The organism is Demequina aurantiaca (assembly GCF_000975135.1).
Taxonomy (GTDB): domain Bacteria; phylum Actinomycetota; class Actinomycetes; order Actinomycetales; family Demequinaceae; genus Demequina; species Demequina aurantiaca.
The window spans coordinates 659532-774418 of record NZ_BBRF01000001.1 but is presented as its reverse complement, the minus strand read 5'-3'; the positions used below and the strand labels follow the sequence as shown (position 1 = coordinate 774418).

At 65.0% G+C, this 114887-nt stretch carries 103 protein-coding genes and 1 tRNA gene (2 of these 104 cut by a window edge); 51 read left to right on the top strand and 53 right to left on the bottom strand.

What is annotated here, in order from left to right:
* Both AOP73_RS03470 and AOP73_RS03465 read right to left on the bottom strand, forming a co-directional pair.
* Positions 1-103: the start of an FHA domain-containing protein FhaB/FipA gene (locus tag AOP73_RS03470; RefSeq protein WP_061963221.1), read on the bottom strand. It extends 416 nt beyond the left edge of the window; only the first 103 of its 519 coding nucleotides appear in the window; the start codon lies at positions 101-103; its stop codon lies beyond the left edge, outside the window.
* 3 nt (positions 104-106) lie between these two features.
* The gene (locus AOP73_RS03465) at positions 107-814 is read right to left on the bottom strand and encodes an FHA domain-containing protein (protein WP_061964796.1); all 708 of its coding nucleotides are present in this window, start codon (positions 812-814) and stop codon (positions 107-109) included.
* Between the two features lie 47 nt (positions 815-861).
* Here AOP73_RS03465 and AOP73_RS03460 point away from each other — a divergent pair.
* The 9 genes from AOP73_RS03460 (at position 862) to AOP73_RS03425 (ending at position 8475) form a co-directional block, all read left to right on the top strand.
* Positions 862-945: transfer RNA gene (locus AOP73_RS03460), tRNA-Leu, on the top strand.
* A gap of 54 nt (positions 946-999) precedes the next feature.
* Positions 1000-1155, top strand: a complete 156-nt coding sequence (locus AOP73_RS11975; RefSeq protein WP_160295423.1) for a hypothetical protein — start codon at positions 1000-1002, stop codon at positions 1153-1155.
* A 15-nt stretch (positions 1156-1170) separates the two neighbouring features.
* The gene (locus AOP73_RS03455; RefSeq protein WP_152650520.1) at positions 1171-1740 is read left to right on the top strand and encodes a P-loop nucleotide/nucleoside kinase family protein; all 570 of its coding nucleotides are present in this window, start codon (positions 1171-1173) and stop codon (positions 1738-1740) included.
* 175 nt (positions 1741-1915) lie between these two features.
* Positions 1916-3085 carry a LacI family DNA-binding transcriptional regulator gene (locus AOP73_RS03450; RefSeq protein ID WP_160295422.1) on the top strand — a complete coding sequence of 390 codons (1170 nt, stop codon included), beginning with the start codon at positions 1916-1918 and terminating at the stop codon, positions 3083-3085.
* Between the two features lie 68 nt (positions 3086-3153).
* Positions 3154-3918: an ATP-binding cassette domain-containing protein gene (locus tag AOP73_RS03445; RefSeq protein ID WP_061963218.1), complete on the top strand. Its 765-nt coding sequence runs from the start codon at positions 3154-3156 to the stop codon at positions 3916-3918.
* Positions 3915-5024: an ABC transporter permease gene (locus AOP73_RS03440; RefSeq protein WP_084626524.1), complete on the top strand. Its 1110-nt coding sequence runs from the start codon at positions 3915-3917 to the stop codon at positions 5022-5024. Before AOP73_RS03445 ends, AOP73_RS03440 begins: the two co-directional genes overlap by 4 nt.
* A gap of 2 nt (positions 5025-5026) precedes the next feature.
* Positions 5027-6052, top strand: coding sequence for an ABC transporter substrate-binding protein (locus tag AOP73_RS03435; protein WP_061963217.1), 1026 nt, complete (start codon positions 5027-5029; stop codon positions 6050-6052).
* A gap of 117 nt (positions 6053-6169) precedes the next feature.
* Positions 6170-7534, top strand: coding sequence for an FGGY family carbohydrate kinase (locus tag AOP73_RS03430; RefSeq protein ID WP_061963216.1), 1365 nt, complete (start codon positions 6170-6172; stop codon positions 7532-7534).
* A 53-nt stretch (positions 7535-7587) separates the two neighbouring features.
* On the top strand, positions 7588-8475 hold the full coding sequence (locus AOP73_RS03425) for a tagatose-bisphosphate aldolase (protein ID WP_084626523.1): 888 nt from the start codon (positions 7588-7590) through the stop codon (positions 8473-8475).
* Between the two features lie 58 nt (positions 8476-8533).
* On the opposite strand, the gene AOP73_RS03420 is transcribed toward AOP73_RS03425, so the two are convergent.
* Positions 8534-9520: a LacI family DNA-binding transcriptional regulator gene (locus AOP73_RS03420; RefSeq protein ID WP_061963215.1), complete on the bottom strand. Its 987-nt coding sequence runs from the start codon at positions 9518-9520 to the stop codon at positions 8534-8536.
* Between the two features lie 76 nt (positions 9521-9596).
* Entirely contained in the window at positions 9597-10325 is a 729-nt protein-coding gene (locus AOP73_RS03415; RefSeq protein WP_061963214.1) for an SDR family oxidoreductase, read from the bottom strand.
* A gap of 178 nt (positions 10326-10503) precedes the next feature.
* Here AOP73_RS03415 and AOP73_RS03410 point away from each other — a divergent pair, with 178 nt between their 5' ends.
* The 7 genes from AOP73_RS03410 (at position 10504) to AOP73_RS03380 (ending at position 16239) form a co-directional block, all read left to right on the top strand.
* Positions 10504-11205 carry a nucleoside/nucleotide kinase family protein gene (locus tag AOP73_RS03410; RefSeq protein WP_236683489.1) on the top strand — a complete coding sequence of 234 codons (702 nt, stop codon included), beginning with the start codon at positions 10504-10506 and terminating at the stop codon, positions 11203-11205.
* Positions 11202-12671: a mannitol dehydrogenase family protein gene (locus AOP73_RS03405; RefSeq protein ID WP_061963213.1), complete on the top strand. Its 1470-nt coding sequence runs from the start codon at positions 11202-11204 to the stop codon at positions 12669-12671. Before AOP73_RS03410 ends, AOP73_RS03405 begins: the two co-directional genes overlap by 4 nt.
* 53 nt (positions 12672-12724) lie before the next feature.
* On the top strand, positions 12725-13984 hold the full coding sequence (locus tag AOP73_RS03400) for an AGE family epimerase/isomerase (protein ID WP_236683488.1): 1260 nt from the start codon (positions 12725-12727) through the stop codon (positions 13982-13984).
* 104 nt (positions 13985-14088) lie between these two features.
* Entirely contained in the window at positions 14089-14382 is a 294-nt protein-coding gene (locus tag AOP73_RS03395) for a hypothetical protein (RefSeq protein WP_061963212.1), read from the top strand.
* Positions 14379-14669, top strand: coding sequence for a hypothetical protein (locus tag AOP73_RS03390; protein ID WP_061963211.1), 291 nt, complete (start codon positions 14379-14381; stop codon positions 14667-14669). Before AOP73_RS03395 ends, AOP73_RS03390 begins: the two co-directional genes overlap by 4 nt.
* Entirely contained in the window at positions 14666-14995 is a 330-nt protein-coding gene (locus tag AOP73_RS03385) for a hypothetical protein (protein WP_152650519.1), read from the top strand. The genes AOP73_RS03390 and AOP73_RS03385 overlap by 4 nt, the downstream gene beginning before the upstream one ends.
* Positions 14989-16239 carry a C2 family cysteine protease gene (locus AOP73_RS03380; protein WP_152650518.1) on the top strand — a complete coding sequence of 417 codons (1251 nt, stop codon included), beginning with the start codon at positions 14989-14991 and terminating at the stop codon, positions 16237-16239. The genes AOP73_RS03385 and AOP73_RS03380 overlap by 7 nt, the downstream gene beginning before the upstream one ends.
* Positions 16240-16267: 28 nt before the next feature.
* Here the strand turns inward: AOP73_RS03380 and AOP73_RS03375 are convergent, their stop codons facing one another.
* The 5 genes from AOP73_RS03375 to AOP73_RS03355 form a co-directional block, all read right to left on the bottom strand.
* Positions 16268-16801: a type 1 glutamine amidotransferase domain-containing protein gene (locus AOP73_RS03375; protein ID WP_061963208.1), complete on the bottom strand. Its 534-nt coding sequence runs from the start codon at positions 16799-16801 to the stop codon at positions 16268-16270.
* A gap of 70 nt (positions 16802-16871) precedes the next feature.
* Positions 16872-17108 carry a hypothetical protein gene (locus AOP73_RS03370; protein ID WP_061963207.1) on the bottom strand — a complete coding sequence of 79 codons (237 nt, stop codon included), beginning with the start codon at positions 17106-17108 and terminating at the stop codon, positions 16872-16874.
* Positions 17109-17116: 8 nt separating this feature from the next.
* Positions 17117-18397 (bottom strand): inorganic phosphate transporter, encoded by a 1281-nt coding sequence (locus AOP73_RS03365; protein ID WP_084626522.1) that lies wholly within the window; start codon positions 18395-18397, stop codon positions 17117-17119.
* A gap of 211 nt (positions 18398-18608) precedes the next feature.
* Positions 18609-18998, bottom strand: coding sequence for a YchJ family protein (locus AOP73_RS03360; protein WP_061963206.1), 390 nt, complete (start codon positions 18996-18998; stop codon positions 18609-18611).
* Positions 18999-19008: 10 nt separating this feature from the next.
* Positions 19009-19662, bottom strand: a complete 654-nt coding sequence (locus tag AOP73_RS03355; RefSeq protein WP_061963205.1) for a hypothetical protein — start codon at positions 19660-19662, stop codon at positions 19009-19011.
* A gap of 37 nt (positions 19663-19699) precedes the next feature.
* On the opposite strand from AOP73_RS03355, the gene AOP73_RS03350 reads away from it, so the two are divergent.
* A complete protein-coding gene (locus AOP73_RS03350) occupies positions 19700-20071 on the top strand; it encodes an RNA-binding S4 domain-containing protein (RefSeq protein WP_061963204.1) in 372 nt (123 codons plus the stop codon).
* A 260-nt stretch (positions 20072-20331) separates the two neighbouring features.
* Here AOP73_RS03350 and AOP73_RS03345 read toward each other — a convergent pair whose 3' ends face one another.
* The 5 genes from AOP73_RS03345 to AOP73_RS03325 all read right to left on the bottom strand — a co-directional run bounded on the left by AOP73_RS03345 (position 20332) and on the right by AOP73_RS03325 (position 25677).
* Entirely contained in the window at positions 20332-21582 is a 1251-nt protein-coding gene (locus tag AOP73_RS03345) for a polysaccharide pyruvyl transferase family protein (RefSeq protein WP_061963203.1), read from the bottom strand.
* Positions 21579-22610 carry a lysylphosphatidylglycerol synthase domain-containing protein gene (locus tag AOP73_RS03340; protein WP_061963202.1) on the bottom strand — a complete coding sequence of 344 codons (1032 nt, stop codon included), beginning with the start codon at positions 22608-22610 and terminating at the stop codon, positions 21579-21581. Before AOP73_RS03340 ends, AOP73_RS03345 begins: the two co-directional genes overlap by 4 nt.
* A 3-nt stretch (positions 22611-22613) precedes the next feature.
* A complete protein-coding gene (locus AOP73_RS03335) occupies positions 22614-23765 on the bottom strand; it encodes a nitroreductase family protein (RefSeq protein WP_084626521.1) in 1152 nt (383 codons plus the stop codon).
* Positions 23765-24820 (bottom strand): glycosyltransferase, encoded by a 1056-nt coding sequence (locus AOP73_RS03330; protein WP_084626520.1) that lies wholly within the window; start codon positions 24818-24820, stop codon positions 23765-23767. The genes AOP73_RS03335 and AOP73_RS03330 overlap by 1 nt, the downstream gene beginning before the upstream one ends.
* A 101-nt stretch (positions 24821-24921) precedes the next feature.
* Positions 24922-25677 (bottom strand): SDR family NAD(P)-dependent oxidoreductase, encoded by a 756-nt coding sequence (locus AOP73_RS03325; protein ID WP_061964790.1) that lies wholly within the window; start codon positions 25675-25677, stop codon positions 24922-24924.
* A gap of 218 nt (positions 25678-25895) precedes the next feature.
* On the opposite strand from AOP73_RS03325, the gene AOP73_RS03320 reads away from it, so the two are divergent.
* The 14 genes from AOP73_RS03320 to AOP73_RS03255 all read left to right on the top strand — a co-directional run bounded on the left by AOP73_RS03320 (position 25896) and on the right by AOP73_RS03255 (position 50391).
* On the top strand, positions 25896-28205 hold the full coding sequence (locus AOP73_RS03320) for a 5'-nucleotidase C-terminal domain-containing protein (protein ID WP_061963201.1): 2310 nt from the start codon (positions 25896-25898) through the stop codon (positions 28203-28205).
* A 106-nt stretch (positions 28206-28311) separates the two neighbouring features.
* On the top strand, positions 28312-31176 hold the full coding sequence (gene gcvP / locus AOP73_RS03315; protein WP_061963200.1) for an aminomethyl-transferring glycine dehydrogenase: 2865 nt from the start codon (positions 28312-28314) through the stop codon (positions 31174-31176).
* A gap of 172 nt (positions 31177-31348) precedes the next feature.
* The gene (locus AOP73_RS03310) at positions 31349-32464 is read left to right on the top strand and encodes a serine/threonine-protein kinase (protein ID WP_061963199.1); all 1116 of its coding nucleotides are present in this window, start codon (positions 31349-31351) and stop codon (positions 32462-32464) included.
* A 3-nt stretch (positions 32465-32467) separates the two neighbouring features.
* Positions 32468-38860, top strand: coding sequence for an Ig-like domain-containing protein (locus AOP73_RS03305; protein ID WP_061963198.1), 6393 nt, complete (start codon positions 32468-32470; stop codon positions 38858-38860).
* Between the two features lie 33 nt (positions 38861-38893).
* Entirely contained in the window at positions 38894-39859 is a 966-nt protein-coding gene (locus AOP73_RS03300) for an AAA family ATPase (protein WP_061963197.1), read from the top strand.
* Positions 39856-41247, top strand: a complete 1392-nt coding sequence (locus AOP73_RS03295; protein WP_061963196.1) for a DUF58 domain-containing protein — start codon at positions 39856-39858, stop codon at positions 41245-41247. The genes AOP73_RS03300 and AOP73_RS03295 overlap by 4 nt, the downstream gene beginning before the upstream one ends.
* Positions 41244-43898 (top strand): transglutaminase-like domain-containing protein, encoded by a 2655-nt coding sequence (locus tag AOP73_RS03290; RefSeq protein ID WP_061963195.1) that lies wholly within the window; start codon positions 41244-41246, stop codon positions 43896-43898. Before AOP73_RS03295 ends, AOP73_RS03290 begins: the two co-directional genes overlap by 4 nt.
* Positions 43895-45934, top strand: coding sequence for an FHA domain-containing protein (locus tag AOP73_RS03285; RefSeq protein ID WP_061963194.1), 2040 nt, complete (start codon positions 43895-43897; stop codon positions 45932-45934). The genes AOP73_RS03290 and AOP73_RS03285 overlap by 4 nt, the downstream gene beginning before the upstream one ends.
* Entirely contained in the window at positions 45931-46764 is an 834-nt protein-coding gene (locus tag AOP73_RS03280; protein ID WP_061963193.1) for a PP2C family protein-serine/threonine phosphatase, read from the top strand. Before AOP73_RS03285 ends, AOP73_RS03280 begins: the two co-directional genes overlap by 4 nt.
* Positions 46761-47501, top strand: coding sequence for a hypothetical protein (locus tag AOP73_RS03275; protein ID WP_061963192.1), 741 nt, complete (start codon positions 46761-46763; stop codon positions 47499-47501). Before AOP73_RS03280 ends, AOP73_RS03275 begins: the two co-directional genes overlap by 4 nt.
* Positions 47498-48208 (top strand): hypothetical protein, encoded by a 711-nt coding sequence (locus tag AOP73_RS03270; RefSeq protein WP_236683487.1) that lies wholly within the window; start codon positions 47498-47500, stop codon positions 48206-48208. Before AOP73_RS03275 ends, AOP73_RS03270 begins: the two co-directional genes overlap by 4 nt.
* Positions 48209-48254: 46 nt before the next feature.
* Positions 48255-49379, top strand: coding sequence for a glycine cleavage system aminomethyltransferase GcvT (gene gcvT, locus AOP73_RS03265; protein ID WP_061963191.1), 1125 nt, complete (start codon positions 48255-48257; stop codon positions 49377-49379).
* A gap of 83 nt (positions 49380-49462) precedes the next feature.
* On the top strand, positions 49463-49846 hold the full coding sequence (gene gcvH, locus AOP73_RS03260; protein ID WP_061963190.1) for a glycine cleavage system protein GcvH: 384 nt from the start codon (positions 49463-49465) through the stop codon (positions 49844-49846).
* A 26-nt stretch (positions 49847-49872) separates the two neighbouring features.
* A complete protein-coding gene (locus AOP73_RS03255) occupies positions 49873-50391 on the top strand; it encodes a (deoxy)nucleoside triphosphate pyrophosphohydrolase (protein ID WP_061963189.1) in 519 nt (172 codons plus the stop codon).
* Here the strand turns inward: AOP73_RS03255 and AOP73_RS03250 are convergent.
* Entirely contained in the window at positions 50388-50957 is a 570-nt protein-coding gene (locus AOP73_RS03250) for a DNA-3-methyladenine glycosylase I (RefSeq protein ID WP_061963188.1), read from the bottom strand. The two genes, AOP73_RS03255 and AOP73_RS03250, sit on opposite strands and share 4 nt — an antisense overlap.
* A gap of 139 nt (positions 50958-51096) precedes the next feature.
* On the opposite strand from AOP73_RS03250, the gene AOP73_RS03245 reads away from it, so the two are divergent.
* Positions 51097-51981, top strand: coding sequence for a methylenetetrahydrofolate reductase (locus AOP73_RS03245; RefSeq protein WP_061963187.1), 885 nt, complete (start codon positions 51097-51099; stop codon positions 51979-51981).
* 207 nt (positions 51982-52188) lie between these two features.
* Here AOP73_RS03245 and AOP73_RS03240 read toward each other — a convergent pair whose 3' ends face one another.
* On the bottom strand, positions 52189-52383 hold the full coding sequence (locus AOP73_RS03240) for a hypothetical protein (RefSeq protein WP_152650517.1): 195 nt from the start codon (positions 52381-52383) through the stop codon (positions 52189-52191).
* Positions 52384-52561: 178 nt separating this feature from the next.
* Between AOP73_RS03240 and AOP73_RS03235 the strand changes: the two genes are divergently transcribed.
* Positions 52562-52981 carry an OsmC family protein gene (locus AOP73_RS03235; protein WP_061963185.1) on the top strand — a complete coding sequence of 140 codons (420 nt, stop codon included), beginning with the start codon at positions 52562-52564 and terminating at the stop codon, positions 52979-52981.
* 16 nt (positions 52982-52997) lie between these two features.
* Here AOP73_RS03235 and AOP73_RS03230 read toward each other — a convergent pair whose 3' ends face one another.
* From AOP73_RS03230 to AOP73_RS03205, 6 genes are read right to left on the bottom strand one after another with little or no spacing between them, the layout of a single operon-like run.
* The gene (locus AOP73_RS03230) at positions 52998-53876 is read right to left on the bottom strand and encodes an SMP-30/gluconolactonase/LRE family protein (RefSeq protein WP_061963184.1); all 879 of its coding nucleotides are present in this window, start codon (positions 53874-53876) and stop codon (positions 52998-53000) included.
* Complete coding sequence (locus tag AOP73_RS03225; protein WP_061963183.1) at positions 53869-54660, bottom strand: SDR family NAD(P)-dependent oxidoreductase; 792 nt, start codon at positions 54658-54660, stop codon at positions 53869-53871. Before AOP73_RS03225 ends, AOP73_RS03230 begins: the two co-directional genes overlap by 8 nt.
* A gap of 27 nt (positions 54661-54687) precedes the next feature.
* Positions 54688-55980: a phosphopyruvate hydratase gene (gene eno, locus AOP73_RS03220; protein ID WP_061963182.1), complete on the bottom strand. Its 1293-nt coding sequence runs from the start codon at positions 55978-55980 to the stop codon at positions 54688-54690.
* Positions 55977-56975: a phosphotransferase family protein gene (locus tag AOP73_RS03215; protein WP_061963181.1), complete on the bottom strand. Its 999-nt coding sequence runs from the start codon at positions 56973-56975 to the stop codon at positions 55977-55979. Before AOP73_RS03215 ends, eno begins: the two co-directional genes overlap by 4 nt.
* The gene (locus AOP73_RS03210) at positions 56972-57742 is read right to left on the bottom strand and encodes an SDR family NAD(P)-dependent oxidoreductase (protein WP_061963180.1); all 771 of its coding nucleotides are present in this window, start codon (positions 57740-57742) and stop codon (positions 56972-56974) included. The genes AOP73_RS03215 and AOP73_RS03210 overlap by 4 nt, the downstream gene beginning before the upstream one ends.
* Entirely contained in the window at positions 57739-58602 is an 864-nt protein-coding gene (locus tag AOP73_RS03205; RefSeq protein WP_061963179.1) for a fumarylacetoacetate hydrolase family protein, read from the bottom strand. Before AOP73_RS03205 ends, AOP73_RS03210 begins: the two co-directional genes overlap by 4 nt.
* A 158-nt stretch (positions 58603-58760) precedes the next feature.
* On the opposite strand from AOP73_RS03205, the gene dgoD reads away from it, so the two are divergent.
* On the top strand, positions 58761-59906 hold the full coding sequence (dgoD, locus tag AOP73_RS03200) for a galactonate dehydratase (RefSeq protein WP_061963178.1): 1146 nt from the start codon (positions 58761-58763) through the stop codon (positions 59904-59906).
* A 237-nt stretch (positions 59907-60143) separates the two neighbouring features.
* On the opposite strand, the gene AOP73_RS03195 is transcribed toward dgoD, so the two are convergent.
* The 3 genes from AOP73_RS03195 to AOP73_RS03185 form a co-directional block, all read right to left on the bottom strand.
* Entirely contained in the window at positions 60144-61196 is a 1053-nt protein-coding gene (locus AOP73_RS03195; RefSeq protein WP_084626519.1) for an ABC transporter permease, read from the bottom strand.
* Complete coding sequence (locus AOP73_RS03190; protein ID WP_201774488.1) at positions 61193-62788, bottom strand: sugar ABC transporter ATP-binding protein; 1596 nt, start codon at positions 62786-62788, stop codon at positions 61193-61195. The genes AOP73_RS03195 and AOP73_RS03190 overlap by 4 nt, the downstream gene beginning before the upstream one ends.
* Positions 62789-62859: 71 nt before the next feature.
* The gene (locus AOP73_RS03185) at positions 62860-63906 is read right to left on the bottom strand and encodes a substrate-binding domain-containing protein (protein ID WP_084626518.1); all 1047 of its coding nucleotides are present in this window, start codon (positions 63904-63906) and stop codon (positions 62860-62862) included.
* A gap of 259 nt (positions 63907-64165) precedes the next feature.
* Between AOP73_RS03185 and AOP73_RS03180 the strand changes: the two genes are divergently transcribed.
* Together AOP73_RS03180 and metE are read left to right on the top strand one after the other, a co-directional pair.
* Positions 64166-64975 carry a FadR/GntR family transcriptional regulator gene (locus tag AOP73_RS03180; protein WP_061963177.1) on the top strand — a complete coding sequence of 270 codons (810 nt, stop codon included), beginning with the start codon at positions 64166-64168 and terminating at the stop codon, positions 64973-64975.
* 123 nt (positions 64976-65098) lie between these two features.
* Positions 65099-67426: a 5-methyltetrahydropteroyltriglutamate--homocysteine S-methyltransferase gene (metE, locus tag AOP73_RS03175; RefSeq protein ID WP_061963176.1), complete on the top strand. Its 2328-nt coding sequence runs from the start codon at positions 65099-65101 to the stop codon at positions 67424-67426.
* 72 nt (positions 67427-67498) lie between these two features.
* On the opposite strand, the gene AOP73_RS03170 is transcribed toward metE, so the two are convergent.
* Positions 67499-67918: a prepilin-type N-terminal cleavage/methylation domain-containing protein gene (locus AOP73_RS03170; protein WP_061963175.1), complete on the bottom strand. Its 420-nt coding sequence runs from the start codon at positions 67916-67918 to the stop codon at positions 67499-67501.
* 114 nt (positions 67919-68032) lie between these two features.
* Entirely contained in the window at positions 68033-68524 is a 492-nt protein-coding gene (locus AOP73_RS03165) for a GNAT family N-acetyltransferase (protein WP_061963174.1), read from the bottom strand.
* A gap of 56 nt (positions 68525-68580) precedes the next feature.
* On the opposite strand from AOP73_RS03165, the gene AOP73_RS03160 reads away from it, so the two are divergent.
* On the top strand, positions 68581-69123 hold the full coding sequence (locus AOP73_RS03160) for a putative periplasmic lipoprotein (protein ID WP_061963173.1): 543 nt from the start codon (positions 68581-68583) through the stop codon (positions 69121-69123).
* A 23-nt stretch (positions 69124-69146) separates the two neighbouring features.
* On the opposite strand, the gene AOP73_RS12120 is transcribed toward AOP73_RS03160, so the two are convergent.
* The 5 genes from AOP73_RS12120 to AOP73_RS11970 form a co-directional block, all read right to left on the bottom strand.
* On the bottom strand, positions 69147-71060 hold the full coding sequence (locus tag AOP73_RS12120; protein WP_084626517.1) for a fibronectin type III domain-containing protein: 1914 nt from the start codon (positions 71058-71060) through the stop codon (positions 69147-69149).
* A gap of 68 nt (positions 71061-71128) precedes the next feature.
* Entirely contained in the window at positions 71129-72373 is a 1245-nt protein-coding gene (locus AOP73_RS03150) for a cation:proton antiporter (protein ID WP_236683486.1), read from the bottom strand.
* A 4-nt stretch (positions 72374-72377) separates the two neighbouring features.
* Complete coding sequence (locus AOP73_RS03145) at positions 72378-72857, bottom strand: cation:proton antiporter regulatory subunit (protein WP_061963170.1); 480 nt, start codon at positions 72855-72857, stop codon at positions 72378-72380.
* 34 nt (positions 72858-72891) lie between these two features.
* Positions 72892-73797, bottom strand: a complete 906-nt coding sequence (locus tag AOP73_RS11835; protein WP_061963169.1) for a phosphotransferase — start codon at positions 73795-73797, stop codon at positions 72892-72894.
* 61 nt (positions 73798-73858) lie between these two features.
* On the bottom strand, positions 73859-74023 hold the full coding sequence (locus tag AOP73_RS11970) for a hypothetical protein (protein WP_160295421.1): 165 nt from the start codon (positions 74021-74023) through the stop codon (positions 73859-73861).
* Positions 74024-74113: 90 nt separating this feature from the next.
* On the opposite strand from AOP73_RS11970, the gene AOP73_RS03135 reads away from it, so the two are divergent.
* Positions 74114-74752, top strand: coding sequence for a class I SAM-dependent methyltransferase (locus AOP73_RS03135; RefSeq protein ID WP_061963168.1), 639 nt, complete (start codon positions 74114-74116; stop codon positions 74750-74752).
* A 14-nt stretch (positions 74753-74766) separates the two neighbouring features.
* Positions 74767-75852, top strand: coding sequence for a P1 family peptidase (locus AOP73_RS03130; RefSeq protein ID WP_061963167.1), 1086 nt, complete (start codon positions 74767-74769; stop codon positions 75850-75852).
* A gap of 9 nt (positions 75853-75861) precedes the next feature.
* On the opposite strand, the gene AOP73_RS03125 is transcribed toward AOP73_RS03130, so the two are convergent.
* Together AOP73_RS03125 and AOP73_RS03120 are read right to left on the bottom strand one after the other, a co-directional pair.
* Positions 75862-76413 carry a GNAT family N-acetyltransferase gene (locus tag AOP73_RS03125; RefSeq protein ID WP_061963166.1) on the bottom strand — a complete coding sequence of 184 codons (552 nt, stop codon included), beginning with the start codon at positions 76411-76413 and terminating at the stop codon, positions 75862-75864.
* 71 nt (positions 76414-76484) lie between these two features.
* On the bottom strand, positions 76485-78167 hold the full coding sequence (locus AOP73_RS03120) for an ABC-F family ATP-binding cassette domain-containing protein (protein ID WP_061963165.1): 1683 nt from the start codon (positions 78165-78167) through the stop codon (positions 76485-76487).
* A gap of 100 nt (positions 78168-78267) precedes the next feature.
* On the opposite strand from AOP73_RS03120, the gene AOP73_RS03115 reads away from it, so the two are divergent.
* Positions 78268-79290 carry a DNA topoisomerase IB gene (locus AOP73_RS03115; RefSeq protein ID WP_369345512.1) on the top strand — a complete coding sequence of 341 codons (1023 nt, stop codon included), beginning with the start codon at positions 78268-78270 and terminating at the stop codon, positions 79288-79290.
* Here the strand turns inward: AOP73_RS03115 and AOP73_RS03110 are convergent.
* From AOP73_RS03110 to AOP73_RS03095, 4 genes are all read right to left on the bottom strand, one after another.
* Positions 79287-80540 (bottom strand): Dyp-type peroxidase, encoded by a 1254-nt coding sequence (locus AOP73_RS03110; protein ID WP_061963163.1) that lies wholly within the window; start codon positions 80538-80540, stop codon positions 79287-79289. The genes AOP73_RS03115 and AOP73_RS03110 overlap by 4 nt on opposite strands.
* 3 nt (positions 80541-80543) lie before the next feature.
* Positions 80544-81125 (bottom strand): copper chaperone PCu(A)C, encoded by a 582-nt coding sequence (locus AOP73_RS03105; protein WP_061963162.1) that lies wholly within the window; start codon positions 81123-81125, stop codon positions 80544-80546.
* 150 nt (positions 81126-81275) lie between these two features.
* Positions 81276-81908, bottom strand: coding sequence for a hypothetical protein (locus tag AOP73_RS03100; RefSeq protein WP_061963161.1), 633 nt, complete (start codon positions 81906-81908; stop codon positions 81276-81278).
* A gap of 16 nt (positions 81909-81924) precedes the next feature.
* Entirely contained in the window at positions 81925-83100 is a 1176-nt protein-coding gene (locus AOP73_RS03095; RefSeq protein ID WP_061963160.1) for a MalY/PatB family protein, read from the bottom strand.
* A 118-nt stretch (positions 83101-83218) separates the two neighbouring features.
* Here AOP73_RS03095 and AOP73_RS03090 point away from each other — a divergent pair, with 118 nt between their 5' ends.
* The gene (locus tag AOP73_RS03090) at positions 83219-83482 is read left to right on the top strand and encodes a putative quinol monooxygenase (RefSeq protein WP_201774487.1); all 264 of its coding nucleotides are present in this window, start codon (positions 83219-83221) and stop codon (positions 83480-83482) included.
* A gap of 3 nt (positions 83483-83485) precedes the next feature.
* Here the strand turns inward: AOP73_RS03090 and AOP73_RS03085 are convergent, their stop codons facing one another.
* Positions 83486-83869 carry a hypothetical protein gene (locus AOP73_RS03085; protein ID WP_061963158.1) on the bottom strand — a complete coding sequence of 128 codons (384 nt, stop codon included), beginning with the start codon at positions 83867-83869 and terminating at the stop codon, positions 83486-83488.
* A 28-nt stretch (positions 83870-83897) separates the two neighbouring features.
* Positions 83898-84389: an SRPBCC domain-containing protein gene (locus AOP73_RS03080; protein WP_061963157.1), complete on the bottom strand. Its 492-nt coding sequence runs from the start codon at positions 84387-84389 to the stop codon at positions 83898-83900.
* A gap of 125 nt (positions 84390-84514) precedes the next feature.
* Between AOP73_RS03080 and AOP73_RS03075 the strand changes: the two genes are divergently transcribed.
* Complete coding sequence (locus AOP73_RS03075) at positions 84515-85156, top strand: GNAT family N-acetyltransferase (RefSeq protein ID WP_160295420.1); 642 nt, start codon at positions 84515-84517, stop codon at positions 85154-85156.
* Here the strand turns inward: AOP73_RS03075 and AOP73_RS03070 are convergent.
* The 7 genes from AOP73_RS03070 to AOP73_RS03040 form a co-directional block, all read right to left on the bottom strand.
* A complete protein-coding gene (locus AOP73_RS03070; protein ID WP_061963155.1) occupies positions 85153-86004 on the bottom strand; it encodes an ATP-grasp domain-containing protein in 852 nt (283 codons plus the stop codon). The two genes, AOP73_RS03075 and AOP73_RS03070, sit on opposite strands and share 4 nt — an antisense overlap.
* 174 nt (positions 86005-86178) lie before the next feature.
* Positions 86179-87315, bottom strand: coding sequence for a VanZ family protein (locus AOP73_RS03065; RefSeq protein WP_061963154.1), 1137 nt, complete (start codon positions 87313-87315; stop codon positions 86179-86181).
* Between the two features lie 252 nt (positions 87316-87567).
* Positions 87568-88851 carry an MFS transporter gene (locus AOP73_RS03060; protein WP_061963153.1) on the bottom strand — a complete coding sequence of 428 codons (1284 nt, stop codon included), beginning with the start codon at positions 88849-88851 and terminating at the stop codon, positions 87568-87570.
* A gap of 84 nt (positions 88852-88935) precedes the next feature.
* Positions 88936-89757 (bottom strand): RraA family protein, encoded by an 822-nt coding sequence (locus AOP73_RS03055; RefSeq protein WP_061963152.1) that lies wholly within the window; start codon positions 89755-89757, stop codon positions 88936-88938.
* Between the two features lie 79 nt (positions 89758-89836).
* Positions 89837-90814, bottom strand: coding sequence for a mannonate dehydratase (locus AOP73_RS03050; protein ID WP_061963151.1), 978 nt, complete (start codon positions 90812-90814; stop codon positions 89837-89839).
* A gap of 77 nt (positions 90815-90891) precedes the next feature.
* Entirely contained in the window at positions 90892-91638 is a 747-nt protein-coding gene (locus AOP73_RS03045; RefSeq protein WP_061963150.1) for an IclR family transcriptional regulator, read from the bottom strand.
* On the bottom strand, positions 91631-92767 hold the full coding sequence (locus AOP73_RS03040; RefSeq protein WP_061963149.1) for a glycoside hydrolase family 5 protein: 1137 nt from the start codon (positions 92765-92767) through the stop codon (positions 91631-91633). The genes AOP73_RS03045 and AOP73_RS03040 overlap by 8 nt, the downstream gene beginning before the upstream one ends.
* Positions 92768-92880: 113 nt before the next feature.
* On the opposite strand from AOP73_RS03040, the gene AOP73_RS03035 reads away from it, so the two are divergent.
* From AOP73_RS03035 to AOP73_RS03010, 6 genes are read left to right on the top strand one after another with little or no spacing between them, the layout of a single operon-like run.
* A complete protein-coding gene (locus AOP73_RS03035) occupies positions 92881-94125 on the top strand; it encodes an ABC transporter substrate-binding protein (protein ID WP_061963148.1) in 1245 nt (414 codons plus the stop codon).
* 55 nt (positions 94126-94180) lie between these two features.
* A complete protein-coding gene (locus AOP73_RS03030) occupies positions 94181-95149 on the top strand; it encodes a carbohydrate ABC transporter permease (RefSeq protein ID WP_201774486.1) in 969 nt (322 codons plus the stop codon).
* Between the two features lie 7 nt (positions 95150-95156).
* Complete coding sequence (locus AOP73_RS03025; RefSeq protein WP_236683485.1) at positions 95157-95963, top strand: carbohydrate ABC transporter permease; 807 nt, start codon at positions 95157-95159, stop codon at positions 95961-95963.
* 19 nt (positions 95964-95982) lie between these two features.
* The gene (locus AOP73_RS03020) at positions 95983-96813 is read left to right on the top strand and encodes an NAD-dependent epimerase/dehydratase family protein (RefSeq protein WP_061963145.1); all 831 of its coding nucleotides are present in this window, start codon (positions 95983-95985) and stop codon (positions 96811-96813) included.
* A complete protein-coding gene (gene eda, locus AOP73_RS03015; protein ID WP_061963144.1) occupies positions 96806-97435 on the top strand; it encodes a bifunctional 4-hydroxy-2-oxoglutarate aldolase/2-dehydro-3-deoxy-phosphogluconate aldolase in 630 nt (209 codons plus the stop codon). Before AOP73_RS03020 ends, eda begins: the two co-directional genes overlap by 8 nt.
* Positions 97432-98376 carry a sugar kinase gene (locus AOP73_RS03010; RefSeq protein WP_061963143.1) on the top strand — a complete coding sequence of 315 codons (945 nt, stop codon included), beginning with the start codon at positions 97432-97434 and terminating at the stop codon, positions 98374-98376. Before eda ends, AOP73_RS03010 begins: the two co-directional genes overlap by 4 nt.
* Positions 98377-98385: 9 nt before the next feature.
* On the opposite strand, the gene AOP73_RS03005 is transcribed toward AOP73_RS03010, so the two are convergent.
* The 4 genes from AOP73_RS03005 to AOP73_RS02990 form a co-directional block, all read right to left on the bottom strand.
* Positions 98386-99228, bottom strand: coding sequence for an LppM family (lipo)protein (locus AOP73_RS03005; protein WP_061963142.1), 843 nt, complete (start codon positions 99226-99228; stop codon positions 98386-98388).
* Positions 99225-99956: an LppM family (lipo)protein gene (locus tag AOP73_RS03000; RefSeq protein ID WP_061963141.1), complete on the bottom strand. Its 732-nt coding sequence runs from the start codon at positions 99954-99956 to the stop codon at positions 99225-99227. Before AOP73_RS03000 ends, AOP73_RS03005 begins: the two co-directional genes overlap by 4 nt.
* A gap of 47 nt (positions 99957-100003) precedes the next feature.
* Entirely contained in the window at positions 100004-100762 is a 759-nt protein-coding gene (locus AOP73_RS02995) for an LppM family (lipo)protein (protein ID WP_061963140.1), read from the bottom strand.
* Between the two features lie 108 nt (positions 100763-100870).
* Positions 100871-101593 (bottom strand): LppM family (lipo)protein, encoded by a 723-nt coding sequence (locus AOP73_RS02990; protein WP_061963139.1) that lies wholly within the window; start codon positions 101591-101593, stop codon positions 100871-100873.
* Positions 101594-101728: 135 nt separating this feature from the next.
* Here AOP73_RS02990 and AOP73_RS02985 point away from each other — a divergent pair, with 135 nt between their 5' ends.
* Entirely contained in the window at positions 101729-109750 is an 8022-nt protein-coding gene (locus AOP73_RS02985) for a DUF5979 domain-containing protein (RefSeq protein ID WP_061963138.1), read from the top strand.
* A 73-nt stretch (positions 109751-109823) separates the two neighbouring features.
* Here the strand turns inward: AOP73_RS02985 and pgm are convergent, their stop codons facing one another.
* On the bottom strand, positions 109824-111500 hold the full coding sequence (gene pgm, locus AOP73_RS02980; RefSeq protein ID WP_061963137.1) for a phosphoglucomutase (alpha-D-glucose-1,6-bisphosphate-dependent): 1677 nt from the start codon (positions 111498-111500) through the stop codon (positions 109824-109826).
* Between the two features lie 142 nt (positions 111501-111642).
* On the opposite strand from pgm, the gene AOP73_RS02975 reads away from it, so the two are divergent.
* Together AOP73_RS02975 and pheA are read left to right on the top strand one after the other, a co-directional pair.
* Positions 111643-112737 (top strand): glycosyltransferase family 2 protein, encoded by a 1095-nt coding sequence (locus AOP73_RS02975; RefSeq protein WP_236683484.1) that lies wholly within the window; start codon positions 111643-111645, stop codon positions 112735-112737.
* Complete coding sequence (pheA, locus tag AOP73_RS02970) at positions 112734-113681, top strand: prephenate dehydratase (RefSeq protein ID WP_061963136.1); 948 nt, start codon at positions 112734-112736, stop codon at positions 113679-113681. Before AOP73_RS02975 ends, pheA begins: the two co-directional genes overlap by 4 nt.
* A gap of 24 nt (positions 113682-113705) precedes the next feature.
* Here the strand turns inward: pheA and AOP73_RS02965 are convergent, their stop codons facing one another.
* On the bottom strand, positions 113706-114887 hold the 3' portion of the coding sequence (locus AOP73_RS02965; RefSeq protein ID WP_061963135.1) for a diacylglycerol/lipid kinase family protein. 126 nt of this gene lie beyond the right edge of the window; only the last 1182 of its 1308 coding nucleotides appear in the window; the start codon falls outside the window, past its right edge; it ends in the stop codon at positions 113706-113708.

Here is a 114887-nt window from a genome sequence, read left to right as displayed (position 1 = left end):
TGCCGTAGAGGTCCGAGCGAAGTACGCCAATTGCCGACAATACGAGAGCCCAAAGAAGGATCAGAAACCCCAGTCGCAGGAGCGTGATCGAGATTTGGCTCATCGCCTAGTCTTCTCCGTCCGCAGCAATCCCATCCCAGTACATGATGGTGGTTCGTCCGATTGTGATGGCGTTGCCGTCTAGCAACGTCACCTCGTTGATTCGTTGGTCTTCCACGAAGGTACCGTTTGTTGAGCCCAGATCCGTGAGGATGGTGCCATGGGGCGTCACTTCGAACCGAATGTGTTGCCGGGAGACGCCAGAATCGTCCACCACGATGTCCGACTCGGAGCCGCGGCCCACCGTGGTGTTCTCGCCGGTGAGGTTGTAGCGCATGCCATCCACGTCGAGCAGCGGGAAGCGTGACTGCGAATCGCGGCTCGTCGCCGGGGCAACCGGGCCGCGGGTAGTGCGAGATGCCACTGCGTAACGGCCGGTCGCGAGGGAGTCGTCCTTGGTGAACTCGACGTCCACCGATCCCACAAAGCTGTAGCGTTGGCGCTCCGCGTGGACCTGCAGCGCCTCCTCGAGCTCGTGCTGCATCGCGTCCTCGCCCCAGCCGGTCACGGTCTCGTAGTCCGTGGCCGACAGTGAGATGGAGTACTCGTTGGGAGTCACCGTCCTGCTGCGGTCGACGACAGCCGCGCGAGCATCGGCCTCGCGCTTGAGCGCTGCGGCGAGTTCAACTGGCTTGACACCGGACTTGAACGATTTCGCAAACGCCGTTTGAACAGCGTTCTCGACGCCCTTCTCGAATCGGTCTAGTACTCCCATGGTCACATCGTATATGGGTACCAATTCGTGTTAGAGTTTCCCGGCGCGCGCGAGTGGCGGAATAGGCAGACGCGCACGGTTCAGGTCCGTGTGTCCGAAAGGACGTGGGGGTTCAACTCCCCCCTCGCGCACAGACAGAAAGCCCCGGTCTTCGGACCGGGGCTTTCTTGCGTTTGATGCGGCCGATGCCTGGGCGAGTTTCGCTCGCGGTGACCGGAGCGATCGGGCTACTGCCGCATCGGCTGGCGCTGTTCGGCGCTCGAATGCTCACGGACTCGCGCTCCACGGAGGAGGGCACGAGCGCCATGAGCCAGCTCGGGGCTGGGTCCTGGGAACCGTGACGCTAAGGTACGAGAGTGAGTGACAACCCCTTAGCGATAGTGATGACTGGTGCCCCAGCCTCGGGAAAATCAACTACCGCGGTGGCGCTCGGACGCGAGATTGGTGCCGCGGTCCTGGACCAGGATTCGATGACGAACCCGCTGGTCGACGTGATCATGAAATCCATGGGGACGTCGGACTACGCGGACCCACGCGTCGCAACACTTACTCGAGACGCACGCTACGAATGCCTGTTACAGGTCGCGTCGGACTGTCTCCGCGGGGGAGTCTCCGTCATTCTGATTGCACCCTTCACGGCAGAGCGCGCCGATGCCGAGGCCTGGGAGCGGCTGGAATCGCGGCTGGGCGATGCCGGCGGGCAGGTTCACCTGGTGTGGATCCGGCTGGAGCCCGGGCTCCTCATCGAACGCTTGGTCGCGCGCGGTGCGACGCGCGACGCGGACAAGGTTGCCGACCCTGACGGTTACCTTGCGTCGGTTGACCTCAATCCGCCTAGCGTGCGGCACATTGAGGTCGACGGTGCCGACAATCCGCAGGACCAGGTGACCAGCATCGCTGCGGCACTCACCCGATCTACCAGGTAGTTCGCTTCCCGCACGGCGCAGATCCCGCTGATTGCTCACGCTCGCCATGGCACACGCCTAGGCGCGGCCGCCCGATTGCCCCCAAATGTCACGTCTTTGCAACAAAGATGACACCGATGTCAACTACCGCTTGACATCGGTGTCATACCGCCCCATGATGGGAATCGCTGTTCCAATGACAACGATGACATGCCTCGATGAGGAGGGTGATGGAAATGCTCGCAACTGGCTCGCAGTCGGCATCCGCACTCGTCCTCGTCCTCACGGAAGTCAAGCCGGGGTCGGCATCGTGAAGAGTCACAAGGAACCCATTCTCCGAGACGTGGCCATGATGGCTGAGGTCTCGATCAAGACCGCCTCACGGGTGCTCAACAACGACCCGAGTGTCGCCCCGGCCACGCGTGCCAAGGTGCTCGAGGCCATGCGGGAACTTGACTACCGCCCCGACCCGGCCGCCCGTTCGCTACGCGCCGGACGAGATCGCAGTGTAGGTGTGGTCGTTGAGGGGATCGGGGACGTATTCGTCGCGTCGCTGGTCGCCAGCATCGAATCCCGCCTATCTGACGCTGGCTACCAGGTACTCATCACCTCCAGCCACCGCGACGTGAGCCGCGAGCGAGCCATCGTCCAGGACTTTCAGCAGCGTCGTTGCGCTGGGGTGATCGTGATGCCGGGCTCCGAAAACAGTCTTGAGGGCTTGCGCCTAGGAGACCTGCCTGTGGTGTTCGTCGATCGGGTCGGCGAGTTTCCTGGCTCGCAGTCGGTGGTCTCGGACGACTTTGGACTTGCGCGCATTGCAGGGCAGCACCTCACGAGCCACGGGCATCGACGCATCGCAATTGTGAGTGATTCGCAGTCTGTTCCCACGACTCGAGACCGCCACGCGGGATTCCGGCAGGCCATGGCGGACGGCGGAATCACCTTTGATCCCGACCTGGTGCGCGACGACTGCCTGGACGAGAGTTACGTGAGGGACGCCATTGACCAACTGTTTGCGCTCGAGCACCCCCCTACTGCTCTGATTGCCACCAACACCCGGCTATCGCTCGGCGTCGTGCCCGCCCTGCACCTGGTGGGGCGCACTGACACGGCGTTTCTCGCCTTCGGAGACTTCCCGATGGCGGAGAGCCTCACGCCCGCCATCACAGCAATCGACCACTCGCCTCACCGACTGGGTCAGATAGCAGCGGAGACGCTGTTGGCCCGACTCGAGCCGGGAGCGATCGACGTCTCCACGGAGCCAATCGTGGTTCCGGCCGGCTTAATCGTGCGCGGTTCCGGCGAGTTGCCGCCCCGTCCTACAACTCAAAACCCAAGCGCCGCGATACCCGCAGGCGCGACCTAGAACATCTGGCGAATCGACAAGGGAGTGGAAATGACCAGTGCGGAAAGAACCTCAGGAAGGGGTCAACGATGACAACACCAATTTATGAAGCGCGAGACATTTCACGCTCGTACGGATCGGTGCGTGCGCTAGAGGGCGCCAACTTCGATGTGTATCCGGGCGAGATTTCGGCGCTCATCGGTGACAACGGTGCGGGCAAGTCCACGCTGGTGCGCATCCTGTCGGGCGCTGAGCAGCCCAATGGAGGGCAGATCCTATTCAACGGCGAGCCCATTCAACTTGAGACTCCAACTGATGCTCGAAGCCGTGGCATTGAAACGGTGTTTCAGGACCTTGCCCTGGCGAACCACCTCGACCCCATCCAGAACATGTATCTGGGTCGCGAGCTGATGAAGCCCGGCGTCATGGGCGCACTGGGATTCATGCAGCGCTCTGCCATGAAGAACGAGGGCAAGCGAGCGTTCTCCGAACTTGGCGCGACGGTGCGCAACTTCTCCGGACCGGTCGGCGGCATGTCCGGGGGACAGCGTCAGGCCATCGCCGTGGCACGTGCCGCAGCATGGGCCAGCGAAGTGATTTTCCTCGACGAGCCCACGGCCGCGCTCGGCGTAGTTCAGACCAAGGGAGTCATGGACTTGATCCGACGAATTCGCGACAAGGGCATCGCCGTCGTGCTCATCAGCCACTCCATGCCACACGTGCTCGACGTGGCGGACCGTGTGCACGTCCTACGGCATGGCAAGCGCGTAGCCGTCATGGAAGCCAAGCACACGAACGTCGAGGAGCTCGTGGGGGCCATGACCGGCGCCCTCGATGGAAAGGAAGCGGCATGAGCCTCGAAACTGAAGACGCAGTCAAGCTCCGCGACACCGAAGACAGCGTGATCCGACAGCCGTTCACCTCCCGCCTCGGTGACGCCATCAAGTCGCAGGCCATGCAGATCGTGTTGGTCTGGTTGGCGATCGTGGTGATCTTCTCGGTGCTCAGCCCGGATGCCTTCCTGTCTGTCTCCAACTTCCGCAATATCGCGATCAGCGTTTCAATCCTCGCGATCCTGGGCGTGGGCACCACATTCATCATCGTCACCGGCGGCATCGACCTCTCCATGGGTTCAGTACTCGTCTTCAGCGGCGTGGTCGCGTCCATGGTGATGGAGAACGTGGGTACGGGACAAGGGTGGGGTGTCGCCATCCTGGGCATCGTCGCGGCCCTGGCCTCGGGTCTTGCTTGGGGGCTACTGAACGGATTCCTTGTCGCCAAGGCCAAAGTGCCACCAATGATCGTGACGCTTGGTACGTTCGGTGCCGCCCTGGGTTTGTCGCAGGTGCTCACGGGCGGAATCGACCTGCGGGCGTCTCCGGATGTCCTGGTCGATACGGTCGGCTTTGGAAGCCTGTTCGGGGTTCCCAGCCTCGTCATCATCGCCACCACCGTGGTGATCATCGGCATCGTCCTGCTGAACCACACCCGCTTTGGCTTGCGGACCTCTGCCGTCGGCTCGAACGCCGAGGCGTGCCGACGCGTAGGCATCAACGTCGACCGCCAACTCATTAAGGTCTACGCCTTCGCGGGACTCCTGGCAGGTCTTGCGGGAGTGCTGAACCTGTCGTTCTTCCGCTCCACCACGATCGCTGGTCACAGCCTCACCAACCTCGACGTCATCGCCGGTGTGGTCATTGGTGGAACGAGCCTCTTCGGTGGCATCGGCACCGTGTTCGGCACGTTGGTCGGACTCTTCATCCCCGCAACCCTGCGAAATGGCTTCGTCATCTTGGGCGTCGAGCCCTACTGGCAGCAGGTCGTCGTCGGGGCGTTCCTCGTTGGCGCCGTCTACGTCGACCAGACACGAAGAGCCGCGAACTCACGAGGCACAACCAAGACCTCTCTCTATTCAAGAATTTTTCACCGCAATCGCAACACCAACCGAAGGGAAAGTTAGAAATGCGTCACAACACCACCATCAAGGTAGCCTCCGTGGCTGCCGCCATGGCGTTCACACTAGCTGCTTGCTCAACGTCGAGCGAGACTGATGCAGAGTCCACCGACTCCGCCGCGAGTAGCTCCAGCGCCGAGGCTGGATCGTCAACCGAGGACCTGAGTGTCGCCTTCATCCAGGGCGTCATCGGCGACAACTTCTACATCTCCATGGAATGTGGCGTGCGCGCCGCAGCCGAGGACCTTGGCGGCATTGACGTCAGCGTCCAGGGTGGCCAGAAGTGGGATCCTGCTCTGCAGCAGCCCATCGTGACCTCGGTCATGGCGACCAACCCCGACGCGATCCTGATCGCACCGAACGACATCTCTGCTTTGCAGCGTCCGCTCGAGGAGGCAGCTGAAGGAAGCGAAATCGTCCTGGTCGACACCACCGTCGAGGACCCGTCCTTTGCCGTCTCAGAGATTGCCTCGGACAACGTGGGTGGCGGTGCGGCAGCGTTCGAAGCCATCAAGGAAATGGTGCCGGACGGCGGCCAGGTGCTCGTCATCGACAACCAGCCTGGAATCTCGACCTCGGACGCCCGCGTCCAGGGCTTCGAGGAGGCTGTCAATGCAGACGATTCGTTCGAGTACGTGGGTGTGCAGTACGCCAAGAACGAGCCAGCAAAGGCCGCTGAGATCGTCACCTCGACGCTCCAGCGTTACCCCGACCTCAAGGCGATCTTCGCTACCAACATCTTCAGCGCGGAAGGTGCCGCCACCGGCATCGAGCAAGCTGGCGTTGCCGGTGAGGTACAGGTTGTTGGCTTTGACGCCGGCCCCGCACAGGTTGAGGCACTTGAGGACGGTACCGTCCAGGCCCTGATCGCTCAGCAGCCCTACCAGATCGGCTACCAGGGCGTCGAGCAGGCAGTCGCTGCGCTCAAGGGCGAGCCGACCGAGGCAAAGATCCAGACCGGATTCTCGATCATCACCAAGGAAACTCTCGGAACCGACGAAGGCCAGGCGGCGCTCTACGCGTCCACCTGCTAGTTCACACACGCACCACGGTGGTCCTCCTGGCAATGCGCCGGGAGGACCACCCCCGGGCGGCGAGCCCTGACCTCGCGCCTCGCTCAACCAACCCCACACACCTGAGAAGGGAGCACCATGCCCGCACAGTTCGTAGCCGGCCTCGATTTGGGTAGTACCGGCGTAAAAATTCTTGTCCTTGATCACGCGGGCACCGAGGTGCTAGTGGAGCAGCTGCCCACACCCTGGGTCACCGGACCAGGCGGCACCACCGAGCTTGAGTCGGCGGCATTGATGGCCGCCGTGGGTTCACTCCTCGAGACGGCGGCCGATGCTGTGGTCAAGCACGCACAAGACCCGGAGGCTCGCATCGCCGCCATTGCCGTCTCAGGCATGGGCGAGACGGGATACCTGGTAGACGATGCTGCCAGAGCGGTCGCGCCGGCATTTGCCTGGTTTGACCCCCGCGGCACGCAGCAGGTCGACGCAATGCCACACGACTTGCAGAAAGACTTCGCGGGACGTACGGGCTTGCCGCTTGGCGCCCAGGTGTCCGTGGCGAAGATGCTCTTCCTGCGCGATCGCGGACTTGACATTGCGAACCTTCGCTGGCTCAATCTCCCAGAGTTCGTCGCCTCCGCGTTGGGCGCCCAGCCCGCATCGGAAATGTCCCTCGCGTCGCGCACCGGGCTGCTCGATCAGGACACGGGCCGCGCCTGGCCGGAGATGCTCGCCTACCTGGGGGTCGCAGAGTCGTTTGTCCCACCCCTCGTTGCTGCGGGGGCGAGCCTCGGCCGAGCGGACCGGGACTGGCTCCCCGCCGCCATTCGTGGCGCGGTCGTGACCGTCGCTGGTCACGACCACCTTGTCGCCGCGGTGTCCGGTGGAACTATCCCCGGATCGCAATATCAAGTCTCGATGGGTACCGCTGAGGTCATTCTGCGGGTACTCGACGACCCGCCATCGCGCGAAGCTCGCGAACGACTGGCGAAGTACCTCATCAACTGTGTCCGGCACGTCGTGGACGGTCAGTTTGTGCTCGTCGCGGGAGTCAAGACCGGCTTGCTGATGCGCCGCAGCCTCCAACTCTTCGGCATTAGCGACGCGCACGGCAGGGACGAGCTTGATCGCCAAGTCTGTTCGCTGCCGCCGGGCGGCTACCTGCCTGCAGGCTCGGTGATGGTGAAGGGCGCCCGCAACGACGATGGTGTACTCGCCCTCACCATTCCTGCGGACGGGGTGACTCCCCCTGAAGTATTCCGGGCAGTGCTCCTGCACGGCAATGACGAGATCGAACTCCTGCTGGAAGCGATGAACCGCGAGGTTCCCCCCGCAACGTCAACCTTGCTTTCGGGCGGCTGGAGCGCGATGGAAAGCGTCCGCAAGGCCCGTACCCAGGTCCTGCCCAACGTGCGGGTCTCCGCGCGTTCGCAGGACACCGCCTTTGGTGCAGCGATGGCGGCGAGTGCCCTAGTGGAGACCGCCGCGGCCAACTCGCATTAAGTGCAGTTGGCAACACACCAAGACCTGACCCCACTACTAAATGGAGATACCCCATGGCTAGGAATGAACTCAACACTCGGGAGAAGCGCGCGATGGCCGCCATCTCGACGGCATCCGGCAACATGCTCATCGTTGCGGCCGACCAGCGCAATGGCATGAAGGCCGTGATGACGGATGGCCCCAACGGAGCAGTCACGCAAGAGGAACTCGCTGACGCAAAAGCCGACTTGGTCCGCTACCTCGGCAACGAGGCATCGGCGATCCTGCTCGACCCTGAAGTAGCCCTGCCTGCCATCCCCGACAACGGTGTGCTCACGCGCGATACCGCCCTGGTGGTCGGTATGGATGCCTCCGGCTTCGAAGAGGTCGATGGCCTGCGTTTCACGCGGTTTGTTGACGGGGTCACCCCTCAGACAGTGCTCGAGCTCGGCGGCGACGTCGCGAAGATGCTCTGGTACATGCGTCCAGACCGTCAGGACGCGAATTCGCGCGTGGGCCAGGAGATCAAGGATCTCGTTGCTGCGTGCGAGAGCGCCGGCCTCTTGCTCATCGTCGAGATCCTGACGTATCGACTGGAGGGCGAGAGTGAGGAAGAGTACGCCGCCAAGCTGCCTGACTTGATCGCCGAGGCGACGCGCATCTCAGTCGAGTGCGGGGCCAAGGTATTGAAGCTTCAGTACCCCGGTTCGGCCGAGGCTTGCATCGCGGTCAATGAGGCAGCGGACGGAGTGCCGTGGGCTGTGCTGTCGGCAGGAGTCGACCACAGCACCTTCATTGGGCAGGTGCGTACCGCGGTGGCGAATGGCGCCAGCGGAGCCATGGCTGGTCGTTCGTTGTGGAAGGACAGCCTGTCCGTGAGCCACGATGTTCGTGCCGAACTGCTGACGTCCCGCGCCGTCCCGCGCCTGCGGGAACTCCAGGCTGCAGTAGACCGCGCCTAAGGCACCGGAAATAGACCGTCCGCTGCCGTCGAGTATCCCCCCACTTGGCGGCAGCGGACTATTTCGCTGACGGAGCGCTACTCGACTCGCGAACAATCAGCTCAGTCGTGACCTCGACGCGGCGCGGGTACTCGCCATCGGGGTTGTCGATGCGGTCAAGCAAGCGCTGAGCGGCGAGCTCGCCAATCCTGCGAGGGTTCTGGGCCATCGCGGAAATCGCTGGTTGAAGAGCATCGGCGAGGGGAAAGTCGCCGAACGACACGATGGCTACGCGCAGGTTCCTGAGCGAGGGTGCCATCGCCATGGTGGTGCGCGGGTTGGAGGAGAAGATGGCCGTCGGAGGCTCGGGTCGCGACAGCAGTTCCGTCAGGGCCGCACCGGTGTCAACGGAATTTGAGGCGGCCACAACTTCGAGCGTGGGATCAATCACCAAGCCAGCCTCTTGTATCGCAGCGTGGTACCCCTCGAGGCGCGCACGGGTCGTGGAGACGATGGTGGTGTCACCCAGGAAGGCCACGCGCCGATGCCCCAGCCCTATCAGGTGGCTGACGGCCCGGTGTGCGCCAGCCTCGTCATCGGACTCAATCCAATCGACGCTCAAGTGCACCGGTTGACGGTCCACGAAAACGATGGGCAGTTGCGCAGTCCATGGTGCCAAGTAGGCCTGGTCATCGCTGCTGGGCGCGAGCACAAAACCCTGCAGGCGTCGACTCAACAGAGCCTCGACACGTTCCTGTTCGAGCTCCTCGTCGGCAATCGACGCCACCACGGTAATGAGCTGGTTCTTGGCGGCGACCGCATCAATGCCCTGAACCAGGGCAGCAAAGAAGGGATCGCTAATATCTGGCACCGCGATGCCAATGACGGGTGATCGTCCCTGCCGGAACGTGGAGGCTAGCCCGTTGGCCACGTAGCCCAACTCCGCGATAGCGCGCTCGACGCGCTCGCGGGTCTCAGGGGCTACCTGGGGGTCCCCGGTGTGCACGCGCGACACCGTTTTGATGGAGACGCCCGCCTCACGGGCAACGTCACGCATGCTCACCATCGGGTGCCGCCTCCTCGGATCGCTCGGCAATGGATCATTCGCGTCGGTCTCCTCCGTTGCCACAGCCGAATGATTCCTAGACGGCAGTGAAGCCGCCATCGATCGGCAGGTGCGCCCCGGAAATCATGGATGCTCCGTCGCTCAGGAGAAACACTACCGGTGCGGCGATCTCATCCTGCGTAGCCCAACGGCCCAGAGGCATCTGAGCGAGGAACGGCTCGCCGATCTCAGGGCGGCCCCAATAGAACTCCGACATCTCGGTCATCACTACGGTGGGGTGCACGCTATTGACCCTGATGCCGTACTTTCCGAGTTCAAGTGCGCTCACGCGAGTGATGTTGTCGACGGCGGCCTTGGAGGATCCGTAAGAGATGTGGTTGGCCAGGGCGACCAGCGATGCCTGACTCGAGATGTTGACGATCGCGCCGCCGCGACCCAACCGGATCATTGAACGTGATGTGTACTTGGTGACAAGAAGCGTGCCGCGAGCGTTGATGGACATCACCTTGTCGAAAACGTCGATATCGGTCTCCATGGGGGTCGCAATTTCACCGCCGAATCCGCCGCAATTCACCACACCCCACACGTCGAGGTCGCCGAGTGCGTCGGCGATTTCTTCCTCTGAGCTGAGGTCGAACGCCACCGTGCGGCAACCCGTGCTCGCAGCGATGTCCTCGAGGCTTTCGGCGGTGCGTCCGGTGGCGATCACGTCCGCGTTCGCTGCGACGAGGTGACGCACGATCGCGCCGCCGATGCCTCCAGTCGCTCCGGTCACCAGGATGGGGCGCTGTTCAAAATCAGTCATGAGTATTCCCGTTCTCAAAGGCGGCGAACTGGCCAACTGAAGTGCTGGACAGCGGTGTCTCATTCAGTAGATTAGCCAATTATGACATCGGTGTCATATGGTAAGTGACACCGATGTCATGTGGGCGTAGCCTGGCAGACAGCGACACGAATAAATCGGCGTACTCAAGGAGGCAACGGTGCCAAGTTTCAGCGGTGATGACGCTGTTGCGCTGACGCGCGAAGGGTTCGTCGCGCGCGCCCGAACCCTCGTAGAGAATCCGGGTCGGACGATGCTCGGCATTGTCGGTCCTCCTGGATCAGGGAAGTCGACCCTGACTGCAGCGCTAACTGAGGCGTTGGGCGACCAGGTGGTCGTGGTGCCTATGGATGGTTTCCACCTTGCCAATGAGCGCCTCATCGAGCTGGGGATACGCGAACGCAAGGGCGCGCCCGACACTTTTGACGTTGCCGGCTACGTCGCGTTGCTCCGCCGTATTCGGGACCGTGAGGAGCTGGTGTACGCACCCCGGTTCGACCGCGAGATTGAACAATCCATTGGCAGCGCACAACCCGTGGTGGCAGCGACCCCTCTGGTGGTTACGGAAGGAAACTACCTGTTGTCCGACACGGACGGCTGGCCCGCGGTTCGTGACCTGCTTGACGAGGTTTGGTACGTCGATGTGAGCCTCGACGAGGTGCGCCGCCGGCTCGAAGGACGCCGTATCGGTCACGGCCATAGTCCGGAAGCGGCCCGCAGCTGGGTGGCGACCGTGGATGTGCCAAACGCCCAGACCGTGATGACGACGCGAGACCGGGCTGACCTCGTTTTCCGGGTAAGTGACGCCCCATCAGCCTTAGCTCAACAGTCACAGCGCCAACCAAAGGACCTCGACCGATGACAATGCTGAGTGAAGCCACCCTTGTCGACCTTGCTCCGCACGTCCAGGTGCCGGACTACAACCGGTCGGATGTGCGCGTGGGCATCGTGCACATCGGGGTCGGGGCGTTTCATCGTTCCCATGAGGCGCTCTTTGTCGACCGCGTGCTGGCCTCAGACTCCCAGTGGGGCATTTGTGGAGTCGGGGTACGCGCTGCCGACGCGCCGACTCGCGACGCCCTCGTGCCGCAGGATGGCCTCTACACGTTGACGACAATCGACCCGCAGGGGCGTGAAAGCTCCCGCGTTGTGGGAAGCATCGTCCGGTATCTGCATGCGCCGGATGACGCCCAAGCCGTCCTGGAACAGATGTCCGATCCGGCCGTTCGGATTGTGTCCCTGACCATTACCGAGGGTGGCTACGGAGTCGATGACGCAACAGGCAAGTTCACTCCTGTCGACGACGCGACTCGGGCGGACATGGCCGGCGCCGAGGTGCCGACGAGCGCGTTCGGTCTCATCGCCGAGTCCCTATGGAGGCGTCGGCGCAGCGGTGCCGCTCCGTTCACCGTGTTGTCCTGTGACAACGTGCAGCACAACGGACGCGTCGCGCGGACGGCTCTGCTCGCGGTGGCAGAGGCGAGGGACCCCGAACATGCTCTGTGGATCGCGGAAAACGTGGCGTTCCCCAGTTCGATGGTGGATCGGATCACACCGGGAACCACCGACGAGGGGCGTCGTGCGGTTGCCGTGGACACCGGTGTTGAGGATCGCTGGCCGGTGCGCGCGGAGTCTTTCCTGCAGTGGGTTCTCGAGGACGACTTTCCCACCGGCCGGCCGACGTGGGAGTCAGCCGGCGTTCAACTGGTCGAGGACGTCCAGCCCTACGAACTGATGAAGCTCCGCCTGTTGAATGCCTCGCACCAGGTGATGAGCTATCCGGCGTTACTCGCGGGCCTGACATGGGTTGACGAGGCGTGCCGCGACCCGCAGGTAGTCGCGCTCGTCGAGGGGTGGATGCGAGAAGCACGCACTACTCTCCGACCCGTACCTGGGGTGGATCTCGACGAGTACTGCACGAATCTGATCGCCCGCTTTGGCTCCGCCGCGGTGCGTGACACGCTGGCGCGGCAAGTGGTGAGCTCGTCGGATCGGATTCCCAAGTTCGTCGTGCCGGTACTCGTCGAAGGCGCTGACGGAACGCCGAACCGCTACGGGATGTTCGCCCTCGCCGCATGGGGCGTATGGATCGCCGATGCCCAGGCCACCGATGGCCAGCACGTGACCGACGCGCGCTTGCCCGAGCTGCTCGCTGCGGCACGGCGCGAGGAGACCGGCGAAATAGCCGCGATGTTGGACATTGAGGCCATCTTTGGCCAACTGGGCCGGGATCCACACGTGCGTGAGGCGTACTGGCAGTACCGGACCGCGATTCGCGAACAGGGTGTGCGAACGGCGTTGGCCGACTTTCTGGCGGCCAGCCGATGACGACACGAGCCACCACATCTACTGAACTAGAACCACAAATCGAGGAGCCAACAATGCCTGACATGAACCCGCCCGTGTGGATTGGAGACGCTTCGCACGCTCGCTGGCTCGAGGGCCACGCAGATGGGTTGTTGAGATTCGGATCCGCCAGTGCAATCGATGTCGGATTTGGCAACCTTGACGGGGAAGGCCGGGTTTCAGAGACTCAAACACCTGGCTATTCGGAACTGTACGTCACGTGCCGCATGATTCATGCGTTTAGTCTTGGCGCGCTCCAGGGCAGGCCGGGGTGCGCGGCGTTGGTCGACCATGGTCTTGCGAGCCTGAGAGAGGGGTTTGCGGATCCCATCAACGGCGGCTGGTTTACGAGCATCGACGCGCAGGGGCCGGTGGATCGCTCCAAGCAGGCCTATAGCCACGCCTTCGTTCTGCTGGCGACTTCTTCGGCAACGGTTGCGGGCCGCCCAGGCGCCGCTGAACTGATGAACGAGGCCATGACCGTGCACCTGGAGCGATTCTGGCGAGAGGACGAAGGTATGGCGCTGGAGGGCTGGGATGAGGCTTGGACTCAGTCCGAGGACTATCGAGGAGTTAACGCCAACATGCACACGGTCGAGGCGTATCTCGCCGTCGCCGATGCCTCGGGGGACTCGGCGTGGCGCTCGCGCGCGTTGATCATCCTCAAGCGGGTCTTTGGCTACGCAGCCGACTACCGTTGGCGTATTCCTGAGCACTTCAGTGCGACGTGGGACGCGTTGCCGCAGTACAACGCCGACCACAAGTCCCACCCCTTCCGTCCTTTCGGAGCGACAGGCGGACACGCCTTCGAGTGGGCACGGTTGGCGCTGCACGCTCGCGCGGCAGCCCTGGCCACTGGGGCCGATACCGTCGACGTCGCGTGGCTGCTCGATGGGGCCACCGAGCTGTTTGATACGGCTGTCACCGATAGTTGGTCCGTGGACGGCGCCGAGGGATTTGTCTACACCGTGGACTTCGATGGCGTGCCGGTGGTTCGTGAGCGCATGCACTGGGTCGTGACGGAGGCCCTGGGTGCAGCTGCCGCGTTGTGGATGGCGACGGGCGAGGTTCGCTACGCCCACCTCTACGCGCAGTGGTGGGACCACGCGGAAACCTATTTCCTCGACGGATCGGGATCGTGGATCCACGAGCTTGGACCCGATAACTTGCCGTCGAGCACTGTATGGGACGGCAAGTCAGACATCTATCACGCGTACCAAGCCGCACTCATCCCAAGACTGCCACTGACGCCTACTCTGGCAAGTGCAGTTCGCCAAGGCCTGCTAGACGCCTAGGTCCTTGCTACTGGTGTCGACTCACCTCCCATGTCCGTTTTGCTACGATCGGCGAGTTACCTGCCGACGAAGTTAGGGCAGGGCGGGAGCTACCGGGGGCAACGATGGACATCGCGATGGATGCGGCAGACATGGATGCCGTGCGGAAGCGCCTGACTGATGCGTCGAACGCCCTCGTTGATGCTGTGCCGACCATGCTGGGCAACGCTCCCTATGGTTCCGCAGAGTTGGGCGCAGCGGCTTCCGCCTTTGAGCTAGCGCTCGGCCGTGAAGCGCGCAGTCTTGGGAAGCAGTGGACGGATCTTGCCGCCGGAGTCCAAGGGACTGTTGCTGACATGGAAGCTCAGGAGAGCGAGTCCGTTGGGAAGCTGGACGCACTTCGAGGACGACTGTCGTGAAGGATGCCCGGGAGGTCCTGCGACAGGGGACACAACGTCGAGGCAACGGCTTCACCATTGGCTTCATCCGCTCCACCATGCGCACCTCAGATGAGGGCGGCGGCATCGCAGCGAGGCTCGGAATTGCCAGCGCGAAGGGTCGCACCGCGGTAGAACTCGCAGCAGGAGAGTCGGCCCCGCTACCCGGCGGCGGCTCGGTCAAGGTCATCGAGATCCTTGTCAGCCCGGACGGCTCCCAGACGGCCGCGGCCATAGAGCTCACTGAAGGTCCTGAGGCCGCGTCATGAGTCGGAGGCGCACGGTGCTCGCAGCGGTGGCCGCCTTGATCCTGGCCATCGTGGTCGCCGCGGTGATCATCGTTGGTGTCGTGGGGGTAGGAACTACCGTGCAGGCGGGGACGCAGGCAAGCGTGTGTGGCTCCGAGTTCGGAGTGAACGCCTCTGCGGATACCGTTGAGTTACTTGGCGTCACCGATGCCCCGCTGTCCGTAGGTGACACCGTGCGCGTGAACGCCCTATGCGTCATCGAGGTAGTGGCGATTGAAGAATCCGGTCTTGCCGTGGACGCCGATGGTGCCGGATATGACATTCAACTACGGTGGCGGCTGTGGTAGGCCTGCCTGGCTCGCCTGAGCAGATCCAAGCGGTCTCCGCAGAACTGGTTCGGCATGCTGCCGCCGTCGACGAGGCTCAGTCCACCGCCAAGGGCGCCCAACCCGAGGTGTGGCGAGGTGCGGCCGCCGACGCCTACACGGAGGCCGTTCACCGAACGCTTCCCGATGCCGTCGCGCTCGCGGAGAGGATCCGTGCCGCCGGCGGGACCCTTTCGCGGTATGCCGCCGCGCTTGACGAGGCGCAAAGGGCCTACGAGCACGCCCAAATCGGCTTTGACCGCGCCGTCAACGCCATACGGCGCAATCCCCTCGACGTCGGAGCCCTATTGGACATCGGCGCGACGCGTATGGCGGCGTTCGGGGCACAGGGACGGGCCCAACAGGCTGCCGCCATTGCCGCCAGCGAGTTACGTATGGCCGCTGGAGGCGTGGCCAAGGACGGGTCCTGGTGGAATCCCTTCTCCTGGGGTGATGACGACGATGAGACCGTGCCGGACAAACGCGTCACCGACAACATCACCGACGACGATTCCTTTGATCCTGACGATGTCTCCCAGGGCAGCATCGGCGACTGCTTCATGCTAAGTAGCGTGGTGTCCTTGTTGGACACCGATGGTGGCGACGAGTTTATCCAGGACAACGTCCGCTGGGACGAGGACAAGGACGGGTACTGGGTCACCATCTACAAGAACGGCTCTCCCACTGACGTGTTTGTGGAGAACGTCTTCGACCACGGAGCGCGCCAGAGCGACGCCGATGACGGCGGCTGGTGGATTTTTGGGGGAGACGGAGAGAAACCCTCAATCGCGGCCCTATACGAGTCCGCGATACGGGAGGAGTACGGCTACGACTTCATCGAAGGTGGCGTCCCCGCGGACGCCATGGAAATCATTACCGGGCGTCAGGTCGACGAGATCAAGAATGACAACCATGCCGGCCTGAGCACCAGCCAGATCGAATCATTGGGGGATGTGCTTGCGGATGGCGGTCAGGTAGTGATCTCGTCTCCTCGATCAGGCGACCACACCATCGACGTCACGGGTCCCGACGGCGAAAGCCGCGAGATCGACATCGTCAACACTCACTCGTATGCGGTGACCCGGGTCGAATCCAACGGAGACATGTGGATGCGCAACCCGTGGGGTCCCGGAAACTCGGCGGACGGTGGTGGGGAGTTCCGGGTCAGTGCCGACGATGTTGGAGACATGTTCTGGCGAGCAACCTCGACCAACGTCACGGACTGAGGGACCGCAACAACGGGCTAGCGAGCAGTTAGTTCGCGGCCTCCACGACGGCGTTGCTGAACGCGTCCAGGTCCTTGGGGGAGCGCGAAGTCAGCAATGTCCATCCCTCGGCAACGCACTCCTGAAGCTCGACGTCCTCCCAGGTGGCTCCTGCGTTCCTCAGGTCGGTGGCGAGCGACGGATATGAGGTCAGCGACTTGCCGTTGAGGATGCCCGCCTCCGCCAGAACCCAGGGAGCGTGGCAGATTGCCGCAATAGTCTTGCCAGATTCGGAAAAAGCCTTGACGAGGTCGACGGCGGCCTCCTCCGTGCGGAGGGTGTCGGCGTTGATGGTGCCTCCAGGAATCACGAGTAGGTCGTACTCCGACGCGTCGACATCACCAAGTGTGGCATTGGGCTCGATGGTCGTGCCGGGGTCCTTGTCGCCCACCAGCGTCTCGATGGGGTCGAGCTTGGGGGCGGCGACGGTGACTGCCACGCCCGCGTTCTTCAGGGCATCGAGTGGTTTGACGATCTCGTCCTGCTCGACACCGTAGTTGGTGGCAATGATGAGCGCTGACATGAGTCTCTCCCGTCGTTGGTTCAGATGCGTACCTGAGCGTCAACGGACTCGCGGCGCGGCCTATTCCGGTTTAGTGCCCGCCTGCGGCGATGTAGATGATCGCTCCCACGATGGCCAGCACGATGACTGAGAAGCATACGAAACCCACGATGCGTCGCGGCAACGACACGGTGCCGTCCTCACGGATCGCGGCTGGGCTGGAGGTGGCTCGTACGCCCAGGGCAAAGAGCGCGGGGACTCCCGCGCCAAAGAGCACACCAACCACGACGATGTTGGCAAGCGCGCCCCACTCGATGTACTCCGACATGGTCCGCCCTAACCCTTCTCGCTCTTCTTGTGCTTCTTATGTTTCTTCTTTTTGTGGTTTTGCTTGCCCCTCTTCTTACCCTTCTTCTTGCGCGGCTTGCTCTTAATGCGCATCAGTTGGGGGTTATGTGAGGCGACTGACTGGGCGACGACCGACTCGTTGTCGGCTTCGGATTCCCACTCGTCATTGACGTTCTTGGAGTCGACCTTAGTCCGGCGCGAGCGCAGGTAGATAAACGCCGAGGCGAGGACCAGCAGGCCAAAGATGACGTACGCGCCAGCGGTGCCGCCGATGCCCTGCTCGATGAGGACGGCAAGCGCGCCGACTGCCGCAGCGCACGGAACCGTAATGACCCAGGCGCCGAACATGCGGCCGGCGACGGACCAGCGCACCTTGGCGCCCTTCATGCCCACACCGGAGCCCATGATGGAGCCGGTGGCGACGTGAGTGGTGGACAACGAGTAGCCGAAGTGGCTGGAGACCAGGATGATCGCTGCGGAGGACGTCTCCGCGGCCATACCCTGACGCGAGGAGAGCTCCACGAGGCCCTTGCCGAGCGTGCGGATGACGCGCCAGCCGCCGATGTACGTTCCGAGTGCCATGGCGAGCGCACAGCTGAGGACCACCCAGAAGGGCACGCCCGAGTCGCTTGGGGCGACGCCGGAGGCGATCAGCGCCAGCAGGATGATTCCCATGGACTTCTGCGCGTCGTTGGTTCCGTGCGCGAGAGACACGAGCGAGGCAGAGCCAATCTGACCCCAGCGGAACATGCGGTCGTTGGTCTTGTCTTCAACGTCGCGGGTGATACGCACGACCAGCCACGTACCGATGGAAGCCACCGCGATCGCCACCATGGGGGCGATGAGGGCGGGGATCAGGACCTTGCCGACCAGTCCTGTCCACTGCACACCGGAGGTGCCGACAGCCGCGATAACGGCACCGACGATGCCTCCCACAAGCGCGTGGGACGAGGATGAGGGGATGCCAAAGAACCACGTGATGAGGTTCCATAAAATACCGCCGACGAGTCCCGCCAGCACCACCTCTAGTGTGACCACCCCCGCGTCGACGATGCCGGTGGCAATCGTCGCGGCAACGGAGAGCGACAGGAACGCGCCGACAAGGTTCAGGGAGGCAGAAAGCCCCACAGCCGTCTTAGGCTTGAGCGCACGCGTGGCAATAGACGTTGCCATGGCGTTGCCGGTGTCGTGAAACCCATTGGTGAAGTCGAAGGCGAGCGCGGTCGCGACGACAAGCACGAGGAGAATCGATACGTTCGCGTAGTCCATCGTGCCTTAATCGTAGGGGCATCAACGGGGCGAAAAAGTACCGGTGACGCGATGTGTATGACGAGCATGGTCAGTCACGCACGGGTATGTGCGATCTCTCAGGCAATTCAGCGGTATTTCGCAGGCTACCGCGACGCCGACTCGCGCGCGAGGCGAGCTCTCAGCGCGTTCGGTTGACGTCAAATTCACTGTCTCTCGACGCTACGTTGGCTCAACCGCCATCGCCTTTGACGTCGCCGTCGACGTAGAACCACTCGTCGCCCAGCCGCTCGAAGCGACTGTGCTCGCGCATCGTGCCGTTGTCACCGGCGTCGCTCGCAAAGTGGGCGACGAAGGTCACGGTGCCTGAGGCATCGGCCGCCTGGCCGTGCTCCGTCGCCAGGATCTCGAGACCCTGCCAGGTGCCGCCGTCGACGTCTAGGGTGACGGGGCGAGTGTCGGGGTGCCAGGTGCGCAGCAGATATGACCTGTCGCGGCGCACGTAGGCCGTGTAGCGCGAGCGCATGAGTGCCTCGGCAGTCGCGGCGTGCGACTTGCCGGTCAGGAAGGGGCGGCAACAGTCGGAGAAGGCACCTCCGGATCCGCACGGGCATTGCGCCATGAGGGTCCAGTTACTCCGCAGACGGGGCCGGTGTGGTGACTTCGCGCACCCAACGATCACCCTCGGAGCGGAAGCCGACCTTCTGAACGTACGCCTCGTCCAATGCCGCGTGCTTCTCTCGCTCCAAGCGGGTGAATCCGGCATCGCTCAGAGCGCTGGAGGAGCGGTAAACAAACTCCCCAGGTGCGAAGTCGCGGAAGCGCTCCTTGACCCAGTCCAACTCGACCAGTCCCACGCCAGCGCCCTGATCCGCAACGACGACCACACCCACGGCCTCGTCGCCGCGCGTCACGAGGAACGTGGAGCGTTTGGCGCCGTCCGCCGGAGCGTGCGCGGTGAACGCCGGCTGGTGCTTGGCGATGTCGGTGCCGTGGACCGCGAGCACGTGCTGAAGGAAGGCATCTTCGGGTTCCACTGAAAGGACCTCGTAGACCTCGGCGTCGTCACGTTCGCGGTACAGCCGTACCAGCCAGTACGCGTCGATGATGGTGATCGCCGCGTTCATGAACGCGAAGGGCCAGATGCCGATCACCCCGTTGTAGACGGTCGCGACGAATGCTCCAGCGAAGTTCATCCACCGGAAGCGCAGCACCCGCGCCTGCATCAGTGACCACACGATCAGAATTGAGCCGACCCAGCCGATTGCTTCGAGAAGAACGTCCATGCTGATCAGCCTACGGCGCGCGCCGTAGGCTCGGGGGATGGAACGGACGAGTGTGCGCATCGATGCGTGGGTGTGGGCGGTGCGATTGGCCAAGACGCGCTCGCAGGCGACCACTGCGTGCCGCGCGGGTCACATTCGTCTCAACGGCGAGCGAGCCAAGGCCTCCGCGACCGTGGTTCCCGGCGACCGTATCGAGGTGCGCGGCGGTGAGTGGCCGCGGGTGGTCGAGGTGACGAGGCTGCTGTCCAAACGGGTGGGGGCGCCGGTTGCTGCGACCGCCTACATCGATCACAGCCCCAAGCCGCCACCCAAGGAGCACGTGGCGCTCGCGGGCAAGCGCGATCGGGGGGCGGGGCGGCCCACCAAACGGGAGCGCCGGCAGATCGACAAGCTCAGGGGTCGCTCCTAGTCGCCGCCCGCTCTGCCGCTTCCCGTCCGCCCCTATTGGTCCGAATTCGCACGCTTTGGGCGCTCTCAGACTGCTATTGGTCCGATAGTGACCAGTCGACTGGCGAGGCGGACGCTGCCGCTCGCCAACTGTCGAAGTCCTTAGCACATTGGGCGAAGCCCCAGGCGTGACAAAAACAACCAACAGGATGCCGAGCCGCTCCAGAACGTGCCAAATCGGACCAATACGGAGCGGGTGGAGATCTGGTACTCGGAGAGTGTCTAGGAGGCCGTGGAGGAGGATGTGCTGGCCGGTTGCTGGTGGGCAACGGCATCAATCACATCCAGCTGCTCCATCGCCTTCGCCCGCACCGCGGGGAAGCGCTCGGCCAGTTGCGCGCGCACCGCACCCTTCTGAGCGTCCAGCTCCGCGAACCTGAGGACGAAGGTCGCCAAGTCCACGTCGTCCGCGGGTAGTGCCCAGGAGGCAAGTCCGAACATGTCCAACACCTCGCGGTACTTGTGCGACCAGCCCAACACCAGGGTGGGAATGCCGGTCGCCAGCGAACTCACCATCGCGTGGAAGCGTGACGCGACAAAGACGTCGCAGCGGCCGATCAGTGAGCGAAGCTCCTGCGAGGACAGCTCGCCGTCGGGGAACAGCACACGGTCTGGCGATGCGACGCGTTCGTGAATCAGCCGGCACACGGGCAGGTCGTTGTTGTGCGTCTTTTCGTTGGGACGCGTGGAGTGTGCGACCAGGTACACGGGACGGCCGAGCTCCTCGGTGATGTGGTCGATCTGGTCGACGATCTGCTGGACGTGGTCCTCGCCGCGACCCTCTGCAGCGGCCCTCAGCACCTGCGAGGGCGAGATGCCCACCACGTCGCCGCCGGCGAAGAACGAGGTGTCGACCTTGGCCTCCGCGCTCGCCGCATCGGCTTCGGTGACGTCGAGCGTGAAGGCGAGGTCCGCGCCGGCCACCGTGTTGGTCAGCCCCAAAGTGTCCAGGTGCGCCTGCGTGACGGCCCCGCGCGACACGATCGACGCCATGCGCGGCAGGATCGCCTTGGCCAGCGTGCGGTTCGCCAAGGACTTGAACGGTCCGAGCGCCTGCGCGCACTTCACGACGGGCGTGCCCACGAACAGCGCCGGCAGCACGGACGCCACGTTGTAGATCAGGAACTTGGTGCGGCCGTCCACGAATGTAATGCCGCCCTGGTCGAGCAGGACGTCGGCGTCGGCGATGGCACCCACCTCGGGCACGCCGGACGCGATGGACTCCCGCGCAAACGGCAGCACCCGCCACGCCAGCGCGCCGCCGTTGATCAGCACGCCCAGGCGCAGCGGCGAGGCATCCATCACGGTGACGCTCTCGTGGGTGTTGAGCTCCGCATCCGAGCGTGGGTACATGCTCAGGTGCGAGATCTCGACGCCGGGGTGGCGCTCACTCAGGTGATGCACCGCGCTCTCGAGCATGGCCGCCGCGCCCTTGTTGCCCGACAGCGCCGAGCCGATGATTGCTACCTTCATGCGTCCCGCACGTCCTTGTCGTCGTCTGAGATGGAAGTTCCATTGTCCGCCACGGTGTCGTGCACGCTGACATCGGCCGATGCCGTGGGCAGCTCTCCCCGCCGCTTGGCGCTCGCGGTCAGCAGTCCGTAGGCGCCGGCGATCAACAGGTCAGCGACCGTGGCGAGCACGCGCGCCGCGAGGGAGACGATGATGGCCTGCTCTAGTCCCAGGTAAGGAGTGGCGAACAGCACGAACACCGATTCGCGCACGCCCAACCCGCTCGGCACAAAAACGGCCAGGATTCCTACGGCACCGGCCAGCGCGTACGCGGCGATGAGTGGTAGCCACGAAGAGGGAGCGGCGTCCGCCACGGCGATGGCAATCGCCACGACGCCGATACCGTTGATGACCCTGGGCAGCAGGAAGGCCAGCTGGTACTTCCACACCGAGCCGGTGCGCAGGAAGTACTCGGGCGGCACCTCGCGCTTGAGAGTGCGCCTAGCAAGCAGGTTGACGATGCGGTGGAAGACCGCGGGGTGTAGCAGCACGATGAGAGGCACCACCGCAGCGACTGCGAACCACACCGCGTGCGTGACCTCGCCGTCGCCGGCGCGGGCGACCAGCAGGATCGCGAGCATTGGCACTGTTGAGCCGAGCAGCAGGAACGCGTTCTCGTACACCACGGAGATCAGCACGAGTAGGCGTGACAACCCGCGTCGCTTGCCCCACGCCACCTTGTTGACCACGAATCCCGCCTGTCCCGGGATGTACTTCAACAGCCACGAGGAGAAATGCACCCGGATGGACTCGGCGACAGTCAGGGGCTGACCTGACAGCACGGCGACGATGCGCCCCCACAGCCACCCCGAGATGGCCACGGCAATGACAAACAACACCAATGCGGCGGGGGCCCACCAGCCCCACGACAGGTCGGCATCCTGGATGGCGTCCCAGTTGTCCGCTAGCGCCTTGGCGAAGAAGTACGCGACCACGCCGATGACGAGGACGCCCAGGCCGGTCCGCAGGAGTTGCTTGCGGTTCGCCATCGGCTAGTCGAAGGTGCCTTCGCCGGCGGCCGCTGGCTTGCCGTCCTTGCCTGCCTTTGGCGCGCGGGCAACCGTGTCCCGGTCAAAGGTCCGCAGGTTCTCCAGCGACTTCTTCTTGGAGTAGGCGACCAGTGCGTCGGGCTGCGCATAGCCGACCGCGAGCAGCATGATCACGCGCTCATGCGGCTTGAGGCGCAGCGTCTTGGCCATGCGCCCCTCAAGCGGCTCGAAGTCGGGCCAATTGATGCAGGACGAGCTCAGCCCCAGCGTCTCGAGCGCGTAGATGAAGCCCATAGTCGCGAGAGACGCGTCAATGTACGGCACGTGGCGGTCACGCGGAGAGAAGTAGTTGGACAGGTCACCCTTGACCACAATGACCGTGGGGATCTGATGCGCGTAGCCGGTCGCACCGAACGGGATTCCGGCGACCTGCTGAACGGTCTCCGGGTCGTCGAACACCAGGTATTCGTAGGGAAGGCGGTTGCACGCGGACGGAGACTGGCGCGCAACCAACAGCGCCTTGTCGATCAGTTCTCGCTCCACGGGGCGGTCCTGGAACCAGCGGACCGAGCGGCGCGACTCGGCGAGTTGGAGGATCTGCTCGTAGGTGATGTCCGTCTTGGGCAGCGATCCTTGCGGGTACGGGTGGACGGAGGCGGGAGTTCCGTAGCGGGGCAGCGCCTCGAACACGGCGCGCGACCGCGCGACCGCGGCATCGTCTCCCGTCACGATTCCGAAGTATTCGGCCAGGACGTCGTGTGCCCACTGCATCTCGCCCGCGTCCAGATTGGACGTGGTCGCCGGGCGCCCCAGCGCCTTGGCGTAGAACTCGACCGTCTCCTCGATGTAGTCGCGGGCGAACACGTCGCGCCGCGGCTGCATCAGGATGCCCTTCTCGAGGCGATGCACGTTGCGGCGCAGCTCGACGTGAGTAGAGCGGTCCTTGCCAAGGTTCTTGTAGTAGGCGCGGCGTCCGGACAGCACGGCCCACTGCTCGCGGTTTTGCGTGAAGAAGCCGGGAATGGAGTAGATGGTGGCGCCAATGCGCGACGAACCACCCAACTCAAGCACGGCGCGATTGGCACCGTTGTAGGTCTTGCGAATCACCGGAACGGCGAGGGCGTTCTTGGCGTACCTTTTGAGTTTGCCGAGCATCAGGCGTCGCCTTCCGTGGCGGGTGAGGTGGTGGCGGCCGATGCCGGGGAAGGCTTGCCGGGAACGGTCGGCTTGGCGGCGCGGAAACTAGGGAGGGTGTGTTCGGCGATGCGCGACGGCCCGTACTGCTGCTCGCGGAGGCGCTCGAGGGTCTCCTCGTGCAGGATGCGATTGTTGCGCATCAGGTCCGACAGCACTCCGAGGGCAAGCGCGAGCACCGCGACCACGATCATCGCGGAGCCAAAAATCAGTGACTGGATGTGATTGCCGTCGTTGCCGGCGATTCGCAGCACCAGAAAGCGCACGAACGGGAACAGGCCGATCAGCCCAAAGATCGCCGCGATGGTCGCGAAGAGGGTCCATGGGCGGTACATCGTGTACGAGCGCAGGATCGCCTGGCCGGACTTCAGCATGTGCTCAAAGTTGTTGGAGAACAGGCGGGACTCGCGCGTCTTGGCGTTGGTCTCGATGGGCACGGAGATGATCGCGAGGCGCTTGTTGCCCGCCTGGATGATGGTCTCCATGCAGTAGCTGAACTGCGTCACGATGTTCAGGCGGTAGAGCGAATACCGGGAGTAAGCGCGGAAGCCGGACGCGGCATCGGGCAGCTTGGTGCCCGCCGCCCTGTTGACAACCCACGAGCCGAACCGCTGCATCGTCTTCTTGAAGGGCGAGAAGTGCGCGATGGTATGGGTTTGGCGGTCGCCCATCACGATGTCGGCATCGCCGGCGATGATGGGGGCCACCAGGTCGCCGATGCGGTCGCCGGGGTACTGGTTGTCGCCGTCGGTGTTGACGACGATGTCGGCCCCGATGCTGAGGGCGTACTCGACCCCATCACGGAAGGAACGTGCCAGCCCCATGTTGCGGGCGTGGCGCACGATGTGAGTGACGCCGTGCTCGCGGGCGACCTCGACGGTGCGGTCCGAAGAACCGTCGTCGATGATCACGATCTCAATTTCATCCACGCCGTCGAGGTGCGTGGGTAGGCCTTCGAGCACGCTCGCGAGCGTGGACTCCTCGTTGAGGCACGGGACCTGGATGACAACCTTCACGGCACCAGGGTATCTGGGGTGGTGTGCGGGTTGGAGACCGCGTTGATGCGCAAGCGCCGTGATTTATCAGTGCGCCGGGCAGAACTGGTGCCGATCTGACGTCAGACCGCCGTGTAGCCACCATCGACGAGGACGTATGAACCCGTCATAAAGGATGCCTTGTCGGAGAGCAGGAAGGTGGCCAGGTTCGCTACCTCATGCGGCTGTCCCAGTCGGCCGAGCGGGTGCTTGGCCTCGATGCCGTCGATCAACTCCTTGGGAGCCGCCGCAAGCAGTGGTGTCTCGATGTAGCCCGGGCCAATCGCGTTGACCCGTAGACCTTGCGCGCCATACTCCGCTGCGGCGTTCTTGGTCATTCCCACCACGCCGTGCTTAGCGGCCGTGTAGGCGGCGTTGCCTGGCGCGGCCACCGTTCCGTGGATCGAGGCCATATTCACGATGGCACCCTCGTGAGCCCCCGCGGCCAGAATGGCAGGTATCTGATAGCGCATGCCGTAGAGGACGCCGCTCAGATTGATAGAGATCACGCGATCCCAATCGTCGAGGTCCACCTCACCCACGGGGGCCGATTCGCCTCCGATCCCGGCGTTGTTCACGGCAAAGTTGAGCGCGCCATAGGTCTCAACCGCAAAGTCAACGGACTTCTTACTGTCCTCAGCGACTGCTGTGTTGGCTTGGAACGGGGTGGCCTCGCCACCATCGGCCTTGATGTCCTCAGCCACCCGCGTCGCGGCGTCCAAGTCGATGTCGGCAACAACTACGTTGGCGCCGTGCTTGGCGAGGTCCTTGCTGATTGACTCGCCGAGTCCAGAACCGCCTCCGGTGACTAGCGCCGTCTTGCCATCGAAATGACTCATCATTGCTCCTCTTCCGCGGGATCAGTTCCGCAAGTTTTCGTGGGTGGGCGGGTGTGGACTCGCCTGTCCCTTCAACACTATGCGCGTCACTGACAAAGCGCACTGTGGCCACATGAAAGTTCGGTGACGGCCCGGTGACGGTGCGTGTTTCGAGATGCGCCGAGCGTGAAGCCGGGTTAGCGTCGCTAAGGTCCAAACCCATATGAAAGGGACAAACAATGACATTAGCGCTACGCACGTCCGCCAGAGTTGTCGCGACCGCGGCAGCCATCGGTGGCCTCGCTACCCTCGCCATCACCCCGGCGCAGGCGGCAGAGGACGACACAACAGTGCAAATTCTGGGCATCAACGACTTTCATGGTCGGCTATTGCCCAACTCGTTTTCCGGAGACGCAGGCGCGGCCGTGTTGGGCGGCGCCATCGATGCGCTTGAGGCCGACTACCCCGATTCAGTGTTCGCCGCAGCTGGCGACCTCATCGGTGCCTCGACGTTTGAGAGCTTTGTCCAGCAGGACAAGCCCACCATCGACGCGTTCAACGCGATGGGACTCGACGTCTCGGCAGTCGGCAACCACGAGTTCGACCAGGGCTACGACGACCTGGTGAACCGCGTGATGGCACCGTACGACGCCACCTCCAACCCCTATGGCGGGGCTATGTGGGAGTACCTGGGGGCGAATGTTCGAGACGCCGCTGGCGATCCCGCCCTTCCGGAGACCTGGACTGAGAACTTTGGCGACATCGAGGTCGGGTTCGTTGGAGCCGTCACCGACCACCTGCACGAGCTCGTCAGCCCATCAGGGATTGAGGGTCTCACCATCGAGGAGCCCTACGTGGCTGCGAACCGCTCCGCTGCGCAGCTTAAGGCCGACGGCGCAGACCTGGTGGTCCTGCTGGTTCACGAAGGCGCGACCAGCACGGCCTACGACGATGCTGTGGATCCCAACAGCGACTTTGGTGAGATCGTGACCAACGTCAGCGACGACGTGGACGCGATCATCTCCGGTCACACGCACCTGGCGTACGACCACCGCGTGCCGGTCAAGGCCTGGCAGGACGAGGGCCGCGCGGTGACCGAGCGCCCTGTGGTCTCCGCGGGTCAGTACGGCGTCAACCTCAACCAGTTGCTCTTCACACTCAATGCGAACGGTGATGTGGTGGGACTCGAGACCTCGATCATCCCGCTCTACAACGCCTACGATCCCGATGCCGACGTGGCGGGGATCGTTCAGGATGCGGTCGACAGTGCCGAACCCCTGGGTGCGGCAGTGATCGGAAAGATCGACGCGCCGCTCTACCGCGCCTCGCTCGCCGGTGGCGACCCCGGCTCCGCCCGTGGCGCAGAGTCGACGCTCGGTAACGGCGTCGCGGACGTCCAACTGTGGGCGACCCAGGAGTCTGGTGCTCAGATTGCGTTCATGAACCCCGGAGGTCTGCGCGCAGACCTACTCGGCAAGGCAGATGGCAACCGCAAGACTTACCCGAGCGACGTCACCTTTAAGCAGGCGGCCGATGTTCAGCCGTTTGCCAACACGTTGGTGACAATGACCCTCACCGGTGAGCAGATCTCCGACGTGTTGGAGGAGCAGTGGCAGCCGGAGGGCTCCTCACGTCCCTTCTTGCGCCTGGGCACCTCGACCGGGTTCACGTACACCTACGACCCCGCCGCCGATGCTGGCGAACGGATTGGGAACATGTACCTGGACGGCGAGCTGATCGGGGCTGACGACACCTACACGGTGACGGCGAACTCGTTCCTCGCGGCGGGAGGAGACAACTTCTCGACCCTCGCGGAGGGCACCAACGTCGCGGACTCGGGACGTGTCGACCTGCAGGCCATGGTCGACTACCTTGACGACAACGGCACGCTCGAGGTGGACCCCACGCAGCATGCGGTAGGAGTGACCGGAATGACCGACGAGCCCGTCGCTAAGGGAGACACCGTTTCCTTTGACCTCAGCTCGCTCATGATGACCGGTCCCGGCGATACGTTGGACAAGAACGTCAAGGTCACCATCGGGGGCAAGAACAGGGGAAAGTTCGCTGTCACGAACGAGCAGCAGACCGACGCCTATGACGAGCAGGGCACCGCGCATGTCGAGTTCACCGTTCCCAAGTTGCCCGAGGGCGACACGGTGATCGAGGTCACGGGCAACAAGACCGGCACGGTGGTGCGGATTCCGGTCACCATCGGAGCCTCGCCCGAGCCCGCTCAGTGCACAGTGGACTACACGATCCACGGCACCTGGCCCAACGGTTTCATCTCACAGGTGACCATCACTAACGACGCCACGATCGGCGTCAACGGTTGGGATCTGGCGTGGGACTTCACGGCGGGAGAGAGCATCAGGAACCTCTGGGCCGGCGATGACAGCCAGACCGGATCCTCGGTTCACGTGAAGAACCTGTCATGGAACCCGATCATTGGTGCTGGGGACTCGGTGACCTTCGGGTTCGTCGGTTCGGGCAGCGGTCCGGCCGTTCCGGCTGCGTTCTCGCTCAACGGGAACCAGTGCTCGGTGAGCTAGTTCCATTCGCGGCGAGCGATTCGCCGCACCGCGACGCCCGGCCTCCCCATGGGGAAGCCGGGCGTTTGCGTCTATCAAGAGCCCCCGTCTATCGCGTGTGCCGCGGATGCGACACAATAGGTCGGTGACTTCGTTCTCTGATCGCCATGTAGGCCCCGACTCTGACGCCATCGCACAGATGCTGAAGACGGTCGGCCATTCGTCCCTCGCCACGCTGATCGATGCTGCCGTCCCAGAGTCCATCCGGGGTGACGACGTGCTGGTCCTGCCGGAAGCCCTCACCGAGCACGAGGCGTTGGGCGCCCTCCAGGACTTCGAGCAGCGCAACCAGGTGCAGGTCCAGATGATCGGCCAGGGGTATTCGGACACCATTACCCCCATGGTCATCAAGCGCAATATTCTGGAGAATCCAGCCTGGTACACGGCCTATACGCCATACCAGGCCGAGATCTCGCAGGGTCGACTCGAGGCCATGCTGAACTACCAGACCATGGTCTCCGACCTCACGGGGCTTCCCGTCGCTGGCGCCTCGCTGCTCGACGAGGCCACCGCCGTCTCCGAGGCGATGCTGCTCATGCGCCGCGCGGTCAAGGGCAAGGACGGCGGCGTGATCATCCTTGACGCCGAGTGCCTCCCGCAGACCATCGCCGTGGTCAAGGCCCAGGCCGACGCCATCAAACTGCCGATGCGCGTTGAAGAGTTGGGTGACGACTGGACTGCGCCCGATGATCTGGTGGGCGTGGTGATCCAGCAGCCCGGAGCATCGGGCCGGGTACGTGACATTTCCCACGTGGTGGAGGCCGCGCACACGGCTGGCGGTCTGGTGACCGTTGCCGCCGACATCCTGTCGCTGTGCGTCATCAAGGCGCCCGGTGAACTGGGCGCGGACATTGCCGTGGGTTCCACGCAGCGCTTTGGTGTTCCGCTTTTCTTTGGTGGCCCTCATGCTGCGTACATGTCAGTCACCAAGGGCCTCGAGCGTCAGTTGCCGGGTCGCCTCGTGGGCGTCTCCGTGGACGCCGACGGCCACACCGCTTACCGCCTCGCCCTGCAGACCCGCGAGCAGCACATCCGCCGGGACAAGGCCACGTCGAACATCTGCACCGCGCAGGCGTTGCTTGCCATCACGGCATCGATGTACGCGGTCTATCACGGTCCCGACGGCCTGCGCGAGATCGCGCTGCGCGTCCACACCATGGCCGCAACCCTCGCCGACGCGCTGATCGCTCGCGGCATCACCATCCGTCACGCAGAGTTCTACGACACCATCGTGGTCGAGGTTCCCCGCGGGGCAGATTCGATCATGGTTCGCACCGCAGCCCGTGGGATCAATATTCACAAAGTCGACGACGATGCGGTGTCGATCTCGTGCGACGAGCTCACCACGGTGGACATCCTCACGGACATCGTCGCCGCGGTCCTCGACCATCAGCCCGAGCGCACGGTCTACTCGGGACCGTCAGTCAAGATCCCGCGGGAGATGCGCCGCACCTCGGACTACCTCCAACACCCGATCTTCCACGCGCACCGCTCCGAGACCTCACTCATGCGCTACATGCGCAAGCTGGCCGACCGTGACCTCGCGCTGGACCGCACCATGATCCCGCTGGGCTCGTGCACCATGAAGCTCAACTCCGCCGTGGAGATGGCCCCCATCAGCTGGCCCGGCTTCGCGAGTATCCACCCGTTCGCGCCGTCGGAGCAGACTGCCGGCTACCGCGACATGATCGCGCAACTCGAGCAGTGGCTCGCGGAGATTACGGGCTACGCCGCCGTCTCCGTCCAGCCCAACGCGGGCTCGCGCGGCGAATACGCCGGCCTGCTAGCGATTCACGCTTATCACGCCTCCCTTGGAGAGTCCGAACGCGATGTGTGCCTGATCCCAGCATCGGCGCACGGCACCAATGCGGCATCGGCCGTCCTGGCCGGGCTGCGCGTCGTGGTCGTCGCGACCGCCGAGAACGGCGAAATCTCACTCGAGGACCTCCATGCGAAGCTGGCCGCGCATGAGGGTCGCATCAGTTCGATCATGCTGACCTATCCCTCCACGCACGGTGTGTACGAGGAGCACGTGGGTGAGGTGTGTGCCGCGGTGCACGACGCAGGCGGCCAGGTCTACATCGACGGCGCCAACCTCAACGCGCTCGTAGGGCTCGCGAAGCCCGGTCGCTTTGGTGGCGACGTGTCGCACCTGAACCTGCACAAGACGTTCTGCATCCCACACGGCGGCGGTGGACCCGGCGTGGGTCCCGTGGCGGTGGCGAAGCACCTGGTGCCGTTCCTGCCCGAGGTGCGTCAGTCCATTCAGACGCCGGACGAACTTGAGCGCGTGGGCGCGGCGGTCTCCGCGGCCCCTTACGGCTCCGCCGGCATCCTGCCCATCTCCTGGGCGTACATCGCCATGATGGGCCACGACGGCCTGACCTACGCGACCCAGACCGCGGTACTCGCGGCCAATTACGTCGCCGCGCGCTTGGACGAGCACTTCCCGGTGCTTTACCGCGGACCCGGTGGTCTCGTTGCCCACGAGTGCATTCTCGACCTACGCCCGCTCACCAAGGCCACCGGCGTGACGGCGGAGGACGTCGCCAAGCGTCTCATCGACTTTGGCATCCACGCCCCCACCATGTCGTTCCCCGTCGCGGGCACGCTCATGGTGGAGCCCACCGAGTCCGAGGACAAGGGCGAGATCGACCGCTTCATCGACGCGATGATTGCCATTCGTGGTGAGATCGCGGACGTCGAGGCGGGCACGATCGCCGCCGAGGATTCACCGCTACGTCACGCACCCCACACCGCGGACATGGTGGTGAGCGACTCGTGGGACCAGGCCTACTCGCGCGAGCAGGCGGCGTTCCCCGTGGATGGTCTACGACGCGACAAGTACTGGTCGCCCGTGCGGCGCATCGACAACGCTCACGGCGACCGCAACCTTGTGTGTGCCTGCCCGCCGCTCGAGGACTACTCGTAACACGTCCTCGGGCAAGGTCACATCCCGGCGTTGCGAGTCGAACTTGTCACACTGCGCTTGATGTATTTTGTCCCCCCGCGCGCGTCGGTTAGTCTGACGCTGGATTTGTTGAGGCTGCACAGCCGCACCTCTAAAATTAGAACCATTTCGCTAGCGATCCTTGGGGGGTAGCATGGCTAGGCGTCAGACCCTCACACCTCCCCTTTTACCTGGGTATACCTACGTTCGCCCGCTAGGTTCAGGCGGCTTCGCTGACGTGTTCCTCTTCCAGCAGAACATGCCGCGCAGGCTGGTCGCCGTCAAGGTGCTGCTGAGCAAGGTTCAGGATGACGCGTCCGCGCGTGCGCTCGCGGTCGAGGCTGACATTATGGCCTCCCTGAGTTCGCACCCGTCGATCCTGACCGTCTACGAGGCGTCCGTCTCCTCCGACGGCCGCCCCTACATGGTGATGGAGTACTGCCCCACGTCGCTGACCAACCGCTACCGCAACGAGAAGATTCCGGTCGCGGAGGTGCTGTCGATTGGCGTCAAGACGTCGTCTGCGGTCGAGGCCGCTCACCGGGCGGGACTGCTCCACCGCGACATCAAGCCGTCGAACATTCTGGTGACCTCCTTTGGCCACCCCGTACTGTCCGACTTTGGCGTCGCATCGGCCGTCACCGCGGGAGACACCGACACCATCGCCATGTCTCCGCCGTGGAGCGCCCCCGAGTTGGTCGAGCACCGCAGCACCGGCACCGTCGCCACGGAAGTATGGGCGCTCGCGGCTACGGTCTACACGCTGCTCGCACAGCGCAGCCCCTTCGACGTCACCGGCCCCGGCCGTGCCGACGAGCAGGCACTCAAGAACCGCATCGCCAAGGCCAAGTACACGCCCACCGGTCGATCCGACGTTCCGCGCGAGCTGGAGGGCGTCCTCGAGGGCGGCATGCGCCGCATCCCGGGCGACCGCTACCCGAGCGCCGCGGTCTTTGGCCAGGCCCTGCAGTGGGTCGAGCAGTCCATGGGGTTGCCCGTGACGCCCATGGAGATCCCTACGGACGAGTGGGCACAGGCCTCGACGCTCGCCCCGTCGGACGATGCTCCGCGGGGTCCATCCCGTAGCACCGTTCCCGTGGAGTCGCAGCGTCTGCGACGCAACCCCGACACGAACTCGCGGGCCGGCACCGGCACCCTGCGCAACGCCCAGGCAAACCGGGTAGGCAAGGGCGTCATCATCGGCGCGATCGTGGGTGGAGTCGTGTTGCTCGGTGTGGTCGCCGGTGTCGTCGTCTCGGTGATCGGCTAGCCCATGGCAAACGAGGACGTGGGACGGGTGACCGCCGCGCGCTGGCGCACGGTACGCCGCGTCGCGGGCGCCTTCGTCGTCGTCGCGCTGGGGGTCGGCATCCTGGTGTCGCCGGGAGTCGACGAGCAGGAGGTCCGCGCGGACGATGCCTCCATTTGGGCTATGCAGAGCTCGACGGGGCAGCGTTTTGGTCGCGTCAATACGCAACTGCGGGAAGTAGACACGGTCAAGAACGTCTCCGAGCCCAGCGACCTGACGCAGTACGAGGACTCGTTGCTGGTCTATTCGCACAACCTGTCCTCAGTTACCAAGCTCCAGACCGCCCGACCGGCTGACATCGATGAGACGTCGAGCGATTCGACGGTAGCCACACCGTCGGGGACCGACTCCGTCACCTTTGCAGGAGATGTGGTGGGCTACCTGACGGACGACCATCGCGTGCTGGTGGGTCGCGTGTCCGATGGCTCCGCGCTTGCCCCCGCCGTCGTGGATCCGTATGCAGAGGATGAGGTCGAGGACGGGCAGGATCGTCGCCAGTACCGTTCCGACGCGATGGCAGTAGGTGAGGGCGGTGACGTCGCGGCCTTCTCTGCGGAAGACGGCAACGTGATGCGCGGCAAGGTCGACGGTGCGTCCTACGACGGATTCGATGCTGTGCCGGGCGCACCTGCTGGTGACCAGGTGCAGATGACGATGGTCGGCGACCAGTGGGTGCTCCTGGACACCTCAACCGGCCAACTATGGCGACGCGGCGGCGACGCACCCATCATTACCGGGGTGTCGACCGAGGCTATTCTTCAGCGTCCCAGTGGTCATGCGGATTCCGTCTACATCGCGGACGAGTACGGCATCATCAGCGTGCCACTCGACGGCTCGGGTGCGGAACGCGTGTACGGCTCGACCGACCTTGCACTCGGCGAACCCGCGGCTCCCACGGAGAACGACGACGTCATGGTGGGCGCCTGGCTTCCCGCCGGTGAGGGTCCTGGGCGGCTGTGGGACTCCGAAGGCAAGGCCACCGACCTCGACTACGGTGACTCGGACAATGGAGGCGGGGCCCTGGGCGAGACGCGCTCGCTGGTGCTGCGCTCCAACGGATCGCGACTGATCGTCAACGAGACGCGCACCGGTTGGGTGTGGGACGTCCCCAGCGGCCTCTTGGTGCGGTCCTCACAGCAGTGGGCGCCGGACGAGAAGACGACGGTGGAGGCCGACGACCAGGAGACCGCGGAGCAGGTGAGCGAACCCCGCGCGCCGGTTGCCGAGGACGACGCGATAGGCGTGCGCGCCGGCCGACAGGTCATCGTGCCCGCACTGCTCAACGATCACGACGCGAATGACGACATCCTGACGCTGGTTCCTGGGGACCTGACCCCACTCGATTCGGCCTTTGGCACCGTCTCCGTCTCCGACGACGACCAGTCGCTCGTGGTGAACGTGGCCCCCGATGCCAAGGGCTCCGCGACCTTCACCTACGTTATTACCGACGGCACAGCCTCCGATGGACTGCGTTCCGAACCCGCAACGGTCACGCTGTCGGTCAAGGACCCCGATGAAAACAACCCGCCCGTGTGGTGTGGGGTGGAGAATTGCCTGTCAGATTGGCCGACCCCCCAGGTCAGTCCGGGTGGCACCGTTTCCGCCGATGCCTTGGCGGGCTGGGTAGACCCCGAGGGCGACCCGATTTACATCGAGTCGGCAACGACCGCATCGGCGAGCGGCGTCGTGGCCGCGTCTCCGGAAGGGCGGGTCGTCTTCCAGCACAGCAACGCGAGTTCCACGGAGACGGGCGCGATTCCTGTCGACATCGTGGTGTCAGATAGCCGGGGGGCGACGGCCTCCAAGACGATGAACGTTACGGTGCTCGGCGAACCTGCCCTCGTCACCAAGGACGTGGCCGCGACGATCACGGCGGGGGTGCGCGCCACCGTCGAGGTCTCCGATCACGTGACGGGTGCGCGCGGTCCGCTCAAGGTCACTGAGGCTTCACTCGGCCCCGATGCACGCGCGAATGTGGCGCTCACCCAGGGGCTCATTGGCTTCACGTTTGATTCAGACACCCCGGGCTCGTACGTGGTGGACTACGTGGTCAGCGACGGGCTGTCCGACGCTCGCGGCAAGGCCCGGATCACCGTGATCGCGCCGGAGGACGAGCAGCTCACCACGGTGCCGCTGACCGCGTTCGTCCGCGCCAAGGAGGACGTGACGGTGGACGTGCTGTCCGCCATTTCCAACCCCGGCGGTCACGTCCTCCTGCTCAGCGACGTCACGACCGATCCCGAACCAGGAGCAACCCTGTCCGCCGACGTCGTGGGCCACAGCGCCCTGCGCCTCGCGGGCTCTACCGCCGACGCCCAACCGGGTGCGCTGGGGGTGGTGTCGTACACCGCATCGGACGGTACCGGCCGTCCCGAGGCAACCGTGCACGGTGAAGTCACGGTGGTGCTGCTCGACTCGGACGTGCCCTCCGCCCCGCTCGCAGTGGACGACTCGATCACCGTGAGGGTAGGCACCCAGGCGGACATCTCGGTACTGAAGAACGACGTCGGCCCAGCAGGCAATGTGATCGCGCTCGATCCCGCCTCCGTGGCTGCCGACTCGGGAGCCGGGCTGGCGTTCCCCGCCGGCCCGCGTATTCGGTACCTGGCTCCATCTGAGCCGGGCAACTACGTCATCTCCTACTCCACGTATGTGCTTGGCTACCCTGCCCAGCGGGACACCGCATCGGTCGTCGTGACGGTGCTCGCCAATGACACCAATGCGCCACCCACGCCGCGCGGCGTGACGGGACGGGTGGCCTCGGGCGAGAGTGTGCGCCTGCCATTCGACGGCACGGGCATTGACCCCGATGGTGACAAGGTGACCTTGTCCGGCATTGCGACGCAGCCCGGGCATGGCACCGCCACGGTGTCCGCGGACGGCTCCGCCCTGATCTACACGAGCGTGAGCGGCTACAGCGGACAGGACCTGTTCACCTTCACGGTGGTGGACCAGCGTGGACTCGAGGCGTCCGCGACCGCGCTCATTGGCGTGCTTGCCGACGACCTCGACCCGAGTCCCGTGACGTACACCGACTATGTGCAGGTTCAGGTGGGCTCCGACCGTCGCGTGGTGGTCACCCCCACCGCTAATGACGTCGACCTCGCCGGCGGCGAGTTGGAACTGATCGACGTCAAGCCAGACGCGACCCTGGGGACGGACGAGTACAGGGAGCTCGCCGATCACTTGGTGGGCGTTGAGGACGGCGACGTTGCCCTCCAGGTGGGCGAGGACCCAGGGACGTTCTCGTTCTTCTATACGGTGCGCAACACCACCGGTAGCACCGCGGTGGGACGCATCATCCTGAAGGCCGTACGTGAACCGATTGCCGACGTCCCCATCGTCACAGACACAGTGCTGACCCAGGAGAACCGTGAGACGTTCACCGATGGAGTGGACGTCCTGACCAACAAGGTCTCGTGGGGCAGCGGTGACCCGTCCGGCTTGGTCCTGACCTTGTGGGGAGGTCCGGATGACCTGACGGTCTCCGGCACTACCATCGCCGGCCCGCTCCCTGAGCAGTCGCGGCTGATCCCTTTCCAGGTTGATGGGCAGAACTTTGCCGGAGAGGACGTGACCAGTTATGGCTTCTTGACGGTACCCGCCGCGGATGCCGTGCGACTGTCACTCAAGGAGGTTCCGCCCGAGACCAAGGTCAACGAGGGCGAGTCCGTTGACTTTGATGTCTCAAGCTTTGTGGTGCTGCCGCCGGACTCGACGCTTGAGGTCGATGCGAGTTCCGTTTCGCCGAGTGGTGTGCGCGGTGAGGCCACGTGTTCCCTAGTATCCGGAACGACCCTGCGCTACTCGGCAGGCATGGGTGCGCCGTACACCGACACATGTGTGGTGTCTCTCCGGATTGCCGGCCAGGAGGACTGGACGGTGCTGCCAGTGACCATCACCATCGTTGCCGAGGCACCCCAGCCCACGCTGACCGGCGCATCGCTGGAGGTGTCACCCGGCGATACCGCCAGCTTCGACCTGGGCAAGATGGTGACGTGGCCCGCTGGCGCGACGACTCGGCCAGTCGCGTTCTCCGCGAACTACACGGGCGAACAATTCGAGTTCACTGTCAATGGTGACAGGGTCACGGTTGTCGCCAACGACAAGGCGGTTCCTGGCGCAAGCGAGACGGTGACTGTGGCGCTGACGTCGGACCCCGATATTCCAGCGGTGTCTCTCGCGCTGAAGGTGGGACCGGCGCCATCCGAACTGCCCAAGGGCGGCTCCGCGGTCAAGCAGTGCTCGCAGTCCGAGGGCTCATCGTGCACCGTCACGGTGATTGGTGCCAAGGGTGAGGTCAACCCCTTGCCGGGCACCGCGTTGGAGATCGTGGATGTCAAGGGTGCGAGCGAGTGTTCCTCGGTGTCGTTCGCGGCGTCCGGCGCCTCATCGGTGAAGGCCACGTGGACCGCGGATACCCCGGGCGCAGTGTGCAACGCCGTGTTCTCCGTGCGCGACGCTCAGGGGCGTGTGAGCGGTCCGGACCGCCAGGGCACTATCTCGATTGACCTGCTCGGCTACCCGGCGGCGCCGGCCGAGGTGAAGCAGGTGGCCTTCGGGGACGGCACCGCGACGTTGTCCGTCAGCCCGAATGGCTCCGGGTCGTCGTACCCAAGCGTGAACGGCTTCGCGCTGTACCGAGGCACCACCAAGGTCGCGACATGTGACGCCAAGGGTGTGTGCCCGCAGCTCACCAACCTGACGAACGGCGACAAGCAGACCTACACCGCAAAGTCCGTCAACTCCGTGGGTGAGTCCAGGGGCGCCGTGACTGCCCAGGCGTGGTCCTACGCACCCCCTGCGGCTCCCACGAACGCAACCTGGGTACCCACCCTCGCCACGCCAAACAACGCAGGCAAGCAGGTGGACATCACGCTGAGCGTGAGAGATTCGTCGACCAAGGAGCTCAAGGTCTCCAGCCCCAATGGCGAGACACGCGTGGTCCCGGTGAACGGCTCCGGCAGGGTGAGTATCCCCAAGCTCAACGTCGGCAGCAACGAGGCCCAGCAAGTGACGATTGTGCCCGTGACCGGGCTTGACCTTCCCCCCGTCAAGGGCGGCGAGGCACAGGGAGCCTCCATCTCCGTGACCGCGAATGGTGTGAGTAGCCCGCACATTTCCGACCCCACCTGGTCCGCGAACCCTGACGGTACCAAGGCAACATTTACCGTCGCGGTCAGCTCAGCCGGTGCGGGCTCCACCACCTGGGTGGGCGCAGTTTCCGGCGGGAACTGTGAGGCCACTGCGCAAGCCAGCGGCGGCAAGGGATCCGTGACGTTGAATGTCACTCCCAATGACCGGCCCAAGAACTACACCATCTGCGCCGAGAGCCGCTATGACTCGGCCGTCTACGGCACGGCCACCGAAGGCGTCACCAATGTGTACACCTTCGCCGATCCGGGTGCGCCCGTAGTCCGGGCGGGATACAAGGTCGACAACAACTGCAACGGCAGTAGCTTCTCCTGCGAAACCGGCTACGACGGGCCCTCTGTGGAGAACGCGCGTTGGTTCACTGTTTACTACGCTACTGCGCCCAACGGGCCGGTCCCCAACTTCTCGCTGCCCATCGGCTCGGCCCCAACCATCACGGCGTACAACTGCATCCGCTTTGTTGACAACGACAACCCCTGCTCGGCTTCGGGGGCGGTTGTTCCACCCCGTGAGGGATCGGCGAAGTACCGCACCAGCGTGAACTTCTCCCGTTGCACGGCCGATTCTGCAGCCGTCGACGTGCGTGTGGTCAACACGAGTGACCGTGTCATCACCACGCAGTGGTATCTCAACGACCGTCAGCGTGACCCTGTCGGCAACGGTGATCCAGCGTGGATGCATCGCTACGCAGTGGTCACCGTCACATTCCAGGGCAACCTGGCAGGAATCAATCCCTGGACGTCAGGATCCATGGAGTGCAGCGACGTGCCGGCCGCTCCGGTCACGGTGCCGGATGTGATGGGCAAGAGCCAGTCTCGGGCAGAACGTGATCTCTCGAATGGAGGCCTGAACTCCATGGTCACGCAGGTTGCCACGGAGGACCAGAGTCAGGACGGCGTGGTGCTCACTCAGAACCCGGCTGCCAATGCTGAGGTCCCACAGGGCTCGACAGTGGAAATTGGAGTCGGTGTCTACACGCCGCCAGACGAGCCCGTAGACCCACCAGCAGAGGGTGCGGCGGCGTCGCTTGCTGCACCTCCCGCACTTCCCAAGATCGCTACCGCGCAACCCGCATTGTCCGCGCAGAACCCGGCCACGCCATCGGCGCCCGTGGAGGATCCCTCCGACAAGACCGAGGGATACGTCTCCGAGACTGCGCGACGCGCCGAGTCGCGCCTCAGACCGCAACGCAACGAACGCTAGACCACCACCACAAGGACCCAGAGGACTCACGCAATGACCGTTACCGACGAACAGGCCACCTGGTTTACCAGCACGTTCAATGCTCTTTCGGAGAACGTTGAACTCGCCGTGCTGGGCAAGCGACAGGTGGTTGAGCTCGCCTTCACTGCGATGATCTCCGAGGGGCATCTGCTGCTCGAGGACGTTCCCGGTACGGGAAAGACGTCCCTCGCCCGCGCCATGGCGCAGACGGTCAAGGGCATCGGCACCCGCATTCAGTTCACGCCTGACCTCCTGCCTGGTGACGTCACGGGTATCACCGTGTTCGATCAGAAGCAGGGCACTTTTGAGTTCCACCAGGGCCCCATCTTCGCCAATGTTGTCCTCGCGGATGAGATCAACCGCGCCAGCCCCAAGACGCAGTCTGCGCTGCTCGAGGTGATGGAAGAGGGTCAGGTGACGGTGGATGGCGTGACCCGCAAGGTGGGTGCGCCGTTCATGGTGATCGCCACGCAGAACCCTGTGGAGCAGGCCGGTACCTACTCGCTACCCGAGGCCCAATTGGACCGCTTCATGATGCGCACGTCGCTCGGTTACCCCGACCACGGTGCGACGCTGAAGATCCTTGAGGCGACGCGCAGCCCGCAGGTGGTGGTGCCCGCTCTCGTGGAGCTGCAGACCATCGTGGCGATGGCCGGACTGGCCCGCGACGTCTACCAGAACCCGCTGGTGCTGGACTACATCGCACGCATCGTAGACGCGACGCGCAACGCAACTCAGGTCCGCCTGGGAGTCAGCATGCGTGGCGCCATGGCGCTCGCGAAGGCGTCGCGCACGTGGGCCCTGGCCCACGGCCGTACCTATGTGACTCCGGACGACGTCAAGACGCTCGCGGACTCGGTGCTGGCCCACCGCCTCATTCTGGACCCCGAGGCCGAGTTCGATGGAGTGACGGCCACTGCGGTCATCGGTCAGATCCTGCTCGACACCCCGCCGCCCACACAGAAGGATCTCGGTTGAGCCCCGAGCCTTCTGCGAAAACCTCGAGGACGAGCGCGACGCGCACGTCCTACACCCGCACGGGACACACCCGCGCGGGCAATACGACGCGCACCCAGGTCACCGGCGAATCTCGCGGTCGGTGGGTGTCGCTCGGCCTCGCGACGCTTCGTCTTGGCCGGCGCATCGAGTCCGTCGCCCGTCGTGTGTGGGGCGTCCTGGAGGCGGTCGTCACTCCCGCGGGTTGGCTCGCCGGGATTTGGGCGATCGTCGGCATTGCCGTTGGCTTGATCTGGGGGTGGTCGGAGTTCTTGATCGGTGGCGTCATTGCGGTTGCGCTGCTGGTCATTGCTGTGCCGTTCCTGCTGGGCAAGGAGTCGTACGACGTCGACTTTGGGCTGGGGCACGATGCTGTGGTGGCCGGCCAGGCCGCCGAGGGCGAGATTGTGGTGCGCAATCAGCAGGCGCGCGTCGCGTTGCCCGGGCGCATCGACATTCCCGTGGGCGCTGGGCTGATCGACTTCCACGTGCCGATGCTGCGCAAGGGTCACGAACACCGCGAGAAGATCGTCATCCCGGCCGCACGACGTGGCGTGATCGACGTGGGCCCTGCCACCACGTCCCGCTCCGACCCCCTGCGCCTGCTCACGCGCGAGTTCCACTGGGCCGACGTCAGCACGCTGTTCATCCACCCCGTCACCATTGCGATTCCGAGCACGTCGATGGGCTTTGTCCGCGACCTGGAGGGCCGCGCCACCAAGACCATCACCAACGAGGACATCTCCTTCCACGCCGTTCGCGAATATGCGCGCGGTGACGCGCAGCGCCAGATCCACTGGAAGTCCACCGCCAAGACCGGCACGCTGATGGTCCGCCAGTTTGAAGAGACGCGCCGTTCTACCATCTCGATTGTCTTGGACCTCGACGCCGAGTCCTACGCCAACGAGACCGAGTTTGAGATGGCGGTTAGCGCCGTCGGTTCCCTGGGCGTGCGCGCATTGCGCGACGGTCGCGACGTGCAGGCGGTCGTCAGCGGCGAGGTCCCCGAGTTCGCCCGTGCCTCCGTGCGATCCCTGCAGCATCTGCGCGTGACCACCCCGCGTTCGTTCCTCGACGACCTGTCTGGCGTCGAGGCAAGCTCCTCGGTGATTGGTGTGCAGTCCGTGACGCGCATGCTCGCAGAGTCCACCTCTGACACCTCGCTCGCGTTCCTCGTGACGGGCTCTACCGCCACGCTCTCGCAACTCCAGTCGGCCACCCTCGCCTTCCCGGGTGACGTCGCCGTGGCGGCCGTCGTGTGCGATCCCGAGTCCGAGCCGTCCGTGCACGCGGTGGGGCGTATGCGACTGCTGAGCTTGGGAGTGCTCGACGACCTGCGGCAGCTGCTGGCCAAGGGGGCAGCAGTATGAGCCCCAAGAAGCCCCTGCCGGGAGCATCCGGACCCACCACACTCGGCCCGCGCATGGCCCGCGCCGAGGTGCGCCACTCGACACCTTTCGTGCTGTTCAATGCTCTCTTCATGATGGCGGGCTCGGCCGTCGCTGCCTGGGCGCTGCTCCCGGTGTACGACTCGATGCGCTACGTGCTGGTGGCCGGAGCCGCGATCCTCGGTGGCGCGGCCGTGGCTGTGCTGTGCGACCGATTGCGCTGGGGCGCGTCACGCGTCGCCCTGCTCACCGCACTCGTCTACATCGTGGTCGGGCTCACCTTGGCGGTGCCCGGCGCACTGACGAGCGTGTCTGAGATCGCTGACGCGGCCCTCGACTTGTTGCGCGGTCCGGTGACCGGGTGGAAGGACATCGTCACGCTGCCCCTGCCGCTGGGCGACTACGGCACCACGCTGGTGCCGGTGCTCGCGCTGTTCCTGGTCGGAACAACGACCTCCACCTGGCTCGCGATCCGGGCCCGGCGCCTGTGGCCGCTTGCCGCCCTGACCGCTGCGGCGCTGGTCATTATCGCGATCGCCATTGGTCCCGCCGTCCGTGCCGACGCCTTGGCCTGGGCCCCCTTTGGCGTGTACGCCTCGCGCGAGTTCCTGGTAGGAATCGCCGCCTTCGCCGTCCTGCTGTCGTGGTTCGGCTGGCGCGCCTGGTACACCCGCCGTCAGGCCATCGCCAGCGCGTTTGGGGCCGGTGGCGTGCAACTCGCCAAGTCCTCCCATGCCAGCCGCCTGGCGGCAGCATCGGCTGCCCTGGCAATGGTTGTGGTGGGCGTCGTCGCTGCCGTGCTGGTGACTGCCCCCATCGCGGAGAGCACGCCGCGTGAGGTGGTGCGCTCGTCGCTCGACCCGCGCCTCGTCGTCGAGAGCAAGGTCAGCCCGCTCAGCTCGTATCGCGAGTACTTCGCGGACGATGCGTTCGCGGCGACGCTGTTCACCGTCAACGTGGAGGACGGCGACCCTGAGAGGGTGCGCCTCGCGACGCTGCCGTATTTTGACGGCGAAGAGTTCAGCGCCGCGGACCCGGAGGGCAGTGCCGTCGCGCGCTTCCAGCGAGTTCCGAGCCACGTCGAGGTTGAGGGCGACACCGAGGACGTCACTGCCACAGTCTCCATCGGTGCACAGTCGGGCATCTGGGTGCCCATTGTTGGCGAACTGGGATCCCTGGACTTCCAGGGCGCGCGCAAGGCGACGCTCGTTGACGGGTTCTATTACCTCGCCGATGCCGACGCCGGTGTCATGGTCGTCGACGATGGCTTGCTGTCCGGTGACGCGTACCGAGTCAACGGTGAGCGCCCGTCCGAAATGCCCTCACTTACCGAGATCGGCACCCCGCCCGGGGTTCCGACCATCAGCCCAGAGCTCATTCCTGACTCCCTTCACGAGTGGGTCACACGCCAGGACACATCCGCCGATGCTGCGGGCCTGGCCGAGTTGGTTCGTCGCCTACGCGTGCGCGGCTACTTGTCGCACTCGATCGAGTCGTCGACCGACGGGGAGACTCCCGCGTGGCAGCGTGCGCTGGGCGAATACTCCTTCGCATCGTCGGCATCCGGGCACTCGTTCGACCGGATTGACCGCCTCTTCCAGCAGCTCAACGAGCGCGAAGGAGAGGTGGGTAACGCCGACGAGGACCTGCTCGTGTCGGGAGTGGGCGACGACGAGCAGTTCGCCACGGCGGTCGCGATGCTCGCGTCGGACATGGGCTTCCCGTCCAGAGTGGTGATTGGCGCGCGCCTGACCAACACCGATGCACAGGGTTTTGCGGCGCCTCCGTGTGAGGCCGGGGTCTGTCGCGGCGAGAACATGAGCGTGTGGACCGAAGTGCAGTCGGACAAGGGTGCGTGGGTGCCTATCGACGTCACTCCGCAGCACGCCACCCCGGTGTCTCCCGACGTCGCCAACCAACGCGACCCGCAGTACGCCTCGGCCCTCGACCCCCAGCGTGCTGAGCCCATCGTGCCGCCCGTGACACAGCGGGGTCAGTCCGACGACGACAAGCCCGAGGCTCAAGAGCTCACGACCGGGTGGCAGTGGGTGGGTCCTGCGCTACGCATTGCGGGCATCACCCTGCTTGGTCTGCTCATTCTTCTCGGCCCCTTCCTGGCGATCCTCATCTGGAAGCTGGCGCGCCGCAACCGCCGGCGCAGGGGTGAGGCGCGCGACGTGGTCTACCAGGGCTGGGACGAGTACCTCGACGACGCGGTGGATTCCGGGCTGCCCCCGCTCCCGCGCGCGACCCGTACCGAGGTGGCGCGTGAGTACGGCACGCAGAATGCCGTGGCGCTCGCATCATTGACGGATCGCGTGACGTTTGGCAATGTGGCGGTGGATGATGCGACGGCAGACGAGTATTGGACGCTGGTCGCGGCCGACAGGTCCGAGCTGCTGGCTCGAAAGTCATGGTGGGGTCGCGTGAAGATGCGCCTGTCGTTGCGTTCGATGTGGAGCGCAGTGCAGAGCAACGGTGCCCCGCAAGCAAAATCCGCTGACAGTAAGGCGCCGCAGCGGTGGAAGTCCGGCGCTGGGATGCGTTCAGAGCATAGTTTGGTCACGGCGAGTCATCGCCGGCGCACCTCCGCACAGTCGCGACACACGCACAAGCGAAAGAAGAAGTCATGAGTTGGATCCCATTCATTTACGTCCTGGTCGCCACGGTGGTGTCGATCATCTGGATGGGACTCGCGCTGGGTGCGGTGCTCTCCAAGCTCGGAATGGAGTCCGGCCGGGCATGGATTCCGGTGCTGCGTTGGATCGCGGCCGCCGAGGCGGGACGTGTGTCACGAGTGGTCGTGGGCATTGCGCGGTCAATGTCCACGCTTGGGATCCTGATCCTGCTGGGTGCCCTCGCAATGCGCGGAACGCAGGGCGACAACATCACCACCATGGTGGCCTGGCTCACCCTCGCAGGCGCCGCGCTCTTCGCCCTCGGCGCATTCGTGGGGTGGATCTTCTGGATCATCGGCGCGGGAACCATCGGGATGCGTCTCAACATCGCAAGTGGCTGGACGATCCTGGCTGCGCTGAGTCCCAACCTGTGGGCTGCCATCGTGGGCTGGTCCAAGATTGGTACACCCATTCCGTCCGATGCAATCGGCAAGGCGGCCTCAGCGGCCGCTGCGCAGCGTGCGTTCATCGATGCCCCGGCGCCCAGTGGCGCCCCGAGCGTGTTTGGGTCGGGCGCTCCGACCGCCAGCCCAGCCGTGCAGGGGCTCGACACCAACCCATTCGACACGACTCCTTTTGCCACCAAGCCCCTTGGGGACGAGGCTCCTGCGGAGGCCGCCGTGCTAGCGAGCCCGTTCCCGTCCGTCGCGGAGGCAGCAGGCGACGAGGCACCTGCCGAAGATGAATTGTCGGACAACGCGGTGCCCACCTTGCGTGCCTCCCAATTTGTCGCCGATGCGCCGCCGACGGGAGCCCCCGTAGTCGAGTCATCGACGCCGGACTCTCCCACGGGAGTGACGCGCGTCGAAGTGCCCGACGACGACTCCGACTTGGTGATGCCGCCCGTCCCCGCGGGTCTCGAGCACCCGGCCCCCACCTCCTCGTATGCATCGGCTCCCGCTCCTTCCGACGCGGGAACGCTCGACAAGCCCACCTTTGATCAGCAGCCGCCTGCCGACCCGGCTCGGCCCGTCTCTCCGTACATCACCTCGGCGGCCCCGCAGCAGGACAGCGGCATCGCGGACTCGATGAACTTTGAGCCTGAACTGGTAGTCACCGAAGAAGCCTTCGTGGTCCCCGAACTTGAGGATGACGAGACGGTCATCGAGAGCATCGACGCCCCGAGCCCCGTGGCCGAGCCGCCCGCCCCTCAAACTCCACCTGCGAATCTCTCGATGCTTCCTCCCGGGTGGGCAGGCGATAGCGCCGCCGATGCCGGATCCGAGCAGGCTCCCACAGCGCCCGTGACCCCTCCACCCGCACCCGTGAGCCCTTACGCGACGCCTGCCCCCGTGGCGGCAGCACCTCACCCTGTACCCGAACCGGCGCCGGCACCCGAACCCTCCACTGCACCGAATGGTGACTCGGAACCGGCCGGGGCTCCTGAGGTCGAGTCGGGGGTAGCGGAAGAGCCAGCGCAGACACCAGAACAAGCACCCGAGCCGGAGGCCGCTCCGCCTACGAACGAGGCGCAGTCCGCCGCCCCACTAGTGGCAACCCCACCCCCGGCGCGACCCGTGCCAAGCGGAGTGTGGGCCGCACCTGGTGCTGCCGCAGCCGCCGCCGCAGTGACCGCCGCTGCCTCCTCCGAGGAGTCGGAATCCGACCTGGACGAGCAGGATGCCGACGACCACACTGTGATCGCTCAGCGCCGGCGCGACGTGTGGGTTCTCCAGGTCGAGGGCGGCGACAGTTACCCGCTCCCCGAGGGAGAGGTGAGCATCGGCCGCGCCGCTCCCGGCACTCACGATTCCTCCCACGTGGGCGTCAACGACGCGACGCGCACCATGTCGAAGCGTCACGCAAAGCTCCGCCTGGTGGACGGCACGTGGAAGGTCAGCGACCTGGGATCGACCAACGGCACGTTCGTGCGCGGCATGGACGGCCGTGAGGTTGAAGTTGCGCCAGGGAGCGAGGTCGCTCTCGATGGGACATTGCTGCTGGGTGACCTCGAGGCCTTGGTCGTCAATCAGGGAAGTGGCCGCTCATGAGCGACACTGCGGCTCCTGTCTGGCACGTGGGTGCGGGATCGACGGACACGGGCCAACGCAAGGCCAACGAGGACGCGTTCCTCGCACAGGCGCCGGTCTACATCGTGTCCGATGGGATGGGTGGGCACTACGCCGGTGCCGCAGCCAGTGCCGCCGTCGTTGACGCCTTCGCCTCGCTGGTCGACGTTCACGACGTGGTGCCCGAGCAGGTGACCGACGCGGTGCATCGGGCCCGCTTCGGAGTGGCGGAAGTGTCGGCGCGCGCTGGCGGCGAGTCGGGCGCGACGCTGACCGGCGCCGTCGCCGTGACACACGACGGCCAGCCATGGTGGTTCGTGATCAACGTGGGTGACTCGCGCGTCTACTCGCTCGATGGCGGGGTCATGTCGCAGATCACGGTGGACCACTCCCGCGTACAGGAGCTCGTCGATGCCGGCCGCATTACGGTGGAGCAGTCGCTGGTCCACCCCGAGCGCAACATCATCACGCGCGCGATTGGCGACGAGATTCCCGGTTGTGACGCGTGGCTCGTTCCCGCGCGGCCTGGAATGCGACTCATCGTCGCGAGTGACGGGCTGATGAAACCGCTGAGCGATCCGCAGATCGCCAGCATTGCCAGCCTCGCAGGAACCCCCGAGGACACCGCTCGTCGACTGGTGGACGCCGCGGTCGAGTCGGGTGCCCAGGACAACGTCACCGTGGTGGTGGCCGACACCTTGCACGCAACCACTGCTGCGGACGCGGATGCGCGCCCCTGGCAGCGGTGGCCCGCCGGTCAGGAATTCGAGGATGACACCACGCAGGCAAGCCGTCGCAAGGTCTCGCCGTGACCGTGCAACCCGAGGACTTCGCCGGGGAGGCTGAGGTGGATGACAGCACTCGCCTCGCGTCACGACGTCAGCCGCCCGTCGCGGAGTCTGAGGATTCGACGCAGCTCGCGACCAGGCGCAGTCGGCGCGCGGCGCGCGAGCAGGAAATAGACGACTCGGCGCAGTTGGCCACGCGTCGTACCGCCGCGGCGTCTGACCCGACCACCGAGCCCGAGCCGGACGACTCCACGCGACTGGCCACTCGCCGTCCGGTGGTTGAGCCCGACGACTCGACCCAATTGGCGACTCGCCGTCACTCCGGCCCCGAAGCGTCCCTCGAGGACGACAGCACGCGGCTCTCGGTGCGCGACACCGCGACCATCCCGCCGCCCGCTGAGTCAGTTCAGACCCAGCTGGCGAATCCCAACGCGGCCCACCCTCATCGCACGATGCCGGACCTTCCCCCCGGCGCCGCTCCGCTCGGCATGCACGTGCGCCCAGGTGGCTTTGGCGCTAGCACCGAGGCGTACCGCCCGCGGGACACGCCCTCCTCGGAGTACACCATCCCGCCATTGCCTCCCACGCCGGCGAGCAATGAGTACCGCGATCCGGTGTTGACCCCGGTGGATGCTCAGCGCAAGCGCGAGTCCGCGCATCGGGCATCCGTGACCAAGGTGGTGGCGATCGGCGTCGCCGTGCTGGTCATTGGCTCCGCCGCGGTCATTGGCATCGTGCTCCTGGTGCGAGGGCTGCTGTGACGAGCGCCGAGGTCACAATCGAGTTCGGTGACGTCATGTATGACCTCAAGGCGGGTGAGACCGTCACGTTGGGACGCGCGGCTGACCTCGTCGTCGACGACAACCCCTACCTGCACAGGCGCCTGCTGCAGGTGTCGGCCGATTCGGGCGTGTGGTGGGTGGCCAACATCGGCCAGAGCATCCCCGTGTCGGTCGCGACCGACCAGGGAGAATTTCAGGCCCTGCTGGGGCCGGGCGCGCGATTGCCCATCGTGTTTCCTCGCCTGCGGGTGATGTTCACCGCGGGACCCAACACATATGAGGTGGCCATCACGTGCCACGGCTCCCTGCTCAGCCCCGCCGATCCGTCCGATGCTGTGGCGGGGGACGCGACGCGAGTTCCGCTAGCACTGACCGAGAGCCAGAAGTTGCTGGTGCTCGCGCTCGCGGAGCCGATGCTGCTGAATCCTGGTCAGGGGCTCACGGCCGTGCCGACGTCCGCAGTCGCGGCGGAGCGCCTCGGGTGGCCGGTCACGACGTTCAATCGCAAGCTCGACGCCGTGTGCGAAAAGCTCGACCGCGGCGGTGTGGACGGCTTGCGGGGTGGCCCAGGAAACCTGGCATCGCTGCGCAAGTCGCGGCTGGTGGAATACGCCCTCCTCGCGCGCCTAGTGTCAGCGAGCGACCTGGTCCTGCTGGACCGCATCGGCGATACCCCGGCGCCATAGCCGTGCCCGTGTCGCCGGGACTGTCCGCGTCCCGTAGGTTTGGACTGTGACCACACTTCGCTCGCCCCTTCATGACGAACACGTCGCGCTTGATGCGACCCTGGTGGACTTTGCCGGCTGGCAGATGCCCGTGCGCTACTCAGGAGATATTGCCGAGCATCAGGCGGTGCGCACGGGCGCCGGGTTGTTCGACTTGTCTCACATGGGCGAGCTGTCCGTACGCGGTGCCGATGCTGCGGATTTCCTGGATTACGCCCTCGCCGGGCGTGTCAGTGCGGTCAAGCTCTGGGGTGCCAAGTACACGATGCTGTGCAACGAAGCCGGCGGCGTCATTGACGACCTGGTCATCTACCGCCGCGACTGGGACCACTTCTTCATTGTCGCGAACGCCTCCAACAAGGACCGTGTGGTGGCCGAGTTGCGCGACCGCATCGGCTCCTACGACGCCACTGTCGAGGACGTGTCCGCGGAGATCGCGCTCATTGCCGTGCAGGGTCCGTTGTCGGCCAAGATCACCGGCGCGATGTGCGACCTGGGCGAGGACGACATCGAGGCGATGAAGTACTACTCCGGTGCGAATGTGTTGCTTGAGGGTGGCATCCATGCCTTCGTGGCACGCACCGGGTACACGGGGGAGGACGGCTTTGAGCTGTTCGTGGGATCCGACGAGGCGCGCGACGTGTGGCAGCTTGCGCTTGAGCACGGCACGCCGGAGGGAATGATTCCGGCGGGGCTGTCATCGCGAGACTCCCTGCGGCTCGAGGCGGGCATGCCGCTGTACGGCCAGGAACTCGATGAATCGACCACACCGTTCGAGGCTGGGCTGGGGCGCATCATCGCGTTCGGCACCGAGACAAACCCGCGAGGCGACTTTGTGGGGCGCGAGGCGCTTGCCAAGGTCAAGGAGTCCGGCATCGCGAAGCAGTTGGTGGGCTTGGTCGGAACCGGACGGCGCTCTGCTCGCACCGGCTATGCCGTCACCGACGAGGCCGGAAACCAGGTGGGCGTCGTCACCTCAGGCGTGCCGTCGCCAACGCTCGGGCAGCCCATCGCAATGGCCTACGTGCCGGTATCGATGGCTGAGCCCGGAACAGTCGTAGGAATCGATGTGCGTGGCCGACGCGAAGAAATGACCGTGACCGCGCTACCGTTTTACAAGCGAGAGAAGTAGTGTCGCCGTCCGGCGCTCACGACTAAGTTTGATCCGTTCTATCCACCCGTAGGTCAACGCGACACCCGAAAGGTCCCGCAGCCATGGCGAACATCCCCGATGAACTGAAGTACTCCGCCGAGCACGAGTGGGTAGACGGCGATCCGACCGTCGGCACCGTCGTCACGGTGGGCATCACCGCGCACGCCGCCGAGGCCCTGGGCGACATCGTGTACGCCGAGCCGCCTTCGGTTGGCGATACCGTGACGGCCGGCGAGGTGTGTGGCGAACTGGAGTCCACCAAGGCCGTGAGCGAGCTGTACTCGCCCGTGACCGGCACAGTGACGGAGATCAACGAGGCGCTCGAGTCCGCTCCCGAGTCGATCAACACCGACGCGTACGGCGAAGGGTGGATTTTCAAGGTCGAGTTGTCCGCGGCCCCGCAGGACCTGCTTGGTCCCGAGGCGTATTCCGCGCTCACCGACTAGCGCGAACCATCGTCACTGAGGCCCTGATGTCGACCGTTCCGGCCGCCAAACTGGTGGTCGCGGCCGCGATTACGGACGACCTGGGCGTGCCCCGGCTGCTCTTCGCGGCGCGGCGCACGTCGCCGCCCGAGTACGCGGGTCTGTGGGAGTTTCCCGGTGGCAAGGTCGAGCCCGGGGAGGACCCCGAGGAGGCCTTGCGTCGCGAACTGCGCGAGGAGCTCGGCGTCGAGGTCGAGCTTGGCGAGGAGGTTCCCGGTCCGGACGACGGGACCGGCCTAGCGGAGCACTGCGACCGCCCGGTGTGGATGATCCGGCCCGCGGACGACGCGCGCGGCGCGCGGCTCGTGATGCGCGTCTGGTGGGCGACCATCGTTACGGGCCCAGATGGACGCCCGGCTGAGCCGCAGCCGCTGGAGGATCACGACGACCTGCGCTGGCTGGAGCCCGGTGGATGGCACGACGTGGCGTGGATTCCCGCGGACGAACGCATCGTCAACGCCTTCCTCGAGGACGCCAAGGCGCGTCACCGCCGCGCGTACTGCTAGTCCTTGCGGGCGACGCAGCCCGCAATGTGATCGTCGACCATGCCCACGGCCTGCATGAGCGCGTACATCGTGGTGGGGCCCACAAAGACGAACCCCTCGGCCTTGAGTTCCTTGGCAAGCGCCTTGGACTCGTCAGTGGCCGCGGGGACGTCCTCCCACGACGCAGGGGGCGCGGAGCGCGGGGCGGGGGCGTGCGACCAGACCAAGTCGCTCAGTGAGCCGCCACGTTCACGCAGGGCCACCGTGGCCGCGGCGTTGGTGATGGCCGCCTCGATCTTGCGGCGGTTGCGGACGATTCCAGCGTCCGCCATCAGCCTGTCCACGTCGTCCTCGCCAAAGGCCGCCACGGCATCGGGGTCGAATCCGGCGAACGCCGCTCGGAAGTTCTCGCGCTTGCGCAGAATGGTTGACCACGACAGCCCCGATTGAAAGCCCTCCAGGACCATCCGTTCCAGCATGGGGCCATCGCCACGGACCTCGTGGCCCCACTCGTGGTCGTGGTACTCCTCGTAATCCTTGTCGCCGGATCCAAAGCAGCGAATGAGGTCGTTCGTCTCGGTGATCATGGATCTAGTGTGTCGTGCGGGACGGACATTTTCTGCGTCGAACTCACCGAGCCGGGGAAGGTGTGGTGTGGGGCTGTCCTGTGGGCATCAGTTGGCGGGTTGGCATCAGCACCACTGCCCCCAGTAGTCTTGCCTCGCTATGACGATTCGCGACATCCTCAACGCCCCGGCGCCCACGCTCAGCTACGAGCTGTTCCCGCCGCGCTCCGAGGCCGCTGCTGAGACGCTGTGGGAGACCATTGCGATGCTCGCGGAAACGAATCCGGACTTCGCCTCCATTACGTACGGCGCCTCAGGTGCCACTCGCCACTCGAGCCGTGGAGTAGTGCAACGCCTGGCAGATGAGCACACGATCTCCCCGCTCGCACACCTCACGTGCGTGGACCAGTCCCGCGCGGAAGTCACCGCCGTGATCGAGGAGTTCATGGGGGAGGGCGTGCGCGACTTCCTCGCCTTGCGCGGCGACCCGCCTGCGGGCCAGCCCGACTGGCGACCGCACCCCGACGGGCTGCTGTACGCCTACCAATTGGTCGAACTGATCCGCGAAGTCGCAGCCACTCACGGCATCGACAACGTTTCCGTAGGTGTCACCGCCTTTCCCGCGGCGCATGCGGCCGAGCAGTGGCGTCAGCAAGGCCTCGACGTCCTGAAGGCCAAGCAGGACGCGGGTGCGGACTTTGCCGTGACGCAGGTGTTCTACGACGCGGAGCAGTGGCGCGCGCTCGACCGGGACGCCAAGGCCGAGGGCATCGGACTACCGATCCTGCCCGGAATCATTCCGCTCCTCAATGCCTCGCGAGCGAACCGCCTCGAGCAACTCACCGGCGTCGCGGCCCCCACCTCGTTGGTGACGGCCCTTGATACCGCGGCCGATGCCGAGGCCGCCCGCGTGGTTGGAGTCGCCGCAGCGGCGGACCTGGCGAACGAACTCCTTGATTCCGGGGCCCCAGGTATCCACGTCTACACGTTCAACAAGCACGAGGCCGCGCTCGCGCTGGTAGAGCGGCTCTCACTGGGCCGATAGCTCGGCTGTGAGTTTTTTGTGCCTGCGCAGGACGTAGCATGGTGAGAGTCGTAGGCTAGGTGAGACGTCACGCAGTCAACGGTGGAATGTGATCCTCGCGAGGGGCGAGATCTCAGTTCACCTATGTGGTGGCGCGTGGCTTGCGTTCTGTGCGTAGCCGCGGCGCGCGGTTGTGTCGTGGGCGACGGGAGCTTGGGTGCTGAGGGCCTAAGCAGCGTCGCTCGCGATGGCCCGCGCCATCTCTCGCCAGGCGTTGTCATCGTTGAACATGGCGGCCGCGAAGTCGAAGTCGCGGATACCAGCCGATGTTGTGGGCGCCTTAATCGACCCCGACGCCGCCGTTGCCGCCGGGGTGAACTGTGTGGCGGGGTGGCGTACCGCAGCGCTTCGAACCGCGGTCAAGCGTCCAACGTACTGAGAGGTACCCGAGTCGGCACTAGCCTCGTACGGATTAAAACCTTCGTCCAACACTTCGCCACCCCCATTTCACGTCGTCATTTCACGGTAGAGGAATCGAGTGGTCGCAACAATGGGGAGAACTCCCCAGTTTGAGGTGGGGAGCACGTGCGATGATTGAGCTATGACTAACGAAAATGCACGCAAGGTGACCATGACCCGCGAGTCGCAGGGTGTCTACACCGTGACCAATGCGGCCGGCGTATCGATGACCTTTGGTCAGGGCGAGGGTCTGCTTTCCCCCGTCGAACTGCTGCTCGCCGCCATCGCTGGTTGCTCGAGTGTCGACGTGGACGCGATGACGTCGCGTCGCGTGGAGCCGGAGCGCTTCGACGTCACCGCTTCCGCAGATAAGGCGACCGTAGACGGTGGCGCCATCCTCGAGAACATCGCAGTCGAGTGGGACCTGCTGTTCCCCGAGGGTGATGACGGGGATAAGGCACGTGCCCGCGTGGGTGCCGCACTCAAGAGCGCCAGTGAGAAGACCTGCACGGTGTCGCGCACGGTCGAAGCCGGCACGCCGGTCGAATTCCGCCAGGTATAGCCATTCGCTGGCGGGGTTAGGCGTCCGTCGGTCCCGCCCAGCGGTGGTTGGTCCCACCGGGTACCCCAACATGGGCGCAGTACAGACCGCCATCAGCCGATGCGGGGTCGTCGAGACCTTCGGTGGCCGTGGTGATGAACAGCTCCTCACCGGCGAAGGTCGCCGCGGTGACGTGGCGCGCGGGTACGGGTAGTCGCGCGTCCAGCACGCCAGTGGGCGAGTAGCGGCGAACCTCGCTGCCACCCCATACTGCAATCCAGAGGTAGCCCTCCGCGTCAACCGCGAGGCCGTCCGGGTATCCAGGCTCGACCGTGAACGAGCGCACGGGCACGGGAGTGGGGGCAGCGTAGTCGTAGACGATCACGCGATTGCGCAGGGTGTCCGTGTGGAACAGCCGTTGACCTGTGGCGTCAAAGCCCAATCCGTTGGAGAGCGTGAGCGAGCGCGCGATGGTCTCGATGTGCCCCGCGGGGTCCATGCGGAGCAGGAGCTCCTGGTTCTCGACGTCGCCCTCATGCAGGGTGCCGATCAAGAGTCGTCCTTGCGGATCGATCACGCCATCGTTGAAGCGGCGCTGGGGGTCGCCTCCCAGGGCCTCAGCCAGCGTCCAACCGATGCGCACCTGGCCATCCACGGAGCGGGTGACCAGGCGGTCGCGCTCGACAATCAGCAGCCCTCCATCCTGCGCGAGCAGGACACAGGTGACGGCGCGATCCGCCTCGTGAATCACGGTGCGCTGGCTCAGATCCGGTCCGTCGTGGCGGTAGACGCGGTGGGACCTGATGTCGACGCTATACACGCACTGCTCGCGGTCGTCCCACACCGGCCCCTCGCCCAGAACATCCGTGGTGAGACCGACGCGGGTGGCCCCAGCAAGGTGACGTGGCTCAGGCAAAGCGCGCGCTCAGTCCGCCGTCAACGTCCAACGTCGCCGCGGTGATGAAGCTGGCATGGTCTGACGCGATGAACGAGACGACGGGCGCGATGTCCTGCGGCGTCGCGACGCGCCGCAGCGCGTGGGTTGCCACGATGGCCGCCACTGCCTCGTCGCCGATCTCCGCGAAATGGGCCTCGATGCGCTCGCTGCGGGTCCAGCCAGGGCAAACCATGTTCACCCGCACTCCTTGGGGGCCGTAGTCCAGCGCGAGCGTGCGGGTAAGTCCGCCGAGTCCGGCCTTGCCGGCGGCATAGGGGAACGCCCCTTCGGCGGTCATGCGCGAGTGCAGCGAGCCGATGTTCACGATGCTTCCGCCGCCCGTCTCGATCATGGACGGCAACACGGCCCGTGCCATGAGCCATGCGGAGGTGAGATTGAGCCGCATGTGCGAGTCCCAACTCGCGACCGTCATGGTCAGAGCGTCGTCGTCCCCGTCGCCGCTCGCGTTGTTCACCAAGATGTCTACCCGCCCGGCGTCGCCGACCACCTCAGCCACGGCATCGGCGATGGACTGTTCGTCGGTGACATCCACGTGCAAGAAGTGACAGTGGTCGCCGATGCGCTCGGCGGTCTGCTGGCCCTCGTGGTCGGCGATGTCGAAGATCCAGACACGTGCGCCGTCGGCGACGCCCTGCTCGGCGATGGCGGCGCCGATGCCCTGGGACCCGCCGGTGACGATCGCGACCTTGTCCTCCCACAGGCGTCCGGAGACGCCGGCGCCAACTGGCTCGACCTGGTTCATCGGTGACTTCCTTGTCTGTTGCTTAGTTCACAGTGCCGGATTGCGAGGCTGACCCGCAAGCGCTGTACGGCCGGCGAACGGCAGGGTGCCGTCGCTTTCGAGTTCGAGCAGGCGGTTCCACTTCGCCGTGCGCTCACTGCGCATGGTTGAGCCGACCTTAATCTGCCGCGCGCCCCACCCCACGGCGAGGTCGGCGAGCCAGTTGTCCTCCGTGTCGCCTGAACGTGCACTCACAACGGTCTCGAAGCCCGCACCAATGGCCTCGAACACCACGCGCTCGGCGCGAGAGACCGTGCCCGCCTGATTGACCTTGACGAGCACCGAGTTCGCGGAATCCTCCTCGATTCCTCGACGCACGCGGCCCAGGTTAGTGGCGAACGTGTCGTCGCCAAGCATCTGCACGTGGGGCAGCATCGCGGTGGCGGTGCGCGAGCCGTCCCAGTCGTCCTCGCCCACGATGTCCTCGATCGACACGATGGGGTAGCGCTCCACCCACGAAGCGACGAGGTCGAGCCACTCGGCCACGCTCAGTCGGTCACCCTGACCCGCCAGCACGATCGAGTCGCCGTCGACGAGCTGCGTGGCGGCAACGTCGAGGGCGATGCCCATGTCCTCAGACGTGAAGCCGGCCGCGTCGATGCCGTCGGAGAGCAGCGCAAGGACCGCCTCGTTGCTGTCGAGGCGAGCCGCGAGGCCGCCCTCGTCGGCGACCAGAGCAGACCAGCCGCCACGCGCGTCGAGTAGCGTGGCGCATGCCGCGCGCACCCTGGCGATCTGCTCGATCGCCTCGGTGAACGACTCGGCGCCCACCGGGACGGCCAGGAAGTCCTGGATGTCTACCGCGCGTCCGGCATGGGCGCCGCCCGACAGGATGTTGACCATCGGCATCGGAATGCTTGCCTCACGTGGGCCCGTGAGCGTCGACCATAGGGGCGCATTCTCCGAGGCCGCGTGCGCGATGGTGACGGCAAGCGAGACCGCGAGTGCGGCGTTAGCGCCGAGGCGACCTAAGTTGTCGGTACCGTCGTGGGCCTCCAGCGCGTCGTCGATCGCGACCCGGTCGCTGACGGACATGCCTGCGATGAGTGGCGCGTACTCCTCGTTGACGGCACGCACTGCACCGCTGACGCCCCAGCCGCCGTAGCGGTCGCCGCCGTCGCGCTGCTCGAGGGCTTCGTGACGGCCGGTGGATGCGCCTGAGGGTGCGATGGCTCGTCCCTGTGCGCCGTTCTGCAGCGTGACGCGGCAGGCGACGGTGGGCCGTCCACGGGAGTCGAGAGCCTCCCAAGCGTGGGTGTGGGCGATGGAGTCGGGGGTCATCGGGGTGTCTCCTTGAGGCGGTTCCAGGTGTCACCGATCGCGTCGACCGGCTGGGTAAGAAGGTTGGCGCCGAGCGCATAGGTGCGGCGGCGCTGGGCATCGTCGAGATATTCGGCGGGAGATCTGCCGTCCACTCGCGCGAGGAGCAGGCAGCCGATCTGGCGTGACAGGTGAGCAATGTCCATCGCGGGTGCCCCGGGTAGGTAGGCCGCAAAGAAGGCGGCCGATGCTGCGGCGAATTGGTCGTCCCATTGCGGAAGGTGGATTGCCTTCATGAGTAGGTGGCACGTCAGGAAGGCGGGGTCGAAGGTGGGGTCGCCCAGGTGCGCCACCTCAAAGTCGATCACCCAGGTGCCCGAACTGCCCACGAGGAAGTTCTTGGGCGAGAAGTCGCCGTGCACCAGGCACGTACGCGTCGCGGCCATCTGATCAATCACGCTGTGGATTTGATCAGCGAGGTCGGGGTTACGGTCCGCCGACGTGCGGTGATACGGCTGGAGGCGCAGGGCATCGAACATTTCCGTGTCGCCGGTGAGGTCCGCGCTGAGACCTGCACCGCCCTCGGTGGCTCGCTGCATCGTGCTCAGCGTGCTGCCCAGACTCGCGGCGACGTTCACGTCGATGTCGCCAGCGATCAGGCGCTGCTTCCAGTCGGTCCAGTCGTCTGGGGCGCGCTCGATGGTCAGCGTGAGTGCCTCGGGATCGAGGTCGACGGTGAACGGCGCGGCTTCTGGGTCGATGCTCGCCAACACCGTCAGCCCCTCGGCCTCCCGCAGCACGCGCTCACGCGGGGCGAACCAGTCGTCCGCAACCTGGAGCTTTGCGCGGGCTTGCTTGAGTACCAGGTGCAGATCGTCGTCATCGACGGCGAGCACGACGTTGCTGACGCCCCCGCCTAGGAAGCGAGCGGTGGCGCGATTCGGGTCGACGATGCCCCGTCCACCCAAGTACGGCACGACGGTGTGCTCATCGAGTAGGGGGTCGTCGGCGCTCAATACGTTGCCCGCCCACCGCTCAGATCGAACGTGAAGCCGGTGGTGAAGCCGGCCGCGGGAGACGCAATGAAGGCCAACATCTCCGCAATCTCGGTGAGTTCGCCGGTACGTCCCATCGGAATCTTCGCCAGCATGTAGTCGACGACCTCCTGCGGTTGGCTGTCCAGGAACGGGGTGCGAATCACTGCCGGCGCGAGAGCGTTGACGGTGATGCCATCCTGCGCGTACTCCTTGCCCTGCGACTTGACCAGGCCAATGAGTCCGGCCTTGCTGGAGGAGTACCCGATCATGTTGGGGTTGCCCTCCTTGCCGGCGATCGACGCGACGTGGACGATGCGCCCGTAGCCGCGCTCGAGGAAGTGCGGGATGGCGACGCGAGCAATGATCAGTCCGGGCGTGAGGTTAACGGCCAGGGTGCGCTCGAACTCCTCGACCTCCACCTCGTGGCTGCGACGGCCAAGGGGACCCTGGATACCGGCGGAGTTGATCACCGCGTGGACGGTGCCGTTGCGCTCCACGGCGCCGTCGAAGACGGCCCGAAGTGCCGCCTCGTCCGTCACGTCGGCCGCTGCGCCGTACGCGGAGCCGCCGGCTGCCGTGATGGCCTCGGCCACAGCATCGGCCGCTTCGCCGCTGCGATCAACGACGGTGACGGCGACGCCGCGCGCTCCCAGAAGTAGGCACGTTGCCTCGCCGATGCCGTTGCCCCCGCCGATGACGATCGCCGCAGTGCCCGCGGGGAACTGTTCGTACGCCGGGGTGCTCACTTGGCACCGTCCGCGCTGTAGTCAACGAAGGCGTGGCGTTGGGTGCCCAGGCCGCTAATCGAGACCTCGACCACGTCGCCGGCGGATAGGAACTTTCCGGGGGTGAAGCCAGAGCCGACGCCCTGCGGGGTGCCCGTGTTGATGACGTCGCCAGGCATGAGGGTCATGAACTGGCTGATGTACCAGACCAGGTAGTCGACGTCGAAGATCATGTCCGCCGTGGAGGAATTCTGGCGCACCTCTCCGTTGACGGTCAGCGTGAGGTCGAGCGCGTTCGGGTCGGAGACCTCGTCCGCCGTCACGACCCACGGACCGAGCGGGTTGAAGGTGGCGCAGTTCTTGCCCTTGTCCCACTGGCCCCCGCGCTCAAGCTGGAAGGCGCGCTCGGAGACGTCGTCCGAGATGGCGTAGCCAAGGATGTAGTCGCGCGACTCCTCGACCGAGGCCAGGTATTCGGCCTTGCGACCGATGACAATCGCGAGTTCCACCTCGTAGTCGGTCTTCAGGCTGCCGGGGGGAATCACGACATCGTCGTACGCACCCTGCACCGTGTACGGAGTCTTCATGAACAGGATGGGCTCCTCGGGGATGGCCATCTTGGCTTCAGCCGCGTGCTGGCGGTAGTTCAGTCCCACGCAGATCACCTTGCCCGGCCACGCGATGGGCGAGCCGATGCGCACCGTGGAGAGGTCGATTGTCGCGTCGCCGGAGGCGGCGGCGTCCTGGATGAGGCGCATGCCGTCGATGGTGGTGGGGTCGGCGCCGGCTGCGATGGCGGGACGGACGTCCACGCCCGTCAGGCCGTCGATGCTGGCCACCTCGATTTCCTGGCCGGGCTCACCTATGCGAAGGAACTTCATTGTTTTCTTCTCCTCGATTATCGCGCGAACGTCGAGCTCGCTCTTGAAAGCAAAGTTATCAGATAGGTGTTGGCTGTGCAATGGCTCCAATCAGCCGTTTCCCCCTAGATTTCGTTCATATCTATCTGATATGTTTACTTTCAAACAAGGAGGTTTTGATGAAGATCGACCGGATTGAGACGTTCATGGTCCCCCCACGGTGGCTATTCGTGCGGATTGAGACCGACGACGGCCTGGTCGGCTGGGGCGAGCCGGTCGTGGAAGGCCGCGCAGCGACGGTGCGCGCTGCCGTCCAGGAGTTCTCTGAGAACCTCATCGGGCGGGACCCGAGCCGGATCGAAGACATCTGGCAGGAGCTCACCAAGTCTGGCTTTTACCGCGGCGGCCCCGTGTTTTCGAGTGCCATTGCAGGCATCGACCAAGCCCTGTGGGATATCGCAGGCAAGCGCCTCGGCGTGCCCGTTCACGAACTTCTCGGTGGCGCCGTGCGCGACCGCGCGCGGGTGTATGGCTGGATAGCGGGGGATCGCCCGGGTGACATCGCGCAGGAGGCGCAACTCCGTCTCGAGCAGGGCTTTGACTGCGTGAAGATGAACGGCTCGGCTGAACTCAGCGTGATCGCGTCGCAGAGCGAACTACACGCCGTCGTGGAGCGCGCACAGGCAGTCCGAGACGCCATCGGCAACGCGGACTTCGCCCTTGACTTTCACGGCAGGTTCTCGCCCGCCATGGCGCGGCGCACCCTGCCCCTGCTCGAGGCGCTCAACCCGCTCTTCGTGGAGGAGCCGGTGGTGCCGGAGCTGGCTGCCGAGCACCTTGCCCGCATCACCTCGGGAACTACCGTGCCCATCGCCACGGGGGAGCGCGCTTACTCGCGGTGGGACTTTGTTCCGCTCCTCAGCGCCGGCATTGCCGTCGCCCAACCGGACGTGTCGCACTGCGGCGGCATCTCGGAGATGCGGCGCATTGCCGCTCAGGCCGAGACGCACGGTGTTGCGCTCGCGCCCCACTGCCCGCTGGGGCCGCTCGCGCTTGCGTCGTGCCTCCAGGTCGACTTCACCGCCCCGAACTTCCTGATTCAGGAGCAGAGCCGCGGCATCCACTACAACGACTCGTGGGATGTGCTGGACTACGTCCTCGACTCCTCCGTGTTTGACGTCGTCGACGGTTCGATTGAGCGGCTCACCGCTCCCGGGCTTGGCGTGGAGATCGACGATGCGGCTGTTCGAGACGCCGACAAGCGCGGGCACAACTGGCACGCTCCCGTCTGGCGTCACCCCGACGGCAGCCTCGCCGAATGGTGATCACTCGCTAGGAGCCATAAAGGGGCCCTCGCGCTACTCGGATTCGAGCAGCGCGAGGGCCCCTTTTGTTGCGCCGATGCCGGGACTGGCTCGGGCGAATGTGGGCTGGGCTGTACTGGCCTAGATGGGCTGTCCCTTGCTGGGTGGTGTGGCCCGTGTCGCCTTCCCGGCAACGCAAAGAGCCGGCGCCCTGGTAGTGCAGGGCGCCGGCTCTTCTCTTGCGGGGGGAGGTGACGTTTAGTCAGGCAAGCCCACGGCGCGGGTACCGCGACGGCGCTGTTGGATCACCACGGCGATCACGAGCATCGTGCCCTGGGCGATGTCCTGCCAGAAGGAGTTGACTCCCAGAATCTGCAGGCCGTTGGTGAGCACGCCCAGCAGGATGACGGCGAGCACGGTACCGATGATCGATCCCTTACCTCCTTGGAGCGCACAGCCACCGAGCGCGACGGCCGTGATGACCTGGAGCTCGAGACCCTGGCTACCGGAGGTGGGCTGGCCAGAGCCTGTGCGCGCTGTCAGCAGGATTCCGGCTATTGCCGCGATCACACCCATCAGCATGTAGGCGCCGATCACATACTTGTTGATGCGCAGGCCGGACAGGCGCGCGGCCACCTTGTTGCCACCAATCGCGTAGATGTTGCGGCCGATGTCGGTGAACGTGAGCATCGTGTAGACGAGTGCGGCGATCACAAGGAATACCAGGATCAGCACAGGGATGCCCGCGACCTTGCCGAGCGACAGGAAGGTGAAGACGTCGTCACCACCGGTGTAGCCCTGAGCCGAACCGTTGGAGACAAGGTTGACGACTCCGCGGTAGGCCGCGAATGTTGCGAGGGTTGCGATGACCGCGTTCACACGCCCGTACACAATGATGAGCGCGTTGACGAGGCCGGCGACCGCGCCGACCACGATTGCTACGGCCATGCCGAAGATGGCGCTGCCACTCGAGGTGAACACCATGGCACTGACCACGGAGGCGAGTCCCGCCTGCGAGCCGACCGAGATGTCCAGGCCGCCGAGCAGCATGATGACCGTCTGCCCCACGGCGAGTACGCCGAGGATGGCGACGCCCTCACCGATGACCTGCATGTTGGGCAGGCTGAAGAAGTTGGCGTTCTGGGAGCCGATGGCCGCCGCGAGCACGATGAGTGCGACGATGAGGCTCAGGTTCTGCGCGCCGACTCGGGCAACGAACTTCGAGGCGAAACTGAGTTCGCTCTTGGCGCCGGACTTGTCCTCGGGCGGTGCGATCTGCGTGGGAGAAGGGCTCCCCGTGGAGATGGTCATGATGTTCCTTCCAGGGCGACATTGCCCGAGTTTGTCGGTAGATCAAGGGAGTCCGAGATCGCCAAGGTCAGTACGTTTTGTTCGGTCGCGTCGGCGCGGGCAACTTCGCCCACAATTTCTCCGCCGCGCATGACGAGGATGCGATCGGCCAAGCCGATGACCTCGATGAGCTCATTCGAGATCACGACCACGGCGATACCCTCGGCGGCCAGTTCGCCGATGATTCGGTAGATGTCGGCCTTTGCGCCAACGTCCACACCTCGCGTGGGTTCGTCAAGGATGAGCACCTTTGGTTTGCGCGCCAGCCACCGTGCGACGACAACCTTCTGCTGGTTGCCGCCAGAGAGGGTCTTGACCTCTTGGTCCATAGAGCCGGCTCGCACGCGCAAGCGCTTCATGTAGTCGGCGACCAGCCCGCTCTCGAGCCCTCGCCGCACAAAACGCGCGCGGGTGAGGGAGTTCAGGACCACGAGCGAGATGTTCTCCTTGATGGAGCGGGTCATGACCAGCGCCTCGGTCTTGCGCTCCTCGGGAGCCAGGCCGATGCCAGCGCGCACGGCGTCGATTGGCGACCGAAGCTTCTTGACCTCGCCGGCGATGGAGATGGTTCCGCTGAGGATCTCGGCATCGCCGGCAAGCGCTTTGGCGAGCTCGGTGCGGCCTGCCCCGACGAGTCCGGAGAATGCGACGACTTCGCCGGCCCGCACGTGAAACGAGATGTTGGAAACGTCAGCGGTGGTGAGCTCCTTGACCTCGAGCACAACCTCACCGGCCTCGGTGTGGTCGCGATCGAAGGCGCCGAAGACGTCCCGGCCCACCATGTTGCGCACCATCTCGGACTCGTCGGTGTCGGACATCAGCGAAGCAAAGACGGACTGGCCGTCGCGCAACACGGCGACACGGTCGGCGATCTCCGCGATCTCCTTCATGCGGTGTGAAACGTAAATGACAGCTGTTCCGGAGGCGCGCAGGCGTGCGATGAAGGCGAACAGCGCCTCGACCTCGTGCTCGGACAGTGAGGAGGTGGGCTCGTCGAAGGCGATGACTGCGACCGAGTCGTCCTTGAGGGCGCGGAGAATCTCTACCAGCTGGCGCTGCGCCGGTGAGAGGTTCGACCCCAGGGTCGTCGGACTAATGGCAGAGGAGAATCCCAGGCGGTCGATGACGGCCTGCGTTTCTGCGATGACCTCATGACGACTGACAAAGCGTGCGTGGCGAGGGATGGACCCGATGAAGACGTTCTCGGCCACGGAGACGTCATCCAGAATCTCGGGCTCTTGGTAAATCACGCGGATTCCGGCCGCTTTAGCCTCAAACGGCGAGGAGAACGTGCGGTCCTCACCTTCCAGGTTGATCGATCCGCTGGAGGGGGCGTGTTCGCCACTGAGGATCTTCAAGATGGTGGACTTGCCGGCCCCGTTCTCGCCCATGACCGCGAGGACTTCACCCGCACGCACGTCGAGATCCACGCCGCTGAGTGCACGGATGGGACCGAATGACTTGGTGATGCCACGCATCTGCAGCACGGGCGAGGCATCTCCATGCGAGTTCTGCTCCGGCTGCTCCGCGTCACGATGTTGCGTCGAGTTCATCAGCGCTCCTAAGAATTGGGGGGAGGGGCGCACCGGTTGCCCGGTGCGCCCCAAGGAGAGGGTGTACTGCGTTAGCCGCAGAGCATCCCGGAGTCTTCCCACGTGTCGGCGTCGACCATGACTGCCTTACCGAGGGTCTCTGCGGGGATGGGGTCTCCCGTGCGGAGGTGGTCCACGAGGACCTTCACCGATGCGGCACCGTCGACGCGACCGTCGATGTACAGCGCTGCCTTGTTGCCCGAGTCAACGCCCGCCTTCCAGTCCTTGCAGGCGAGGTAGGCGCCGAGGCCAACGCCGATGACGTCGTCCGCGGAAACACCGCTGTTCTCTAGTGCCTTGACCGAGCCGGTCACGCCCTCGTCGTTGCACCCAATGACGACCCAGTGCTTGACGCCCTGGTTCGCGGTGATGGCTGCACCAGTCTTGCTCAGCGCGGTGGGAGTTGAGTTGTCGGTACCAACGCGTACGACGTCAGGCGTCTCGCCCGCGATCTCGGTGAACTTCTCGAGCTGACCGGTCTCGCGGTCCTGGCAGACTCCCAGGTCCTCCTGGAGCACGCTGATGATGCGTGTGTCGTCAGCCGACCAGCCGGCAGCGACGTACAGCTCGCCGGCCTTCTCGCCGACCTGCTGACCCATCGTGAGCGAGTCGATGCTCACCCAGGGGGCGGCGGTGCCGTCCGCCAACTCGAACGGGTCGTCGGAGGCCACGTACGGGATGCCAGCCTTGTCTAGAATCTGGCCAACCTGAGGGCCGATCTTGGCGTCGGGTACGACGATGGCGACGCCATCCGCGCCCTGTGCGACTGCGGTGTTGACGGCCGTGATGGCGGCGTTCGAGTCAGTTCCCACATCGACCATCGTCACCTCGACGTTGCCGAGTTCCTCGGCCTGCGCCTTGGCTCCCTCAGCCTCGTCGACGAAGTACTGCTGGTCGCCCTGCTTCTGGATGTACGTGATCTTGAGCACTTCGTCGGCTCCGGCGGGTGCGGCCGCGGAGCTGTCGGTCGATGAGGCGCTCGCCTCTTCCTGGCCGGAGCTGCACGCGGCAAGCGAAAAGACGAGAACTGCGGCGGCACCAATGGCCCCGATGCGTTGGAAACGGTTAGTGATGGTCATTCCACTCTCCTTTGAGTAGTTCAGTTCGGGATGTCATACAACTTTGTACGGCTGTGCTGTTCGGATAAGGCCCCTGTTGCGCACATTTCCGTGTGAGCCCCAGTGCTTTCCCTGCAGCTTGATCATCATTGACAACAAGGTGGTATGTCAAGTTCTTCGAACTATTCGTTATCTTTCGAGACCTTTGTGAGGCGTTCGGTGCTTGAAACTGTGAAAATGGGCTCGCGTGGGGCTGAACTAATCAGATAGGCTCCAGGACATGGCCACACCTGTCACCACCGCTACTGGAACCCTCGACGCCGCCGTCGGGGACGATTCCGCAGTGGTTGCGCCAGGCGCCCGTGAGGGTGAGACCGCGCTCGCGTATGTGTTGCGCGAACTCGAGGAGTTGATCGTTGGTCAGCACGAGGCGGGCGATCAGTTGCCCGCCGAGACCACGCTGGCGGAGTCACTAGGGGTCAGCAGGCTGACGATTCGCGAAGGGCTCAAGGTCCTCGCGGGCCAGGGTTTGGTCGAGCTGAGCCGCGGTCGCCGCCCCACCGTGCGCCACCCGGACAGCACGGTGATGTCGCGCTTCTTGACGATTGCCATTCGCCGCGACTCGCGTGCCGTGCTCGAATTGCTCGGCATTCGCCGTTCGCTCGAGGTGCTGTCCGCGTCCGAGGCGGCCAAGCGCACCAATCGTGCGGCGCTCGCGGCCATGAGCAGCGCGCTGGATGAGATGCAGCGAGCCGCCGAGTCGATCGATGGCACTCCGGAGAGCGTGACGCGCTACAACTCAGCTGATGTGGGATTCCACGAGGCCCTTGCGCTGGCCAGCGGAAATCAGATGCTCTCGCTGCTGTTGGAGAGCCTGGCCGAGGCTCTGCACCACAGCTTCTCGCAGAGCTTTACCGGGTTCATGGCCAACGGTGGCGACATCTTTGACGCCGTCGCGGAGCACCGTCACATCTATGACCTGGTCGTCGCCGGAGACTCAAAGGGAGCCGAGCGCGCGATGAAGCAGCACCTGGATCGCACCGCACGCGACCTGCAGTCCGCACTACGCGGTGCGGAGTCCGCGAGCTAGCACGCCGCCATTGGCTCCTAGGGGCTCGACACGCTAGAATCGCGACCACAGCATCGGCGCAACGTAAGCGTCGACCAAGCGCAATGGCGAGCCCGCCGCGCACCCCACACCTTTCGAGGAAATATGTCTGAACTCAATAACGCCTCTGCCCCTGCGACCGCCTTCCCCGGCGGCACCATTCTTGGTTACCCTCGCATCGGCCGAATGCGTGAACTGAAGAAGGCGCTCGAGTCGTTCTGGAAGGGCGCCTCGACCGCTGCCGATCTGGAGGCAACCGCCGCCTCGTTGCGCACCGAGAACCGCGACCGCCTCGCCGCGCTCGGCCTGGGCCGCACCAACTCGTCGATCCCGTCGAACTTCAGCTTCTACGACCACGTGCTCGACGCCTGCGTGACCTTTGGCGCCGTCCCCACTCGTTTCAACGACCTCCGTGCAGCCGATGGCTCGGTTGACCTGGCCGGCTACTCCACCATCGCGCGTGGCGTGGGCAACAAGGCACCGCTCGAGATGACCAAGTGGTTCGACACCAACTACCACTACCTGGTTCCCGAGATCGGCCCCGAGACCGAGTTCCAGCTGAACTCGACCCGCTGGGTTGACGAGTTCATCGAGGCCAAGGAAGCCGGCTTCGTCACGCGCCCCGTCATCACGGGCCCGCTCACGTTCCTGTACCTCGCCAAGGCATCGGACGATGCTCCGAGCGGCTACCAGCCCATCGAGCGCCTGGGCGACCTGCTCGCCATCTACCTTGAACTCCTCGCAGCGTTCAAGGAAGCCGGAGCCGAGTGGGTTCAGATCGACGAGCCCATCCTGGTCGCCGACACCGACAACGACCGCACCGAGGTCCTCGCCAACGCGACCAAGGTCTACGACGCACTGTCCGCGGCCACCAACCGCCCCGCGCTGTTCGTCGCCGCTCCGTACGCCTCGCTCGACGACGCACTGCCCGTGCTCGCGGCCACCGGCGTCGAGGCCATCGGCCTGGACCTGGTCCGTGGCTCCGTTCCCGCAAGCGTCGACCTGCGCGGCAAGACCGTGGTTGCTGGTGTCGTGGACGGTCACAACATCTGGCGCACCAACCTCGACGAGGCGCTTGCCAAGGCCGACGCGCTCGAGTCGCTGGGTGGTACCGTCACCGTCGCGACCTCGACGTCGCTGTTCCACGTGCCTCACACCCTGCAGGGTGAGGAGCACCTGGGTGCAGAGCTGATCTCGTGGCTCGCGTTCGCGGACGAGAAGGTCGCGGAGATCGTCACGCTGTCCAAAGCCCGCAGCGAGGGTGAGGGTGCCGTCGCCGGCGCCCTGTCCGAGGCTCGCACCGCCCTCGCATCGCGTGCCGCTCACCCAGGCACCAACCGTGCCGACGTGCGCGACGGACTCGCTGGCATCTCGCCCGCGGACTTCCAGCGCAGCGCCTACTCGGTGCGCGAGGCAGCACAGGCCGACCGCTTCAACCTGCCGGAACTCGCCACCACCACCATCGGCTCGTTTCCCCAGACCCCCGACATCCGCAAGGCACGTGCCGCGTGGGCCAAGGGTGAGCTGGACGACGCCGGCTACGAGGCCGCGATGAAGGCGGAGATTGCCTCCGTCGTGAAGCTGCAGGAGGACCTGGGACTCGACGTCCTGGTGCACGGTGAGGCCGAGCGCAACGACATGGTGCAGTACTTCGCCGAGCTCCTCGACGGCTTCGACGTCACCAAGAACGGCTGGGTTCAGTCCTATGGCTCGCGCTGCACGCGTCCGTCCATCCTCTGGGGAGACGTTGCTCGCCCCGAGGCAATGACGGTGCGCTGGGCCGAGTACGCGCAGTCGCTGTCGGACAAGCCGGTCAAGGGCATGCTCACGGGTCCCGTGACCATCCTTGCGTGGTCGTTCGTTCGCGACGACCAGCCGCTGGGCACCACCGCCAACCAGGTGGGCCTCGCGCTTCGCCAGGAGATCGCCGACCTCGAGGCTGCCGGAATCGGCATCATCCAGGTGGACGAGCCCGCCCTGCGCGAGCTGCTTCCCCTGAAGAAGGCCGACCAGCGCTCGTACCTGGACTGGTCCGTGAACTCGTTCCGCCTGTCCACGGCCGGCGCGAAGGACGACACCCAGGTCCACACGCACCTGTGCTACTCGGAGTTCGGCGAGATCATCGACGCGATCGACGGCCTCGACGCCGACGTGACCTCGATCGAGGCTGCCCGTTCGCGCATGGAGGTCCTCCCGGCCATCAAGCAGCACGGCTACGAGCGCCAGATCGGCCCCGGCGTGTGGGACATTCACTCGCCTCGCGTGCCGTCCACGCAGGAAGTCACCGAGCTGCTACAGCTGGCCAAGGACTCGATCCCTGGCAAGCAGCTGTGGGTCAACCCTGACTGCGGTCTGAAGACCCGTGGCTACGCCGAGACCAATGAGTCGCTCGAGCACATGCTCGAGGCGACCAAGGCAGTGCGCTCCGCGTAGCGCGCTTCTCGATTCAACAACAACGGCCCGGCTCCCCCTGAGGGGAACCGGGCCGTTGGGCTTTGTTGGGCTCTAAGGACAGGCACCTTCGCCAAAGCCAGCTGCCGCCTCATACTTCAAGCCGGGAGACTTGGACTTGGAACCATCCTGATGCACCAGGTTCACGCACCACGAGGTCTCGGAACTCGCGTTGGTGATACCTACGAGTTCAACCCCATCAGATCTCGTCACGACCTCGTCACCGTTGACTATGTAGGACGTTGCGTCCTGGGTCACAGTCACTGGCGTCGAGCCGTCCACGAACTCGCCGGTCACCATCTGCGCCAAGATGTGCAGATCCTGTTCCGCCGCGGCGTCGTGCGCCTGTGCGCGTTGATTCAGGAAGACGGGAATGGCGATGGCTGCCAGTACCCCGATGATGATAATCACCACGAGCAGCTCGATCATCGAGAACCCACCCTCAGAGTTCAATCCACTATTTTTAGTTTTCATATGAATGTTCCAATGTTCACGCCCGCGAGAAAGCCCGCGAACGAGACCATTGTTGGGGGCAGATACCCAACCGCGCAAGGAAATCGCTGATAAAAGGGGAAATATCACACGTGGCTAGTCGCTCAGCAGCAACTGCCAGTGCCCCACGTCGATCCAGCGGTCGAACTTGCGGCCCACCTCCGTGAAGGTGCCGGCGTGAGTGAAGCCCAGCCGTTCGTGAAGAGCGACGGACGCGTCGTTGGGAAGCGCGATCAGCGACAACGCTAGGTGGACGGGTAGCTCGCGAAGTCGCGTGAGCAGCTCGCGATACAGCGCGCCACCGACGCCACGGCCCTGGATACCGTGTCTCAGATAGATGGAGACCTCCACCGAATGCAGGTAAGCGGCGCGCGGGCGGTACGGTGCGGCGTACGCGAATCCAACCACCTCGCCGTCCTCCTCGGTGACCAACCATGGAAGCCCGGCATCCTGGACCACGCCGATGCGACGGGCCAGTTCCTCGGCCGGCACTGGATCTATCTCAAAAGTAATGACCGTCTCGTCGACGTAATAGGCATACAGCTCGGCGATGGCAGCTGCATCGGCCGGGGTGGCGTTGCGAATCATGGGATCCATTGTCCACCAGAGTTCCGCTACGGCTGTGCGCGCGCTACCGTTGAATCATGCGAAGAATTGTCGCGCTGCTGATTACTGTGCCCCTGCTGCTGACGGCATGCTCGTCGACCCCGGAATCGCGCGGTCCCGGGCTCGGTGGCGACCCGTTCGCGGACCAGAGCCCCATCGACTCGGCGCCGGACGACAACGGTGCAGGGGTGCCGGCGGGCGAGGTGGACTGCGGATCCATCTCACAGCAGCAGCTGCTGACCTTTGGCTATGGAGTTCAGACCCTCTCGCAGCTGAACAATCAACCCACGGTCGACGGCGTCAACGAGGGAAGCATCGCCTTCAGCACCGAGGCTTTTGCCGATGCCGTGGCGGCTCTGCGCACGCTCGAGGGCCACGGCGTTGACCCGTATGGCGACCCGACCTCGTCTCTCAACTACTACGCGGAGGTCAACACTGAGGCGGAGAACCTGCTCGCTTACGACACCCCTGTGCCCGAGGCGGAGTTCACCGCCTACGAGAAGGCCACTGGCGGCGCCTCGCAAATCATCACCGAACAGGAGTCAATTAGCGCGAGCTATAACGCCAACTGCACCGGCTGACCGTCGCCCCGGACGGTGTCCCGCTAGCCGTGGCGCCGGGTGCGGCGCGACGCGAGGAAGAGGCCGATGCCGCCCAGGGCGAGGAGTCCCGCGAGGCCGGCCAGTGGAGCGGCGTCGAAGCCGGTTCCGCTGAGTCCGCCGCCGGAACCCGATGTAGCGGTAGGCGTAGGAGTGGGAGTAGGCGTGGGCGTGGGAGTAGGTGTCGGTGTCGGTGTCGGTGTCGGTGTCGGTGTCGGAGTGGGGATGGGTGGAACCACTGCCGCGTTGGTGGTCGCCGTGGCGACGTTGGAGGCGGTTCCCGGGCCGGTGTCGGTGATGGCGCTGACGCGGAACTCGTAGGTGGTGGCGTCGGCCAGGCCCGTGACAGTTGCGGTGGTGGCGGTGCCCAGTGCGAAGCGAAGTATCGCGGTGACGGTGCCTGCGCCCCCGGATCCGCTGCCATCGCGGAGATACGGCACCCAGTTCGAGCCCGGTTCACGGTATTCGATGGTGTAGCCGGTGACGGGGGAGCCGCCATCGGAGGCTGGTGCGACCCAGTTGAGGGTGACCTGTCTATCGCCGGGAGTCGCGGTCAGGGCGGTGGGTGCATCGGGCGTCGTGACGGGCGTTGCGGTGGCGGTTGCAGCCGTGCCGGTGCCCTTGGAGTTGACGGCAGAGACCTGGAACTCGTAACCGGTGCCGTTGGTCAGGCCGGTGACAGTTGCCTCGGTGGCGGTCGAGGCGCCGTCCGCAAATGTCATCCACGTGCCACCGGCTTCGCGGTACTCGACCACGAAGTCGGTGATGGGTGACATGCCGTCGAAGTCTGGCGCCTCCCAGGTGAGTGATGCCTCGCTGTCTCTCGCTGTGGCGCCAAGGTTCTCCGGAGCATCGGGGACCGAACGGAACTCGATCACGCTAACCGAGCCCTCGTCAAAGTTGGTGGTGTAGGCGGTGGTGCCGTCGGGGCTGACGGCTACATCCACCGGGCTGTCACCCACGGTGATGGTGTCGGTGACGTCGTTGGTGGTGGTGTCGATCACGCTGACCGTGCGATCCTCCACGTTGGTGACGTAGGCGGTGGTGTCGTCGGGGCTGACCGCCGCACCCCATGGGCCGTCACCCACGGTGATGGTGTCGGTGACGTCGTTGGTGGTGGTGTCGATCACGCTGACCGTGTCGTCGTCAAAGTTGGTGACGTAGGCGGTGGTGCCGTCCGGGCGTACCGCCACAGCTTGTGGGCTTTCACCCACGGTGATGGTGTCGGTGACGTCGTTGGTGGTGGTGTCGATCACGCTGACCGCGTCGTCGCCCGCGTTGGTGACGTAGGCGGTGGTGCCGTCGGGGCTGACTGCTACACCCCACGGGCGGCGACCCACGGTGATCGTGTCGGTGACGTCGTTGGTGGTGGTGTCGATCACGCTGACCGAGTTACCGAAAGTGTTGGTGACGTAGGCGGTGGTGCCGTCGGGGCTGACGGCTACATCCCAAGGGCTCTCGCCCACGGTGATGGTGTCGGTGACGTCGTTGGTGGTGGTGTCGATCACGCTGACCGTGTGATCCTCCCGGTTGGTGACGTAGGCGGTGGTGCCGTCGGGGCTAACGGCTACACCCCATGGGCCGTTGCCCACGGTGATGGTGTCGGTGATCGTGTTAGTGGTGGTTTCGATCACACTGACCGTGTTTTCGCCCCCGTTGGTGACGTAGGCGGTGGTGTCGTTGGGGCTGACGGCCACGCCAAACGGTAGGTTTCCGACGGCAATGGTGTCGGTGACGGTGTTGGGAGCCCCCGACGTCGCGGCGGTCGCGGGTGCCGCGACCAACGAGACCAGCGTGACGACGAGCACCCCTATGAGAGCAGCCGCGCGCCCTCCCACGCTGCCCACAGTTGACCGCCGCGAGGCGCTCTCCGTCGGGCGGCTTGTGGGCGTGCAGAAGTCCTCAGCGTCGCGATGCATGCGTCAAACCTACGGACTACTCGCCCCGCTGGCAAGGATCCTGACGATATGGTCCTTATGGGGACGCGTTAGGAGCCTGGCTCGCGACCCACCTGCTTGACGGGCCGGGCGGCCTTGAGCGGCGAGGGAATTCGGTCCGCAAAGCGCATCAGGATGGACCCGGCGAATGCCAGGATCAGCACGTAGGCCGCGGCCAGCGGACCCAGTTGTACCTGCGCCCCGGCGGCCACCCCCAGTCCGGCGATGACGATCGAGAACTCTCCGCGGGGAACCAGCGAGAGCCCGGTTCTCCATTGACCCTTGGGGCCGATGCCGGCGCGAGAGGCCGCCCAAATACCAGTAGAGATCTTGGTCACCGCGGTCACGATGGCCAAGCCAATCGCAGGCAACAACACCGGTAGCAGGTCGCGGGGATCGATCCCGATGCCAAAGAACACAAAGAACAGCCCACCAAACACGTCTCGCAACGGTGGCAGCAATCCGCGCACGTCGTCCGCGACCTGGCCGGACAGGGTCAACCCCAGCAGGAAGGCGCCCACGGCGGCGGAGACCTGCACGGCCTCGGCCAGCCCGGCCACGAGAAAGGTGAGGCCCAGCACGCCGAGCAGCAGCAACTCGCGCGAGTGAGAATGAACCATCTTGTTGACGTGGGTTGAGAATCGCATGGAGACGAGGAAGGCGATCGCCACCAGCCCAATGGCGACCGCGGCAGCGATGGCACCTTGAGCGAGAGTCGCTCCCACCAGCAGCACGGCCATGAGGGGGAGGAAGATCGCCATCACGATGTCTTCCATGACCAGCAGGCTGAGAATCACGGGAGTCTCACGGTTGGCCATGCGGTCAAAGTCATCGAGCAGGCGCGCGATGATTCCGGATGACGAGATGTAGGTGACGCCTCCCAGCAGCAGCGACGCGGTGATGGACCACCCCAGGATGAGCCCCACCGCAAACCCTGGCACGCCGTTCGCGACCAGGTCCAAGAGACCCGCGCGCCAGTTGGACTTCATGCCGTCGCGAAGATCCTGAGGCGAGTACTCCAGCCCCAGCAGAAGCAGCAGCAGGACGACGCCGATCTGGGCGCCAATCTCGAGGAACTCCTCGCCGGCGGCCACGGGAATGATGCCGCCATCGCCCATGAGCAGTCCGGCAAGGAGATAGAGAGGAATGGAGGGGATGCCGATGCGCGCTGCGAGACGGCCCAACAAGGCGAGCACGATCAGGATGACGCCCAGCTCGATCAGCACGTCACCCGTATTGCCCGCCGCGGCCATGGGCAGGGGCATCCCCAGAGTCGGCACGGCCCAGGAGGTCACGGCTCTAGCCGGTCAGGATCTGCGTCGCCTGGCGGACCGCAGTAGCACTGCCCATCACGAGGACAGTGTCTCCGGGAGCAAGGGAAAACGTGGGCTCGGGGCCGGGAATCGCGGCTTCGCCGCGTATGACGGCCACCACAGACGCGGAGGTCTCCGTGCGGATGCGCCCATCACCGATGGTCTTGCCCACCAGTCCTCCGCCATCGGGCATGGTGACCCATTCGATCGCGAGGCCCTCCACGTTGTGCTTGAGTTCCTCGAGGCGCGCAGTGATGTTGGTGCCGCCCAGCAGCTCCGCCACCTTGCTCGCGTCACCCTCGGAGAGCTCGATGGTGCCACGGCACGAGTCCGGGTCCTCGCGGTCGTACAGCGCGATGTCACGCTTGCCGTCACGACGGACCACCACTCCCACGTGGTCCCCGCCTTCGGCCGTAAATTCGTAGCGCACGCCCACGCCGGGCAGCGGTGTCTCGAAGAGTTCCATGGGACTACTGTTCCATGCCCAGGCCCACTGCGCGCTACGCCTCGGCCGCGAGGTCCATTTCCAGCAGGCGTTCCCACGCCAGGCGCATGACAAACGGATCCTCGAAAGCGACGTGCCGTAGCGCGGCATAGACCTGGAAGGCGCCGATGCGTGCGTGGGTCGCGGTGCTGATCTCGCCATACGAGCGGTACACCGCCTCGTGGTCGGCGCGGGGCAAGAGGTTGGTGGCGTAGCCGAGATCCGCCGCCGGGTCGCCGCTGCCGTAGTTGTGCCACAGCAGGATTCCCGCGAACTGCCCCCGGTCGGATAACACCGCTCGTGGCTCGAGGCGACCGTGCGTCCAGGTGGGGTCCACGTCCATGGGGGCCGCGATGCCGCGCTCGAACACGGCCCGCGTCGCGTCCGCGTCGATCTCGCGCTGCTCAGGTGCGCCAGACGCGGCCGCCCGGCTCAGGAGTTGCTCGAACCGAGGCGCCAGCCGCGAGAGTGAGAGGCTCGTGTGGGGGTTAGTCACAGCATCGGCCGGGGCCTTGGCGTGAATCTCGCGCAGCGCTGCCCCAATCGGCGCGGCAGAGGCTGCGTGCAGCGGGACAAATCCCGCCGTCGATGCCGATCGCCATTCCACCAAGTTCCAGTGGTGCGGGAAGCCGTGTGCGGGCTCACCTGCGGCAATGGGGAAGCTCGCAGGGAAGGTCCACGTGCGGGCCTGGGGACGGATCAGGTCGGGCGCACGCTTGTACAGATAGTCCCTATCCGCATATCGCGGGAAGATCGCGCCGTAGTCATCCCCGATCCGTACGGCGAAGTGATCCTCGAGCGTGTAGCGGCGCCCGAGTTCCCGCTCGGCGAGGTGCGGAAACTGCTCATCAATCAGCAGTCGCAGCTGCTCATCGGGGAGGGAAATGGGCTCGCTTTCCAGCGGACGCACGGCATCGGGCATGGCTACAGGCTAGCGGCGCACGGGAGGAGTGTGGGTCGCTGTGTCCTACAAAGAAACACCGCTACTTCACGTAACGCACGGCGCTGCCGGCGACCTTCAGACCCTTGGCCGCTTTCGACTCTGGGCCGCGGGTCTTCTCCACATGCTCACCCGACTTGCGCAGGATATTCGCGATGATGGGCACGGCGATGGCGATGATGATCCAGCGGACGATGCGACGACGCACGGTTGCCTCCTTGGTAACGGACCCTCCTAGTATGCGCGAAGGAGGACCTTCTCTGTAGGCGAGTGGCGTGGTGTGCGCGACAATGGATGCATGAGCGAGGAACTAGAGAAAGCCGATGCCCCCAAGAAAGTGGTCGACGACGATCGCCGCTGGAACTACTCGATTCACTACCAGCGCCGGGTTGTTGACCTGATTCCGGAGAACGCGCGTACCGCGATCGACGTGGGTTGTGGCGAGGGCATGTTCGCCCGTGAGCTTGCGTCACGCCACCTGGCCGTCACGGCCATCGATGAGGATGGCCCCACACTCGAGCGCGCGCTGGCTCAGGACACCACCGGCATCGACTACCTCGAGGGGGACTTCCTCACCTACGACCTGCCGCGCGAGGGCTACGACGTCGTCAGTGCGATCGCCGTGCTGCATCACGTCGACATCGCCACCGGATTTGAGCGGCTCAAGGAGTTGGTGGCGCCGGGAGGTGTGGTGCTCGTCGTGGGCGCTAGCAGGGGCACCATGAAGACCGTGCCCAAGGAGATTGGCGCGTCGTTCGCGGACAAGGCGCAGCGGCTGTGGCGCGGATGGTGGGACCACGACACTCCCAGCGCATGGCCGCCCCCGCACACGTTCGACGAGGTGCGCGATGCCGCCATCGAGATCCTTCCCGGCTGCGAGATTAAGAACCACCTGCTCTACCGCTACACGCTGACGTGGTCCAAGTCGGAAGCGTGACGGTGAGCCCAGCCATGTCACACGTCAGGAACAACACCCTGACCGCGCTGGACGGCGTGAGGGTGGGTCATGCGACGCACGTGGATGCGCTGACTGGTTGCACCGCCGTGGTGTTTGACCGGCCGCTGTCTGCCGCAGTCAAGGCGTATGGCGGCGGCGCCGGGGGCTTCAACCTCGAGGGCCTGCGCGGGGGGCACACCAACTACGGCATCGGCGGCATCTTCGTGTCCGGTGGCTCGAGCACCGGCCTGCTGACGGGCGCGGGCCTCATGGAGGCGATGCGCGCAGACGGTGTCGGGGCAACATCGGGCCCGGACGGGACCATCGTGAACCCCTCCGTGTCCGGCGCCGCGATCTACGACTTGGGCATGGAAGTCGCGCCGTTCAGCGCTGACTATGGCCGGGAGGCCTACGCCAATGCGACGGCCGAGCCGATAGCAAGCGGCAACGTGGGCGCCGGCACCGGCGCTTCCGTTGGCAAGTACCGTTGGCTGGACATGGGGGCATCGAATCCCGCCATGAAGGGCGGTGTGGGAAACGCTCGCGTGGACATCGCCAGCGGTAACCCCGGCGGCGGCATCACCGTCTGCGCGATGTCGGTCGTGAACGCGGTAGGCAACGTGGTGCTCCCCAACGGCCAGATTCTTGCGGGCAACCGCGACGAGAACGGCGGCTTCTCCAGCTACGAGGAGCTCGCGGAGTTCCTTACGCGCGCCGACGCGGGTAGCAGCGAACACAACACGACCATCACGGTGGTGGGCATCAACGTGGACCTGGGGTCGCTCGAGCACTACGAGAAGGTCGCGCACTTCGCGGCCCACGGCCAGGTGCGGGCCATCAACCCTGTACACACCGCAGGTGACGGCGACACCGTCTTTGTGTTCTCCACCGCGCGCGTAACGGATCCGCTGAACTCCACCGCGCAGTACTTCAAGGAATCCGCGACTGACATTCACCTGCAGGTGGACCTGATCGGACACGCCGCAGCAAAGGCGGTGCAGGAAAGCATCTACGACGCGTGCCGTAGCGCACGGACGGTATTGGTCAAGGGCGCCTACGGCGGAATCGTGCCGAGCGCGGCCGACTACCCGGTGAGGTAGTTAGTCCACTTACTGACGTTGCTTCCACTCGCGCGCCAGCAGTCCGTACATCGCGTCATCGGTGATGCGGTCGCCTACCCAGTAGGACTCGCGCTTGGTTCCCTCGTGGATGAACCCCAGTCGGTCCAGTACGCGCACCGACGGAAGATTTCCGGGGTCTGTCGTGGCCTCGATGCGGTGCACGCCCAGCACGTTGACGACGTAGTCACACACGGCACCGGTCGCCTCGGTGCTGAAGTAGTGGCCGCGCGCCCAGGGGTGCAGGGTGTAACCGATCTCCGCGGTGTGGCTGTCCTCAGAAAGTCGAATGCCGACGTCACCCACGATGCGTCCGTCCTTGGTGCGCTCGACCGCCAGCAGAAACCACTCGCCCGGGGTCACGTCGCCGCGTTCGACCATCGCGTCGATGAGCGCCTGCGCGCTCTCGACCGGGTACGGCACCACCCAGGCCTGGTAGCGCGCGGTCGCGGGGTCGCTGCGACGCTCCGCGAGGTCCGCCGCGTCCCCTGGCACCATCGCGCGAAGGGTGAGCCTGCCGGTCGTGAGAGGTGAGAATGCCATATCCCCAGTATGCCGCGACACGTGGCGACGCGCCTGGCACGCGCCTGGCACGCGCCGGTCAGGCGGCTGGGTCAGCGCTCGCGGTCGACCCGGCCCACGTCCCACACGGGCTCGGAACTCTCGGTCACGTTGCCGTCCTCGCCAAAGACCAGGAACCGCTCAAAGTTGGCCGCGAACCAGCGGTCGTGAGTCACTGCGATGACCGCACCCTCAAAGGACATCAGCGCGCTCTCGAGCGACTCAGCCGACTCCAGGTCCAGGTTGTCGGTGGGTTCGTCGAGCAGCAACATGGTCGCCCCTGCGAGCTCCAGCAATAGCACCTGGAAGCGTGCCTGCTGGCCCCCGGACAGGCTTTCAAACTTCTGTTCCGACGAGGCTCCCAGGCCGTAGCGGTCCAGCACGCTCTCCGCGGCCGAGCGATCCAGCCCCTTGCGGTGCGCGTCGCCGCGGTGCAGCAGGTCGAGCAGTGTCTTACCCTGCCATTCGGGGTGTGAGTGGGTCTGCGCGAACCAGCCCGAGCGCACGCGGGGTCCCAGTGCCACGTGACCCGTGTGGGCGACCGGCTTGGGTGCCACGTCCCCCACGGGCTGGTGCTCCAGATCGGGGTCGGAGCCCCCGGCCGCGAGCAGACGTAGGAAGTGCGACTTGCCCGAGCCGTTCGCGCCCAGCAGCGCCACGCGGTCGCCGTACCAAATCTCCGTGCTGAACGGCTTCATCAGCCCGGTCAGCTCGAGCTCCTCGATCACCACGGCCCGCTTGGCTGTGCGCCCTCCCCGCAACTTCATGTTGACGGACTGCGGCAGTGGGATGGGCTCGGGTTTGCCGGCCTCTTCGAACTTGCGCAACTTGGTCTTGGCCGCGGCGTAGCGGTTGGCCATGTCGGGACTGCTGGCCGCTCGCGCCTGCATGGTCCTCACTAAGTCCTTGATGCGCGCGTGCTCCTCGTCCCAGCGGCGCAAGTCCTCTTCCATGCGAGCGATGCGAGCCTCGCGTCCCTCGCGGTAGGTCGACCAGCCGGAAGGGTGGATCCATAGCGTGTTGCCGTGGCTATTGCGTTCGAGGGTCGCGACCTTGGTGGCGGCACGGTTCAGTAGCTCGCGGTCGTGGCTGACCAGCAGGATCGCCTTGCGAGATGCGACCAACTGCTCCTCGAGCCACAGTTTTCCCGGCACGTCGAGGTAGTTGTCCGGCTCATCCAGGATCAGCACATCGTGGTCGTCGCGGAGCAGCGCCTCGAGCACCAGGCGCTTCTGCTCGCCACCCGACAGCGTCGACACCTCACGGTCGCGTGCCTTATCGAAAGGGATCCCCATCGCGGAGACCGTGCACACGTCCCACAGTGTCTCGAGCTCGTAGCCGCCGGCGTCGCCCCAGGCAATGACCGCATCGGCGTAGGCCATCTGGTCCTTCTCGGTGCCCGTCTCGTACATCCGGGCCTCCGATGCCGTGGCTCGCTCGGCGAGCGCGCGCAACTTGGGCGGCGCGACGGACAGCAAGAGGTCCGCAACGGTTGACTCGTCGCGCACGGAGCCGATGAACTGCGTCATCACACCCAGGTTTCCCGTCACGGCGACCGTGCCCTCGTGCGGCGCGAGATCGGAGCGGGCGATGCGCGTCAGGGTGGTCTTACCGGTCCCGTTGGGGCCCACGAGGGCAATCACGTCGCCCTCACCCACCTTGAGGGTGACGTCACGCAGCAGCATGCGTCCGTCGTCGAGGGAAAAGGAAACGTCACTTATCTGAAGATGGCCCACCCCAGAAGGGTACGCGGGGTACAAATGACTTATGGCACGCTTACGGCGCTCGCGCCCCTCGTCTCCTGGTTTGGCTCGCCGGCGCGCGGGCCGTGGTTGGGTGTTTCTCGATGAAGAGGGAGCACGGGTTTCCGATGCCACGGTGATCGCCCGCTGTAAGGACCTGGTGATCCCTCCCGCGTGGACCGATGTGTGGATCTGCCCGTGGCCCAACGGTCACCTGCAGGCCATGGGGACTGACGAGGCCGGACGACGCCAGTACCTCTATCACCCGGCATGGCGAGTGGCCCGTGACCGCGAGAAGCATCAGCGCGTGCTGGAAACGGCGCACGCCCTGCCGGCGGCCCGCGAGGCGGTGGGCCACGACCTCACCCTCGCGGACATGTCGCGCCGGCACGTGCTGGCCGTGGCGTTCCGTCTCCTGGACATCGGGCTTTTCCGCGTGGGAGGCGAGACTTACGCGCTGGACAATGGCTCGTACGGTCTTGCCACATTGCGGCGCGATCACGTCACCGTGGGTGCCAAGGGCATCGAGTTCGACTACGTTGCTAAGTCCGGCAAGCAGCGCACCCTGGTGCTCCGCGACGAGGCGTGCGCCGAGGCGATCTCGACCCTCAAACGCCGCGGCGACGACGACCCCGAACTCCTCGCGTGGCGTGAGTCCACGTCCCCCGCCACGTGGAGGGACATCACCAGTAGCGATATCAACGAGTACGTGCAGGAGGTGGTGGGCGGGCACATGTCAGCCAAGGACTTCCGCACCTGGCACGGGACGGTGCTGGCTGCGACTGCACTCGCGGAGCTCCCCGCCGCCGCTGACCTGAGCGCCACCAAGCGCACGCGTGAGGTCGCCTCCGTCATGCGCCGGGTCTCCGAGGTACTGGGCAACACGCCGGCGGTGGCGCGCGCCTCGTACGTCGACCCACGCCTGGTTGACCTGTGGGAGGACGGCTACTCGATCGCCCCGGCGCTCGCGGATGATGAGGTGGAGGACCTGCGTGAGGCGTACGACAACCAGCGAGACGCGTGCGAGCGCGCCACCCTCGCGCTCCTCACCACGGCGCCACTACGCATCAACGCGGCCTTGAGACGCGTGAAGGGGCGCACCAAGCGTCGCCGCTAGCCCAGCAGGCCTTGGCCCACGTACTCGCCCTCGGCGCATCCCGGGGGAATCGCGAAGACTGCTGAGCCGATGGGCGTGGTCCACACGTTCATCAGATCCGCCTTGGCGAGTGCTTCCTGGATCGGCACGTACTGCGCGTCGACGTCCGCCTGATACGACGCAAAGAGCAACCCGGTGTTCGAGACCACGGAGTCGTCCGCCCCTGGTGTCGGACCAAGGTCGTAGTTGTATCCACGCCTGAAGATGCGGGCGCCGGTGAAGTGGTGATGAGCGCGACGCACGTGGGAGACATCTGAGATCACCGGAAAACCGTGTGGCCCGATCGCCTCGAAATCGGGTTCGTCGGTCTCCGCCGTGCCGGTGAGGGGTGCTCCAGTTGTGACGGTGCGGCCGATGGCGTTCTCGCGGCCAACGGTGTCCACCTCGTCCCATGTCTCTATGGCTATCTCGATGCGGCGTAGCACGAGTGAAGTGCCGCCGGCCATCCAGTCGTCCCCGGTGGCCCACACGACGGTGTCGAAGTCGGGAGTTCCCAGCCTGGGGTTGGCAGTTCCGTCCACCTGGTCGAAGAGATTGCGCATCGTGGTGCCACCGGGCTGCGACCCGTAGGCGCGTCGGAAGCCATCCTGGCGCCATCGCAGGGACGCGAACCCGCGGCCATCCTTGAGGATCATGCGTGTCGCGTGTGCCATCGGTACCTGGTCGTCTGCGGACACGACCACGATGAGGTCGCCACCGGACCACCGCTCCTCGAGTTTGTCGATGTCATAGGCCGGCAGGGGCCTCAGCCACGAGGGGCGCTTGGATGTGGCGGCGCGGTCGAGTGCCCCTGGCCCAAAGCCGAAGGTGACCGTCAAGCCGGCTGGGTCTTCTGCAAGATGGGGCTCAGTGTCCGCGAGCGCGGGCGTGCCCGCCGTCAGTCGTGCCGCATCATCACTCCAGAGCTTCATGAGCCGACGGAGCCCATCGGCGTCTACTTCGCGGTGCAGGTCGAGTGCGAGGTAGGTGACGTAGGACGCGACGGGAGTCTCAATGCCCGCCTGGTGGGTGCCGTGGAACGCGACGGTGCGGGAGCCATTGACCCCCGTGGAATCAGGCTTGGGGTCTGCCGCGAGGGCGGGTGTGCCAGCGAGCGCGACACCGGCTGCGACGCCAACGCCGGCGGCGGCCCCTCCGAAGAGGAACCCCCGCCGGGTTGCGCCTCGACCCCGAGCCGCGGCGTTGTCGCCGACCGGTCGAGTGGGTGTCATCGCTTAGGAGTCGCCTTCCATGTTCATGGAGTCTGCGCTCGGGCTCGTCGAGTCGTGACCCATGTCCATGCCATCCATGGTGTCGCCGCCGTCGTAGTCCTCGTTGGCACCGGTGAAGTCCTTGGCGGTGGCGGTGACGTCCAAGGTGGAGTCGTCGGAGAACGTCAGCGTGACGTTGACGTCATCTCCCGCTCGAATGGGCTCCGTGACGCCCATCAGCATGATGTGAAAGCTGCCTGGCTCCAGCGTCAGCGAGCCGCCCGCGGGGACCACGAATCCTCCATCGATGGGTGACATCGACATGGCGCCGTCATCGCCCATGGCCGTCTCGTGCAACTCCACGGTGGGGGCGGCATCGGTGGTTGCCGACACGATGGTGATGTCCTCGCCGGAGGTGTTGGTGATGACACCGAAAGCGGCAGTCATGCCCTCGTCGACTGTCTTGACCCATGGGTCGGTGACGGTAGTGGAGTCCGCCGCGGTGGATGCGGAGGTGCTTGAGCAGGCGGCCAGGGCAACGGTGGAGACCGCCGCGAGGACAGCCAGGCGTGACAGCCGGGTGGTGCGAAGAGTGGTGAAGGTCATGGGGATTCTCGTCTCAAAGGTGGGGACGCACGTGCGTCGAAAATGTGGGGATGCCGCGGCTTGCGCACGCTTGATGCACGTGCGACGCGACCGCCGTTTGGGCGCGGCACAATGACGCGAGTTCTACAGGGGACTCGCTGGTGGGGGGGGTCAGCCGTGGAGCACGGGCGGCCCGCGCCGCGAGACGGGTGACGAAGCTGCGTCCAGTTCCGGCGGGCACGCGTCTTGGTCGTTGACGGTCGCCGCAGGGGAAGGCGAGTTAAGGAGGACGGATGGTGCGAGCAGGCGCGCCAGTAGGCCGGCCCAGGTCCGTGAGCCTACGCTCGACCTCACGCGGGCGGCGCCCGTGGCCAACGCGGCCAGGAGCTGTTCCGCCTTGAAGAGCGCTGCGACGGTGATTGCGGCGGCCGCTAGGTGTGACACCGTCATCCCGCTGCCGCCGTGGGCGTGGAGCTGACCACCGCCGGTCACCGAGATTGACCCCACGTCGTGGCCGGCGTGAATGCCGCCATGCGAGCTCAATCCCACGCCGGGTGCGCCGAGCACAAAGAGCTGGTGGAAAATCCATTGGCTCGCGACGACTGCGATGCCTAGCCGCCAAAGCGACAATTCCCTGCCCGCCAACTGGAAGCACACCGCGGTCGACAGCAGCAGCGGGACCGCGATTCCTGGCGCGGACGGCATGGCGCCACCGGCGAGCACGTGCGATCCAAGCGCCACCAGCGTCGACAACGCCGCGCCAGTCAGGGCGCGGGCAAGCCGGCTCGCGGCGGTCAGGGGCATGGGTCGATTATGGCACTCAGCCCACCACGTGAGCGATGCGGTCAATCGCCTCGGTCAGGATGGCCGGCGATGTCGCGAAGTTGATGCGCACATGGCCCGCCCCGCCCGTGCCGAACGTGGGCCCCGAGTTGAGCATCACGCGAGCCTCGCGGTGCAAGAATTCGGAAGGGTCCTCGCCGGCAAGGTCGTACGCGCTGAGGTCGACCCATGAGAGGTAGGTCGACTCCGGCCACGTGAACCCCGCCTTGGGTAGCTTCTCCGCGAGCAGTGCTTTCAGGAGGTGACGGTTCGCATCCAGTCCCGCGACGAGGTCATCGAGCCACGGACCACCCTGGGTGTAGGCCGCGGTCTGAGCGAGCGCACCCAGCTGGCTGGGACCGTGGCGCGGGACCGACACGTAGCGAGCCAGGTCCCCAGTCGAGTCGGTGCCTGCGATCAGCAGCGCGGCCGGAACCCCCGCGAGATTCCAGGCCTTGGAGGCGGACATCAGCGAGAAGGCATCGGCCCGCTCGCCTGCGACGGACAAGTACGGCGTATAGGAAGCGTCGGTGTAGACCAACGGTGCGTGGATCTCGTCGGCGACCACCCGCACGCCGTAGCGAGCCGCGAGAGCCGCGACGGCCTCGAGCTCGGCGCGCGTGTGCAGTGTGCCCGTGGGGTTGTGCGGGTTGCACAGCAGGTACGCCGCCGGACGCCCGCCGGTGGTGGCGCGCTGAAAGGCGGCCTCCAGCGACTCGAGGTCGATCCGGAAGTCCGCGCCCAGTGGGGACTCCTCGATGCGGCGACCAGCACCCTTGACGAACGAGAAAAACGGCGGGTACGCGGGTGGGTTGATGATGACCGCGTCGCCCGGGTCGGTCACCAGCGTGATGGCGTCCGTGTAGCCGGTGATGACGTCGGGCACGGCGACAATGTGTTCGACTGCCAGCGTGGGCCAGTCCCAGCGCTCGGCAGCGAAGCTCACGAGTGATTCCTCGTACGCGGTGCCGGTGCGGTAGCCCACGTCGCCGGTGGCGACGGCCCTGGCGAGGGCGTCGCGAACGGCAGGCGCGAACTCAACGTCCATCTCCGCCACGTAGAGCGGCAGCACGTCCGGCTCAAAGCGCCCCCACTTGGCGCTGGTGCGCGCCTTCAATGCGTCGAGCGTGGGAACGGTGAGCGGATTGGGTCGGGGCGAGGCAGGCACAGTCATACCTCCAGTGTGGCACTTGGCTGCGGCGCGCGGCCAACCCCAGTTCCAGCGCTCGCTATCGTGGAGGCAGCGTTGCACACCTACGACGGAGGCATTCATGTACGGGCTTATGGGAAGCATGTTGGTACTACCGGAAAACCGGGGCGTCCTGCTCAGCGCGCTTGCGGACGCATCGGCGGATCTCCCCGGTTGCCTCAGCTACGTCGTCGCGGCCGATGCCGAGGACCCGAGCCTGGTCTGGGTCACCGAGGTGTGGGAGAGCAAGGAGGCGCACGCGGCGTCCCTGGAGTTGGATCACGTCAAGGCCGCGATAGCCGCCGCCAAGCCGGTGATTCTGGGTTTCGGCACCCGGGTCGAGACTGCGCCGGTGTCAGTCCGTTAGGAATCATCCCGCGGGGCTGACGCTCGCGCGCAGTGCCGCCTCGAGCGCGGGGACGTCACCATGAACGGCCTCCAATTGCTGCGAGCTCAATGCCTCGACCCACCTGCCATCCACCTTGGCGAGAACGATCGCGAGTTCGCGACCGGCGACCGCGGCCGCGATATCTGCGGGCATCTCGTTGCGGTGCAGCAGGCGGAATGGGACGCCGAGGCGCGCGACCATCGCCTTCCACTCGGGTTTGCGGCGAATGGGTGAGTGCGTGATGTCGCACAGCGCACAGTGCTTGGTTCCGATGAGGTGACCCACGACGTAGGTGAGCTCGCCGCGGACCCCACCGTCGGCATCGTAGATGCCGACATATTCGCTCGCACGCTGGGTCTCGTTCATGGGCCGACCCTACCCCGTAGGTGTGTGGCTACCGACGATCGTCGCGGGGCATCATTTGCCCGAGCAGCGCGTCGAGGCGCGCACTTGCCTCACGATCGCGTTCCAGGCCGCCGAGTTGCAAGTAGCCCTGCAGGTTGCGCTCGGTCAGGAAATCCTGGGTCGTGACGATCTGCGTGCCGCCGGGAATCTCCGAGAATTCGAGAGTGATCTGCATGCCAGCATCGGGAAAGATCTCCGACGTGCGCGACTGCACCATGCGCTTATGGCGTTCGACCTCGGTGTAGTGGCCGTAGAAACTGAACTCGTTGCCCTCAGGGTCGCGTTGAACCACCCGCCAGGTGCCGCCGGGCTCGGGGTTGGTGTCCACCCAGGTGTTCTCATAGCCCGTGGGTGCCCACCACTCCTTGAGGTACAACGCCTCCGTGTGAACCAGCCATACCTTGTCCCGGGGGTAGGGCATCCGCTCGGTCATGACGATCTGCGGTGGCTCCTCGGATACCTCAATGGTGAGGTGGATCATCTCGGTCCCTTGGCTTGAGTCGCATGTGACGCAACAGTCGGCGATCCACACGGATGAGTCCGTGTACCCCTAGAGTGCTGGCACGGCGCCGTGCCGGTCAAGCAACCGCGCCGTACCCTGGGACGATGAACTTGTTTAGACGGCCCAAAGTGGTGGTGCGCGACGCCACAGTCGCCGATGCTCGGGGGATTGCCGAGGTGTTGGTCGACTCGTGGCTCGCCGCGTACGAGGATTTGATGCCGGCTGAGCTTCTCGCCGGGATTTCCGTGGGCGAGCGACACAAGCAGCTCGCCACCGCGCTCGCGGCACCCACCCCACCCGGGGCCGTGCGCCTGGTCGCCGAACTTCAAGGCGTCATTGTTGGCTTCGCCAACGCGGGCGTGCCCAACACCGACAACCCAGCGGCCGATGCCGGGGCACGCCGAGCCGTCACCGCACCCGCCACTGTGGATTCCGATGGAGAGGGTTCAGACGGCGATGGCGACGCCCAGGGGCCCGGTCCCCGCCGCATCGGCGAGTTGGCCGTGTTGTATGTGTCGTCGTTGCATTGGCGCGAAGGAATCGGTCGCAAGCTCACGCGTGTCGCGATCAAGCGCCTGTTGGCGAGCGGGTGTGACGAGGTGCGGGCGTGGGTCGTTGACGGCAACGAGCCAGCCTTCACGTTCTTCCAGCGCCAGGGGTGGACGCGCTCCGCAGTTCAACGCCGCGAGATCATGGACGGCCACCTGATCTACCAGACGCGGGTGGACTTTCGCCTGGTGGACTAGGACAGCAGAGCGCGGAAGGCCGCGGCGGCACGCTCCGGCGCACCCTCGCTCAGCCCCAGGAACAGGCTGGGCTCGGTTAGTTCGAGTTCGAGAACCACTGGTCCGTCCGGCGTTGGTAACAGGTCGACACGCGTATAGGCGAGCGGGGGTAGCGACGCGACGATGGCGTCCGCGAGTTCGCGTTCCGCAGTGGAGGCATGCGTGCCCACCACTTTCTCGTCGGCATAGATTCCGGTCTCCCAGGACATGTCTCGCGACAGGATCGCCGCCTTGCGTGCGGCGTGAGAGAACTGTCCGCCCACGTACATCAGCGCGGTCTCGCCCACCTCGTCGATCTGGGCGAGGTACGGCTGGATCATCGCCGTCTTACCGCTGGCATGGAGAGCCTCAAGGTGTGCGCGGGCCGCGGCCTCGTCGCCGTGAAAGAGCTTGGCCCCGTTGGAGCCGGCGCCTACCGACGGCTTGACCACGAGGTGGGCGTCGAGGGGTACCACCACGTCGTCAGGCACGGGCTGCCCTGGATCCACAAACGTGGTGGGGACCACCGGAAATCCGCGCTCAGCCAGGTCCGCAAGGTAGCGCTTATCCGTGTTCCACTCGATGGTCTCGAGGGGATTGTGCAACGTAGAAACGCGAGAGACGCGCTCGGCCCACTGCAGGAACGCGTCCAGGTTGTCGTGATAATTCCACGTCGAGCGCAGGATGACGGCGTCGTACGTGGACCAGTCCACGTTCGGGTCGTCCCAGCACACCAACTCCGCCTCGGGAAGGTGAGGAAGCAGCATGGTCTCGTCGGCATCGGGCACGGGCAGGTCGACGGTGGTCACAAGGGCGATGCGAGCAGTCATGCCGCCAGCCTAGGGGGCATTGACGGCCGCGAGATCCCTCATCCAGGAAGATGGTGGCGGGCACGGCGCACAGTCATTGTGAGCAATCACCCCGCGGGAAATGATGCCGTGGTGGCTGATAGCCACGCCTGGAACGGGCTCGTGCTCACTCATGTCGTGACCTCCAAGCACCCGTCACTCGACGCGGGGCAGCACCTGGGTCTCGGACGCGGCCATGTGCTGGTCCGCCCGGATGGCGGGCCTGGTGCGGGTGAGGGTGACCGAGGCGAGCTCGGACACGGTCCGGTTGTCGCGCCGCACCACGGCGCACGCGAACTCGATCATGGGCACCACGAGGACGTAGATGAACGGCAGGAGTGCCATCGGCAGCCATCGCACTGCAAATCTCACGGTGACCTGCCACAGCGCTGCATGCCGTCGCGGCGAGTTGAGGCGCGCGGGTGCAATGTTGACGGTGACCTGGCCCGGGGTGGCCCGGTCTCGACGCAGTGCCGGGAATAGCCACGCGATCGCGAGCGCCGCGACCAGCACGATGACGAGGGGGATCTTGCCGGAGGCGAGCAGATCCTCCGCGGCCTCGCGCCCGTCGGTCAGCGCTACAGAGAACGCCTGGACGCCCTGCGCCGCCACCGCGAGTACCGCGATCAGCGCCAGATCAATGAATCCTGCCAGCGTGCGCCGACCCAGTGACGGCGGGTCCAGGTCCGGGACCTTCTTGGGCGTGGTGAAGGGCAGGATGCCGATGGCGATGTACGAGATGACCACCCCGACTACGCCGCCGATGGTGTTGGCCACGACGTCGTCCACGTCAAGCAGGCGATACGGGCAGGGGTAGATGCCCCAGAAGCCCGTGCCCTGAGTCGCTTCGATGAGTCCGGAGGTCAGGAACGCGGCGACGATGACACCGAGCCCATTCCAGCGAGTGACCTGATGCAGGAAGAAGGCGAACGGGACAAAGAGCAGCACGTTGAACGCGACCTGGAGGAATATTGCGGAGGTGCTCGTCGCCTCCCAGCCAATCACCGCGGCTTGGCTGGCGATGGGTTTGATGGACGCGAACAGGTCGGTTTGCCAGTAGTCGCGCAGGTTGGGCGATGGGCACTCGACGGAACTCGGCCGCGGCAACGGGAAGACGGTGAACGTCCCCAGTGCGACCGCCGAACCCAGCAATCCCAGCGCGGAGATCATGGGCCATCCGCGCAGGCGTCCGTAGCGTCGCACCACGCGCGCGAGGATCGGCAGCATCGCGAGGGGGATGAGTGCGCCGGTGGCAAACACGGTGACGATCGCGTTGACGCGGTACTGATCCATGTAGCCGAGCCTAGGCCAGCGATGTGATTTCTCCTGTGCCGCGGCCCGATATCCGAACCCGGCAACAGTAGTGCTGAGGGATGTAACCGGGCCCGGACAGGGTCGGGTGACCACCGCCAACGCAACGATGAATGTGACCACCAGATCTACGGTGCAACGACGTTGTGGCGATCCGTTCCCGTTAACTCTACGGTGCGGGCCGTGCGTGGTTCCGGGACGTTCGTCCCGATGGCACTGCGCTGGCTAGATTGGCTAGAGCTTGGGGCCCAGTGGGGGCTGCTCGACGTATTCGTCTAGTTCGTGCACCTCGTTAGGCGAGGGGGCATCCTGTGCCTGGGGGTCGTGATCGAGTCGCTCGGTACCGTGACGCAACATGGGGATGGTGAGGACGGCAATGCCGAACGCCGCGAGACCCGCACCTGCGGAGGTGTAGAGCCCAGCATGGGCTCCCGCGCGCTCGATCAGCACCCCGGCGATCCATGCGCCGAGCGCGACCCCGGCTCCCATGCCGATCCGCACCCAGGCCATACCTTCGGTGATCTGATCGCGCTTGACCACGCGTTGCACGACGGTGTCCGCGTTGGTCAGGGACGGGGCAATAGTGGCGCCGGCGACGAAACCGATGACGGCGAACACGATCAGGTTGGGCGAGAGGCTGATAGCGGTGAAGCCGAGCCCGAGGAAGAGAGCCCCGATGACGGTGCGCTTCCAGAGCGGTGTCTTCCATCGGCGGGAACCGTAGAACAGGCCGCCCACGAACGATCCTGCCGAGACGATGCCGAGCAACACCCCGGCCCAGGCCTTGTGACCCTGCTCGTCGGAGAACGCCACCGTGGAGATGTCGAAGGATCCGAACATGGTGCCGATGCCGAGGGCGATCAGCGTGACGGCGATAATCGCCGGCGGGATACGTATTCCGAGCCCCGCGCCGCCAGTTTCCTTGCGTGTTGGGGGTTGGGTGCTTCGTTGGGGTAGCAGGATCGCGATGCCCACCACCATTGCGGTGGCGGAGACGACGATGCCCAGCGGTGGATAGATGGCCGTCGCGAGAACGGTGGCGAGCGCCGGGCCGCCGATGAACAGAATCTCGTCAAGGACGCCCTCGAGCGCGAAGGCCGTGTGGATGTCGTCGTCGGACTCCAGGATGTGCGACCAGCGGGCGCGGGTCAGCGAACCCAGGGGGCCGGAGAGCGACGCGAGCACCACGGCGATCCACAGCATCCATTCGGGGCCCTGCGTCATCGCCGTCCAGATTGCGAGGATGGCCCCGGTGACGTGCAGGATGGTCAGCGGCCACATGACGGCGGCTTGTCCAAAGCGGTCGGTGAGCCGCGCGGTGGGGATGGTCTGCAGCGCCCAGACCAGCACGCCGATGGCCGCCACGCGCCCGGCCATTTCGTAACTGTCGTACTGAATCTGCACCATCAGGATGACCGAAATGTTGAACATCGAGATCGGTAGGCGGGCCAGCAGGCCCGCGAAGGCAAACGCCTTCGCGCCTGGAATCTTCAGGATTTCGGAGTAGGTGGATAGCACCTACTTATGCTCTCACCTTTACTGCTGAGGGGATTGTGGTGTGGGGTCGCCCTGTGCGTGAGGTTGGTCACGCGGGTTGGAGATTCAACCGCGGGCCGTGCACCATTCCTGATAGTCGCGTGCCACGTGTTCGGCCCACACCTCAACGTCGGTGTCGGAGGTCGAGTATCGCCCCTGCTGGAGTCGCAACTTGGCGAACTCGTCCCGTCGCCGCGTCTCCGCACTATCCTGCGCTGCGCGTTCCGCCAGGTGCGGGGGGAGGAAAAGCACTCCCGCGGGTGTGCCGATGACCACGTCGCCTGGCATCGCAGTGGCGCCGCCAATTCGCACTGGAATGTTTAGTCCTGCGAGGGTGACGTTGCGAATGGGGGTGGGATCCGTTCCACGGTAGTAGACGTTGATGTGCTCGAGTTGCGATATGCCTTCGAGGTCGCGGATGCCGCCGTGGATTACGGCACCCGCCTTAGTGCGAGCGTTGATCGCCGTGCCGAGCTGATCGCCAATCACGGTGCCCTCGTAGACCTTGCCGAAGATGTCCACGACCATCACATCGCCGTCCACAAGTGACTCGACTACTAGCCAATTTTGGTTTTCAGATCGCGTGGGGCGGCCCTCATCGTTCGCGGTCTTGACCATCACGGCGTCCAGGTCGGGGCGCTGCGGTAAGAACTGGGCAGTCACGGCTCGTCCGACAAGACGCTTGTCGGGGTGCGTACGCTCCCAGTTCCCCTCGAACTGGCGCTCGTAGCCCGCATCCCACAGGACGGTCCAAATCTCCTCCGCGGTGGCGTTCCGAAGTTCGTCGAGGACGGCATCTGAGACCCTCGGTCGGCCATCGGGAAAGCGCTCCCCGTGCCAGTCAGGACTGAGGGCGACGAGTGTGTCAGTTGGTGGTTGGATATACATGGGAAGCCTTTCGGGTGGTGGGAAAGATGCTGCATCGGGCGGAGATTACCGGCGTTGATTACGGCGCGGGTGTGTTTGGCTAGCGGTATGCGGCGTGCTGCAATCCGCGAAGGTAGCCAACGGCGAAGAGCCGGCCTAGCGTCGCGTAGCCGGCAACCTGGTCCTCCTCGCCAATGAGTGACGGAACGTGATCCGCGCGCATCACGCCGTCGAAGCCGATGTCGCGATATGCCTCGAAGCAGGCCGCCATGTCGGTGGGGCCTGCGTCATGCCATGTTTCGACGAACCGGTCGCGGGTGCCCTCAACGTCGCGCATGTGGATGAATGCGATCTTTCCCTGATCGCCAAAGCGATGAATTGCCTCGGGTAAGTCCTCGGTCATCAGTCGAAAGTTGCCCTGGCAGAAGGTAATCGCGTTGGAGTCGCTCGGGTTCAATTCGAGCAATCGGTCGAACCCTTCGATGCTGCTCATGATCCGACCGACGCCGCGCACTGGGGTTCGCGGGGGATCGTCCGGGTGCATTGCAAGCGTCACTCCCGCTTGCTCCGCCACGGGGATGACGCAGTCAAGGAAGTAGCGAAGCGATTCCCATAACGTGTCCTCATCGAGCGGCCCACCATCGGTGTGCGGGGCATCGATCAGTAGCGAATTGTCGAAGCCGCTCACTGTGGAACCGCCGCGTGAGGCGATGGTGGTGGACGTCCGCAACCAACTGAAGTCTGCCATCCACTGGTAGCACCAGACGGGGACTCCGAGTTTGCCCATGCTCTCGATCAGGGTAATGACGTGCTCGATCTCCGCGTCGCGACCGGGCAGGCCGCGCTTGGCGAGATTCAGCGGCGGCCGGTCCTCGATTACGTCGAGCTGGAAGCCGTAGTCGTTGTACTGCTGCTTGAGCCGCAGCATCGGGAGAAAATCCCAGGGCTTTTCTCCGTCTTCGAGGCGATCAGAACTATAGAAGGTGCCGACGGCGCGGGTCACCCCGGCCTGGCGCATGAGTGGCCAGAGGTCGGTGCCCGCGAGTTGAGGGTGCAGCATTTCCGCGATTTCAAGCATGAAGGATCTCCGTTGCTTTGTCTTGGATTTCAGTGGTCGATAGCGTGGGTTCGATTGGGCGCGTCAAGCCTGCGCGACTATCCGCGGACAAACGCAGTTGTACTTGCGAGGGCGTCGCCGATCTCCGTGAGGCGCGGACTGATGCGATACGACGGGCCCGAAATGCTGATCCCGCCGATAGGCCCGGTTTCGTCAACTATGGCCGCGGCTAGCCTGGTGACCTCGTCGTCCGTCGTGTAGGTCGCGTAGCCCGTTCGCTCTGCGGACGCGAGCGACGTTCTTAGTTCCTCGGTGTCGACTTTGCTGAGAGGTAAGTCTGCTGCGTTGGCGGATTCGCGTAGTGCGATGCGGCGGTCCAGCTCGTTCATATGTGCAAGGGCGGCGCGACCAATTGCTGTTGAATGAAGAGGTGCGGGAACCGTTGGCAACTGGGTGCGAACCGCAAGTGGTGACTCGAGATAGTCGACGAAGACGATCTCGCCGGCGTCGATAGCCGCGACGTGTATCGCTTCGTTGAACTCACGGTGCAGCGCGACCGCAGACTCCCGTGCCACGTCTCGCAGATGCTCGCCAGGGATGAAGTTTCTGCTGAGCACCAGTAACTTAGAGGTCAGCTGATAGCGGCGGTCGCGGCCCTGGCGCACATACCCAGACGTGCGGAGTGCGGCGAGCATCCGCGACACCGTGGATTTGTCCATATCCAACGCTGCCGCCACTTCACCGACCCCAAGGGTCCTAGATTGGGATGCGACGTATTCGAGGACACTGAGTCCCTTCACCATGGTGAGAGATGAGGCGGGTTCGCGATTGCGAGAGTCAGTCATTGTTCCCATCTACCCTTCGTTCAATAAGTAGGTCGAGCATCTCGATGTCGACGTCGTAGCCGTTTCGGTGCGCCCGGTGGGCGCCGGTCCGACCGGTGTTGACCAAGCCGAACGGCCCCTCGAAGTTCCACAGTGCCCAGCCCCATCGGTGTTCGGCAAAAACTTCGAGAGTGTCGGCCATCCACCGCAGAGCCGTATCGTTTGGGAGACGGCGGTAACAGCCCATCTCACCGATGTGGACGCGAGATCCACCGCGCTCGACCGCCTCCCATTGTGCATAGTGGTCACGGAGCGCGTCCCGATCCCACCACTGGCCATGAAATTCGCCGGGGTAGTCGGGGCCAATGCCGCCGGTCTGTTGCTGCCACCATTCCTCCCGGGCAGAAGTGAGTCGCTCGCGGACATCGTCGCTGGGTTCCATTCCTGACGCGATATCCCACCAGTCTGCTCCGAAGTGGCTAAGGCCGTGTGGCGCATAGCCGCGGCCACTTTGCACGTCCGATACGTCTGCAAGTTCCGGGATCGCAGTATTGCCGCCATCGAGGCCATCGATGACGATGACCCTATCTGGGCTGATGTCGCGAATATCGTTGGCGATCCGGCGAATGATGTGCTGGTGGACATCACGGGTAAAGCCACCGTCGCCTACTGAGGGAAGCTCGTTAATGAGGTCGAAGCTCAGTGCGTTCGCAGGGACGTCGCGATAGCGCTCCGCAAAGTCACGCCACATCGCGTAGAGCCCCTCCTGCGCGACCTCGTCGTCCCAAAGATTGCGCCGTTCGAGCTCCTGTCCGTTGATGCAATATCCGGGAACCCGATGAAGGTTGAGGGACATATGTAAGCCGCGCTCCTGGCATTGCTCCAGGTATCCATCGATCAATTCCAGGCCGACGTCATTTTGGGTCTTATAGGTTTCGGGTGAAGCCCAAAAGCGATAGTCCGCAGGTACTCGAACAAAATTGAAGCCCCAATCGGCGATTGCATCCAGAGCCTTCTGGTCCGCTGCGATGGCGGCTGGCGTCTCATGATCCTCGCGGAAGATCCACTGGAAGTTGAATCCATACCAGGGGCTGTCCCCGTAGTTGGGTTGGGCCGGGATTGTCTGTCGACTACTCTTCGATGTGCTCATATCTCACATATTACAACACCGTTGCAGATAATGCGACAGGCGTGTTACGTTGCTGATCCACTCATTTTGAAGCGGTTGGGACTACCGCCGGGAGATACAAAGGGGTATTGGAAATGAAGAAGACGTTATTGATCGGCGCGACAATCGCGGCCTCAGCGACGGTGCTCGCCAGTTGCAGTAGCGACTCGCCGGGTGAGGCGTCGAAGGGCGAACCGCTGACAGTTTTGACGTACGCGCAGAACGCCACGGATGACCAGTTGACCATGTATCAAGAATTCTTTGACGGTTGCACGGCGGACGGCGGATACGCGTTCAAGCAGTTGCAGGTCCCGGCGGACCAGTTGCTCAACAAGGCGGTGCAACTTACCGCCAGTGGCGACGCCCCGGACGTCATTGTCGCTGACAACCAAATGATTGCGGGGCTGGCAAAGTCCGAGGTGTTGACGCCCATCGAACTCGGTTCTCTGGATCCAGACGACTTTGTTCAGGGCCCTTTCAAGTCCGGCCAGTATGAAGGTGAGCAGTACGGCCTGCCGGTGGGCAACAACGGTGAGGTCATCGTCTATAACAAGCAGTTGCTTGACGACGCCGGACTGAGCGCACCAGAGTCGTGGGCGGACCTGTCCCACGCAGCTCAGGTGCTCACCACCGACGGGCGCTACGGCTTCGGGCAGACGTTTGCGGCTGGCGAGACGCTGTCGTGGAACTACTGGGCTCAACTATGGTCGGCCGGCGGATCCATTGCCGAGTTGGACTCGTCTGCGGCCGTAGAGTCAGCGGAATTCTGGGCGTCATTCTTGGTCGATGGCACCGCCCCGCAAGCCTCGCTGCAATGGCAGTCGGACAACCTCATCAACGAGCTGGTGGAAGGCCGCCTTGCCATGGCACAAGTAGGGACGTGGACTCTCAACGCGCTTCTCGACACCGCCGATGAGGCGGGAATAGAGATTGGCATCACGACACAGGTCAGCAAGGACGGTGAGGCTCCCATTGTGCCGTTCGGAGGTGAAGTGATGGTTGCGGGTGTAGGTGCCACCGGTGAGGCGCTCACCGCCGTGAACGACTGCATCATTTCTTGGTCATCCGACACGGAAGGACTCGCTGAGCGCGATGAATTTCTCGGGTACCTGCCTTCCTACATCCCCGCGCAGGCGGCAGTTCTCGAGTCAGCCCCGCACCTCGAGGTACTTGCCGAGCAGTTGAAGAATTCGCGAGGACGCACCGAGGAGGTCGGTGCCAACTACCAGTCGCGAACGGTGGCGCTCTCGGCGGCATTGCAGCAGATTGCCACGGGCGCTGAATCGCCTGAAGATGCTATGGCCGCGGCACAGAGCTCCGCAGCCTCGGGCGACAAGTAGCACGCTTCGGTCGGGGCTGGAGGGGAGCCCCGACCGACCAACGGATGGGATCAAAATGAAACGAGAAACCCTGATGGACGTGGAGGCTGCCTCTCGTTCGCGCACTCGAGCGCCCGGAAACCTGGTGGGTGCCCGACGGCGTCAGTTGCCAACTCGCGTAGTAGCCGGCCGCCTCGTTTTCTTGCTCCCGGTGACGGTGTTCCTTTTGCTGATGTTCGCCTACCCGATGGCATTCAATTTCTGGTTGACCTTTCAGTCCTACGACCTGGCATCGTTGGTCACTGGCGCCTCTGAGTTTGTTGGTCTGGACAACATCGTCACCGCTATCAACGATCCGGGATTCGCAGGTGCCGCCGTCAACACGGCGGTGTTTACGGTTGTCTCGCTTGTCGTCCAGTTTGTCATCGGCCTCGGGCTTGCCCTGTTCTTTTACAACAGGTTTCCACTCAGCACCACCATCCGCGCGCTCCTCGTGTTGCCCTGGTTGGTGCCATCGATCGTGGCAACTACTGCATGGCGGTTTATCTTTCAGGACCCGAATGGCTTTCTGAATCAGCTGCTTGGGCACTTTGGAGTGCCGCCCGTGCACTGGTTGACCTCCTCCGACACGGCGCTCCTATCTATCATCATCGTCAATATCTGGATTGGGATCGCGTTCAACCTGGTGTTGTTGCATTCAGGGCTACAAAGCATTCCGACGGAGCGCTACGAAGCTGCACAGATTGACGGCGCGGGGTACTGGCAGCGCTTTTGGTACATCACAGTTCCCGCCCTGGGCCCGGTGACCGCAGTGCTCCTTGTGCTGGGGTTTGTCTACACCCTGAAGCAATTTGACCTGGTGTGGACCTTGACGCAAGGCGGACCGGGAAACTCGTCCCAGCTCCTATCGACATGGTCGTACACTCTCTCATTCAATAACAACAACTTTGGGCAAGGAGCCGCGGTGGCGGATTTCTTGTTTGTGGCGTCGGGGATCGTCATCGTGTTCTATACGCTCGTACAGAGAAGGCAGAACAATGCCTAGCGGGACGATGTTTCGGTACGGTCAGACGCTCATCGCGCTCGCTATTCTCGGTGTGCTTCTCTTCCCGCTGCTGTGGGTTGTGCTCTCATCATTCCAGCCCGCTGCAGACTTCTATGCGCCGGAGCCATCCTTGATTCCTCGCAATTTCACCTTCGACAACTATGATGTGCTCTCCTCTCAAATCGGTCCGTTGTTCACAACGCTACTGATCGCGACACTGTCAGCGGTCGTGTCATTGCTGGTCGGCATACCAGCGGCATATGCGCTCGCGGTCTTCAAGTGGCGCTGGGTTGCAATAGCGATGTTTCTCATTCTCATCACCCAGGTGGTGCCGACGGTGATGCTCGCCACCCCGCTTTTTCTCACTTTCTCAGACATCGGTCTCCTGAATTCAGTGCCGGGGCTTGTGCTCGCCAACAGCGCAGCCGGAGTGCCTTTCACCATCCTCGTATTGACGGCATTCATGAGTGGGATTCCGGACTCAATTAGGGAGGCAGCGCACCTGGACGGAGCTGGAGAATGGCGGACACTTTACTCGATCATCGCGCCGGCTACGCGCTCGGCGATCGTTGCGGCTGGGTTGTTCAGCTTCCTATTTGCGTGGGGGGACTTCCTATGGGCGCTCACGTTGAATACTGATGGCAGTATCACGCCGCTGTCACTGAGCCTGTTCCAATTCGTGGGCCATTTCCAAACTGACTGGGGTGGGATTATGGCGACCGCCACTATCGCCCTGGTACCCGCGATGCTCCTACTCGTAGGGGCGCAGCGATACATCTCAGTAGGACTCACTGCAGGAGCCGTGAAGGAGTGAAAGAAATGAGCGATTACCGATGAAGATCATTGTGACCGGAGGCAGCGGACGTGTGGGCATCGTCACCGTCCGCGCTTTGCTTGATGCCGGACATGAGGTCGTGGTGGCAGATCGCGCACCGATGCCTGCAGAGTTCCAGGACTGTGGGTTCGCCGAAGTGAGTATCACTGACTACGCCGCGATTCTCAAGGTGGCAGAGGGAGCGGATGCGATAGTGCACCTGGCGGGACTGGCGAACCCCGTCGACTATGAGCCTCAGGATGTCCACCACATTAACGTGACGGGCAGCTACAACGTGCTGACTGCTGCGACAGCGCTAGGTATCGGGCGGGTTGTGATGGCTTCGAGCGTGAACGCGATCGGTATGACGTGGAGCGCATCGCCTGTATTTGACTACCTGCCGGTGGACGAGCGGCACCCAACCCGCAATGAGGATCCGTACAGTCTGTCCAAATGGCTAGGAGAAGTTCAGGCGGATTCCATTGTGCGCCTCAACCCTCAGTTGAGCGTAGCGAGCCTGAGGCTACACATGTTCATGCCTCACCACGAGGAAGCGCACGGCTGGAGTGTCGGCGACTTTTACGGGGAGGCTGCGGTGCGCGGGTTGTGGGGATACACGACGCACAGGATGTGGATAGACGCATGCCTTAGTGCGTTGACGGCACCGTTCGCGGGCCACGAGCGGTTCTTCATTGTCGCCGACCGCAACGTACTTCGCGAGGACTCCCGCGCACTCTCACAGAGGCACTTTCCGGATGTAGAGATACGGCCAGCATTGAGCGGAGACAGCGGCTTCTTTGACTGCTCCAACGCCAAGAACCTCTTGGGATGGTCCGGCGCCGATGACTAGCGACGGACTAAACCTAGGCGGCTTCGGTAAGATCGTCCCGGTGCTGGTGATCGACGATGCCACCACGGCCCGCCCCCTGGCGCAGGCATTGGCCGCGGGTGGAATCCGTTGCGCCGAGATTACCCTGCGTACGGCTGCCGCTATTGAGGCGATCGAGCTTGTGGCCGACGTTCCTGACTTCCTCATCGGTGCTGGGACCGTGTTGACAGCGGACGATGTGGATCGTGTGGTGGACGCAGGGGCGCGATTCGTAGTGTCTCCCGGTCTCGACGACGAAGTGGTTTCGCGCTGCCGGCATCACGACGTGACGGTAATCCCGGGCGTCGCGACCGCGACGGAGGTGCAACGGGCCGTCCGACTCGGCCTCGACGTTCTCAAGTTTTTTCCCGCCGAGGTGATGGGGGGCATCACTACGATCGAGCAGCTCGCGGGCCCCTTCCCCGGAGTTCGCTTCATGCCCAGTGGTGGCGTCACACCACTAAACGTCGCACGTTATGCACAGTCCACGTCGGTGTTCGCGGTGAGTGGTAGTTGGATGGCGACGCGGAGACTGGTAGCTGGAGGTGAGTTTTCGCAGATTGCACGACTCAGCCGTGAGGCTTTTGAGTTGGTGTCGCCGTGACCACGCGGGTTTTCACGGTTGGGGAGGGCCTGGGGATAGCGCGAGCCGGAGAGGTGGGCTCGCTCGAGCATGTATCCGAGATGACGCTCAGCACCGGCGGCGCTGAGGGGAATGTCGCGGTCGGCCTAGCCCGCCTTGGCACCTCGGTCACATGGATGGGGAGGGTCGGCGACGACGCTATAGGGCGTCGTGTGACACGCGAACTGCGTGCCGAAGGAGTTGAAGTCATCGCTCATGTAGACGCCACCGCGCCGACTGGCATGCTGCTGAAGTCTTCCCCCTCACCGGGCCGGACAGATGTCATGCACCTGCGGTCAGGTAGTGCGGGCAGCCGCCTTACTGTCGCAGATCTCGATGCGGTAAGAGTGAGTGAATTCGAGCTAGTTCACGTGACGGGTATTACCCCGGCGCTGTCAAACTCAGCCGCCGCTACCATTGCGGCGCTCGTCACGAGAGCGAGAAGCTCCGGTGTGATGGTCTCCGTAGATGTGAATCACCGTCCTAGATTGTGGCCAGTGAGAGAGGAGGCAGTGCGTTCTCACCTCTCGCTAGTGTCATTGGCGGACGTGGTCTTCGCGGGGGAAGAGGAAGCAGCACTTCTCGTGGAAGGGCATGGCCCTGAGGAGCTTGCACATCGCCTGCATGAGTTGGGGCCGCGGGAAGTCGTGGTCAAACTCGGAGCCAGTGGTGCACTCACGCTGGTAGACGGAATTGTCACAAGGAGTTCTGCGCATCCGACGTTTGTGGTCGACACCGTGGGCGCGGGGGATGCCTTTGTCGCTGGATATTTAAGCGAATTGCTCAATGGGGCGTCCATTTCCGGTCGGCTGTCGACGGCGACCAAGGCAGGAGCTGCGGCCTGTAGCAACGCAGGAGACTGGGAGGGAGCGCCACGTCGTAGCGACCTCCAGGTCGCCAGCGTCGACCCCGTCTCGAGGTAGTACGTTCATCTACGCGGCAGGCGGAGTCGATCTACCCACCTCTGGCGGGGGAAGTGAGGTGGAACGCTGGCGCCGCTTGTCCTGGCGCACCAGCAACGCCGCGCCGCCAATCACCGAGGTGAACGCCGCGATGATCAGCGCCCACTTGATGAAGGGCCACCAGTCAATCTGGGTGGAGTCGCCGCCTACGAGGCGTATGTCGCTGCCGGACAGCACATCGCTCGCTCCGAGCGTCACGGTGTTGCCGTCAATGTCACCCGCGCTTGCCTCGCGCACCAGCCCGGGGAAGGTGTAGCTGACTTCAAAGTCGATGGCGCTACCCAGCGCCGCCAGGTTGCCGCCGCTGAGGCCTAGTGCGCCGAGGTCGACGTCGCCTAAGGGGCCGTCGCTAGCCCCGGGGGAAGGCGACGCCTCGGCATCGGCCGGATCCGGTGCTGCCATCATCACCACAAAGGAGTCGCCCTCGTGAGTGATGCTCGCGGTGGCGCCAAAGCCTGCGGTGACCTGCGACGCCGCTTCGTTGAACTCGCTGAGGGGGAGGTCGGTCATCGTGAGCTCGAGTCCGCGTAGGTCCTCGTCCTCGTAGTCCTCGAGAGTCACGTGGTCGGGATACTTCGCCTGCAGGTCCTTGAGTTCCGCACTATCCCCGAGGCTGCCGGTGAGTTCGCGGACGTTGATGCCGGCTTGCTGGCTCACCTGGGTCGCCACGGAGTCGGTGAACGCGACGATCACGTGCTGCGAGAAGGTGTCGTCGGAACCGATGCTGGTGTCGGAGTCGATGCGCACGCATCCGGCGAGCGTGACGACCGCCAGGGCGCCCACTGCCAGGAACTGAGAGACGGTACGCGTCATGTGAGCTTTGATTCTTCGGGAGGCGTGGAGATCGAGGGCTGGGGCCCGACTGGCTTCGCCTGGGTGACCGCGACGCGGGTGGGCGCGGTTGCAGCTCCCCGATTCCGCATGGCGAAGAACAGCACGATCGCCACCCCGAGGAGCAACACGATACCGATGGCCGTGAAGAGCCAGCTGGGGGTTTCCGTGGTGGCCTCGGCGCCGCCCACCGCGTGGAGCTCGGCCGGTGCGTTGGTGAGGTCCCACGTCACGGTGTGGCCCTCACGAGAGCCGTTGTGCTCGGTCACTTCACCCGGGAAGGTCACGCTGAGCCACATCTGCGCGGAGTCGGGGATGTCCGCCCCGCCGGCTGCAATGTTGGGGTCGACGGGCCCGTTGACCACGTAGTTTTCACCGTCCCGCGAGATGGTGAAGTCGCCCGCGTCGAGGGCAAAGTTACCGATGGCCTGCCCGTCAAAACTAACTTTTTGACCCACGTAGCCGTCCTGCTCGTACTTGTTGACGACGGCGTCGTCAAAGCTTGCCGTGGTTTCGCCAAACAGCTGCTCGGCCGCCTCGGCGTCAGTGGTGTCCAGGAGCTCACCGATTCCCTCCTGGAGGGCAAGCACCATCGTCCCGTCCACCGTGTCATCGGGCGTCAGGGTGAGGTCGATCTGAACCCGGACACACCCCGTCAGAACGACCGCCACCAGGGTGGCGATCGCGGCGATCCGGAGCGGAGTATTCATGTCCCCACTGTCCCATATGCGTGGGCTCTCGAGGGGGTGTGGCGGTGTTACCGGTGCGGGGGAGCGGGGCGCGGTTGGCGGGGAGCCGATGCCGCCGCGGGCCTGCGTGGTGGGTTCGGCTTGCTTGCCGCTCGAGTTGGGCCGGCGGTCCGTCGGCTGGCGGGTGGCTTGCGGCGCGGCCCGTGGGCGGCGAGAGAACGCGACCGCAGCACGGCGGCGGAGGAGCCCAACACCAGGACGGTCATGAGGATCGCACCCAGGGGAGAGCTCGAGGGAACGGCGGAGCCGCGGGCGGTGAGCACCTCTGGCCCACCGACCAAGTTCCACGTGACGGTGGTGCCGTCCACGGTGCCGTTGGACTCACTCACCGGCCCGGGGAACTCGATCGACACGCGAAGGTCGGCCCCTTTGAGCGACTCCGCATCATCCTCGGACACGTCCGAGGAGGGCCCACTCACGACGAACTCGTCGTCCTCGCGGACAATCCCAAAACGGTCGTCGGTGGGCGCGAACCTAGCGATATCTTCGCCTCGAAACTCCACCTGCAGTCCGGTGTAGCCGTCGTCCTTGTAGACACGCTGCATCGAGTGCGCGAGTTGCGAGGATAGGCCGGAGTCGTCGTATAGGTTCTGTGAAGCCTCGGCGTCGCTGACGCCCAAGGTGTCGCCGGTGCCGTTCTCCACGGCCACCACGTAAGTGCCGTTGACGGTGTTGTCTGGCTCCAGGCGCAGGTCGGCGGTGAAGCGCATGCAACCGCTCAACGTGGCCGCGCCTACGATGGCGACCAGCGCGAGGCGCAGGGACATCTTCACGCGCCAAGGGTGGCATGGTGACAGTGGATTTACCTGTAACCCACGCTGGAGGGCGGCGGGTTGGCCGGCTGACCTGGCCGCGAGCCTTCGGTGAATGTCGGCCTAGTCGAGCCGACGGTCCTCGGGGTTGAACGACTCCCTGGGGGGAAGGGGTGCCGCCGGCGGTTCGGGAGTCGTTGCCTTGGGGGAGCGCCGGGAGCCGAGAATGAGCACCACCACACCGGCGACGACGACCAGCGCCACGAAGCCGATGGCCAGCCACAGCCACAGCGACATGCCCGAGTCTCCACTCGCCGCGCCGCGGGCGTAGAGATCGTCCGACTGCTGTTTCAGGTCCCACGTCACGGTATTGCCTTCCACGGTGCCGTTGGTCTCCGCGACCTTCCCGGGGAACGTGATGGCCAGGGTGGCCACGGCATCGTCCGGCAATTCGCCCAGATTTGCGGCCTCGCCCGAGCCGTAGGTCCCAGCGACCACGTACTCGTCGCCCTCGCGGCTGATGCGCATGTCGTCGGAGTTGAGGTTGAGGTCCGCGAAGGTCTGGTCCTCAAACGTCGCCTTGGTGCCGACGTAGCCGTCCTCGTGGTACTCCGTGACGGACGCTCCCTCGATGCCGTCGCCGAGGTCGCCAAAGAGTTCGTCTGCGGCCTCTTGATCGCTAGTAGCGCCGAGCTGCTCGCCAGTGCCCTCCTTGATGGCCATCACGTAACTACCGCTCGCGGTGTCATGGTCGCTCAGCTCGAGGCTCATCTCCATGCGCATGCAGCCTGAGAGCGCGACGACGCTCACGACTGACAGAACAAGGATGCGGAGGGTCTGCTTCATGCCCACAGTCTCGCAGATACCGCCTGACACCTGGAAAAACCGGGGACAAGAGGGGTTGTTATGATCTTTTTCAACGGGTGAGATGCCGAGTGGTTCTCGATGTGACAGCGACCCGTCATGCGGAGGAAGCGATAGATGCGCCGGAGCACCTGGATGACCAAGGCCCAACGAGCGTGGAGCGCCCTGCTCGTCGCCGCCCTCGCCAGCACCGGCATCGTCGTTCTTGCGGGTCCGGCTAGTGCCGAGGAGCCAGCCGGACTGCTCATCACCAAGGACGCCTCCACGGACACCATTGCGCCGGGCGAGTCGTTTACGTACACCATCCAGGTGAGCTGCATCTATTCAGGATCACAGCAACCCGCGGGGTGTACGGGGGCGAACGTCACCGATGTGGTCCCCGCCGGGCTAACCGTCGACAACGTCAGCGTGACCCTGTACGCCGACTACCTCGACAACTCCTCGGGACAGACTGTCGACGTCGATTTCATCACAGCATTTGTCGACCCCGCAGGCGGAAGCGGCATGCTGGCAGGCTCGACCGCAACGATCCTGGTGGACGTGACGGCGGACGACGACTTCACGTATGACGACAACGGCTCCCAGATCACCAACGACGCCACGTTTAGCGCCGACAACCCGAACACGGACGATGCCACGGACAGCGCGACCGTGACCGTCGAGGTTCCGCTGGAGCTCGACACCACGGTGTCCAAGTCGTTCGACCCCTCCTCGGGTCAGGCGGCCGCGGGCACCCCCACCACCATCAACATCGACGCTGAAAACACCTCGACGGTGGGCGTCGATTCCCTGGTGGTGACCGAGCCGTCGGACCCTACGGCCTCTCCGAACCCGTTCGACTCGTTGGCGTTTGACTCCATTTCCGTCGTTCCTCTTCCCCCAGGAGCCGACGCGGTGCAGATTGACGTCTATACCGCCAGCGGATGGGTCGAGGGCGACCCGAGCCCCACCGGTGAGATCCCGGATGGGGTGGACCCTGACGATGTCCTTGGCGTACGCATCACGTATACGAGCTCCACGGGCACCATCGATGCGGGAGCCACCGCGAATATCGCCATCGACACCACGCAGCGCGATGTGGGCAACATTGACGCGGATGTCGCGGTGCCCAATACCGTCGCATCCGAAGTCACGCGTGACGGCGAGACGGAATCCAGCACCGGGAACGCCACGTATACGATTCTCGGCAACGTTCCCGATGTGGTCGCTGGCAAGACCTTTGACCCCCAGTACGTGCCCCACGGTGGAACGTCCGACGCGACGTTGACGGCGGAAAACGCCTGGAATGACAACGTCGAGACGCTCTCGATTATCGAACCCGCCGTGGAGTCAGGCGAGACGCTGAACGATCCCGGCTTCGACGACTCCATGACCTTCGAGGGTTTCGACGCCGCCCCCACATTCCCCGCGGGTGCGACCGAGGGTAGCGTCACGTACTACTACCCGGACGGCAGCCCCACCGAGGAGACCTTCACGTTCAACCCGGGTGAGGAGATTCCCCCGCCGACGCGGCCCGATGACGTGGTCCGATTTGGCATTGACTTCACCGGCGACATTCCGCCCGGGGCGACGGCCACCGTCGTCGCCGTCATCGGTACCGACCCGGATGACACCGCCACATCGACCGAGATCCCCAACGAGGTCACGGCGGCGGCCACGACCGATACCGGCGCCACGGGCACGGACGACGCCTCCGACTCGTTCATTGCCTACCTCACCCACATCGAATCCGTGACGGACAAGACGATCACGCCACACACGATTTTGGGCCTCGCCGGCGAGTACGTCGTGCTGCAGCTGCCAGGTGGCCCGGCGCCATTGCCGGATGACTTCACCAATCCGCAGTCGCCCTACTCCACCACGGGCGCCAACACCATCGTCGTGCAGGACCCCGTTGCCACCAGCCCCAGTGACGACACCCCGCAGGGCAGCGAGTTCTGGGACGCGTTCAACCCGTCACGCATTACCAACGTGGACATTCCCCCAGGGGCGAGCCTCAGCGTGAGCTATTGGGATGGGAACGCCTGGGTCCCCCTCCCCGGCGCGCAGGGACTGACGGACGCGGACTCGCCCTGGTCGTACTCCTTCCCGACTCCGGATCCCGCGACGGTGGGTGGCCTTCAGTTCACCTTCACTTCGCCCGACGTGTTTGACCCCGGTGACGTGGTGCAGCCGAACATCGTGATGAACTACGACCCCACCAATCCCGACGACGACAGCCTGCCGATGTCGTTCGAGAACTGCTCGGGAGCGTCGTCGGACACCGACGAGGGTCTTTCCTCGGACAGCGATCCCGCGTGTGACACCGTCAATGTGCTGGATCCGGAGGACCCGGACAATGGTGGCGGCGACATCATCGACAAGCAGTGGCTCGACACGGAGGTGGGCGCTCGCACCCGCGACGAGGTACAGGCGCAGCTTCAGTGGTCCACCGGAGGGTACTCCAACGCAGACTCGGTGACGCTCACCGATGCCCCCAATCCGGACCTCTCTACTGTTTCGACCTCCGTCTACGATGCGTTCGACCTGGTGAGCATCGACGCCATCACGACCGGCCTCGACCCGCTCATTGCGTACGACGCGATTGACACGGTGCTGCTCTACAACGGCATGACGAACGCGTGGGAGCCACCGCAGAACAGCCCATGTACCGATGATCCCTCCGGGGCAGCCAACGGCATCGCTACCGCTGCATGCACCGGCGGACTGCCGGCGATCGCCCTAACCCCGCAGGAGCAGGACACTACGCTGTCGGTTCAGATCGTGGTCATCGAGAGCCCGGACCGCGCGACGAGCACTGATCCGCTCGCCCCACCAGTGGGCTCGGGAGTAGCCCGCAGCGTAGGCAACGAGCGTCACGTCGACCTCACCTTCCGCATCCGTGACGACCGCCGCTCGGACGGCAGCGTGGTCACGGCCGACCAGGTGTACAACGCGGTCGACGCCGGCCTGGTGACAAATACGGTGAATGCGCAGGCAGATTTCTCCGACCGGGACGACATCAATCAGAACGCCTCGGACGACATCGTCATTCTGTACGTTCCCTTCGGCACGTCGCTGGACAAGACCTGGACGGGAGGCCCGGTAGGAATTCCACCCACCGGTACGCAGCAGTCGGACTACCCCACCACCCGCGTCGCTCTGGAAGCCACGAATGATTCAGCGGCGTACGCGGACTCCCTGCGCATCGATGACCCGCAGAATCTAGTCCTCGACCCGGCGACGTCGCCGGGGGACTATTTCAACCTGTACAAGTTTGTGTCCATCACACCGCCCGCGTTCCTCGACACCACCATCCCGCCGGATGGCACGGGAGACGGCACCACGACGGTGACGGTCGATCGATCAACCGGTGGACCTCTCGTCGGAACAATCGCGCAGGCCCTCCTGTGGCAACCGATCGACCTGGCCGACGCCATCGGCGTGAGCGTCCTGTTCGAGGGCAGAATTGTGCCAGCGGCGAGCGCCGGTGTCGTGGTTGACCTGCAGCTCAGAACCAACCGCCGCATCTCCGGCGACGCGATCGATCAGGACGACGCGGGGACGGTGGTGAACAACGTCGCTTACGCAGAAGTCGACGACGCCGGGCTTGACAGTAGTCAGCCATCGCCCCCCAACGCCACCGACGCGGACACGATGGATCTGGCCGCCTTCACCATCGGCATGACGGTGGAGAAGGGTTTCGCCCCAGCCGCCACTGATAACCCGCAGCAGAATGGCTTTTCCCAGACCGAGCCGGACAACAGCGAGTTTGTGATGACGCTGACCGGCTACCCCATCGAGGGAGCTCGGGCCACACAGATGGAGATCCGTGACGTCGATCCCACCTTCTGGAACGCGTACGAATTCGTTGGCTTCGATCCCAGCTTCACGTTCGCCACGCCGATCGACCGCGTGAAGGTGGACGCCCTGACGGGAGGAACGTTCACGGGTGACCTTGGCGGCGACCTGACCGTGACCTCACAGCAGACGGTGGCCGGGACCTTCGCCACCGACCCGGCGCTACCCGCCTCGATCACGGACCCCGCCGACGTGCAGGGCCTGATTGTCACCTACACGCGCGCGGACGGTGCCGCGTGGGAGAACTCCGAGCAACCACACCAGGAGATTCCGATCTTGGTGAAGCGTCGTGCGCAGATGCTGACTGGCGACGCGCCGCCTACGGATCTGCCCGGCAACGAGGCCGCCCCAGGGGAGGACAACGCAGGTGTGTCGGTCAACACCATCGACGGCACGGTGACCTCCTACCTATCCTCTGGCGGCAGCCCCATCACGGATGACGCGGACGACGTAGATGCGGACGTCACTTACGCACACTCGCCCACGGCAGTGACCGTCTCCAAGTCGCCATCCGGCACACAGAGCCCCGGCGTTGCCATTCCCTACACGCTGACGTTCACCAACGACGGTCCCACGACCGTGACCAACCCGGTGTTCGTGGACACCCTGCCGTATGACGCGGATGGCGCGATCTTGCTGCTGAACCCCAACGACGCGGCAACGGGAGTGAGCCCCTACGCGTTTACGCTGACCGGCCCTAACCCCGACCCCGCCGAGGGCACCCCGCTGCCCACGGATGTGGCAGCCGTCAGCATTGCGGAGGCGATCGACGGCACACCGCCCACCATCACGTTCTCTTTTGCCCCTGGCGTGGCCCTCGCGGCCGGTCAGTCGTACACCATCACCATCGACACGGTGGTGCGTGCCGGCTTCCCCACTGCCGTGCCGATTGAGAACACTGCGTCGATGAGCGGTGACCGCCCGATCGATACCTGCAACGGCGATGCCCAAAGCCCGCCCGCGCCTTCGTGCGACGGTTCGACGAGCATCGACCTCAGCGCCGGCGGAGCGATCCGTTCTGGCAAGCTCGTCAAGGCGGACGACGATGAGCTCGGCGTCATGAGCGTGGTGCCCGGCTACACGTGCACGCCCAACTCGGAGGGGTTCTATACGGCACCCTGCGTGCCCATCACCAAGCCAGGTGGCACTGAGACGTGGCGACTCGCACTCCAGAACACGGGAACTGTGCCCATTGACCACCTGGTGGCGATCGATGTCCTTCCGACGCCCGGAGATACGGGCGCGATCAACCCCGCGCAGCGCGGCAGCGAATGGACCCCCATTCTCACCAACCCCGATGCAGTTGGCACCGGCCCCGGTGGCGTCATCTATGAGATCTACGGCACGACCGTTCCCGACCCCTGCACCGACGATCTGTACGCACTGACTCCCGACTGTCCCGCAGGCACCTGGTTCCCCTTCGCGGACTTCGCCGCCGACCCGTCGGTCATCACGGCGCTGAAGTACGAGGCCGTCTTTGCCGCCAACGCTCCGCTTGAGCCCGGCGATCACGTGACGTTCGACGCCGTCTCGCAGACGCCGTTGAGTTCCCCCACCGCCGGTCCCGACACCATCGCGTGGAACACCGTCGCTACTGGCGGCACGACCACGACCGGAACGGAAATCCTTCCGACGGAGGGCACCAAGGTTGGTGTCGCGCTCGCGACGGGGCCGCTGGACATTGTGAAGACCACCACGGGCAATGGGGCGGCAATATGGGCTCCGGACGAGTTCATCGTTCAGGTGGTGTGCACCGCCGGTCCGGACGATGAAGTGGTGTTCGACGAGACCCTGACGATCGCGGCGGACGACCAGACGCGCATCGACGACCTGCCGTGGGGCGCGAACTGCATGGTGACCGAGCAGGATGGCGCCAACGGCGAATGGGACTCGACGTCCAACGAGGTGACCATCGGCCGCGACACGGACCCGGTGCCGCTCGCCACGCTGGAAAACGACTATCAGCTCGCTTCGATCACTGTGTCAAAGGCAGTCATCGGCACGGGACCATCCGGTGCTGATCCCGCCGATGCCGGACCGTTCCCCATGCTGGTGCAGTGCACATACTTGGGCGAGCGCATCTACGCAGACGGCTACGGCCCGAGCGCTCCCATGGTGACCTTGCTGAGGGACGGCGGCGAGACCACGTTCACCGGCCTTCCCGCCGGCGCAGACTGCACTGTGCGAGAGATCACGGCGGCCGGATCGGTGGCGACGACAGTCACCACCACCACGGCCACTGAGGGGCCCACGACTGCACCGGGTCTGATGACCACCTTGAGTCTGACTCCAGATGACCCGACGAGCAACGACGGCACCACCAACTTTGTCGACTTTGTGAATCAGTACGCCCTGGGCGCCCTGACGATCAATAAGACCGTCGACGGCCCTGGTGCCGACGAATATGGAGCGGGCCCGTTCACTATTCACGTGACATGCGTGTACGAGCGCACCTTCCCCCTCGCCGACGTCACCACCTACGACGACGACGTTGTCTTGGGTGGGCAATATCCGTTGTCAGAAACCATTGGCGGTATCCCCACCGGCTCCGTGTGCACGCTCGAGGAGACGAACACTGCCGGCGCCGATACGTTCTACTTTGGCAACACTGAGGGCACGCTGACGACTCAGGTGACCATCACCGACGATGTCGAGCCGGTCGTGGTCAACGCCACGAACTACTTCGAAACCCTGGTCTCGCTGGACGTGACGAAGATTGTTGACCCAGCGGCGCAGGACGCGGATGGCAACGTCCCTGACCTCGGCCCCTTCGACGTCTCGGTGGAGTGTGTCTACAAGCCCAATAGTGACTACACGCGTGTCGTGTACGCGACGGGCTATGACGCAAGCAACCCCATGGTGAACCAGCTTGTCAACGAACAGGTGTGGACCCTCGACGGGCTGCCTACCGGCACCACCTGCACGGCCACGGAGACTGACACGAGGGGCGCGGACAGCACGACGACGACCGCGACCAACTCCAATGACACTGTCACGACCGACGCGACCACCGCATCGTTGGTCCTCACGGACGATGGCCCCCTCGGTAGGACAACCAACCACTTCGTCTTCGAGAACAGCTTTGACGTGGGCTCGCTCACGTTGCGCAAGCTGAGGGACGGTCCAGGAGCAGATGAACTCGGAGCCGGGCCGTTCACCTTCCACATCGAGTGCAGCCTGCTCACGCCGTTGCCGGTTCGATCGACGTATTCGGGCGACATCACGCTGACGGGCGAACCCTGGACCCAGACCATTGATGGACTTGTCGCCGGTTCGCTGTGCACCATCACTGAGACCGATGTGGGGGGCGCGGACTATGTCGAGTTCACGAACTCGCAAGGGGATCCCACTGAGGCCCACGTGATCATTGGCGCGGACGCGGAGGTGACGGTGACCGCGACGAACTACTTCGAGCAACTCGCCTCCCTGGCGGTGACGAAGACTGTCGCGGACAACGTGCAGTTGGCCGATGGCTCGTCGCCAGACCTCGGACCCTTCCCGGTTCGCGTGCAGTGTGTTTACGGTGAGGGAACCCTGCACAGGCAGACGGTCTACGCCGACGGCTACAGCCGACTGCGCCCGATGGATGTGGCGCTCTCGCCTGACGAGACTGTGATCTTTGAGGGGCTACCGGCGACGTCCGACTGCACGGTGACGGAGCTCACCAACGGTGGTGCGGTGAGTACCACGACCACAGTCACGACGGCCGTCGTCGGTCCAGACACGGCGGACGGGGCGACGGGTACGTTGACCCTCACGCCTGACAACCCGGGCGTCACCAATACGGTCGAGATCGTCAACGCCTACGCCGCGGGATCGCTCGAGATCATCAAGCAGGTGACGGGTGACGGCGCGGCGTCCCTGGGTGACGGCCCCTTCGGCTTCCACGTGGAGTGTGTGTTGGAGCGCGATGTGCTTGCAGACGTCACTACCTACACCGCCGACGTCACTCTGGGGGGCGACCAGCCGCTGTCGACGACGATCGATGGCATCGTCGCGGGCTCCGATTGCACCGTCACCGAGACGGATGCCGGAGGAGCAGACCTGACCACGTTCCAGCCCGGCGGCGGCTCCGCGGACGAGGGCGTGACCGTACAGGTGGATGCGGATGCAACGGTCTCCGTTACGGCCATTAACCAGTTCGACGTGCCTCCAGCTCCCGACAATGGCGGCGGCGACCTGGCGGGCACCGGCTTCGACAACTGGGGCCTGGTGTGGTTGGGCGGTGCGCTCGTGCTCGTCGGAGGCGTGCTCCTGGTGGTTCGTCGCAAGCGCGAGCCCGAGCACACCAACCAGTAACGCAAAGAGATGAGGGCCACGTCCAGACGGACGTGGCCCTCATCTCTTTGGTGCGTCGGGGGTGGCTGGGCGATTAGCCCTCGAGCGCCTCGCTGACGACGTCCTTGGCCTCCGCCTGAACCTCGGCGAGGTGAGACTCGCTCACAAAGCTCTCCGCATAGATCTTGTAGACGTCCTCGGTGCCGGACGGCCGCGCGGCGAACCACGAGTCCTTGGTGGTCACTTTGAGTCCGCCGATCGCGGCGCGGTTGCCCGGCGCGCTGGTGAGTTTGTCCTCGATGCGGTGCCCGGCCAGGGTGGTGGCTCCCACCTGCGCGGGCGACAACTTCTTGAGGGTGTCCTTTTGAGCGGGAGTAGCCGGGGCGTCCACCCGTGCGTACCAACTCTCGCCGAGTTCATTGGTGAGCGACCGGTGCAGGGTCGACGGGGACGAGCCGGTGGTGGCGGTGATTTCGGACGCCAGCAACGCCAGAATCAGGCCATCCTTGTCGGTCGTCCATACGCGGCCGTCGCGGCGCAGGAAGCTGGCGCCAGCAGACTCCTCCCCGCCGAACGCGACGTCGCCGGACAGCAGTCCCGGCACGAACCACTTGAATCCCACCGGCACCTCAACGACGGTACGGCCGATGCTGCGGCCTACCCGGTCGATCAGGCTCGAGGACACCAGGGTCTTGCCGATCTTGGCGCCGGCGGGCCACTGGGGCCGGGCGCCGCCGTACAGGTAGGCAATGGAGGCGGCAAGGAAGTGGTTGGGGTTCATCAGGCCGCCGTCGCGAGTGACGATGCCGTGGCGGTCGCTGTCTGCGTCGTTGCCCGTGGCGATATCGTACGGGGCGTCGCCGGTCGCCATCTTCTCGCGCAGCGAGGCCATCGCGTACGGCGATGAGCAGTCCATGCGGATCTTGCCGTCCCAGTCGAGGGTCATGAACGCCCAACGGGGGTCCACCCTGGGGTTCACCACGGTGAGGTTGAGCCTGTGCTCCTCGCCGATGGCTCCCCAGTAGTCCACGGCCGCTCCACCCAGGGGATCGGCGCCAATGCGCACATCTGCGTTCCGGATGGCATCGAGGTCGATCACCGACGGCAGGTGGTCGAGGTAGAGCTTGAGGAAGTCGAAGCCCTCGGTCGTGTCCGCCGCACGTGCCTTCGCGTAAAGCATGCGGGGGACCTGACGCCACTCACCCGAGAGGATCTCGTTGGCGCGGTTCGCGATCCACTGGGTCGCATCCGTGTCCGCCGGCCCACCGTGCGGCGGGTTGTACTTGAAGCCGCCGTCGCGAGGTGGGTTGTGAGAGGGCGTGACCACAATGCCGTCGGCCAGGCCCTTTCCGGACGTGCGCAGACCGCTCTCGTCCACGGAGCCGTTGGCCACCAGGATCGCGAGCGACACCGCTGGCGTGGGGGTGAAGCCGTCGCGGCTGTCGATGCGTACGCGCACCCCCGCGGCGGCGAGCACCTCGAGGGCGGTCTCCTGCGCGGGCCCGGACAGCGCGTGCGTGTCTTTGCCGATGTACAGCGGACCGTCGATGCCCTGACCGCGTCGGTACTCCACGATGGCTGCGGTGGTCGCGACGATGTGTGCCTCATTGAATGCGGTGTCGAAGGCGCTACCGCGATGCCCGGAGGTGCCGAACACGACTCGCTGGGTCGCGATGCGGGGGTCGGGGACCAGGTCGTAATACTGACCAATCAGGTCATCGGTGTCGATGAGATCTTCGGGGAGGGCAACTGTTCCGGCGCGTGGGTGCATGGCTCCACTCTTCCACCTCGGCGCCCGCCGCGGCAATGGCACGGGCAGTTTGGCCGCATCGTCCCTGAAAAAAGGTCACGAAAGCGCAAGGAATAGGCAAAATCGGAGTTGACCGGGCATCGGCGCTCGCTAGGCTGGGCACGTGGAAGATTCCGTCGAGCCTGATGCTCCCCGTGGTGCCGTCGACGGCCCCACGTCGAGCGCGGCGGCCATGCGCCGCCGCCGATCCTCGGGGGCTCAGGCACGCGCCGCCGATGCACCCGCCGAGACTCAGGTGGCAGCGCTCATTCTCGCCCATGACCAGGCACGACGCATCGCGGCCACCGTGCGTGCAGCCCGTGCGATTCCAGGGGTCGACCTGGTACTCGTCGTGGACGATGGCTCGACTGACAACACCCAAGACTTGGCGCGCAAGGCCGGTGCCGTCGTGGTGCGCCACTCGCATCACCGAGGGCGTGCGGAAGCGGCGGAGACCGGCGCGTCGGTCATCGCGATGCGCGACGAGCCCGGCGCCCCGCCCCGTGCGATCCTGCTTCTCGACGGCGCGCTCGGCAACTACGCGATTGGGGCCGCCCAGCTGGTACCCGCGGTGACCGAGTCTGTCGCTGACCTCGCGATCGCGTTGACGGTAGGCGGCAAGACCGCCGAGGGACTGTCCTCGGCCGCGGCTCGCAAGGCGATCGAGCGGGCGTCGCACTGGGTGCCGCGTCAACCACTCAGCCGCATCAGGTGCATGACACGCGAGGCGCTCGAGGCCGCGATGCCCCTCGCTCGCGGGGACGGTCTCGAGGTCGGCATGACGCTGGACGTCTTGCACGCGGGACTGCTGGTGTCCGAGGTCGAGTGCGAAATCCGGCACAAGCCCATCCGCAAGGCAAAGCGCACCCCCACTCAGCGCCTTAAGCGGCTGCGAGACGTACAGTTGGCGATCGGTGCGCGCCGGGCCCGGGCGATGGTGTCGACCACCACGGGTGCCGTCGTGAATGCGTTGCCGTTTGGAGGCTCCACCGAGATCCCCACTCGGTCCGCGGATCCCGCAGAGGCGACGACCCCCGCGGCGAAAGCCGAGGCGCCAGGTGAACCCACGCCCGCATCGGCCGACAAGAGTGCGCCAAAGAAGACCGCCACCAAGAGAAAGCCGGCGACTCCGAAGGCTGCCGGCACAGCCAAGGCTGCCGGCGCGAAAAAGCCTGCCGCAACCAAGAAGAAGTCTGCTTCCGCAAAGGACCCCACGTGACCTCACTGCCCCGATACGCGTACCTGGGCCCCGCGGGGACCTTTACCGAGCTCGCGTTGCGCAGGATTGTGGGCGATGCACCGGTCGAGGACGTCCCGTGCGTGGACGTTCTGACCGCGCTCGGCTCAGTGCGCGACGGCAACGCCGACTTCGCGGTCGTCGCCATTGAGAACACCGTCGAGGGTGGTGTCACCGCGACGCTGGACACCCTTGCGGCTGGCTCGTCGCTGGTCATCCTGGGCGAGGTGGTGTTGCCCGTCGAGTTCGAGCTGGTGGCACGGCAGGGAACCAGCCTGAGCGATATCACGCGGATCGGCTGCCACTCGCACGCGTGGGCCCAGTGCCGACGCTGGGCGCATGCCGCGCTACCCGACGTGAGCTTCGTGGCGGCGTCGTCCAACGCGGCGGGTCCCACTCTGCTTGCCGATCTCGCTCTCTCGCTCGACGACGTGGGCTTCGAGGCCGCGCTTGCGCCTCCCGGCTCCGCTGAGCGTTTTGGACTCGAGTTGCTCGTGGATCACGTCGCCGACAACCCTCATGCCGCCACGCGCTTTGTGCGGGTGGGTCGCCCCGCGGCGGTACCGGAGCCCACCGGAGCGGACAAGACCACGCTCATGGTGCACCTTCCCACTGAGCGTGCGGGTGCGTTGCTCGAGATGCTTGAGCAGTTCGCCGCCCGTGGCGTGAACCTGTCCCGCATCGAGTCGCGGCCCATCGGCGACCGCCCGGGAGAATACTCGTTCTCCATTGACGCGCTCGGTCACGTGGCCGAGGCCCGTATGGCGGAGGTGCTGATCGGCCTCAAGCGCACCTGCCCGCACGTCGTGTTCCTGGGGTCCTACCCCGCGGCCAATGCGCCGCAGACCCCCATCGTTCCTGGTACGTCGAATGCTGACTTCGAGTCCGCGCGCGCCTGGGTGCAGGGCCTACGCACGACCGACTAGGCCCTACCCTCGCGCCACGCGTCGCTAGCTTTCCTTTGGAGGCGTGGTCGCCGGGGTTTCTGCCGTCGGCACAGAGGGCGAGGTCCCGGCGGATTCTGCGGTGAGTAGGGCATCGGCGCTGGCGATGGCCTCGGCGATGCTGTCGTCATCGCCAGCCAGGACGGCGTCCCCGGTGCCGTCAAATACCTTGTCGCCCATGGGGACGCGCATCCTGAGGGCACCCCGCGCCACCTCGGCGTGAATGCCGGTGGCCCGGCCAAGTGACTCGCCATCGACCTGAATCTTCTGGGGATGCTTCATCTGAATCTCTACCGACTTGCCGCGCACGTGGTCGATGCGCGACGTGCGCCAGGCCCTCATCGCGTCGGGCTGCTTGAGACCCGCGCCCTGCGCCATGACGGTGCCGAACAGGTCCGTCCAGCCCACCACGCCCGCGCGGGCGTCGAGGGTGGCGACATCGAGCGTGCCATCGGTGACCGAGGCATCGGGAATCAAGCGAATACCACCGGGAAGGCTGCCCACGTTGGCGACCAGCACGGTGCGCATGTGGCTCGTGATGGCGGGGGAGCCGTCAATGGAGACGGAGGCCTCCATGCGCTTCTCGCCCACGTGGCGGACGGCGGCGAGAAAATACGCAAACCAACCCAACTTGCGCTTCATCCTGTCGTCCGCGCCGGCGACCATCTCCGCGTCGAACCCGGCTCCGGCAATCACCAAGCAGATGTGCTTGTCACGGTTGGTGTGACCACGGTGTGCGCGTTCCACGTCGAGCCACACGACGTCGATCGCCGCCTCCTCGCCCTCAAGAATCGCGCGCAGCAACGCGGGGGAGTCCCCGAGGGGGAGTTCGAGGTTGCGCGCGAACAAGTTGCCCGTGCCCATCGGCAGGATGCCCATCGCGATGTCGGTGCCGGCCACGGCCGCAGCCACGGAACGTACGGTGCCGTCGCCGCCCACGGCGACCACCACATCGGCGCCGGACTCGATCGCCTCACGTGTCTGGCCCTCGCCGGGATCCTCCGCGGTGGTGAAGTACCACAGCGGCTCCGGCATGTACCGGATCGAGCAGGCGCGCATGGACAATTCGCGAAGTTCGGAGATGCCGTCCTTAGTGGGGTTAGCGATGAACGCAATGCGTTCGCGGCGCCCCGAGGCGGGACCGACGTGCCCCAGTTCGTGCCCGCGGCGCGACTTAATACGCAACAG

What these genes read in the sequence shown, in the direction of transcription:
- AOP73_RS03290 (WP_061963195.1), top strand. Translation starts at nt 41,244, where the DNA reads ATGAGCCCCAAGAAGCCCCTGCCGGGAGCATCCGGACCCACCACACTC.
- AOP73_RS03385 (WP_152650519.1), top strand. Translation starts at nt 14,666, where the DNA reads ATGAGTCGGAGGCGCACGGTGCTCGCAGCGGTGGCCGCCTTGATCCTG.
- AOP73_RS03345 (WP_061963203.1), bottom strand. Translation starts at nt 21,582, where the DNA reads ATGAAGGTAGCAATCATCGGCTCGGCGCTGTCGGGCAACAAGGGCGCG.
- AOP73_RS03180 (WP_061963177.1), top strand. Translation starts at nt 64,166, where the DNA reads ATGGCCACACCTGTCACCACCGCTACTGGAACCCTCGACGCCGCCGTC.
- AOP73_RS03400 (WP_236683488.1), top strand. Translation starts at nt 12,725, where the DNA reads ATGCCTGACATGAACCCGCCCGTGTGGATTGGAGACGCTTCGCACGCT.
- eda (WP_061963144.1), top strand. Translation starts at nt 96,806, where the DNA reads ATGACTAGCGACGGACTAAACCTAGGCGGCTTCGGTAAGATCGTCCCG.
- AOP73_RS03350 (WP_061963204.1), top strand. Translation starts at nt 19,700, where the DNA reads ATGGAACGGACGAGTGTGCGCATCGATGCGTGGGTGTGGGCGGTGCGA.
- AOP73_RS03255 (WP_061963189.1), top strand. Translation starts at nt 49,873, where the DNA reads ATGTCGACCGTTCCGGCCGCCAAACTGGTGGTCGCGGCCGCGATTACG.
- AOP73_RS03065 (WP_061963154.1), bottom strand. Translation starts at nt 87,315, where the DNA reads ATGGATCAGTACCGCGTCAACGCGATCGTCACCGTGTTTGCCACCGGC.
- AOP73_RS03340 (WP_061963202.1), bottom strand. Translation starts at nt 22,610, where the DNA reads ATGGCGAACCGCAAGCAACTCCTGCGGACCGGCCTGGGCGTCCTCGTC.
- AOP73_RS03125 (WP_061963166.1), bottom strand. Translation starts at nt 76,413, where the DNA reads ATGGCATTCTCACCTCTCACGACCGGCAGGCTCACCCTTCGCGCGATG.
- AOP73_RS03170 (WP_061963175.1), bottom strand. Translation starts at nt 67,918, where the DNA reads ATGAAAACTAAAAATAGTGGATTGAACTCTGAGGGTGGGTTCTCGATG.
- AOP73_RS03465 (WP_061964796.1), bottom strand. Translation starts at nt 814, where the DNA reads ATGGGAGTACTAGACCGATTCGAGAAGGGCGTCGAGAACGCTGTTCAA.
- AOP73_RS03195 (WP_084626519.1), bottom strand. Translation starts at nt 61,196, where the DNA reads ATGACCATCTCCACGGGGAGCCCTTCTCCCACGCAGATCGCACCGCCC.
- eno (WP_061963182.1), bottom strand. Translation starts at nt 55,980, where the DNA reads ATGACCCCCGACTCCATCGCCCACACCCACGCTTGGGAGGCTCTCGAC.
- AOP73_RS03205 (WP_061963179.1), bottom strand. Translation starts at nt 58,602, where the DNA reads ATGAAGTTCCTTCGCATAGGTGAGCCCGGCCAGGAAATCGAGGTGGCC.
- AOP73_RS03235 (WP_061963185.1), top strand. Translation starts at nt 52,562, where the DNA reads ATGACTAACGAAAATGCACGCAAGGTGACCATGACCCGCGAGTCGCAG.
- AOP73_RS03435 (WP_061963217.1), top strand. Translation starts at nt 5,027, where the DNA reads ATGCGTCACAACACCACCATCAAGGTAGCCTCCGTGGCTGCCGCCATG.
- AOP73_RS03110 (WP_061963163.1), bottom strand. Translation starts at nt 80,540, where the DNA reads ATGACACCCACTCGACCGGTCGGCGACAACGCCGCGGCTCGGGGTCGA.
- AOP73_RS03045 (WP_061963150.1), bottom strand. Translation starts at nt 91,638, where the DNA reads ATGACTGACTCTCGCAATCGCGAACCCGCCTCATCTCTCACCATGGTG.
- AOP73_RS11975 (WP_160295423.1), top strand. Translation starts at nt 1,000, where the DNA reads ATGCCTGGGCGAGTTTCGCTCGCGGTGACCGGAGCGATCGGGCTACTG.
- AOP73_RS03055 (WP_061963152.1), bottom strand. Translation starts at nt 89,757, where the DNA reads ATGTATATCCAACCACCAACTGACACACTCGTCGCCCTCAGTCCTGAC.
- AOP73_RS03420 (WP_061963215.1), bottom strand. Translation starts at nt 9,520, where the DNA reads ATGGTGAGCATGCGTGACGTTGCCCGTGAGGCGGGCGTCTCCATCAAA.
- AOP73_RS03335 (WP_084626521.1), bottom strand. Translation starts at nt 23,765, where the DNA reads ATGCTCGGCAAACTCAAAAGGTACGCCAAGAACGCCCTCGCCGTTCCG.
- AOP73_RS03250 (WP_061963188.1), bottom strand. Translation starts at nt 50,957, where the DNA reads ATGATCACCGAGACGAACGACCTCATTCGCTGCTTTGGATCCGGCGAC.
- AOP73_RS03355 (WP_061963205.1), bottom strand. Translation starts at nt 19,662, where the DNA reads ATGGACGTTCTTCTCGAAGCAATCGGCTGGGTCGGCTCAATTCTGATC.
- AOP73_RS12120 (WP_084626517.1), bottom strand. Translation starts at nt 71,060, where the DNA reads ATGCATCGCGACGCTGAGGACTTCTGCACGCCCACAAGCCGCCCGACG.
- AOP73_RS03020 (WP_061963145.1), top strand. Translation starts at nt 95,983, where the DNA reads ATGAAGATCATTGTGACCGGAGGCAGCGGACGTGTGGGCATCGTCACC.
- AOP73_RS03095 (WP_061963160.1), bottom strand. Translation starts at nt 83,100, where the DNA reads ATGACTGTGCCTGCCTCGCCCCGACCCAATCCGCTCACCGTTCCCACG.
- AOP73_RS03225 (WP_061963183.1), bottom strand. Translation starts at nt 54,660, where the DNA reads ATGAACCAGGTCGAGCCAGTTGGCGCCGGCGTCTCCGGACGCCTGTGG.
- AOP73_RS03070 (WP_061963155.1), bottom strand. Translation starts at nt 86,004, where the DNA reads ATGACTGCTCGCATCGCCCTTGTGACCACCGTCGACCTGCCCGTGCCC.
- AOP73_RS03085 (WP_061963158.1), bottom strand. Translation starts at nt 83,869, where the DNA reads ATGAACGAGACCCAGCGTGCGAGCGAATATGTCGGCATCTACGATGCC.
- AOP73_RS03035 (WP_061963148.1), top strand. Translation starts at nt 92,881, where the DNA reads ATGAAGAAGACGTTATTGATCGGCGCGACAATCGCGGCCTCAGCGACG.
- AOP73_RS03280 (WP_061963193.1), top strand. Translation starts at nt 45,931, where the DNA reads ATGAGCGACACTGCGGCTCCTGTCTGGCACGTGGGTGCGGGATCGACG.
- AOP73_RS03285 (WP_061963194.1), top strand. Translation starts at nt 43,895, where the DNA reads ATGAGTTGGATCCCATTCATTTACGTCCTGGTCGCCACGGTGGTGTCG.
- AOP73_RS03375 (WP_061963208.1), bottom strand. Translation starts at nt 16,801, where the DNA reads ATGTCAGCGCTCATCATTGCCACCAACTACGGTGTCGAGCAGGACGAG.
- AOP73_RS03145 (WP_061963170.1), bottom strand. Translation starts at nt 72,857, where the DNA reads ATGGAACTCTTCGAGACACCGCTGCCCGGCGTGGGCGTGCGCTACGAA.
- AOP73_RS03050 (WP_061963151.1), bottom strand. Translation starts at nt 90,814, where the DNA reads ATGCTTGAAATCGCGGAAATGCTGCACCCTCAACTCGCGGGCACCGAC.
- AOP73_RS03245 (WP_061963187.1), top strand. Translation starts at nt 51,097, where the DNA reads ATGACGATTCGCGACATCCTCAACGCCCCGGCGCCCACGCTCAGCTAC.
- AOP73_RS03405 (WP_061963213.1), top strand. Translation starts at nt 11,202, where the DNA reads ATGACAATGCTGAGTGAAGCCACCCTTGTCGACCTTGCTCCGCACGTC.
- AOP73_RS03445 (WP_061963218.1), top strand. Translation starts at nt 3,154, where the DNA reads ATGACAACACCAATTTATGAAGCGCGAGACATTTCACGCTCGTACGGA.
- AOP73_RS03425 (WP_084626523.1), top strand. Translation starts at nt 7,588, where the DNA reads ATGGCTAGGAATGAACTCAACACTCGGGAGAAGCGCGCGATGGCCGCC.
- AOP73_RS03165 (WP_061963174.1), bottom strand. Translation starts at nt 68,524, where the DNA reads ATGATTCGCAACGCCACCCCGGCCGATGCAGCTGCCATCGCCGAGCTG.
- AOP73_RS03135 (WP_061963168.1), top strand. Translation starts at nt 74,114, where the DNA reads ATGAGCGAGGAACTAGAGAAAGCCGATGCCCCCAAGAAAGTGGTCGAC.
- AOP73_RS03365 (WP_084626522.1), bottom strand. Translation starts at nt 18,397, where the DNA reads ATGGACTACGCGAACGTATCGATTCTCCTCGTGCTTGTCGTCGCGACC.
- AOP73_RS03360 (WP_061963206.1), bottom strand. Translation starts at nt 18,998, where the DNA reads ATGGCGCAATGCCCGTGCGGATCCGGAGGTGCCTTCTCCGACTGTTGC.
- AOP73_RS03190 (WP_201774488.1), bottom strand. Translation starts at nt 62,788, where the DNA reads ATGAACTCGACGCAACATCGTGACGCGGAGCAGCCGGAGCAGAACTCG.
- AOP73_RS03300 (WP_061963197.1), top strand. Translation starts at nt 38,894, where the DNA reads ATGACCGTTACCGACGAACAGGCCACCTGGTTTACCAGCACGTTCAAT.
- AOP73_RS03395 (WP_061963212.1), top strand. Translation starts at nt 14,089, where the DNA reads ATGGACATCGCGATGGATGCGGCAGACATGGATGCCGTGCGGAAGCGC.
- AOP73_RS11835 (WP_061963169.1), bottom strand. Translation starts at nt 73,797, where the DNA reads ATGCCCGATGCCGTGCGTCCGCTGGAAAGCGAGCCCATTTCCCTCCCC.
- AOP73_RS02995 (WP_061963140.1), bottom strand. Translation starts at nt 100,762, where the DNA reads ATGTCCCTGCGCCTCGCGCTGGTCGCCATCGTAGGCGCGGCCACGTTG.
- pgm (WP_061963137.1), bottom strand. Translation starts at nt 111,500, where the DNA reads ATGCACCCACGCGCCGGAACAGTTGCCCTCCCCGAAGATCTCATCGAC.
- AOP73_RS03130 (WP_061963167.1), top strand. Translation starts at nt 74,767, where the DNA reads ATGTCACACGTCAGGAACAACACCCTGACCGCGCTGGACGGCGTGAGG.
- AOP73_RS03000 (WP_061963141.1), bottom strand. Translation starts at nt 99,956, where the DNA reads ATGAATACTCCGCTCCGGATCGCCGCGATCGCCACCCTGGTGGCGGTC.
- gcvH (WP_061963190.1), top strand. Translation starts at nt 49,463, where the DNA reads ATGGCGAACATCCCCGATGAACTGAAGTACTCCGCCGAGCACGAGTGG.
- AOP73_RS03440 (WP_084626524.1), top strand. Translation starts at nt 3,915, where the DNA reads ATGAGCCTCGAAACTGAAGACGCAGTCAAGCTCCGCGACACCGAAGAC.
- AOP73_RS03025 (WP_236683485.1), top strand. Translation starts at nt 95,157, where the DNA reads ATGTTTCGGTACGGTCAGACGCTCATCGCGCTCGCTATTCTCGGTGTG.
- gcvP (WP_061963200.1), top strand. Translation starts at nt 28,312, where the DNA reads ATGCGACACAATAGGTCGGTGACTTCGTTCTCTGATCGCCATGTAGGC.
- AOP73_RS03320 (WP_061963201.1), top strand. Translation starts at nt 25,896, where the DNA reads ATGACATTAGCGCTACGCACGTCCGCCAGAGTTGTCGCGACCGCGGCA.
- AOP73_RS03105 (WP_061963162.1), bottom strand. Translation starts at nt 81,125, where the DNA reads ATGACCTTCACCACTCTTCGCACCACCCGGCTGTCACGCCTGGCTGTC.
- AOP73_RS03030 (WP_201774486.1), top strand. Translation starts at nt 94,181, where the DNA reads ATGAAACGAGAAACCCTGATGGACGTGGAGGCTGCCTCTCGTTCGCGC.
- AOP73_RS02990 (WP_061963139.1), bottom strand. Translation starts at nt 101,593, where the DNA reads ATGAAGCAGACCCTCCGCATCCTTGTTCTGTCAGTCGTGAGCGTCGTC.
- dgoD (WP_061963178.1), top strand. Translation starts at nt 58,761, where the DNA reads ATGAAGATCGACCGGATTGAGACGTTCATGGTCCCCCCACGGTGGCTA.
- AOP73_RS03450 (WP_160295422.1), top strand. Translation starts at nt 1,916, where the DNA reads ATGACAACGATGACATGCCTCGATGAGGAGGGTGATGGAAATGCTCGC.
- AOP73_RS03080 (WP_061963157.1), bottom strand. Translation starts at nt 84,389, where the DNA reads ATGATCCACCTCACCATTGAGGTATCCGAGGAGCCACCGCAGATCGTC.
- metE (WP_061963176.1), top strand. Translation starts at nt 65,099, where the DNA reads ATGTCTGAACTCAATAACGCCTCTGCCCCTGCGACCGCCTTCCCCGGC.
- AOP73_RS02985 (WP_061963138.1), top strand. Translation starts at nt 101,729, where the DNA reads ATGCGCCGGAGCACCTGGATGACCAAGGCCCAACGAGCGTGGAGCGCC.
- AOP73_RS03075 (WP_160295420.1), top strand. Translation starts at nt 84,515, where the DNA reads ATGAACTTGTTTAGACGGCCCAAAGTGGTGGTGCGCGACGCCACAGTC.
- AOP73_RS03325 (WP_061964790.1), bottom strand. Translation starts at nt 25,677, where the DNA reads ATGAGTCATTTCGATGGCAAGACGGCGCTAGTCACCGGAGGCGGTTCT.
- AOP73_RS03160 (WP_061963173.1), top strand. Translation starts at nt 68,581, where the DNA reads ATGCGAAGAATTGTCGCGCTGCTGATTACTGTGCCCCTGCTGCTGACG.
- AOP73_RS03370 (WP_061963207.1), bottom strand. Translation starts at nt 17,108, where the DNA reads ATGTCGGAGTACATCGAGTGGGGCGCGCTTGCCAACATCGTCGTGGTT.
- AOP73_RS03100 (WP_061963161.1), bottom strand. Translation starts at nt 81,908, where the DNA reads ATGCCCCTGACCGCCGCGAGCCGGCTTGCCCGCGCCCTGACTGGCGCG.
- AOP73_RS03185 (WP_084626518.1), bottom strand. Translation starts at nt 63,906, where the DNA reads ATGACCATCACTAACCGTTTCCAACGCATCGGGGCCATTGGTGCCGCC.
- AOP73_RS03415 (WP_061963214.1), bottom strand. Translation starts at nt 10,325, where the DNA reads ATGACTGATTTTGAACAGCGCCCCATCCTGGTGACCGGAGCGACTGGA.
- AOP73_RS03005 (WP_061963142.1), bottom strand. Translation starts at nt 99,228, where the DNA reads ATGACGCGTACCGTCTCTCAGTTCCTGGCAGTGGGCGCCCTGGCGGTC.
- AOP73_RS03305 (WP_061963198.1), top strand. Translation starts at nt 32,468, where the DNA reads ATGGCAAACGAGGACGTGGGACGGGTGACCGCCGCGCGCTGGCGCACG.
- AOP73_RS03040 (WP_061963149.1), bottom strand. Translation starts at nt 92,767, where the DNA reads ATGAGCACATCGAAGAGTAGTCGACAGACAATCCCGGCCCAACCCAAC.
- AOP73_RS03310 (WP_061963199.1), top strand. Translation starts at nt 31,349, where the DNA reads ATGGCTAGGCGTCAGACCCTCACACCTCCCCTTTTACCTGGGTATACC.
- AOP73_RS03430 (WP_061963216.1), top strand. Translation starts at nt 6,170, where the DNA reads ATGCCCGCACAGTTCGTAGCCGGCCTCGATTTGGGTAGTACCGGCGTA.
- AOP73_RS03090 (WP_201774487.1), top strand. Translation starts at nt 83,219, where the DNA reads ATGTTGGTACTACCGGAAAACCGGGGCGTCCTGCTCAGCGCGCTTGCG.